General features: G+C 71.8%; 117 protein-coding genes and 1 tRNA gene (1 of these 118 cut by a window edge). 61 read left to right on the top strand and 57 right to left on the bottom strand.

The features are described from left to right. A protein-coding gene (locus tag JSX79_RS08825; protein WP_070417317.1) for an NAD(+)/NADH kinase crosses the window boundary here: on the bottom strand, window positions 1-795 show its 5' portion. Its footprint begins 138 nt before the window's first position; only the first 795 of its 933 coding nucleotides appear in the window; the start codon lies at window positions 793-795; its stop codon lies beyond the left edge, outside the window. Window positions 796-866: 71 nt separating this feature from the next. Between JSX79_RS08825 and JSX79_RS08820 the strand changes: the two genes are divergently transcribed. Both JSX79_RS08820 and JSX79_RS08815 read left to right on the top strand, forming a co-directional pair. Continuing rightward, the gene (locus tag JSX79_RS08820) at window positions 867-1,343 is read left to right on the top strand and encodes a Clp protease N-terminal domain-containing protein (RefSeq protein ID WP_070417316.1); all 477 of its coding nucleotides are present in this window, start codon (window positions 867-869) and stop codon (window positions 1,341-1,343) included. A gap of 282 nt (window positions 1,344-1,625) precedes the next feature. Then, window positions 1,626-4,142, top strand: a complete 2,517-nt coding sequence (locus tag JSX79_RS08815; protein WP_070417315.1) for an ATP-dependent Clp protease ATP-binding subunit — start codon at window positions 1,626-1,628, stop codon at window positions 4,140-4,142. A gap of 72 nt (window positions 4,143-4,214) precedes the next feature. Here JSX79_RS08815 and JSX79_RS08810 read toward each other — a convergent pair whose 3' ends face one another. The 6 genes from JSX79_RS08810 to JSX79_RS08785 all read right to left on the bottom strand — a co-directional run bounded on the left by JSX79_RS08810 (window position 4,215) and on the right by JSX79_RS08785 (window position 8,278). Then, on the bottom strand, window positions 4,215-4,427 hold the full coding sequence (locus tag JSX79_RS08810; protein ID WP_139199319.1) for a hypothetical protein: 213 nt from the start codon (window positions 4,425-4,427) through the stop codon (window positions 4,215-4,217). A gap of 295 nt (window positions 4,428-4,722) precedes the next feature. Next, window positions 4,723-5,745 (bottom strand): hypothetical protein, encoded by a 1,023-nt coding sequence (locus tag JSX79_RS08805; RefSeq protein ID WP_229085858.1) that lies wholly within the window; start codon window positions 5,743-5,745, stop codon window positions 4,723-4,725. Further along, window positions 5,742-6,692: a hypothetical protein gene (locus JSX79_RS08800; protein ID WP_229085857.1), complete on the bottom strand. Its 951-nt coding sequence runs from the start codon at window positions 6,690-6,692 to the stop codon at window positions 5,742-5,744. Before JSX79_RS08800 ends, JSX79_RS08805 begins: the two co-directional genes overlap by 4 nt. Beyond that, the gene (locus tag JSX79_RS08795; RefSeq protein WP_229085856.1) at window positions 6,689-7,147 is read right to left on the bottom strand and encodes a hypothetical protein; all 459 of its coding nucleotides are present in this window, start codon (window positions 7,145-7,147) and stop codon (window positions 6,689-6,691) included. The genes JSX79_RS08800 and JSX79_RS08795 overlap by 4 nt, the downstream gene beginning before the upstream one ends. After that, entirely contained in the window at window positions 7,144-7,587 is a 444-nt protein-coding gene (locus JSX79_RS08790) for a hypothetical protein (RefSeq protein WP_070417311.1), read from the bottom strand. Before JSX79_RS08790 ends, JSX79_RS08795 begins: the two co-directional genes overlap by 4 nt. A gap of 238 nt (window positions 7,588-7,825) precedes the next feature. Then, on the bottom strand, window positions 7,826-8,278 hold the full coding sequence (locus JSX79_RS08785) for an SRPBCC family protein (protein ID WP_070417310.1): 453 nt from the start codon (window positions 8,276-8,278) through the stop codon (window positions 7,826-7,828). Window positions 8,279-8,352: 74 nt separating this feature from the next. Between JSX79_RS08785 and JSX79_RS08780 the strand changes: the two genes are divergently transcribed. Together JSX79_RS08780 and JSX79_RS08775 are read left to right on the top strand one after the other, a co-directional pair. Beyond that, on the top strand, window positions 8,353-8,895 hold the full coding sequence (locus JSX79_RS08780; protein WP_070417309.1) for an amino-acid N-acetyltransferase: 543 nt from the start codon (window positions 8,353-8,355) through the stop codon (window positions 8,893-8,895). A 64-nt stretch (window positions 8,896-8,959) separates the two neighbouring features. Then, window positions 8,960-9,652, top strand: coding sequence for a hypothetical protein (locus tag JSX79_RS08775; RefSeq protein ID WP_229085855.1), 693 nt, complete (start codon window positions 8,960-8,962; stop codon window positions 9,650-9,652). A 92-nt stretch (window positions 9,653-9,744) separates the two neighbouring features. Here the strand turns inward: JSX79_RS08775 and JSX79_RS08770 are convergent, their stop codons facing one another. Next, window positions 9,745-10,476, bottom strand: coding sequence for a DUF3800 domain-containing protein (locus JSX79_RS08770; protein ID WP_229085854.1), 732 nt, complete (start codon window positions 10,474-10,476; stop codon window positions 9,745-9,747). 111 nt (window positions 10,477-10,587) lie between these two features. Next, window positions 10,588-10,797, bottom strand: coding sequence for a cold-shock protein (locus JSX79_RS08765; protein WP_022907629.1), 210 nt, complete (start codon window positions 10,795-10,797; stop codon window positions 10,588-10,590). Window positions 10,798-11,101: 304 nt separating this feature from the next. Here JSX79_RS08765 and JSX79_RS08760 point away from each other — a divergent pair, with 304 nt between their 5' ends. After that, window positions 11,102-11,485, top strand: coding sequence for an SseB family protein (locus tag JSX79_RS08760; protein ID WP_071296496.1), 384 nt, complete (start codon window positions 11,102-11,104; stop codon window positions 11,483-11,485). 75 nt (window positions 11,486-11,560) lie between these two features. Here the strand turns inward: JSX79_RS08760 and radA are convergent, their stop codons facing one another. Beyond that, a complete protein-coding gene (radA, locus tag JSX79_RS08755; RefSeq protein ID WP_229085853.1) occupies window positions 11,561-12,922 on the bottom strand; it encodes a DNA repair protein RadA in 1,362 nt (453 codons plus the stop codon). 10 nt (window positions 12,923-12,932) lie between these two features. After that, window positions 12,933-13,922: an SGNH/GDSL hydrolase family protein gene (locus tag JSX79_RS08750; protein ID WP_229085852.1), complete on the bottom strand. Its 990-nt coding sequence runs from the start codon at window positions 13,920-13,922 to the stop codon at window positions 12,933-12,935. A 142-nt stretch (window positions 13,923-14,064) separates the two neighbouring features. Between JSX79_RS08750 and JSX79_RS08745 the strand changes: the two genes are divergently transcribed. Beyond that, window positions 14,065-14,154 (top strand) — tRNA-Ser (locus JSX79_RS08745). Window positions 14,155-14,236: 82 nt separating this feature from the next. Here JSX79_RS08745 and JSX79_RS08740 read toward each other — a convergent pair. Together JSX79_RS08740 and JSX79_RS08735 are read right to left on the bottom strand one after the other, a co-directional pair. Continuing rightward, on the bottom strand, window positions 14,237-14,806 hold the full coding sequence (locus JSX79_RS08740) for a GNAT family N-acetyltransferase (protein WP_229085851.1): 570 nt from the start codon (window positions 14,804-14,806) through the stop codon (window positions 14,237-14,239). Window positions 14,807-15,007: 201 nt separating this feature from the next. Beyond that, a complete protein-coding gene (locus JSX79_RS08735) occupies window positions 15,008-15,373 on the bottom strand; it encodes a VOC family protein (RefSeq protein ID WP_229085850.1) in 366 nt (121 codons plus the stop codon). Window positions 15,374-15,562: 189 nt separating this feature from the next. On the opposite strand from JSX79_RS08735, the gene JSX79_RS08730 reads away from it, so the two are divergent. From JSX79_RS08730 to JSX79_RS08720, 3 genes are all read left to right on the top strand, one after another. Beyond that, window positions 15,563-16,570, top strand: a complete 1,008-nt coding sequence (locus JSX79_RS08730; RefSeq protein ID WP_071296470.1) for a TerC/Alx family metal homeostasis membrane protein — start codon at window positions 15,563-15,565, stop codon at window positions 16,568-16,570. 195 nt (window positions 16,571-16,765) lie between these two features. Next, on the top strand, window positions 16,766-17,767 hold the full coding sequence (locus tag JSX79_RS08725; RefSeq protein ID WP_071303275.1) for an aldo/keto reductase: 1,002 nt from the start codon (window positions 16,766-16,768) through the stop codon (window positions 17,765-17,767). Between the two features lie 80 nt (window positions 17,768-17,847). Beyond that, a complete protein-coding gene (locus tag JSX79_RS08720) occupies window positions 17,848-18,207 on the top strand; it encodes a UBP-type zinc finger domain-containing protein (RefSeq protein WP_229085849.1) in 360 nt (119 codons plus the stop codon). A 24-nt stretch (window positions 18,208-18,231) separates the two neighbouring features. On the opposite strand, the gene msrA is transcribed toward JSX79_RS08720, so the two are convergent. After that, entirely contained in the window at window positions 18,232-18,753 is a 522-nt protein-coding gene (gene msrA, locus JSX79_RS08715; protein ID WP_070417299.1) for a peptide-methionine (S)-S-oxide reductase MsrA, read from the bottom strand. Between the two features lie 85 nt (window positions 18,754-18,838). Then, complete coding sequence (locus JSX79_RS08710; RefSeq protein WP_229085848.1) at window positions 18,839-19,660, bottom strand: aldo/keto reductase; 822 nt, start codon at window positions 19,658-19,660, stop codon at window positions 18,839-18,841. Between the two features lie 76 nt (window positions 19,661-19,736). On the opposite strand from JSX79_RS08710, the gene JSX79_RS08705 reads away from it, so the two are divergent. Next, window positions 19,737-20,006 (top strand): hypothetical protein, encoded by a 270-nt coding sequence (locus tag JSX79_RS08705; protein ID WP_139199413.1) that lies wholly within the window; start codon window positions 19,737-19,739, stop codon window positions 20,004-20,006. Between the two features lie 28 nt (window positions 20,007-20,034). On the opposite strand, the gene JSX79_RS08700 is transcribed toward JSX79_RS08705, so the two are convergent. Continuing rightward, a complete protein-coding gene (locus JSX79_RS08700) occupies window positions 20,035-21,045 on the bottom strand; it encodes a LacI family DNA-binding transcriptional regulator (RefSeq protein WP_229085847.1) in 1,011 nt (336 codons plus the stop codon). Window positions 21,046-21,338: 293 nt separating this feature from the next. On the opposite strand from JSX79_RS08700, the gene JSX79_RS08695 reads away from it, so the two are divergent. The 4 genes from JSX79_RS08695 to JSX79_RS08680 are packed head-to-tail and all read left to right on the top strand — an operon-like array spanning window position 21,339 to window position 26,616. Then, window positions 21,339-23,372 carry a beta-galactosidase gene (locus tag JSX79_RS08695; RefSeq protein ID WP_229085846.1) on the top strand — a complete coding sequence of 678 codons (2,034 nt, stop codon included), beginning with the start codon at window positions 21,339-21,341 and terminating at the stop codon, window positions 23,370-23,372. Further along, window positions 23,369-24,283, top strand: coding sequence for a carbohydrate ABC transporter permease (locus JSX79_RS08690; RefSeq protein WP_070417295.1), 915 nt, complete (start codon window positions 23,369-23,371; stop codon window positions 24,281-24,283). The genes JSX79_RS08695 and JSX79_RS08690 overlap by 4 nt, the downstream gene beginning before the upstream one ends. Then, complete coding sequence (locus tag JSX79_RS08685) at window positions 24,280-25,230, top strand: carbohydrate ABC transporter permease (protein ID WP_229085845.1); 951 nt, start codon at window positions 24,280-24,282, stop codon at window positions 25,228-25,230. Before JSX79_RS08690 ends, JSX79_RS08685 begins: the two co-directional genes overlap by 4 nt. 48 nt (window positions 25,231-25,278) lie before the next feature. Continuing rightward, window positions 25,279-26,616: an ABC transporter substrate-binding protein gene (locus JSX79_RS08680; protein ID WP_070417294.1), complete on the top strand. Its 1,338-nt coding sequence runs from the start codon at window positions 25,279-25,281 to the stop codon at window positions 26,614-26,616. Window positions 26,617-26,702: 86 nt separating this feature from the next. Here the strand turns inward: JSX79_RS08680 and JSX79_RS08675 are convergent, their stop codons facing one another. Beyond that, window positions 26,703-27,158: a MarR family winged helix-turn-helix transcriptional regulator gene (locus JSX79_RS08675; RefSeq protein WP_229085844.1), complete on the bottom strand. Its 456-nt coding sequence runs from the start codon at window positions 27,156-27,158 to the stop codon at window positions 26,703-26,705. A 160-nt stretch (window positions 27,159-27,318) separates the two neighbouring features. Here JSX79_RS08675 and JSX79_RS08670 point away from each other — a divergent pair, with 160 nt between their 5' ends. Genes JSX79_RS08670 through JSX79_RS08660 form a run of 3 tightly spaced genes read left to right on the top strand, consistent with a single transcriptional unit; the run spans window position 27,319 to window position 29,740 of the window. Continuing rightward, window positions 27,319-27,972 (top strand): hypothetical protein, encoded by a 654-nt coding sequence (locus JSX79_RS08670; RefSeq protein ID WP_071296464.1) that lies wholly within the window; start codon window positions 27,319-27,321, stop codon window positions 27,970-27,972. A 35-nt stretch (window positions 27,973-28,007) separates the two neighbouring features. Continuing rightward, window positions 28,008-28,889, top strand: coding sequence for a S26 family signal peptidase (locus JSX79_RS08665; RefSeq protein WP_229085843.1), 882 nt, complete (start codon window positions 28,008-28,010; stop codon window positions 28,887-28,889). Continuing rightward, window positions 28,886-29,740 carry a LamG domain-containing protein gene (locus JSX79_RS08660; protein ID WP_229085842.1) on the top strand — a complete coding sequence of 285 codons (855 nt, stop codon included), beginning with the start codon at window positions 28,886-28,888 and terminating at the stop codon, window positions 29,738-29,740. The genes JSX79_RS08665 and JSX79_RS08660 overlap by 4 nt, the downstream gene beginning before the upstream one ends. 78 nt (window positions 29,741-29,818) lie before the next feature. Here JSX79_RS08660 and aztD read toward each other — a convergent pair whose 3' ends face one another. The 4 genes from aztD to aztB are packed head-to-tail and all read right to left on the bottom strand — an operon-like array spanning window position 29,819 to window position 33,988. After that, window positions 29,819-31,003, bottom strand: a complete 1,185-nt coding sequence (gene aztD, locus JSX79_RS08655) for a zinc metallochaperone AztD (protein ID WP_229085841.1) — start codon at window positions 31,001-31,003, stop codon at window positions 29,819-29,821. Between the two features lie 26 nt (window positions 31,004-31,029). Then, entirely contained in the window at window positions 31,030-31,944 is a 915-nt protein-coding gene (locus tag JSX79_RS08650; protein WP_308061366.1) for a metal ABC transporter substrate-binding protein, read from the bottom strand. Beyond that, window positions 31,941-33,113 (bottom strand): ABC transporter, encoded by a 1,173-nt coding sequence (locus JSX79_RS08645; protein WP_229085840.1) that lies wholly within the window; start codon window positions 33,111-33,113, stop codon window positions 31,941-31,943. Before JSX79_RS08645 ends, JSX79_RS08650 begins: the two co-directional genes overlap by 4 nt. Further along, complete coding sequence (aztB, locus tag JSX79_RS08640) at window positions 33,110-33,988, bottom strand: zinc ABC transporter permease AztB (protein WP_229085839.1); 879 nt, start codon at window positions 33,986-33,988, stop codon at window positions 33,110-33,112. The genes JSX79_RS08645 and aztB overlap by 4 nt, the downstream gene beginning before the upstream one ends. A gap of 50 nt (window positions 33,989-34,038) precedes the next feature. Here aztB and aztA point away from each other — a divergent pair, with 50 nt between their 5' ends. After that, window positions 34,039-34,665 carry a zinc ABC transporter ATP-binding protein AztA gene (gene aztA / locus JSX79_RS08635; protein WP_092388040.1) on the top strand — a complete coding sequence of 209 codons (627 nt, stop codon included), beginning with the start codon at window positions 34,039-34,041 and terminating at the stop codon, window positions 34,663-34,665. Between the two features lie 27 nt (window positions 34,666-34,692). Here the strand turns inward: aztA and JSX79_RS08630 are convergent, their stop codons facing one another. From JSX79_RS08630 to JSX79_RS08615, 4 genes are read right to left on the bottom strand one after another with little or no spacing between them, the layout of a single operon-like run. After that, window positions 34,693-35,958: an MFS transporter gene (locus tag JSX79_RS08630; RefSeq protein WP_229085838.1), complete on the bottom strand. Its 1,266-nt coding sequence runs from the start codon at window positions 35,956-35,958 to the stop codon at window positions 34,693-34,695. A 51-nt stretch (window positions 35,959-36,009) separates the two neighbouring features. Then, complete coding sequence (locus JSX79_RS08625) at window positions 36,010-36,753, bottom strand: copper homeostasis protein CutC (protein WP_070417284.1); 744 nt, start codon at window positions 36,751-36,753, stop codon at window positions 36,010-36,012. Next, window positions 36,750-38,294, bottom strand: coding sequence for a M81 family metallopeptidase (locus JSX79_RS08620; protein ID WP_229085837.1), 1,545 nt, complete (start codon window positions 38,292-38,294; stop codon window positions 36,750-36,752). The genes JSX79_RS08625 and JSX79_RS08620 overlap by 4 nt, the downstream gene beginning before the upstream one ends. After that, window positions 38,287-39,471, bottom strand: coding sequence for an ROK family protein (locus tag JSX79_RS08615; RefSeq protein ID WP_229085836.1), 1,185 nt, complete (start codon window positions 39,469-39,471; stop codon window positions 38,287-38,289). Before JSX79_RS08615 ends, JSX79_RS08620 begins: the two co-directional genes overlap by 8 nt. Window positions 39,472-39,686: 215 nt before the next feature. On the opposite strand from JSX79_RS08615, the gene JSX79_RS08610 reads away from it, so the two are divergent. The 5 genes from JSX79_RS08610 to JSX79_RS08590 all read left to right on the top strand — a co-directional run bounded on the left by JSX79_RS08610 (window position 39,687) and on the right by JSX79_RS08590 (window position 46,112). Then, on the top strand, window positions 39,687-41,483 hold the full coding sequence (locus JSX79_RS08610) for a peptide ABC transporter substrate-binding protein (protein ID WP_071296454.1): 1,797 nt from the start codon (window positions 39,687-39,689) through the stop codon (window positions 41,481-41,483). Window positions 41,484-41,573: 90 nt separating this feature from the next. Beyond that, window positions 41,574-42,533 carry an ABC transporter permease gene (locus JSX79_RS08605; RefSeq protein ID WP_071296453.1) on the top strand — a complete coding sequence of 320 codons (960 nt, stop codon included), beginning with the start codon at window positions 41,574-41,576 and terminating at the stop codon, window positions 42,531-42,533. Further along, on the top strand, window positions 42,530-43,429 hold the full coding sequence (locus JSX79_RS08600) for an ABC transporter permease (RefSeq protein WP_071296452.1): 900 nt from the start codon (window positions 42,530-42,532) through the stop codon (window positions 43,427-43,429). The genes JSX79_RS08605 and JSX79_RS08600 overlap by 4 nt, the downstream gene beginning before the upstream one ends. Further along, window positions 43,429-45,189 carry an ABC transporter ATP-binding protein gene (locus JSX79_RS08595; RefSeq protein WP_229085835.1) on the top strand — a complete coding sequence of 587 codons (1,761 nt, stop codon included), beginning with the start codon at window positions 43,429-43,431 and terminating at the stop codon, window positions 45,187-45,189. The genes JSX79_RS08600 and JSX79_RS08595 overlap by 1 nt, the downstream gene beginning before the upstream one ends. Beyond that, on the top strand, window positions 45,186-46,112 hold the full coding sequence (locus JSX79_RS08590; protein WP_229085834.1) for an ROK family protein: 927 nt from the start codon (window positions 45,186-45,188) through the stop codon (window positions 46,110-46,112). The genes JSX79_RS08595 and JSX79_RS08590 overlap by 4 nt, the downstream gene beginning before the upstream one ends. Window positions 46,113-46,221: 109 nt before the next feature. Here JSX79_RS08590 and JSX79_RS08585 read toward each other — a convergent pair whose 3' ends face one another. Continuing rightward, complete coding sequence (locus tag JSX79_RS08585) at window positions 46,222-46,680, bottom strand: DUF4383 domain-containing protein (RefSeq protein WP_229085833.1); 459 nt, start codon at window positions 46,678-46,680, stop codon at window positions 46,222-46,224. Window positions 46,681-46,866: 186 nt separating this feature from the next. On the opposite strand from JSX79_RS08585, the gene JSX79_RS08580 reads away from it, so the two are divergent. Continuing rightward, window positions 46,867-47,754 (top strand): SDR family oxidoreductase, encoded by an 888-nt coding sequence (locus tag JSX79_RS08580; protein ID WP_229085832.1) that lies wholly within the window; start codon window positions 46,867-46,869, stop codon window positions 47,752-47,754. Window positions 47,755-47,763: 9 nt separating this feature from the next. Further along, a complete protein-coding gene (locus tag JSX79_RS08575) occupies window positions 47,764-48,063 on the top strand; it encodes a Dabb family protein (RefSeq protein ID WP_083403494.1) in 300 nt (99 codons plus the stop codon). A gap of 27 nt (window positions 48,064-48,090) precedes the next feature. Here the strand turns inward: JSX79_RS08575 and JSX79_RS08570 are convergent, their stop codons facing one another. Beyond that, complete coding sequence (locus JSX79_RS08570) at window positions 48,091-48,723, bottom strand: Pr6Pr family membrane protein (protein ID WP_229085831.1); 633 nt, start codon at window positions 48,721-48,723, stop codon at window positions 48,091-48,093. A 41-nt stretch (window positions 48,724-48,764) separates the two neighbouring features. Continuing rightward, complete coding sequence (locus JSX79_RS08565; RefSeq protein WP_229085830.1) at window positions 48,765-49,610, bottom strand: helix-turn-helix transcriptional regulator; 846 nt, start codon at window positions 49,608-49,610, stop codon at window positions 48,765-48,767. 101 nt (window positions 49,611-49,711) lie between these two features. Between JSX79_RS08565 and JSX79_RS08560 the strand changes: the two genes are divergently transcribed. Together JSX79_RS08560 and pcp are read left to right on the top strand one after the other, a co-directional pair. Continuing rightward, window positions 49,712-50,410, top strand: a complete 699-nt coding sequence (locus JSX79_RS08560) for an SDR family NAD(P)-dependent oxidoreductase (protein ID WP_229085829.1) — start codon at window positions 49,712-49,714, stop codon at window positions 50,408-50,410. A 73-nt stretch (window positions 50,411-50,483) separates the two neighbouring features. Then, entirely contained in the window at window positions 50,484-51,131 is a 648-nt protein-coding gene (pcp, locus tag JSX79_RS08555; protein ID WP_229085828.1) for a pyroglutamyl-peptidase I, read from the top strand. A gap of 22 nt (window positions 51,132-51,153) precedes the next feature. Here the strand turns inward: pcp and poxB are convergent, their stop codons facing one another. Further along, window positions 51,154-52,878, bottom strand: a complete 1,725-nt coding sequence (gene poxB, locus JSX79_RS08550) for a ubiquinone-dependent pyruvate dehydrogenase (protein WP_071296442.1) — start codon at window positions 52,876-52,878, stop codon at window positions 51,154-51,156. Between the two features lie 110 nt (window positions 52,879-52,988). On the opposite strand from poxB, the gene JSX79_RS08545 reads away from it, so the two are divergent. Further along, the gene (locus JSX79_RS08545; protein WP_071296441.1) at window positions 52,989-53,714 is read left to right on the top strand and encodes a phosphatase PAP2 family protein; all 726 of its coding nucleotides are present in this window, start codon (window positions 52,989-52,991) and stop codon (window positions 53,712-53,714) included. 76 nt (window positions 53,715-53,790) lie between these two features. On the opposite strand, the gene JSX79_RS08540 is transcribed toward JSX79_RS08545, so the two are convergent. After that, window positions 53,791-55,035 (bottom strand): multidrug effflux MFS transporter, encoded by a 1,245-nt coding sequence (locus JSX79_RS08540; RefSeq protein WP_229085827.1) that lies wholly within the window; start codon window positions 55,033-55,035, stop codon window positions 53,791-53,793. 45 nt (window positions 55,036-55,080) lie between these two features. Between JSX79_RS08540 and JSX79_RS08535 the strand changes: the two genes are divergently transcribed. Beyond that, window positions 55,081-55,527: a MarR family winged helix-turn-helix transcriptional regulator gene (locus tag JSX79_RS08535; RefSeq protein WP_229085826.1), complete on the top strand. Its 447-nt coding sequence runs from the start codon at window positions 55,081-55,083 to the stop codon at window positions 55,525-55,527. Window positions 55,528-55,590: 63 nt separating this feature from the next. Here the strand turns inward: JSX79_RS08535 and soxR are convergent, their stop codons facing one another. Further along, on the bottom strand, window positions 55,591-56,079 hold the full coding sequence (soxR, locus tag JSX79_RS08530; protein ID WP_229085825.1) for a redox-sensitive transcriptional activator SoxR: 489 nt from the start codon (window positions 56,077-56,079) through the stop codon (window positions 55,591-55,593). A 125-nt stretch (window positions 56,080-56,204) separates the two neighbouring features. Here soxR and JSX79_RS08525 point away from each other — a divergent pair, with 125 nt between their 5' ends. After that, on the top strand, window positions 56,205-56,456 hold the full coding sequence (locus JSX79_RS08525; RefSeq protein WP_229085824.1) for a hypothetical protein: 252 nt from the start codon (window positions 56,205-56,207) through the stop codon (window positions 56,454-56,456). A 27-nt stretch (window positions 56,457-56,483) separates the two neighbouring features. On the opposite strand, the gene JSX79_RS08520 is transcribed toward JSX79_RS08525, so the two are convergent. Then, window positions 56,484-57,512 (bottom strand): aldo/keto reductase, encoded by a 1,029-nt coding sequence (locus JSX79_RS08520; RefSeq protein WP_229085823.1) that lies wholly within the window; start codon window positions 57,510-57,512, stop codon window positions 56,484-56,486. 188 nt (window positions 57,513-57,700) lie between these two features. Here JSX79_RS08520 and JSX79_RS08515 point away from each other — a divergent pair, with 188 nt between their 5' ends. Then, window positions 57,701-58,939 carry an MFS transporter gene (locus JSX79_RS08515; RefSeq protein ID WP_229085822.1) on the top strand — a complete coding sequence of 413 codons (1,239 nt, stop codon included), beginning with the start codon at window positions 57,701-57,703 and terminating at the stop codon, window positions 58,937-58,939. A gap of 81 nt (window positions 58,940-59,020) precedes the next feature. Here the strand turns inward: JSX79_RS08515 and JSX79_RS08510 are convergent, their stop codons facing one another. The 8 genes from JSX79_RS08510 to JSX79_RS08475 all read right to left on the bottom strand — a co-directional run bounded on the left by JSX79_RS08510 (window position 59,021) and on the right by JSX79_RS08475 (window position 67,345). Beyond that, window positions 59,021-59,920 (bottom strand): hypothetical protein, encoded by a 900-nt coding sequence (locus JSX79_RS08510; protein WP_229085821.1) that lies wholly within the window; start codon window positions 59,918-59,920, stop codon window positions 59,021-59,023. 100 nt (window positions 59,921-60,020) lie between these two features. Next, window positions 60,021-60,377, bottom strand: coding sequence for a monovalent cation/H(+) antiporter subunit G (mnhG, locus tag JSX79_RS08505; protein WP_070417261.1), 357 nt, complete (start codon window positions 60,375-60,377; stop codon window positions 60,021-60,023). Beyond that, window positions 60,374-60,718, bottom strand: coding sequence for a hypothetical protein (locus JSX79_RS08500; RefSeq protein ID WP_070417260.1), 345 nt, complete (start codon window positions 60,716-60,718; stop codon window positions 60,374-60,376). The genes mnhG and JSX79_RS08500 overlap by 4 nt, the downstream gene beginning before the upstream one ends. Further along, window positions 60,715-61,302 carry a Na+/H+ antiporter subunit E gene (locus JSX79_RS08495; RefSeq protein WP_070417259.1) on the bottom strand — a complete coding sequence of 196 codons (588 nt, stop codon included), beginning with the start codon at window positions 61,300-61,302 and terminating at the stop codon, window positions 60,715-60,717. The genes JSX79_RS08500 and JSX79_RS08495 overlap by 4 nt, the downstream gene beginning before the upstream one ends. Continuing rightward, window positions 61,299-62,999, bottom strand: coding sequence for a Na+/H+ antiporter subunit D (locus JSX79_RS08490; protein ID WP_229085820.1), 1,701 nt, complete (start codon window positions 62,997-62,999; stop codon window positions 61,299-61,301). The genes JSX79_RS08495 and JSX79_RS08490 overlap by 4 nt, the downstream gene beginning before the upstream one ends. Further along, on the bottom strand, window positions 62,996-63,406 hold the full coding sequence (locus JSX79_RS08485; RefSeq protein WP_022907807.1) for a Na(+)/H(+) antiporter subunit C: 411 nt from the start codon (window positions 63,404-63,406) through the stop codon (window positions 62,996-62,998). Before JSX79_RS08485 ends, JSX79_RS08490 begins: the two co-directional genes overlap by 4 nt. Then, window positions 63,403-66,291 carry a Na+/H+ antiporter subunit A gene (locus JSX79_RS08480; RefSeq protein ID WP_229085819.1) on the bottom strand — a complete coding sequence of 963 codons (2,889 nt, stop codon included), beginning with the start codon at window positions 66,289-66,291 and terminating at the stop codon, window positions 63,403-63,405. Before JSX79_RS08480 ends, JSX79_RS08485 begins: the two co-directional genes overlap by 4 nt. Window positions 66,292-66,400: 109 nt before the next feature. After that, window positions 66,401-67,345, bottom strand: a complete 945-nt coding sequence (locus JSX79_RS08475; RefSeq protein WP_229085818.1) for a zinc-binding alcohol dehydrogenase family protein — start codon at window positions 67,343-67,345, stop codon at window positions 66,401-66,403. Window positions 67,346-67,418: 73 nt separating this feature from the next. Between JSX79_RS08475 and JSX79_RS08470 the strand changes: the two genes are divergently transcribed. Then, window positions 67,419-67,835, top strand: coding sequence for a MarR family winged helix-turn-helix transcriptional regulator (locus tag JSX79_RS08470; RefSeq protein WP_071296432.1), 417 nt, complete (start codon window positions 67,419-67,421; stop codon window positions 67,833-67,835). A gap of 21 nt (window positions 67,836-67,856) precedes the next feature. Here the strand turns inward: JSX79_RS08470 and JSX79_RS08465 are convergent, their stop codons facing one another. After that, window positions 67,857-68,675 carry an SDR family NAD(P)-dependent oxidoreductase gene (locus JSX79_RS08465; RefSeq protein WP_229085864.1) on the bottom strand — a complete coding sequence of 273 codons (819 nt, stop codon included), beginning with the start codon at window positions 68,673-68,675 and terminating at the stop codon, window positions 67,857-67,859. Window positions 68,676-68,735: 60 nt separating this feature from the next. Between JSX79_RS08465 and JSX79_RS08460 the strand changes: the two genes are divergently transcribed. The 8 genes from JSX79_RS08460 (at window position 68,736) to JSX79_RS18500 (ending at window position 76,532) form a co-directional block, all read left to right on the top strand. Then, window positions 68,736-69,458 (top strand): SDR family oxidoreductase, encoded by a 723-nt coding sequence (locus tag JSX79_RS08460; RefSeq protein ID WP_229085817.1) that lies wholly within the window; start codon window positions 68,736-68,738, stop codon window positions 69,456-69,458. Next, on the top strand, window positions 69,455-70,114 hold the full coding sequence (locus JSX79_RS18650) for a FadR/GntR family transcriptional regulator (RefSeq protein WP_229085816.1): 660 nt from the start codon (window positions 69,455-69,457) through the stop codon (window positions 70,112-70,114). The genes JSX79_RS08460 and JSX79_RS18650 overlap by 4 nt, the downstream gene beginning before the upstream one ends. 25 nt (window positions 70,115-70,139) lie before the next feature. Further along, a complete protein-coding gene (locus JSX79_RS08450; RefSeq protein ID WP_229085815.1) occupies window positions 70,140-71,018 on the top strand; it encodes an SMP-30/gluconolactonase/LRE family protein in 879 nt (292 codons plus the stop codon). Window positions 71,019-71,089: 71 nt separating this feature from the next. Further along, on the top strand, window positions 71,090-72,226 hold the full coding sequence (locus JSX79_RS08445) for a glycosyltransferase (protein WP_229085814.1): 1,137 nt from the start codon (window positions 71,090-71,092) through the stop codon (window positions 72,224-72,226). Further along, complete coding sequence (locus JSX79_RS08440) at window positions 72,223-73,353, top strand: glycosyltransferase (protein WP_229085813.1); 1,131 nt, start codon at window positions 72,223-72,225, stop codon at window positions 73,351-73,353. Before JSX79_RS08445 ends, JSX79_RS08440 begins: the two co-directional genes overlap by 4 nt. Further along, complete coding sequence (locus JSX79_RS08435; protein ID WP_070417248.1) at window positions 73,350-74,324, top strand: hypothetical protein; 975 nt, start codon at window positions 73,350-73,352, stop codon at window positions 74,322-74,324. Before JSX79_RS08440 ends, JSX79_RS08435 begins: the two co-directional genes overlap by 4 nt. A 37-nt stretch (window positions 74,325-74,361) precedes the next feature. Then, a complete protein-coding gene (gene rlmC, locus JSX79_RS08430; RefSeq protein WP_229085812.1) occupies window positions 74,362-75,513 on the top strand; it encodes a 23S rRNA (uracil(747)-C(5))-methyltransferase RlmC in 1,152 nt (383 codons plus the stop codon). A 335-nt stretch (window positions 75,514-75,848) separates the two neighbouring features. Continuing rightward, window positions 75,849-76,532, top strand: a complete 684-nt coding sequence (locus tag JSX79_RS18500) for a transglycosylase family protein (protein WP_071296419.1) — start codon at window positions 75,849-75,851, stop codon at window positions 76,530-76,532. A gap of 64 nt (window positions 76,533-76,596) precedes the next feature. On the opposite strand, the gene JSX79_RS08415 is transcribed toward JSX79_RS18500, so the two are convergent. Further along, complete coding sequence (locus JSX79_RS08415) at window positions 76,597-77,811, bottom strand: LCP family protein (RefSeq protein ID WP_229085811.1); 1,215 nt, start codon at window positions 77,809-77,811, stop codon at window positions 76,597-76,599. A gap of 63 nt (window positions 77,812-77,874) precedes the next feature. Beyond that, on the bottom strand, window positions 77,875-78,297 hold the full coding sequence (locus JSX79_RS08410) for a MarR family winged helix-turn-helix transcriptional regulator (RefSeq protein WP_070417245.1): 423 nt from the start codon (window positions 78,295-78,297) through the stop codon (window positions 77,875-77,877). A gap of 76 nt (window positions 78,298-78,373) precedes the next feature. On the opposite strand from JSX79_RS08410, the gene JSX79_RS08405 reads away from it, so the two are divergent. Together JSX79_RS08405 and JSX79_RS08400 are read left to right on the top strand one after the other, a co-directional pair. Then, window positions 78,374-80,500 carry an efflux RND transporter permease subunit gene (locus JSX79_RS08405; RefSeq protein ID WP_229085810.1) on the top strand — a complete coding sequence of 709 codons (2,127 nt, stop codon included), beginning with the start codon at window positions 78,374-78,376 and terminating at the stop codon, window positions 80,498-80,500. A 12-nt stretch (window positions 80,501-80,512) separates the two neighbouring features. Then, window positions 80,513-81,163: a GntR family transcriptional regulator gene (locus tag JSX79_RS08400; protein ID WP_229085809.1), complete on the top strand. Its 651-nt coding sequence runs from the start codon at window positions 80,513-80,515 to the stop codon at window positions 81,161-81,163. A gap of 93 nt (window positions 81,164-81,256) precedes the next feature. Here JSX79_RS08400 and JSX79_RS08395 read toward each other — a convergent pair whose 3' ends face one another. Genes JSX79_RS08395 through JSX79_RS08385 form a run of 3 tightly spaced genes read right to left on the bottom strand, consistent with a single transcriptional unit; the run spans window position 81,257 to window position 85,806 of the window. After that, window positions 81,257-82,033 (bottom strand): IclR family transcriptional regulator, encoded by a 777-nt coding sequence (locus JSX79_RS08395; protein ID WP_229085808.1) that lies wholly within the window; start codon window positions 82,031-82,033, stop codon window positions 81,257-81,259. A 26-nt stretch (window positions 82,034-82,059) separates the two neighbouring features. Next, entirely contained in the window at window positions 82,060-83,466 is a 1,407-nt protein-coding gene (locus JSX79_RS08390; protein WP_229085807.1) for a hypothetical protein, read from the bottom strand. A gap of 45 nt (window positions 83,467-83,511) precedes the next feature. Beyond that, the gene (locus JSX79_RS08385) at window positions 83,512-85,806 is read right to left on the bottom strand and encodes an FAD-dependent oxidoreductase (RefSeq protein ID WP_374475118.1); all 2,295 of its coding nucleotides are present in this window, start codon (window positions 85,804-85,806) and stop codon (window positions 83,512-83,514) included. 60 nt (window positions 85,807-85,866) lie between these two features. On the opposite strand from JSX79_RS08385, the gene JSX79_RS08380 reads away from it, so the two are divergent. Beyond that, complete coding sequence (locus JSX79_RS08380; protein ID WP_083295113.1) at window positions 85,867-87,213, top strand: MFS transporter; 1,347 nt, start codon at window positions 85,867-85,869, stop codon at window positions 87,211-87,213. 138 nt (window positions 87,214-87,351) lie between these two features. Then, entirely contained in the window at window positions 87,352-88,887 is a 1,536-nt protein-coding gene (locus JSX79_RS08375; protein ID WP_229085805.1) for an LCP family protein, read from the top strand. Here JSX79_RS08375 and JSX79_RS08370 read toward each other — a convergent pair. Further along, window positions 88,880-89,521 carry a TetR/AcrR family transcriptional regulator gene (locus tag JSX79_RS08370; RefSeq protein WP_229085804.1) on the bottom strand — a complete coding sequence of 214 codons (642 nt, stop codon included), beginning with the start codon at window positions 89,519-89,521 and terminating at the stop codon, window positions 88,880-88,882. The two genes, JSX79_RS08375 and JSX79_RS08370, sit on opposite strands and share 8 nt — an antisense overlap. Before the next feature lie 48 nt (window positions 89,522-89,569). Between JSX79_RS08370 and JSX79_RS08365 the strand changes: the two genes are divergently transcribed. Next, window positions 89,570-90,130, top strand: coding sequence for a sigma-70 family RNA polymerase sigma factor (locus tag JSX79_RS08365; protein ID WP_092388127.1), 561 nt, complete (start codon window positions 89,570-89,572; stop codon window positions 90,128-90,130). A 25-nt stretch (window positions 90,131-90,155) separates the two neighbouring features. Then, entirely contained in the window at window positions 90,156-90,938 is a 783-nt protein-coding gene (locus JSX79_RS08360; RefSeq protein WP_071303320.1) for an endonuclease/exonuclease/phosphatase family protein, read from the top strand. A 10-nt stretch (window positions 90,939-90,948) separates the two neighbouring features. On the opposite strand, the gene JSX79_RS08355 is transcribed toward JSX79_RS08360, so the two are convergent. Next, a complete protein-coding gene (locus JSX79_RS08355; protein WP_229085803.1) occupies window positions 90,949-91,767 on the bottom strand; it encodes a hypothetical protein in 819 nt (272 codons plus the stop codon). 194 nt (window positions 91,768-91,961) lie between these two features. Between JSX79_RS08355 and JSX79_RS08350 the strand changes: the two genes are divergently transcribed. Next, window positions 91,962-92,873, top strand: coding sequence for an SDR family oxidoreductase (locus tag JSX79_RS08350; RefSeq protein ID WP_071296596.1), 912 nt, complete (start codon window positions 91,962-91,964; stop codon window positions 92,871-92,873). Between the two features lie 81 nt (window positions 92,874-92,954). Here JSX79_RS08350 and JSX79_RS08345 read toward each other — a convergent pair whose 3' ends face one another. Next, on the bottom strand, window positions 92,955-93,278 hold the full coding sequence (locus tag JSX79_RS08345) for a hypothetical protein (RefSeq protein ID WP_022907826.1): 324 nt from the start codon (window positions 93,276-93,278) through the stop codon (window positions 92,955-92,957). Window positions 93,279-93,446: 168 nt separating this feature from the next. Between JSX79_RS08345 and JSX79_RS08340 the strand changes: the two genes are divergently transcribed. Continuing rightward, window positions 93,447-94,121, top strand: coding sequence for a TetR/AcrR family transcriptional regulator (locus JSX79_RS08340; protein WP_071296544.1), 675 nt, complete (start codon window positions 93,447-93,449; stop codon window positions 94,119-94,121). 147 nt (window positions 94,122-94,268) lie between these two features. On the opposite strand, the gene JSX79_RS08335 is transcribed toward JSX79_RS08340, so the two are convergent. The 3 genes from JSX79_RS08335 to JSX79_RS08325 all read right to left on the bottom strand — a co-directional run bounded on the left by JSX79_RS08335 (window position 94,269) and on the right by JSX79_RS08325 (window position 96,620). Continuing rightward, window positions 94,269-95,774, bottom strand: coding sequence for a threonine/serine exporter ThrE family protein (locus tag JSX79_RS08335; RefSeq protein ID WP_071296545.1), 1,506 nt, complete (start codon window positions 95,772-95,774; stop codon window positions 94,269-94,271). Window positions 95,775-95,826: 52 nt separating this feature from the next. Next, window positions 95,827-96,084 carry a hypothetical protein gene (locus tag JSX79_RS08330; protein WP_229085802.1) on the bottom strand — a complete coding sequence of 86 codons (258 nt, stop codon included), beginning with the start codon at window positions 96,082-96,084 and terminating at the stop codon, window positions 95,827-95,829. A 95-nt stretch (window positions 96,085-96,179) separates the two neighbouring features. Then, window positions 96,180-96,620: an OsmC family peroxiredoxin gene (locus JSX79_RS08325; protein ID WP_071303323.1), complete on the bottom strand. Its 441-nt coding sequence runs from the start codon at window positions 96,618-96,620 to the stop codon at window positions 96,180-96,182. A 275-nt stretch (window positions 96,621-96,895) separates the two neighbouring features. On the opposite strand from JSX79_RS08325, the gene JSX79_RS08320 reads away from it, so the two are divergent. Next, entirely contained in the window at window positions 96,896-97,939 is a 1,044-nt protein-coding gene (locus JSX79_RS08320; RefSeq protein WP_229085801.1) for an NAD(P)-dependent alcohol dehydrogenase, read from the top strand. 19 nt (window positions 97,940-97,958) lie between these two features. Here JSX79_RS08320 and JSX79_RS08315 read toward each other — a convergent pair whose 3' ends face one another. Further along, the gene (locus tag JSX79_RS08315) at window positions 97,959-99,851 is read right to left on the bottom strand and encodes a gamma-glutamyltransferase family protein (protein ID WP_229085800.1); all 1,893 of its coding nucleotides are present in this window, start codon (window positions 99,849-99,851) and stop codon (window positions 97,959-97,961) included. Between the two features lie 27 nt (window positions 99,852-99,878). Then, the gene (locus tag JSX79_RS08310; protein WP_229085799.1) at window positions 99,879-100,718 is read right to left on the bottom strand and encodes a sulfite exporter TauE/SafE family protein; all 840 of its coding nucleotides are present in this window, start codon (window positions 100,716-100,718) and stop codon (window positions 99,879-99,881) included. Between the two features lie 76 nt (window positions 100,719-100,794). On the opposite strand from JSX79_RS08310, the gene JSX79_RS08305 reads away from it, so the two are divergent. The 9 genes from JSX79_RS08305 to JSX79_RS08265 all read left to right on the top strand — a co-directional run bounded on the left by JSX79_RS08305 (window position 100,795) and on the right by JSX79_RS08265 (window position 106,000). Then, window positions 100,795-101,307 carry an AraC family ligand binding domain-containing protein gene (locus tag JSX79_RS08305; RefSeq protein WP_229085798.1) on the top strand — a complete coding sequence of 171 codons (513 nt, stop codon included), beginning with the start codon at window positions 100,795-100,797 and terminating at the stop codon, window positions 101,305-101,307. Further along, window positions 101,214-101,549, top strand: a complete 336-nt coding sequence (locus JSX79_RS08300) for a helix-turn-helix domain-containing protein (RefSeq protein WP_229085797.1) — start codon at window positions 101,214-101,216, stop codon at window positions 101,547-101,549. Before JSX79_RS08305 ends, JSX79_RS08300 begins: the two co-directional genes overlap by 94 nt. A 79-nt stretch (window positions 101,550-101,628) precedes the next feature. Then, window positions 101,629-102,018, top strand: a complete 390-nt coding sequence (locus JSX79_RS08295) for a helix-turn-helix transcriptional regulator (protein ID WP_071303328.1) — start codon at window positions 101,629-101,631, stop codon at window positions 102,016-102,018. After that, a complete protein-coding gene (locus JSX79_RS08290; RefSeq protein WP_070417228.1) occupies window positions 102,015-102,491 on the top strand; it encodes an SRPBCC domain-containing protein in 477 nt (158 codons plus the stop codon). The genes JSX79_RS08295 and JSX79_RS08290 overlap by 4 nt, the downstream gene beginning before the upstream one ends. A gap of 152 nt (window positions 102,492-102,643) precedes the next feature. Beyond that, window positions 102,644-103,840 carry a peptidoglycan DD-metalloendopeptidase family protein gene (locus tag JSX79_RS08285; protein WP_071303330.1) on the top strand — a complete coding sequence of 399 codons (1,197 nt, stop codon included), beginning with the start codon at window positions 102,644-102,646 and terminating at the stop codon, window positions 103,838-103,840. A gap of 63 nt (window positions 103,841-103,903) precedes the next feature. After that, a complete protein-coding gene (locus JSX79_RS08280) occupies window positions 103,904-104,113 on the top strand; it encodes a ribonuclease PH (protein ID WP_229085796.1) in 210 nt (69 codons plus the stop codon). Next, window positions 104,110-104,511, top strand: a complete 402-nt coding sequence (locus JSX79_RS08275) for a sigma factor-like helix-turn-helix DNA-binding protein (protein WP_229085795.1) — start codon at window positions 104,110-104,112, stop codon at window positions 104,509-104,511. The genes JSX79_RS08280 and JSX79_RS08275 overlap by 4 nt, the downstream gene beginning before the upstream one ends. A 38-nt stretch (window positions 104,512-104,549) precedes the next feature. Continuing rightward, entirely contained in the window at window positions 104,550-105,353 is an 804-nt protein-coding gene (locus JSX79_RS08270; protein ID WP_229085794.1) for a sulfite exporter TauE/SafE family protein, read from the top strand. Next, window positions 105,350-106,000 carry a DNA alkylation repair protein gene (locus JSX79_RS08265; RefSeq protein WP_229085793.1) on the top strand — a complete coding sequence of 217 codons (651 nt, stop codon included), beginning with the start codon at window positions 105,350-105,352 and terminating at the stop codon, window positions 105,998-106,000. Before JSX79_RS08270 ends, JSX79_RS08265 begins: the two co-directional genes overlap by 4 nt. A gap of 83 nt (window positions 106,001-106,083) precedes the next feature. Here JSX79_RS08265 and JSX79_RS08260 read toward each other — a convergent pair whose 3' ends face one another. After that, the gene (locus JSX79_RS08260) at window positions 106,084-106,452 is read right to left on the bottom strand and encodes a nuclear transport factor 2 family protein (RefSeq protein WP_229085792.1); all 369 of its coding nucleotides are present in this window, start codon (window positions 106,450-106,452) and stop codon (window positions 106,084-106,086) included. 22 nt (window positions 106,453-106,474) lie between these two features. On the opposite strand from JSX79_RS08260, the gene JSX79_RS08255 reads away from it, so the two are divergent. Then, window positions 106,475-107,371 carry an aminoglycoside phosphotransferase family protein gene (locus JSX79_RS08255; RefSeq protein ID WP_229085791.1) on the top strand — a complete coding sequence of 299 codons (897 nt, stop codon included), beginning with the start codon at window positions 106,475-106,477 and terminating at the stop codon, window positions 107,369-107,371. Window positions 107,372-107,455: 84 nt separating this feature from the next. Here the strand turns inward: JSX79_RS08255 and JSX79_RS08250 are convergent, their stop codons facing one another. Continuing rightward, window positions 107,456-108,040 (bottom strand): TetR/AcrR family transcriptional regulator, encoded by a 585-nt coding sequence (locus tag JSX79_RS08250; RefSeq protein WP_229085790.1) that lies wholly within the window; start codon window positions 108,038-108,040, stop codon window positions 107,456-107,458. Window positions 108,041-108,091: 51 nt separating this feature from the next. Between JSX79_RS08250 and JSX79_RS08245 the strand changes: the two genes are divergently transcribed. Continuing rightward, window positions 108,092-108,592 carry a GNAT family N-acetyltransferase gene (locus tag JSX79_RS08245; protein ID WP_229085789.1) on the top strand — a complete coding sequence of 167 codons (501 nt, stop codon included), beginning with the start codon at window positions 108,092-108,094 and terminating at the stop codon, window positions 108,590-108,592. Here the strand turns inward: JSX79_RS08245 and JSX79_RS08240 are convergent. After that, entirely contained in the window at window positions 108,576-108,902 is a 327-nt protein-coding gene (locus JSX79_RS08240) for a hypothetical protein (RefSeq protein ID WP_229085788.1), read from the bottom strand. The genes JSX79_RS08245 and JSX79_RS08240 overlap by 17 nt on opposite strands. A gap of 54 nt (window positions 108,903-108,956) precedes the next feature. On the opposite strand from JSX79_RS08240, the gene JSX79_RS08235 reads away from it, so the two are divergent. Continuing rightward, window positions 108,957-109,552: TetR/AcrR family transcriptional regulator (locus JSX79_RS08235; RefSeq protein WP_229085787.1), on the top strand; the 596-nt coding region annotated here is incomplete at its 3' end.

Raw genomic sequence — 109,552 nt, 5'->3', positions numbered from 1 at the left:
GACCACGCTGCCGGCGTCCTTCCGCAGCCGCACGTCGATCTGCGCACCGGTGGCGACCTCGCCGACCACGAGTCCGTCGACCTCGAGCGCTGCGCTGCGGGTGCCCTCGGCGATGTCGAACCGGTAGCGCTCGCGAGCGGCGAGGACCACGGCACGGTCGATCCCGGCCATCGGTGCGACCGGGGTCACGACGGAGCCGGACAGTGCGGGGGAGAGGACGGGGCCACCGGCGGCGTAGTTGTACGCGGTGGATCCGGCCGGGGTCGCGGCGACGATGGCGTCCGCCCGGTAGTACCCGTACCCGAGCCCGCCGACGCTGAGGTCCGCGGACACCTGGCCGGCGCCGGGGCGTCGCACGATCGTGAGGTCGTTGAACGCGAGGTAGTCGGTGCGGGCTCCACTCCAGAACAGCCGGGCCTCGAGGGCGTGGTGCGGTTCGAGCTGGTAGTCGCCGGCGGACAGCCGCTCGAGCGCGACCTCGAGCTCGGGCGGCTCGATCTCGACGAGGAAGCCCACGTTGCCGTAGTTGACCCCGAGCACCGGCACCGGACGCTTCGCCACGAGCCGCATGGCCCCGAGCATCGTGCCGTCCCCGCCGAGTGCGACGACGAGGTCGACCTCCTCCGTGAAGTCCTCGTCCCCGATCACGTCGACCCCGCCGCCGATGCGCTGGACGTCGGCGCGGCGGGCGACGAGGCGTCCGCGGCCGGAGGCGTTCCAGCGCTGCAGGGTCGCGACGGACTCCTGCACGTTCTTGGTCGGGTGGACGACGAGTCCGACGACGGGCTGCTCCATGGTCGCGATCGTACCGATCGCGCCCGGGATCTCCTCTGGTGGACTGCTCACACATGAGATATTCTGCATGTATGCAGATCGCCACGCTCTCCGTCGCCCTGCCCACACTCCGGCACGGACGCGAGATCGTGCTCCTCGCGGAACAGGAGTCACTGGAGACCGGGTTCGGCTTCCTCGACGCCGAACACCTCCTCGTCGCCGCGGTCACGCTCTGCAGCGGGATGCCCCGCTTCCTCGACGTCCTCGACGCGCACGGCGTCACGCCCGACCGCGTCCGCACCGCGAGCAGCGCCTTCGTCGGCGCCGGGGCACCCGGACCGGTCTCGCCCGACCGGGTCACGTGCACACCGGCCGCGGCGCGGGTGCTGGCACGTGCCGCACAGCTCGCCGGCCCGGCGGAACGCGTCCGACCGCACCACGTGCTGCTCGCGGTGCTCGACGGCATCGACGATCCGTTCACGGGGGCCGCGCACGACGTCCTCGACGGTCTCGGTGTCGACCCGCGCCGCTTCCGCCGCGCACTGCGTCGGGCCGCACGACGCGCCTGACACAGCCCGCCCCGCGCCCCGCGCCGACCCGCGGCCCGCGCCGACCCGCGGCCCGCGCCGGCCCGCGCCGACCCGACACCCCGCGCGACCCGCCGCGTGACCCCCGTGAGCACCACCGGGCGCAGGCTCCGGGGCGGACCCGCACCGCGCCTCCCGACCGTCCCCTGTTCACCGGACGCAACGAGGTCACGCCCACGGCGAACAGGGGCAGACCACCCGGGGTGCGCTGGTTACTCTCGATGTACGTCACCGGACTTCCACGAGCCCGGCAAGGGAGAGCACATGTTCGAGAGATTCACCGACCGAGCCCGTCGTGTTGTCGTCCTCGCTCAAGAAGAAGCGAAGATGCTCAACCACAACTACATCGGCACCGAGCACATCCTCCTCGGCCTCATCCACGAGGGCGAGGGCGTCGCCGCCAAGGCGCTGGAGTCGCTCGGCATCTCGCTCGATGCCGTCCGCGAGCAGGTCCAGGACATCATCGGGCAGGGCCAGCAGCAGCCGACCGGGCACATCCCGTTCACGCCGCGCGCCAAGAAGGTGCTCGAGCTGTCCCTGCGCGAGGCGCTGCAGCTCGGCCACAACTACATCGGCACCGAGCACATCCTCCTCGGCCTCATCCGCGAGGGCGAGGGCGTCGCCGCCCAGGTGCTCGTCAAGCTCGGCGCGGACCTCAACCGCGTCCGTCAGCAGGTCATCCAGCTCCTGTCCGGCTACCAGGGCAAGGAAGCGGTCGCCGTCGGCGGCGAGCAGCAGCAGAACGCCCAGCAGGGTTCGCAGGTCCTCGACCAGTTCGGTCGGAACCTCACCCAGGCGGCGCGCGACGGCAAGCTCGACCCGGTCATCGGCCGCGAGAAGGAGATGGAGCGGGTCATGCAGATCCTCTCCCGCCGCTCCAAGAACAACCCCGTCCTGATCGGTGAGCCCGGCGTCGGCAAGACCGCCGTCGTCGAGGGCCTCGCCCAGGCGATCGTCAAGGGCGACGTGCCCGAGACGCTGAAGGACAAGCAGCTCTACTCGCTCGACCTCGGGTCGCTCATCGCCGGGTCCCGCTACCGCGGTGACTTCGAGGAGCGCCTCAAGAAGGTCACGAAGGAGATCCGCACCCGCGGCGACATCATCGTCTTCATCGACGAGATCCACACCCTCGTGGGTGCCGGTGCTGCCGAGGGCGCGATCGACGCCGCTTCCATCCTCAAGCCGCTGCTCGCACGCGGTGAGCTCCAGACCATCGGTGCCACCACGCTCGACGAGTACCGCAAGCACTTCGAGAAGGACGCCGCACTCGAGCGTCGCTTCCAGCCGGTGCAGGTCAACGAGCCGTCGCTGCCCCACGCGATCAACATCCTCAAGGGCCTCCGCGACAAGTACGAGGCGTTCCACAAGGTGTCCATCACCGACGGCGCGATCGTCGCCGCGGCGAACCTCGCGGACCGCTACGTGCAGGACCGCTTCCTGCCGGACAAGGCGATCGACCTGATCGACGAGGCCGGTGCACGTCTCCGTCTGTCGATCCTGTCGGCGCCGCCGGAGCTCCGCGAGTTCGACGAGAAGATCTCGGCGGTCCGCGGGCAGAAGGAAGCCGCGATCGAGGAGCAGGACTTCGAGAAGGCCGCTTCGCTCCGCGACGAGGAGAAGAAGCTCCTCGGCGAGCGTCTCCGCCTCGAGAAGCAGTGGCGTGCGGGTGACGTCGCCGCGTCCGGCACCGTCGACGAGGGCATCATCGCCGAGGTCCTGGCGCAGGCCACGGGCATCCCGGTGTTCAAGCTCACCGAAGAGGAGACCTCGCGTCTCGTCTTCATGGAGAAGGCACTGCACGAGCGCGTCATCGGTCAGGAAGAGGCCATCTCGGCCCTGTCCAAGACCATCCGCCGCACCCGCGCCGGCCTGAAGGACCCGAACCGTCCCTCCGGCTCGTTCATCTTCGCCGGCCCCACGGGCGTCGGGAAGACCGAGCTCGCCAAGGCGCTCGCCGAGTTCCTCTTCGACGACGAGGGTGCGCTGATCTCCCTCGACATGTCGGAGTTCGGCGAGAAGCACACCGTCTCGCGACTCTTCGGTGCCCCTCCCGGGTTCGTCGGGTTCGAGGAGGGCGGCCAGCTCACCGAGAAGGTGCGCCGCAAGCCGTTCTCCGTGGTCCTCTTCGACGAGATCGAGAAGGCCCACCCGGACATCTTCAACTCGCTGCTGCAGGTCCTCGAAGAGGGTCGTCTGACCGATGGTCAGGGCCGCGTGGTCGACTTCAAGAACACCGTCATCATCATGACCACGAACCTCGGTTCGCAGGGCATCGCCGGTGGCCCGGTGGGCTTCCAGGTCGAGGGTGACTCCGGTGTCGGCTACGACCGCATGCGCTCGAAGGTGAACGAGGAGCTCAAGAAGCACTTCAAGCCCGAGTTCCTCAACCGCGTCGACGACACGATCGTGTTCCCGCAGCTCTCGCAGCCCGAGCTGCTGCAGATCGTGGACCTCTTCGTGAAGCGCCTGGCGGACCGCCTGCTCGACCGCGACATGACGGTGGAGCTCACGCTCGCTGCCAAGGAGCAGCTCATCAAGGTCGGGTTCGACCCGGCACTCGGTGCCCGCCCGCTCCGCCGCGCGATGCAGCACGAGGTCGAGGACCAGCTGTCCGAGCACATCCTGCAGGGTGAGCTCACGGCCGGCGACCACGTGAAGGTCGACTTCACCGGTGGCGAGTTCCAGTTCGAGACCGGGCGTCAGCCGGGTCGCGAAGAGGTCCTCGCCGGCGCGGCCGCCGTCGAGGCGACGGACACGCCGCAGGGCGAGATCGAGTCCTAGGACCCGGTCACGGACATGACGGGAGGCGCGGTGCCCGCTGGCACCGCGCCTCCCGTCACGTCGTGGGTGCGGTCACCCCTGGTGGTCGCGCCCGCGGTGCTTCTCGCGCTTCTCGTGTCGCTTGTGCACGCCGGGCTGCTCGCTCTCGGCCGTGCCGTCCGAGTCGCCGCTCAGTCCGTCCGCCAGGCCGTTGGTCTGGTCGAAGGGGCGTCCGAGTGACTCGTCGTTGAGGTCTGCCACGGAGCGGTGACGCTCGTGGGCTTCGGGTTCGGGTTGATCGTCCATGCGCCGGACGCTACGCGCGGCGCGATGTCGCCCGACCCAGACCCGGGACGGTTCGCGCGTCGCGGTACCACGGGCCCCCGTCCGGGGGTACGGTGGTGACTGCGCGCGAGGGGTTCCCCCCAACACCTCGCACGCAGCGCTCGACCGGTTCCCCCCAACAGGTCGAGACGCGCCGGCCCCGGTCTGTTCGCAGACCGGGGCCGTTGCACGTCGCCGGGGCGCGCGTCGCTCGGCGCGCGTCGTGCGTCGTGCGTCTTGCGTCTTGCGTCTCGCGTCTCGCGTCTCGCGTCTCGCGTCAGAGGGTAGCCGCGAAGTCTCGGATGGCCCGCTCCCAGCGCTCCGGGTCCTCGTTCCACTCGAGCGTGTGCGGCGCGGTCCGGAACGCGACCGCCCGGGTCCCCGGACGCACGGTCTGCGCGGCGACGTCGGCCTCGGCGACGAGGGCGTCGGCCGCCGAGTGCACGAGCAGGGTCGGGGTCGCCGACGCCTGCCACGCGGTCGTCTGGACGGGAGCAGTGGCGCCGGCCAGCCGTGACAGCACGCCGGTGGTCGCGATCCGTGCCGCGACCGTGCCGACGAACGCGGGGAGGTGCGCGCCCGACACCGCACCGCGGAGCGCCGAGGACACGCTGAGCAGCGGCGAGATCCCGACGAGGCCGTCGACCTCGACCCGGGAGGCGGCGACCGAGCACGCGAGCGCCCCCGCCGACCAGCCCTGCAGCACGACACGGGTGGCCCCGCGGCCCCGGGCTGCCCGGACCGCCGTCACGATGCGGTCGACCGCGCCGGGGTCGAGCGAGCGGAGCGGGAGGTCGGTCGTGTCGACGACCTCGGACGTCGCGCCGAGGGCACGCCAGACCGGGATGCCCCGGAGGACCTGCCGCGGCCCGAGCGACTGCCCGTGCACGTGGACGACGTGCGTGGGCTCATCGCCGAGGACGTCGGTCGGTTCGTCACCGGGGACGTCGGTCGGTTCGTCGCCGGGGACGTCCGCGAGGTCGTCGTACAGCAGTGCGTCCCAGCCCCACTCGCCGCCGGCTGCCGGGCCGTCCGTGCGCCGCCGGACCGTGTCCCCGTCGATGTCGAGCACCTCCTGCACGCGGACGTCCTGGCCGTCACGGGTGATCCGGTACGTCCCGGGCAGACGGGTGTCGCGGGTGGCCACGAACTCGGCCTCGGTCGGGGTGGCGCCCCGCACGGTGGCGGTCGCCGAGTACGGCGTGGGGAAGAGCAGCCGTCGCGCGACGAACGCGCCCAGCCCGAGCGTCCCGACGGCACCCGCTGCGGTCCCGAGTGCGGCGATGCGTCCACCGGTCATGTGGTCTCCTCCAGTCGTGCGGTGGTGAGCGTCGCGGCGGCCGGGACGTCCTGCCCGGCCTCGCGCGCGCGGTCCTCGATCTCGACGGACAGCCGGTGCAGTCGACTCCGCCACTGGCGACGCTGCCAGGCGATCGTGAAGTACAGCCCCCGGTTGCCGGACGCGCCCTCGAGTCGCCGCAGCTCGGGCTCCAGCGTCCGGAAGCGGACCCGGGCGGCCCGCCAGTCGCGGAACTCGCGGGCGGCGTCGGGCAGCACCCCGCCGGCGGCACCGACGGCGAGCAGGACCATCGAGGTGAGGAAGACCGGTGCGTAGACGGTGCCGAGCACCCGGACCGCAGCGTCCAGGCCGAGCACGTGCACGGCGTCGAGTGCGACCGCGATGGCCGCGAGCAGGACCATCGCCGCGGCCCCGACGACGAACAGCCAGTACATGCGCCCGAGACCGTCGCCCTCGCGGAAGCCGCGGAGGACGGCCAGTGCGGACCGGGTGATCACGACGGCGATGTACGTCATCTCCACCGCGGAGTAGAGCGCGGTCGGCAGCTGGTCACCGTACTCGACCATGAACTGCGAGGTGGGCTCGGGGGCGTCGATCAGGACGAACAGCACGACGAGGGCGACGAGGACCAGTGCGACGCCGACGAGCCGACTCGGTCGCAGCAGTCGCGCGGACCGGGCGGCCGCCTCGACCGACTGCGCGAGGGCGAACAGGCCGCACACCATCAGGCAGCGGCCGAGCAGGTCGGCGACGTTCGGCGTGCGGGTCAGCCCGCCGAGGAACGTCACGACGTCGGGCTGGTTGATGCTCAGTCCGACGGCGACGAACGCGCAGCAGACCATGAGCCAGGTGACGCTCGCCGACTGGGTCCGGACGAGCCAGAGCCGGACGACGAGGACGGCCAGGATCAGCCAGACCGGGAGGGATCCCCAGACGTGCAGCGTCACCGGAAGATCCCGCGCGGCGCGGTGTCGGGGTCGAGCAGCCCGATCCGCAGGGCGAGCTGGTCGGCGACGAGCTCGACCGCCTGCTCGTGCGGGGTGTCGAGCGACCGGGTGAACGCCGTCCGTCCGGTGAGCAGCCCCGTGTACGCCTCGTGGTCGCAGCCGGGGTCGGCGAGGAACACGTGCGCGAGCTCGTGCAGCACGCAGGCCACCCGGGAGCGCTCGGACAGGTCGGGGCGCGTCTCGAGCAGGGCGTGGTCGGAGCGCTGGATGAGCCGGGCGGAGAGGTCACCGGGCAGTGCGGTCGTGCGGAGCCGGATCGGCTTGCCGAGGGCGGACTCGGCACGGACGAGCAGCTCCGGCAGCGTCAGTCGCCGGGGGAGTCCGAGTCGCTGCACGCTGCGCCGGGCCTCGGCCTGCTGGCGGCGGGCGCCGATCCGGTCGGCGAACGCATTCACGGCGTCGACCCGGAGTCGTCGAGCCGCCGGACGTGCTCGGTGAAGTCGCGGATCTCGGCCGCGGAGGCGAACTCCCCGAGTCGCCGGGTGGCGAACGCCACGACCTCGCGCTTGCGGAGTTCGAGGACGAGTTCGAGCTGCGCCTGCACCCGCTCCGGGACGTCCGTGTTGCCCGCGGCGTCGGTGAGGTACTCGGACGGCACACCGAAGTAGCCGGCAAGCGCGACGAGCAGGCGCTGGTCGCGGACGGCCGGCCCGTTGCCCCCGAGCATGTAGCCCCACCGCGGTCGGCTCATCGAGGCGCCCTGCGCCTCGATCTCCGCCACGATCTCCTTGTAGGAGGGGCGCTGCCCGGAATTGGCCTCGACGACGTCCATCAGGAGCTGGAGCTTGCGTGAGAGCTCGCGTCGGTGTGCGTCGTCGTCGGTGTACTCGATCATGTCTCCCCGCCCTGTACATCTGTCTCAGACATGGTAAAACTGAACCAGCGCGTCGGCCAGCGACACCCACTCTGCCAGGCGCGTGCCCGTTCGTCAGGTCGGCATTTCGTGGGGGGATGCCGAACAGGCGGGTTGCGCCGTGCGGTGGTCGCGAGCCGACGACGGACGGGAGGCGCGGTGCCAGCTGGCACCGCGCCTCCCGTCCCGACCGTGGTCGCGATCTCGTGCGTCGGCCTGATCAGGCCTGCACGTCGCCCCGCCACCCGGTGTCGGTGGGCGCCGACTCGACGCGCTCCTTGTAGTTCTGCAGGTCCTTCTTGATGGCGTGACCGCCGACGCCGACCGCTGCGCCGAGCTTCTCGAGGAAGCCGGAGGGCTCCCAGTCGATCTGCGCGGTGACACGGGTCTCGTCGTCGGACAGCTTGTGGAAGGTGACGACGCCGGCGTGGTCGGTCTCGCCGTCCTTGACCGTCCACGCGACCCGCTCGTCGGGGTGCTGCTCGGTGATGAGGGCACGGAACTCGCGCTCCTGGCCGGCGACCTTCACGGTCCAGTCGGTGGTCTTGTCGTCGACCTGGACGATCTTCTCGACCTCGTCGAGGAACTCGGGGAACTCCTCGAAGCGGGTCCACTGGCCGTAGGCAGCTGCGACGGGGACGTTCACGTCGACGGTTTCGATGATCTGAGGCATGACCCGGACGGTAGGCGGCCACGGCTGGGCGCCGCACAGGGGCGTGTCCCCCGGGGCGCACTAGTGTGAGGGAGATGACTGAGCACGGGAAGCACGCGTTCCACGAACGGGACGAGCACGGCATCCTGGTGCGCCCGGCCCTGGCGTCGGACGTCCCGCACATCCAGCGGCTCATCTCGCCCTACGTCGACCGGCGGATCCTGCTCGGCAAGGAGAACGTCGCGCTCTACGGTTCGATTCAGCAGTTCCGAATCGCCGAGGGCCCCGATGGCGTTCCGATCGGGTGCGGCGCGCTCGCCGTGTTCTGGGACGACATCGCCGAGGTGCGCACGCTCGCCCTCGACGCCGACTGGATCCACAAGCGCGTCGGCCACCGCATGCTCGAGGCACTGGAGCACGACGCCCGCGAACTCGGCGTCGCCCGCATCTTCTGCCTCACGTTCGAGGTCGACTTCTTCACGAAGCACGGGTACCTCGAGATCGGCGAGAGCGTCGTCTCGCCCGAGGTGTACGCCGAGCTCGTCCGGTCGTCGGACGAAGGGGTCGCGGAGTTCCTCGACCTCGCACGGGTGAAGCCGAACACGCTCGGCAACACCCGCATGCTGAAGATCCTCTGACGCTTTCGCCTGCCCTCCGGCGGGGTTCCCTCGTCGGGCTCGCGCCGTTGTCTACCCTGTGCGCATGTCGTCGTTCCGTCACCCCGTCGGGCCCGAGAAGCCGGGCGTCTACTGGCGCCGTCGTGCGATGGTCATCGGGGTGCTGCTGCTGATCGTGGTCGTCGTCGTGCTGATCGTGGTCGGGCGGGGTGGGGCGTCTGCTGACCCGGGTTCTTCTCCCGCTTCCGCCTCCGCATCGTCTGCCGGGCCGTCGTCGTCGCCGCGTGCCACGCCCTCTGCAGCCGCTACGCCCTCGGGGTCGGCCTCGGCTTCGGCCTCGTCTTCGGCGCCGGCTTCGGGTTCGGCCAAGGACGGGTCGACGTGTGCCAAGGAGCAGATCGAGCTCACGCCCGTCGTCGACAAGACCTCGTACGGCCCCACCGAGGACCCGAAGATCGCCATGTCGATCAAGAACACCGGGTCGAACTCGTGCCACACGGACCTCGGGTCGTCCCAGCAGGTCCTCACGATCTCGTCGGGCGAGGAGCAGTACTGGTCGTCGAAGGACTGCCAGACCGGCGGGACCAACCAGGACGTCACGATCAAGGCCGGGCAGACCCTGACCACGCCGGCGATCGCCTGGGACCGGACGCGGTCGTCGACCTCGACGTGCGACTCGTCACGGCCGTCGGTCACCGGTGGGGGTGCGAGCTACCACCTGGAGGTGGCGGTGGGGAACATCGAGTCGAAGGCGTCGGTGCAGTTCATCCTCGGGTAGTCCGGCGGTGCTCCCCCTGCTACGATGAAGTCAAGTGGATTGGGAATGCCCGATCGGCGTCACACCCCCGGATCTCCGGGGGTTTTCGCTTGTCAGGGGTAGACCTTGAGTCCCCAGCCGAGCTCCGAACCCGCCGGGGACTTCGGCATCCGGTTGAGGATTCGGTCCCACGCCCGGTTCGGCTGCCCTGGGTGGAGCAGGTGCGTGCCGATCGGGCGCGCGACGAGGTCGGCGATCTGCAGCCCGGTACTGTTCGCCTGCTTGCTCGCGATCGCGAAACGGAAGGTCTCGGCCATCCCACGCATCTTCGTCGTGGACAGGATCCGATCGAACTCCCGCTCGAGGTCACGGTCTTCCGTCCGACCGCGGCTCTCGAAGACGACGACCGTTTCGCTCCGGGCGACTCCCTTGCTCTGCAGCTGCAGGAACACCCGCTCGAGTCCGAACTCGAGGGCGACGTGGTACGGACTCGTGTCGGCACCGACGCGCGCACGGAACTCGTGTTTCCGGATCGCGCTCGCCACGACACCGAACCGCTCGTCGAACACTGCGTCGACCCGCTGCATGAACGCCGTCCGGACGTCAGCGTTCAGGAGGATGTCGAACGGCGGTGCTGACTGTCGCATCTCGCGTTCGTGCAGGACGACCATGTCGTGGTTGAAGAAGTCGAACTTGATGCGCTGTACAAGCGGGACGACGCGCTCGACGTAGAGGTCGACCGGGAAGATGCAGAACGCCAGGACGAACATCGGGTAGTCCGGGTTGATCCGCGTGAGACTGTGGTCTCCGCTCTCGTCGACGTAGACGACGTATCCGCTCCGCACGAGGAGTCAGCATATCAGCGGTGATACGACGGTGGCGAAGCGCTCTCGGGTCGTGGAACGGGAACGGGCCCGTCGTCACGAGGACGACGGGCCCGTTCGGGCTGGAGGAGATCAGCCGATGACGGAGATGTTCTCCGCCTGCGGGCCCTTGCGACCCTCGGTGATGTCGAACTCCACCTTCTGGTTCTCCTCGAGCGACTTGTAGCCGTTGCCAGCGATCGCGGAGAAGTGAGCGAAGACGTCAGCGGAGCCGTCGTCCGGGGCGATGAAGCCGAAGCCCTTTTCGTTGTTGAACCACTTGACGGTGCCGGTCGATGCCATGATGGCGTTCCTTACTTTCTTGCCAGTCGACATCTGCAGTCGACTGCCTTGCGATGCGGTATTCGCTACCGCCGATCCACCGACGGATGTCGTCAGATCGATGCGTCCTGCGGGCATGGGGCCGGTAGAACGGGTTCGGGGCCAGGCGGCCGGGGAAGGCCAGTGACCGATGGCGCTCGAGGTGCTGTGCACCGGAAGAACGATGGACTCCCGCCGAAGCGGTTGGTACCAATCTACAGTCTTGTGGCCACAAGGGAAGAGCCGAAGTCGCCGAACGTCCATGAATCTGGTGGACTGGGTCCCGATGGCAGACAAGGAACAGCGTTTCCGGAGCGAACAGCTCGAGGCGGCGCTCGAGAAGCAGGACGTCGCGGCGGTGGCCTTCGCGCTCCGCAACGACATCGTGATCGTCCCCCGGCTCGTCACCGGCAAGAAGGACATGCAGGTGCGGGTGTTCGGGCGCGAGGGCTCGGACAAGCGCATCCTGCTGCTGTTCTCGTCGGCGGATGCGTACACGGCGATGGTGCCGGACGAGAAGGTCCGGCAGGTGATGGTCTACGACGGGCCGCGGCTCGAGGAGTTCATCGCGGCGCACCTGGACTCGCTCGAGGGTGTCTTCTTCGACATCGCGGGCCCGCACACGATGCAGGCGACGCCTGAGGACCTGCTGGCGGCGCTCCGGGCCTGACTCCCGCTCGCGTGTGCGTCGCTCGGCGGCGTGTCGCACCGCCGGAACTGCCGTGATCGGTGCTGCCGTGATCGGTCAGAACGCTCGGTCGAGTTCGCGCTCCCGCTCGTTCGCGGCCAGGGAGAACGCGACCCGCAGTGCTTCGCGGAGGTGCTGGGCGTCCGCGCCGAGCACGGTCGTGAACCCGAGGCGTGCGGCTTCGCTCGCGCGCTGCTTCGTGCCCGTGGTCGGACGGATCTCGCCCGCGAGGCTGATCTCGCCGACCGCCGCCAACGTGTGTGGGTACGGACGGTCGCGGGCAGCACTCGCGAGGGCCAGTGTGATGGCGAGGTCCGCGCCGGGCTCGGTGAGCTTCATGCCGCCCACCGTGGACACGTAGACGTCGGCATCCGACAGCTTCAGGCCGGCGCGACGTTCGAGCACCGCGAGCAGCATCGCCACGCGAGACGCGTCGACGCCGTTGACGACCCGGCGCGGCTGGGGTGCCGAGCTCGGGACGACGAGCGCCTGCACCTCGACCGGGAGCGCTCGGCGTCCCTCGAGCGCGACGGTCACGCACGTACCGGACACGGGCGCGCCGTTCTTCGACATGAACAGGCCGCTGGGGTCGGGGACCTCGTGAATGCCGTCACCGGCCATGTCGAAGCAGCCGACCTCGTCCGTGGGGCCGAAGCGGTTCTTGAGCGCGCGGACGAACCGGAGCGCGGTCTGCCGGTCACCCTCGAAGTGGCAGACGACGTCGACGAGGTGTTCGAGCAGTCGGGGTCCGGCGATCGTGCCGTCCTTCGTCACATGGCCGACGATGAGGACCGGGAGCGCGCGGGCCTTCGCGACGCGGATCAGCGTGGAGGCGACCTCGCGCACCTGCGACGTACCACCGGCGATGCCGTCGATCGAGCTCGACGAGATGGTCTGCACCGAGTCGGCGATGAGGAGGTCCGGCTTGACCTGGTCGATCTGGCCGAGGATGACGCCGAGGTCGACCTCGCTCGCCAGGTAGAGGTCGTCGTGCATCGCCCCGGTGCGTTCGGCGCGGAGCCGGACCTGGTCGACGGACTCCTCGGCACTGACGTAGAGCACGCGCTTGCCGGTCGCTGCCGCTCGTGAAGCGACCTCGAGCAGGAGCGTGGACTTGCCGACACCGGGCTCGCCGGACAGCAGGACCGCCGCACCCGGGACCACTCCGCCGCCGAGGACGCGGTCGAACTCGCCGATGCCGGTCTGCCAGCGCTGGACCGTCGTTCCGCGGGATTCGGTGATGGGCCGTGCCACGCGGTTGCCCGTGACCGCCACCGAGGTGGTGCCCCGGACGCTGGCGGTGGCCGCGGTGGAGTCCTCGACCGTGCCCCAGGACTGGCACTCACCGCAGCGACCGACCCACTTGATGCTGGTCCAGCCGCACTCGGTGCAGCGGTAGAGGGACTGAGCGCGAGCCATGATCGTCAGGCTAGGCGGTGCCGCCGACATCACCCGCGCGGTCGTCCGGACCGTCGGGGCGCGTGTCGGGTCCGACGTCGGGCAGGGTGACCGATCCGGTCATGCGCTGCCGAAGCCGGTCGATGCGACCCGGACGTTCGGCGTGGTCGAGGGCCGCAGCACCCTCGGTGTCCTGCTCGGCCCGGGCGGTCGCCACCGTTCCGGCTCCGGCACCGAGGTCCTCGGCTTCGCGGGCGGACAGGTAGTGCCGGATCGCGGCGACGACGTCGACCCGAGCATCGACCGCGGGTTCGAACGCGCTCGCCCAGATCTCGTACCCGCGGTCGTTCGGGTGGAACAGGTCGCCGTAGCTGTTGAAGAACGTCCGGCGCAGACCGACCCGCTTGGTGATGGTGTGCAGCGGCGCGACCGTGAGCCCGAACTCCTCGGCCACCCGGTGCACGATCTCGTTCGCCACGGCGACCTTGCGCTCACGGTCCGGGACGAACATGCACGGCAGCTCGGCGACGATCGCGTGCGACGGCACGGCACCGTAGATCTCGCGGATGTTCCGCTCGAACTTGTCGGGGTGGAAGTCGGCGATGTCGTTCGCGCCGATCGACACGGTGCAGATGTCGGGCGTGTAGTTGCGGAGCTTCGGCAGTTGGTCCTTCCGCGCGCCCCACGTCGTCGACCCGGACACGCTGAGGTTCACGACACGGACCGACGACCGGGAGCGGTGCCGGATCCGGCGGGCGAGCAGTCCCACGTACCCGCGGTGGGGCTCGCTCGCACCGACGCCCTGCGCCGCCGAGTCACCGATCGCGAGGTAGGTGATCTGCCCCTCGTGCTGCAGGCGCTCGCGCCACCAGTCGGCGTGCACGGGCAGCAGCTCGCCGACCCGACGGGCGGCGGCGCGCTGGCCGCGGACGCCGGCCCGTGCGCCGAAGGCAGCGCCCCCCAGGATGGTGAGGCCACCGACGACCGACGACAGCAGCGCGATGAGCGTGCGAGATCTCATGCGGTGGACGTTACGCGGACTTCTTCGGGAGGCGATCCGTCCGGACCAGGTCGTTGACGGGCGTCCGGGACCGGACACCTGTGGAGGGGGAGCCGACGCGCGGTGGTGCGTCGCGCCGCCTGGATCGTGTAAACTCTTTCCCGGTACCGTGTCCGAGCGGCCGAAGGATCATGTCTCGAAAACATGTGTGGGGGCAACTCCACCGTGGGTTCAAATCCCACCGGTACCGCCAGCGAAAAGAACCCCAGATCCCCGTCCTGACGGGCATCTGGGGTTCTTTCGTACTCCCCCCCGCGGCTCTGCCCACCGATCGGCTACCGGACGGTTCGAGTGGTAGCCCACTCGCGATCGAGCATGGCGTACTGGTAGCCATCTACCCAGCCCAGGTCGGCGTGCCAGGAGTCCTCGACGCCGTGCTGCTCACGTCGCATGCCGTTCTTCTCGAGGACGCGGGCTGAGGCGATGTTGTCGGCGTTGCAAGTCGCTGTGACGCGTCGGAGCCGGAGCACGTCGAACGCTGCGGTCAGGAGACCGCGGACCAAGTCCGTTCCGAGTCCGCGTCCTGCGAGGTCGGGTTGCAGCATGTATCCGATGACCCCTTGTGTGCCTTGGGGCATCCCTGGTTGCCCCAGGCCGTCGACGACGTCGAGGAACCCCAAGCCGGCGACCCGGCCGTCCAAGTCAGCGATGCACGAGTAGTCGGTGTCGCTGTCGGGGATGCTGGCCCACTCTTGGGCGTAGACGTCCGGGTCGACGGAGGTGCGGAGCATGAACCGATTGACAACCGGGTTGTTCCGAAGCGCGACGAGCTTGTCTGCGTCCTCGGGCCGAGGGTCGCGGAGGAGGAGGCCGGCGCTCCGAGCGGGCCAAGGAGAGCTGTTCACGCTGTCATCCTCCCAGGAGCCAGGCTCGGCGACCGATCGGCTACCGGACACTCCTAGACTTGGGCTATGGGGATGAACAGGGATCAGCGGCTGGCGGTGATCGTCGGGAGCACGGCGGCGATCATCATGGGTCTCGGGATCGCCATTTCAGGAGCACTCGGCCTGTTCGGTGCGTGATCGAACAACCTCGCAAATCGATCCTCAACCGGACGCGTGAACGTCCTCGATGTACTCGAACACGTTCCCGTCGGCGTGGCGAGCGATCAAGCGCTGACCGTTCGGTCCGGGCATCGGCCCGTCCAGCAACACTCCGCCGCCGGCCTGCACGAGCGACACGACGAGCTGGACATCACGGACGATGATCGTCGCCGAGCGGAACGGGACGGCCCCGTCCGCGCTCGCCAAGAGGAGGAACGGACCGACCCAGGCCAGCCGTACACCTCCGAACGCGAACGCGCGAACTTCATCGGAGCCCGCCAACCGCTTGTACAACGGCAGAGCCGCCTCGATGCTCGATACCGGAACGCGCGCCAAGACAGCAACGACGTTCGACTGGGCCTCATCCACGACGAAGGCAACGTCCGCCCTGAGGACGATGTTCCACGGAGCCCCTCGGTGGGCCGGTCGTGCAGACGGACCCCGTGGGCTGACCCCGCCGGGTCGAGGCGGTCACGAACCGCGCCGTCGAGTGCGGGGCCGGCCCTCGCGCGTGGCAAGCTTGGACGTCCCCGACGCCCCCAACCAGGAAGGCCCCGGATGCTCGAGCTCCCGGCCGTGTTCGAAGTCGGCTCCCTGATCGCGATCGTCGCGATCCTGCTGGCGGATCTCCTCGTCGTCGCGCGGCGTCCGCACGTGCCGACGCTCAAGGAGTCCGGCCTGTGGGTGGGCCTCTACGTCGGCCTCGCACTGTTGTTCGCCGTCGCGATGTTCGTCTTCGCCGGTGGGGAACCGGCCGGGCAGTTCCTCGCGGGCTGGCTGACGGAGTACAGCCTGAGCATCGACAACCTCTTCGTGTTCGTCATCCTCATGGCGCGGTTCTCCGTGCCGAAGGCGATCCAGCAGGAGGTGCTCATGCTCGGCATCATCATCGCGCTGGTCCTGCGTGGCGTGTTCATCCTGCTCGGCGCCCGCCTGATCGAGGACTTCTCGTGGATCTTCTACCTCTTCGGGGCGTGGCTGGTGTGGACGGCGATCCAGCAGCTCCGTGGCGAGGACGACGACGATGACAAGGACAGCCTCATCGTGCGGCTGCTCCGGCGTCGGATCCGCATCACCGACACCTACGACGGCATGAAGTTCCGCATCGTGCAGGACGGCGCACGGCACTTCACGCCGCTGTTGGTGGTCCTCATCGCGATCGGGACGACCGACCTGCTGTTCGCGCTCGACTCGATCCCGGCGATCTTCGGCATCACCGAGAGCGCGTTCATCGTGTTCACCGCGAACGTCTTCGCCCTGATGGGCCTGCGGCAGCTGTACTTCCTGCTCGGCGGGTTGCTCGAGCGGCTGGTCTACCTCAAGTACGGTATCGCGGCGATCCTCGCGTTCATCGGCGTGAAGCTCGTGCTGCACGCACTGCACGGCAACGAGCTGCCGTTCATCAACGGTGGGGAGCACGTCGAGTGGGCGCCGGAGATCGGCACCGGGGTGTCGTTGCTGGTCATCGTCGTGGCGATGGGTGTGGCGACCGGGGCGAGCCTGCTGCGGATGCGCCGCGAGGACGAGTCGCACGACGAGGTCTCCCGCGACGCCGGCACGGCGTAGCGGTCCTGCACCGCGCCCGTCGCACGCGTCCAGCTGTGGACGCACAACGAGACGGACTGGAGGCGCGGGTCGGGCCCGCATCGTCCCTCCAGGCAGGCCGTCACCCCGCTGGCGCGGTGCGCCGGAACCGGCTGGTGGGGTCCGCTAGCGTCGACACCGGAACCCGCCACCCCTCACGAACCGGATCGAGCAACGATGCCTGACGTCCACCGCCCCGCCGACGACCGCTACGAGCGACTCCCGTACCAGCGCGTCGGGAGGAGCGGCCTGCTCCTGCCCCGCATCTCCCTCGGGCTCTGGAACAACTTCGGCGCCGACCGAGCGCTCACGACGCAGCGCGACATCGTGCTGCACGCGTTCGACCGCGGGATCACCCACTTCGACCTCGCGAACAACTACGGCCCGCCGCCCGGAGCCGCCGAGGAGCAGTTCGGTCGCATCCTCGAGTCGGACCTCCGACCGTTCCGCGACGAGATCGTGGTGTCGACGAAGGCCGGCTACGACATGTGGCCCGGTCCGTACGGCAACTGGGGCTCGCGCAAGTCCATGCTCGCCTCGCTCGACCAGTCGCTCGGACGCCTCGGGCTCGAGTACGTCGACGTCTTCTACTCGCACCGGCCGGACCCCGAAACCCCGATCGAGGAGACCGTCAGCGCGCTCGTGACCGCGGTCCGCTCGGGCAAGGCGCTCTACGCCGGCATCTCGAACTACGACCCGGCGCAGACGGCCGCCGCGGCCGAGGCGCTCGCCGCCGAGAACATCCACCTGCTCATCCACCAGCCGCGCTACAACATGTTCGACCGGGTCCCCGAGGACGGGCTCTTCGACGAGCTGCTCCGTCTGGGGACCGGCGCGATCGTGTTCTCCCCGCTGGCCGGTGGGCTCCTGACGGACCGCTACCTCGACGGCTCGGTGCCGGTCGGGTCGCGGGCGGCGGAGGGGCGCTGGTTCGGCGCGGACCGGATCGACGACGAGTACCTGACGACCGCGCGGGCCCTGAACGACATCGCCGTGTCCCGTGGGCAGACGCTCGCGCAGCTCGCCATCACGTGGGTGCTCCGGCAGCCGGCGGTCACGTCCGCACTCGTCGGGGCGTCGAGCGTCCGGCAGCTCGACGGGACGCTCGACGCACTCGAGGGTGCGCCGCTGACCGACGAGGAGCTCGCGGCCATCGACGCGCTGGTGCCGCGCGGCTGAGTCCGGGCGGCGCGCTGGCCGCGGGGCCGTGTCCGGGCGGCGCGCTGGCCGCGGGGCTGCGTCCGGGCCAGGATGGTCCCATGACGGACCACGCCGAGATGATCCACCCCGACGTCGCACCGAGCGGACCCGGGTGCGTCGAGTGCGACGCCACCGGATCATGGTGGGTGCACCTGCGCCGGTGCGCCGCGTGCGGCCACGTCGGCTGCTGCGACGACTCGCTGGACACCCACGCCACCCGGCACTGGGAGGCGACCGGGCACGCGGTCATCCAGAGCTACGAGCCCGGCGAGACGTGGTCGTACGACTACCGCGACCACTCCACGTTCGAGGGCGTCGAGCTCGCGGCGCCGACGAGCCACCCCGTGGAACAGGCAGTCCCCGGGCCGGCGGATCGCCTGCCCGGGGACTGGTTGGAACTGCTCGGCGGGTCGCGCTGACCCGCCGGTGCCGATCAGGACGCGCTAGCTCGCGCTGACGGCCTCGTCGCGGCGCGGGAGCGTCCAGCCCGGGCGCACGAAGTGGCACGTGTAACCGTGCGGGTGCTTCTCGAGGTAGTCCTGGTGCTCCTCCTCGGCCTCCCAGAAGTCGCCGGCGGGCTCGACCTCGGTGACGACCTTGCCCGGCCAGATGCCGGACGCGTCGACGTCGGCGATCGTGTCGAGGGCGACCTCGCGCTGCTCGTCGGTGGTGTAGAACACCGCGGAGCGGTAGCTCCGGCCGACGTCGTTGCCCTGGCGGTCCTTCGTCGACGGGTCGTGGATCTGGAAGAAGAACTCGAGCAGGTCGCGGTACGAGATCTGCGACGGGTCGAAGACGATCTCGACCGACTCGGCGTGGTCGCCGTGGTTCCGGTAGGTGGCGTTCGGGGTGTCGCCGCCGGAGTACCCGACGCGCGTGCTGATCACACCGGGACGGCGACGGAGGAGCTGCTGCGCTCCCCAGAAACACCCGCCGGCGAGGATGGCGGTTTCGGTGGTGGTCATGGTGGCCTCCTGGGTTCGGGAGTGCCGCTGGCTGCGGCACCGTGTGGTGCAACCGGCGGGGCCGGTCGTGTGTTCCCGCGCTGCGTCAGGCGGTCGTGTCCTCGAGCGCGTCGAGCGTCGCGACGTCCTCGGCCGACAGCACGAAGTCCACGTCGGCGTTCGCGGCGATGCGGGACGGCGTGGTCGACTTCGGCAGCGGCAGGACGTCCTTCTCGAGCAGGTAGCGGATCGCGACCTGGGCGACGCTCTTGTCGTACTTCGCCGCGATCTCGGCGATCTGCTCGTTGTCGAGGAGCCCACCGGTGGCGAGCGGGGAGTACCCCTCGGTGAGGATGTCGTGCTCGCGGTCGAAGGCCGTCGTCTCGTCCTGCGTGTTGCCGATGAACCAGCGGATCTGGTTGGCGTGCGGGACGACGTCGGTGCGGCCGAGCAGGTCCTCGAGGTCGGCGACGGCGAAGTTCGAGACGCCGATGCTCTTCGTCCGGCCGGCGTCGTAGACCTCCTCGAGGACCTTCCACACCTCGACGTTGCCGTCCCGGTGGTCCGACCCCATGTCGCTCCAGGGCCACGGCGCGTGCACGAGGTACAGGTCCACGTGTCCGAGGTCGAGGTTGCGGCTGGACTCGTCGAAGGCCTCGCGCGCGCCGGACGCGGTCTTGACCTCGGCCGGGAGCTTCGTGGTGATGAAGAGCTCGTCGCGCGGGATGCCGCTGTCGCGGACCGCCTCGCCGACGCTGGCCTCGTTGCCGTACGCCAGTGCGGTGTCGATGTGGCGGTAGCCGGCGTCGAGCGAGGCCTTGGTGGCGTCGTAGGCGTCGGCGCCGGACGGGATCTGCCAGGTGCCGAACCCGATCTTCGGGATGTGCAGGCCGTTGGACATGGTGAACGTGTCGATGAGAGCGGGCATGCACCGGACAGTACGCCGCGCGGACGTCGGTCGGGTCGTCTACCATTCGAACACACGTTCGAACGAGGAGGGCGAGATGATGCTCACGCAGGAGGTCGCCACGCTGTGGTGGGACCGCGGTGTGCCGGTCCGGATGGTCTGGCGCGAACGGCGGTGGCGGGTCTCCGACACCCCGACGCGGCTGACGGCGACGGCGGAGTACCTGCCGTCGGCGGTGACGCACGCGCCGGAGCACACGGTGGGCTGGCGGTTCCAGGTGAGTGCGGACGACGGCGAGGACGACGTGGTGGTGGTCGACGTCGCGCCGGACGGCACCGGGTGGGTCGTCGCGCGGACGTGGCGCTGACCGGCGCTGCGCGATCCGCGCGGGGGTGTCAGGCGCTGCCGCGCCAGACCACCTCGGTGGGCAGGACGAACCCGCGCGGGGTGTCGTCCGTCCCCGCGATCTGCTCGAGCACCTGCCGTGCCGCGTGCTCACCAAGGGTCCGGGCGGGCTGCCGGACGGTCGAGAGCGGCGGGTCACACCGGAGTGCCCACGCGCTGTCGTCGAAGCCCACCACGCCGACGTCCCCCGGGACCGACCGACCGGCACGCTGCAGGACGTCCATCGCGCCGGCGGCGACGGCGTCCGACGCCGCGAAGACCCCGTCGACGTCCGGCGCCCGGTCGAGCAGCTCGCGCATGCCCTCGACCCCGGCGGTGTAGCTGAAGAGCGGGTTCCGCGCGACGAGCCCGGGGTCGAAGCGGTCGCCGAGCGCCGCGGTGAACCCCGCCAGACGGTCCTGGCCGGAGTCGCGGTCGAGGCCGGACGCGAGCATGCCGATGCGTCGGCGTCCGGTGTCCACGAGTCGGCGGGTGATCTGCTCGGCCGCGGCGCGGTTGTCGATGCCGATCCACGACGTGTTCGGCGCGTCGGACGGGTGGCCGACGAAGCACGCCGGCAGCCCGATCTGCTCGATCGCCCGGGTGACGGGATCGCCGTCGCGGGCGGAGAGCACGATCGCGCCGTCGACGAAGCCGCCGCGCAGGTACTCCACGACGCGCTCGTTGTCGCGGGTGGAGTCGACCATGATCGTGACGAGCTGCTGGTCCGCCTCGGACAGGACGGCGTTCGTGCCGATGAGGATGTTGCCGATGTTCGGGTCGTCGAGCACCTGGACGCTCGGCTCGTGCACGATGAGCGCCACGGCGCCGGACCGCCGGGTGACGAGACTGCGTGCGGCGGCGCTCCGCACGTAGCCGACGCGGCGGACGGCGTCCTGCACGGCTTCGCGGGCCCTGGGCGACACGTACGGTTCGTCGTTGAGCACGCGGGAGACGGTCCCGCGGGAGAGTCCGGCCTCGTCGGCGACGTCCTGGATCGTGGCGCGGGAACGGGCGGACATGCGGCAACGATAGCGGCTGGCCACCCGCGGATCGGCGGTCGGACGGCGTCGAACCACGATCGCGACGTCGAACCGGGCGTCGGTGCTGATTCGATGTCGGAAACCTGGTTCGGCACGGTCGTGTTGACACGGCAGGAATTGTGTCGTTTACTCTGGGAGCGCTCCCAGAACCCTCCGACCCCGTTCGGTCGGTGCGGACTGGGAGCGCTCCCAGAACCTGGGTGACCTTCGCCGTCGAAGGGGTCGTTCGCGACCGGACGGTGCAGCGCCGCCCCGATCAGCGAGGACCCGACGTGACCACCACCACCCTGCCGACGGCCGCCACCGGCGCGCTCGGGCTCGGCTCGACCGGCCTGGCGTTCGGGTGCGACTACAACCCCGAGCAGTGGGACCCCGAGGTCTGGGTCGAGGACGTCCGCCTCATGCGCGAGGCCGGCGTGAACCTCGTCGCGATCAACGTCTTCGGCTGGTCGCACGTCGAGCCGCGCCGGGGCGAGTACGACTTCGCCGCGCTCGACCGGGTCATCGAGCTCCTGCACGGCGCCGGCATCGGGGTCGACCTCGGCACCGGGACGGCCTCCACCCCGCCGTGGCTCACCACCGCCCACCCCGAGGTCCTGCCGGTCGTCGCCGACGGCACCACCCGCTGGCCCGGTGGACGCCAGGCGTTCTGCCCGAGCTCGCCGGTGTACCGCGAGCACGCCCTCGCCCTGGTCCGCGCCACCGCCGAGCGCTACGGCGACCACCCTGCGGTCAAGCTCTGGCACGTCTCGAACGAGCTCGGCTGCCACAACGCGCACTGCTACTGCGACGTCTCGGCCGAGGCGTTCCGCACGTGGCTCCGCGCCCGGTACGGCACGGTCGACGAGCTCAACGCCGCGTGGGGCACCGCGTTCTGGAGCCAGCGCTACTCCGCGTGGGAGCAGGTCCTGCCGCCCCGGGCGACCCTGTCCTTCACGAACCCCGGCCAGACGCTCGACTTCGACCGGTTCTCGTCCGACGAGCTGCTCGCCCACCACCGCGCCGAGGCCGAGGTGCTCCGCAGTCTGAGCGACAAGCCGGTGACGACGAACTTCATGGTCGCGGCGCACATCACCGCCCTCGACTACTGGTCGTGGACGGCGGACATGGACGTCATCGCGAACGACCACTACCTCGACCACCGTCTGCCCCGACCGCACGTCGAGCTCGCCTTCGCCGCCGACACCACGCGCGGGCTCGCCGGCGGGGCGCCCTGGCTGCTCATGGAGCACTCGACGGGCGCGGTGAACTGGCAGCCGCACAACGTCGCGAAGGCACCGGGGGAGATGCTCCGGAACACCGTGGCGCACATCGCCCGCGGTGCCGACGGGGTCTGCTTCTTCCAGTGGCGCGCGTCCGTCCAGGGCAGCGAGAAGTTCCACTCCGCGCTCCTCCCGCACGCCGGGACCGACTCCCGCGGCTGGCGTGACGTCGTCGAGCTCGGCGACCTCGTCGAGCGGCTCGGCGAACTGCGCGGTTCCCGCGTCGTCGCGGACGTCGCGCTCGTCTTCAGCTGGGAGAACCAGTGGGCGGCCGACCTGGAGGCGCACCCCACCACCGCGCTCCGCTACCTGGAACAGGTCCACGCGTTCCACGGCGCGCTGTGGGACCTCGGCGTGACGGTGGACGTCGTGGCGCCGGGTGCGCCGCTCGACGGCTACGCCGTCGTGCTCGTCCCCGAGCTCTACCTGGTGCGCGACGAGCACGCCGCGGTCATCGTCGACCACGTCGCCGCCGGGGGCCGGGCGGTCGTCACGTTCTTCAGCGGGATCGTCGACGAGCGTGACCGCGTGCGGACCGGCGGGTACCCCGGTGCCTTCCGTGACCTGCTCGGCGTGCGGGTCGACGAGTTCCTGCCGCTCGCCGCCGACGCGCACGTCGCCCTGTCCGACGGCTCCACCGGCACCGTCTGGAGCGAACCCGTCGAGCTCCGCGGCGCGACGAGCGTGCTCGACTACGCCGCCGGCCAGCTCGCCGGCTCGCCCGCGGTCACCCGCAACGCGCACGGTGCCGGAGCCGCCTGGTACGTCTCCACCGTCCTCGCCGCCGACACGCTCCGCGGCCTGCTCGGTGACGTCCTCGCCGAGGCCGGCGTCGCACCGGACCCCACCGCGCAGCCCGGCCTCGAGGTCGTCCGACGCCGCGACGACCAGCACGAGTGGGTGTTCCTGCTCAACCACACCGACCAGCCCGTCGAGCACCACGTGACGGGCCACGACCTCGTCGCCGACCGACCCCGGACCGGCACCACGACCATCGCCCCCGGTGGCACCCAGATCATCCGCACGGACAGGAAGCGCCCATGACCACCACAGCCCAGCGACCCCGGGTCGCCCGACGTCGACGCGGCGGGGGCTTCCGGTACCGCCGCGCGATCGCCGTCTTCGTCACGCCGTTCGCCGTGCTCTTCACCGCGTTCTACCTCGTCCCGATCCTCTACGCCGTGTGGCAGTCGCTGCAGAAGATCGAGCGCCAGGGGACCTTCGGTGCGCCGACGCAGGTGTTCGGCGGACTGAGCCAGTACGTGCTCGTGTTCCAGAACAGCGAGTTCTGGGGCTCGATCCTCCGCGTGCTGCTCTTCGGTGTCGTGCAGGTGCCGGTGATGCTCGCCCTCGCACTGGTGTTCGCGCTCCTGCTCGACTCGCCCCTGCTGCGCGGCAAGCGGTTCTTCCGCCTGGCGTTCTTCGCGCCGTACGCGGTGCCCGGCGTCATCGCCGCGATCATGTGGGGCTACCTCTACGCGCCGAACCTCTCGCCGTTCTCCGCCGTGACGTCGAAGGTCGACCTGCTCGGCTCCGGCACCGTCCTCTGGGCCGTCGCGAACGTCGTGACCTGGGTCTACGTCGGCTACAACATGCTCATCATCTACTCGTCGCTCCTGGCGATCCCGACCGAGATCTACGAGGCTGCGAAGCTCGACGGGGCGTCGCAGTTCCGGATCGCCTGGTCGATCAAGATCCCGATGGTGGTGCCGGCGATCGTGCTCACCGCGGTGTTCTCCGTCATCGGCACCCTGCAGCTCCTCACCGAACCGACCGTGTTCCGGCAGTTCACCTCGACGATCTCGTCGACCTTCACGCCGAACATGCTCGTCTACTCGACCTCGTCGGTGCCCAACTTCAACCTCGCCGCCGCGTTCTCCGTCGTCCTCGCGGTCGCGACCTTCGTCCTGTCGATCGGGTTCCTCCGACTGACCCAGCGGAAGGCTGACCAGTGACCGTCAACGCACCGAGCCGACGCGACGCCGTGCGGACCGCCGGCCGACCGCTCGAGCCGAACCGCGCCTCCAGGCCCCTGCAGCACGGTGCGCGCGGACCGCGCGAGAGCGTCATCTCGCGCAGCGCCGCGATGCTCGTGATGGGCGTCTTCACGATCTACTTCCTGCTGCCGATCTTCTGGCTGTTCGTGTCGTCGACCAAGACGACCGCGAACTTCAACACGACGTTCTCGCTGTGGTTCAGCGCCTCGTCGGTGCAGGACTTCGTCGCGAACCTGGGCGAGCTGTTCACCCGGCAGGACGGCGTGTACGTGCGCTGGATGCTCAACAGCATCGCCTACGCCGGTGTCGCCGGACTCATCGGCACCGTCCTGTCGGCGATGTGCGGCTACGCGCTGGCGAAGTACCGGTTCCGCGGACGCGAGGCGCTCTTCAACGTGTTCCTCGGCGGCGTCCTCGTGCCGGCGACCGCGCTGGCCCTGCCGCTGTTCCTCATCTTCAGCCAGGTCGACCTGACGGACACGTTCTGGTCGGTCTTCCTGCCGAGCATCGTCAGCCCGTTCGGCGTGTACCTGTCGCGGCTGTTCGCGGCGTCGAGCGTGCCGGACGAGATCATCGAGGCCGCCCGCATCGACGGCTCCGGCGAGGTCCGCACGTTCTTCACCGTCGCCGTCCGGCTCATGTCGCCGGCGCTCGTGACGATCTTCCTGTTCCAGTTCGTCGCCATCTGGAACAACTTCTTCCTGCCGCTGGTGATGCTCCGCGACTCGTCGCTGTTCCCCGTCACCCTCGGCCTCTACACGTGGAACTCGAGCGTGAACCAGTACCCGGACCTCCGCACCCTGGTGCTCATCGGGTCGTTCGTCTCGATCATCCCGCTCCTCGTCGCCTTCCTCTCCCTGCAGCGCTTCTGGCGGTCCGGCCTCGGCGCCGGCGGCCTGAAGTAGCGCCTGACCAGCACCACCGACCCCACTCACATCCCGAACGGAAACAGCATGAAGACAACGAAGTTCCTCAGCGTCGCCGCCGTCGCGGTCGCCGCGACCGTCGCCCTCGCCGGCTGCAGCACCGGCGGCAGCGGCGCAGGCTCCGGATCCGACACGGCCGCCGCGAGCTGCAAGCCGTCCAGCGGCAAGGTCACCCTCGACTTCACGACCTGGGTGCCCAACATGGACAAGGTCGTGGACATCTGGAACGAGGAGCACCCGGACATCCAGGTCAAGGTCTCCATCGTCGCGAACGGCAACAGCGGCACCTACCAGAACTTCTTCAACCAGCTCAAGGCGAAGCAGGCGCCGGACATCGGTCAGGTCGAGTACGACACCCTGCCGGCGTTCCGCGTGCAGGGCGGCCTCGAGGACATCGGCGCGTGCTCCGGCATCAGCGCCGCGAAGAAGGACTTCTCCGACGGTCTCTGGAACCAGGTCACGTTCGGTGAGTCGAAGTCGGTCTACGCCGTGCCGCAGGACTCCGGTCCGATGGCCCTGTACTACCGCAAGGACCTGTTCGAGAAGGCCGGCCTCGACGTCCCGAAGACGTGGGAGGAGTACGCCCAGGACGCCGTGAAGATCAAGGCGCTCGGCGGCAACATCACCAACTTCGCCAAGGGCGACGTCAACCAGTTCGCCGGGCTCGTGTCGCAGGCCGGTGGCCAGTGGTTCTCGAACTCCGGTTCGGACTGGACGGTGGACCTGACCGACAGCGCGTCGAAGAAGGTCGCCGACTACTGGCAGGACCTCATCGACAAGAAGCTCGTGAACACCCTGCCGAGCTTCACCGACCAGTGGAACAGCGCCTACGACAAGGGGCAGGACTGGACCTGGGTCTCGGCCGTCTGGGGTGCGAACACGATCTCGAGCGGTGCGCCCTCGACCTCCGGCAAGTGGGCCGTCGCGCCGATGCCGCAGTGGACCGCGGGTGAGTCGAAGTCCGCTGCCTGGGGCGGTTCGTCGAACGTCGTCTTCGCGGGGAGCAAGCACCCGGCCGAGGCGTCGGAGTTCCTGGTCTGGCTGAACACCTCGAAGGAGGCACTCGCCGCCCTGAACAAGGAGGCCAACCTCTACCCCGCCTCGTCGACCGGCGCCGAGCTGCCGGCGCTGACCGAGGGGCTGCCGTTCTACGGGAACCAGAAGATCTACGAGGAGTTCGCGACCGCGGCGAAGGACATCCAGCCCTTCACCTGGGGTCCGACGATGACGCAGACCTACTCCGACGTGTCGGACGGCTTCGGGCAGGCGGCGTCCGGGCAGGGCACGCTCCTCGACGCGCTCGAGTCGGGGCAGTCGAAGACCGTGGCGGCGCTGAAGGCGCAGTCGATCCCGGTGAAGGGATGACGCGCGGGTCCTGACGCGCGCCCACGACGGACGGGAGGCACGGTGCCAGCTGGCACCGTGCCTCCCGTCGTGTGGTGGGTGCGGTGTCAGCGCATCGCCTCGCCGGCCGACCCGTACAGGCCCGTCGCGAGGTCGGTGAGCACCGCGAGCAGGCCGCCCGCGTGCGTCCGGTCGACCTCGGCCAGCACCAGGGCGTACCGCTCCCGGTGCTCGCGGACGACCCGCTCGCCCTCGGGCAGGAGGCGCAGCAGCGAACCGCGGCGGTCGTTCGGGTTCGGCGCGCGCTCGAGCAGGTCGGCGGCCGTCATGCGGTCGATCATGTTCGTCACGGCGCCGGAGGTCAGCCCGAGGTACCCGGCCACCTCGGTGGGGGTGGAGTAGCCGGTGTCGCTCACGAGCACCAGAGCGCGCAGGGCGTTCTCGTGCACGCCGGCCCGCGCGCTGAGCTGTCCGACGAGGCTCGCGTTCGCGCGCACGACCGCGTCGAACGCCGCGATGAGGTCGGCCGCGTCGGTCGGGTCGGTCGGCGGCGCAGGGGTCACGGGTTCCTCGCTTCGGGTCGGGTGCGGTGGCGTCCCTCGCACTGGGGTCAGTATACGAGTGGTCAATTTGATGAATGACTGACTATCTTGATGATAGAAGCAAACGAGCCCGAGCCGATTGCTCCTCCACTTCCCTGAACGCCCGACCGAAGAGGTTCCCGTGTCCGACAAGCTCCGCACCTCCGCCCTGAAGCGGATCCGATTCGCCCCCGTCGCACTCCTCGCGGGCATCTTCGCCGCCGTGCTGCTCTCCCTCTCGCTCACCGGCACCCTCTCCGGGTTCGCCGCGAGCATCACCAACAGCAGCAACACCGCAGCCAGCGGCACGCTCACCATGCAGGAGCAGAACGCCGGCGGCACCGTCACCTGCACGAGCACCGACGGCGGCTCGGTCTCGACGAACTCCGCCACGTGCTCGACTATCAACAAGTTCGGCGGCAGCACCACGATGACGCCCGGCAACACCGTCACGACCGCGATCTCGATCAAGAACACCGGCACCGCGAACGCCTCGACGTTCACCCTGACCCCGGGTGCCACGTGCACCCAGTCGGCGAACGGTTCGGTGAACGGCACCGCGACCGACCTCTGCGCGAAGATGAACCTCGTCATCTCCTCCGGTTCGACCACGGTGTTCAGCGGCACGCTCGCCAGCTTCAAGGGTGCGGCCGCCTCGGCGTTCACGATGCCCGCCGCACCGGCCGCCGGTGCCTCCGTGCCGTTCACCTTCGCCGTCACGCTCGACTCCTCGGCCGGCAACACCTACCAGGGCCTCGCCGCCTCCGTGCCGATGACCTGGACCTTCACGGCCTAGTCACCCCGACCGGCGACGCTCGACCGGAGCAGCAGATGAGCCAGACCGCCGCCATCCCGCTCAGCGGCACGCTCGACCGTCCGCTCCTCGGCGGCCACACCGCCACCCGCTTCGAGACGGTCCTCGCCTGGACGGTCGCCGCGGTCGCCGCCGTCCTCCTCACCGCCGCCGTGCTGTTCCTGTCCGCCGGTGGGCGGTGGTTCGTCGTCGAGACGCCGTCGATGGGCGAGGCCGCTCCGGTCGGCACGCTCGTCCTCGACCTGCCCGTGGACGTCGCCACCCTGCGCGTCGGCGACGTCGTCTCCTTCGAGACCGCGGCGAACCCGGGCGTCGTCTACACCCACCGCATCATCGACGTCGACGCCGCCGGACTGCACACCCGCGGTGACATCAACGGTGCGACCGACCCGTGGACGCTCACGCAGGAGAACGTCATCGGGTCCCCGGTGCTCCTCGTCCCGAACCTGGGGTGGCTGTTCCGGGCGGCGCCGCTCCTGCTCATCGGCACACTGGTGATCTGGACGCTCACGAGCGTGTTCACCGACCGGGTCACCCGCACCTGCCTCCGCATCGCCGGCGGTGCACTCACGCTGTCGTACGCGGCCTTCATCCTCAAGCCGTTCGTCAACGTCACGACCATCACGAACTCGGCCACCCACGGAGGCGTCGAGGCCACCATCGTGTCCTCCGGCATGTTCCCGGTCCGGGTCGAGGCCCGTGGTGCCGAGAGCGTCCACCTCGTCGACGGGCAGGTCGGGCACATGGTCATCCGCGAGCTCACGAGGAACGGGCACTACCAGCTCACCTCGAACATCGACCTCGGGCCGGTCGGGTGGGGGCTCCTCGTCGTCGCCTGCCTCGTCCCGCTCGTGCTCTGCCTGGCCGTCGGTCGGGTCGAGGCGGTGCGTCCCTCGTGAGACTCCGCCGCCTCCGTGACGGTCGCGTCGTCGCCCTCGTCCTGGTCCTCGCCGTCGCCGTCGTCGGCCTCGCCAACGCGTTCGCGCCGACGCGGTCCGCCTTCAGCGCCGTGGTCGCGAACACCGGCAACAGCGCCGCGACCGCGCCCTACTTCACCTGCGCCGCAGCGGTCGGCGCGGACACCTCGACCGCCCTCTTCGCCTACCGCCTCGGCGAGGCCTCCGGTTCGACGACCGCCACGGACTGGTCCGGCAAGGGCCTGAACGGCACCTACCAGGGCTCGATGACGGCGACCACGCCGAGCCCGAACGCCTGCCCGCGCGACGCCGGGAGCTCGTACGCGCTGAACGGCTCGACGAGCTTCGTCTCGACCCCGCGGTCGTACGCCAACCCGACCACCTTCAGCGAGGAGGTCTGGTTCCGCACGACGGTCGCCGGCGGCATGCTCGTCGGGTTCGGCAGCAACCAGGTCGCCGCGTCCGGGCAGCACGACCGCCAGGTCTACCTCAACACCGCCGGGCAGCTCGTCTTCGGCACCTACAACGGGACGACCCAGGTGGTGACGTCTCCGAAGGCGTACACGGACGGCGCGTGGCACCACGTGGTGGCGACGATGTCCGCCGGCACCGGGATGCGGCTCTACGCGGACGGTGCCCTCGTCGCGTCGAACGCGGCCTTCACGACGCCGGAGAACTTCACCGGGTACTTCCGGGTCGGGTACGACACCGTGTCCGGGTGGCCCGGGCAGCCGTCGAACTTCGCCTTCACGGGGTCGATGCGGTACGCGGCGGTCTACGGCTCCGTCCTGTCCGCGACCCAGGTCGCGAACCACGCGGCGGCGGGTCGCTGAGACGCCGACGGACGGGAGGCGCGGTGCCAGCCGGCACCGTCCCTCCCGTCCGCCTGTCCGTTCGTCGGGTCCGCGTCGTCACGCGATCGCCATCTCGTTGGGCACGCCGGGCAGCACGTCGCTCGAGGCGATGGTCTCGCCGGTCGTGAGGTCGACCGCGTGGACCCGCCGCTCGGCAGGGTCGGTGACGTAGGCGACGTCGCCGGCGACCTTCAGTGCCGGGTGGGCGTCCTGCCACTCGGCCGGTCCCTCCCACGGGTCGATCACCGGGAAGGAGTCGAGCAGCTCGCCGGACGTCGTGTCGAAGGTGTGCAGCGCGCCGTCGTCCCCGAGCACGACGGCCTCGTCCTCGGGACCACGGGCGAGGTCCCGGAACGTGTAGCCGACGCCATCCGGCACGTCGGCGACCCGGTAGGACCCGGATGCCGCGTCGATCAGGGCGATCTGGTGGAGGAGGTACCCCTCGCTGTCCGGGTCGTCGTTGTAGTCGCCGAGCGCGATCGAGGACGTGTCGGTCGTGAACAGGTTGCCGGTCCGGCCGTACTCGGTCGGGGCGTCGAGCTTCGTGAACGCGCCGTCGTCGTACACGAGTGCCCCGTCGGTGCACCCGAAGACCGCGACGTCGCCCTGGACCGCGCCCTCGCCGTGCACGTTCGGGCACTCCTCGGAGCGGGTGGTCTCCTTCCCGTCCGCGTCCAGCGCACGGACCCCGCTGCGGGACTCCTCGTCGCCGATGGTGGTGAGCAGCGTGCCGTCCTCCAGCACGATCGCGACGCCGTGGTGCGCGGCCTCGGACTCGGTCGTCTCGGTGTCGGGCAGTTCGGCGCCGTCGAGTTCGGTGTTGTCGAACGTCGTCACCTGGCCGGTGCCGTCGGCGAAGAGCGCCGTCCGGTCGCCGTGGACGACCGCGTGGCCCCCGGTGTCGGCGGGGAAGACCGCGTCGGTGAGGGCCGGATCGGCCGCGGTGTCGAGCACCCGGAAGCCGCTCGGCACCGTGACGAGCACGTGCCGTCCGTCACCTGCCGGGTTGACGCGGGTGAACCCGTCGACGGCGTCGTCGGTCAGGACGCGCAGGTCGTGGTCGAGCACGAGGAGGCCGCCGTCGTACGTGAGCGTGATCCGGGTGCCGTCGGCGCGCTCGGTCGCGGTGCTCGTCGGCTCGGAGGGGGAGGGGTCGGCGGCGCAGCCGGTGAGGGCAAGGGCGGCCGCGCTGAGCAGGGCGGCCGGCAGGGCCGCGGTGCGCAGGGACTTGGTCGTCGTCATGCAGGACACTGTACTGATTCTCATTCTCAATTACGAACCGACAGTCCGTCGACGATCGCCTCGGTGTTCGACCGCATCATCCCGAGGTAGGTGGACGCGGGTCCGTCGGCCCTGAGCGACTCGGTGGCCAACGGGCGGATCTCGACGTGCACGTCGACCTCGTCCGCGAGGACCTGGGCCAACCGGGCCGGCTGCGAGGCGTCCGCGAAGACGGTCGGCACGCCGGCGTCCGCGATCGCGTCGGCGAGGTCCCGCAGGTCCGCCGCGCTCGGGGAGGCGAGCGTCGTCCCGCTCGGGATGACGGCTCCGACGACCCGGAACCCGTACCGGTCGGCGAGGTACCCGAAGACGTGGTGGTTCGTCACGAGGGCCCGCTGCCCGGGGCTGAGCGCGCCGAAGGCCTGCTCCATCTCCCCGTCGAGCGCGTGCAGGGCGTCGAGGTAGTCCGCGGTGCCGGTCGCCCGGACGCCCACGTCGCGGAGGTCGTCGTCGAGCGCCTCGACGACGTCGACCATCCGTGCGGGGTCGGTCCAGATGTGCGGGTCCGGGCCGCTGTCGTCCTCGGTCGTCCACTCCAGGGCGTCGACCGCGTCGCCGGCGGTGAAGACCGGGACGCCGTCGTCGGCCGCGGCCCGGACGTGCCGGGACACGCCCTCCTCGAGGCCCAGCCCGTTCTCCACCACGAGGTCGGCGGTGCGGAGTCGCGCGGCCTCCTGCGCGGAGACCTCGAACGAGTGCGGGTCCGCTCCGGCGGGCATGAGCACCATCACCTCGGCCGCGTCGCCGACGACCTCCGAGACGACGTCGCCGAGGATGTTCGTGGTGACGGCGACGAGTGGCCGGTCCTGCCCGGGAGCAGCGGTGCACCCGCTCGCGCCGAACGCGACACCCACCACGGCGAGGACCGTGACGACGACGGCCCGTGTGCGTGCCCGCGTCACAGTCCGACCTCCGCGAACGCGGCCGGGGCCACGCCGAGGTCGATGGTCCGGGCGACCCGCGCGCCGTCGGCGAAGTCGATCTCGTGCACGGTCCCCGTCCCGCGGTCGGCCAGGTAGGCGCGGTTCGCGTCGAGCTGCAGCAGGGGCGGGGCGTCGTCGGCGACGAGGGGGTCGGTCGCGACGATCGCTCCGGTGGCGAGCGTGTGCACCACCACCCGCCCGGTGTCGTCGACGCCGACCACGTGCTCGTCGGCGTCGTCGACCGCGGCGACGGCGCGGAGCGGGCGCTCGGTCGGCACCAGGCGCCACGAGTGTTCGCGGCTGTCGAGCAGCCAGAAGCCGGCGTCACCGGCCAGGCCCGCGACCGTCGGTCGTCCGGCGCGGGCGGCGAACGAGGCCGGCCGTTCGGCGCCGTCGGGCAACGGCACCGCCGTCGCGCCGTCGTCGTCCACGACCACCGCGCCGTCGGAACAGCCGACGACCGAGCCGGCCCGGGTGACGATGCCTCCGGCCGGGTCGGTGCACGCCGCCTCGGTGCCGGTCGGCGAGCCGTCGGCGTCGAGTACCCGGACGACGTCGTCGGTCGCGGCGACGAGGCGGTCTCCGTCGGGGAGCAGGACCCGTGCGTCGATCCGGGTCCGTTCCTCGACGGTCCCCTGGCCGAGCGCGGCCCGGTCGAGGACGACCGCCTCGTCCCGCTCCGGCCAGGTGATCGTCGTGGTCGTCTCGGAGGAGTGCACCTCGACCGGACCGCCCCCCGCCATCGTGCCGACGACCCGCGGCTCCGCCGCGTAGTAGTGGGTGTGGTCGCCGTGGTCGACCGTCCAGGCGCCGCCGTCCACGATCGTGGTGCGGCTGTCGGAGCTCGTCACGAGGAACCGGCCATCGGTGGCGGAGTGCGTGGGCACGTCGACGTCGTCGAGCGCGGTCGTCTCGCTGCTGAGCAGGTCGTGCAGCGCGGTCTCGCCCGTCTCGGACACGGCCAGGAGGCGCAGCTGCGGTTCCCGGGATTCGCTCGCCCCCTCGACGAAGCCGTGTGGCCGGGCGGTCGCGCTGGCGTCGCCGGGGGCCGTCCCTGACGAGCAGCCCGCCGTCGCGACGGTGAGTCCGACGACGAGGCTCGTGGTGAGCAGGGTGCGCGCGGGAGTGCGCCGGGTGAAGTGGGTCATGCTGCCTCTCGAGGTGCTGGTACTGCGGTCGGTGGTTCCGTCCCGGGGGTCCGGTCGCGGAACCGGGTGCTGAGCGACGCGGCCGTGCGCGAGAGGCCGACCCCGGCGACGGCGACGGCGGCGATGCTCGCTCCCGCGGCGGTGCCGAGGTGCCACGAGACGAGCAGCCCGACGAGGACGGCCGCGATGCCGATCCCGGCGGCGAGCACCATCGTCGAGCCGACGTGCCGGGTCCACGCGCGGGCGGCGGCTGCCGGGGCGAGGAGCAGTCCCACGACGAGCAGCGTGCCCACCGCCCGGTACGAGGCGACGACCGCGAGCGTGACGAGCCCGACCAGCACGATCTCGGCGGCCCGTGGGCGGAGGCCGAGGGTCGCGGCCTTCCGGACGTCGAACGCCGCTGCCGTGAACGGACGGTGGAAGAACACCGCGGTCCCGAGCGCCACCGCGACGGCGATCGTCAGGCCGGTGAGGTCCGCACGGGTGACGGCGAGGACGTCACCGAACAGGATCGCGGTGACGTCGGTCGCGAAGGACCTCGAGGAGGAGACGATGATCACCCCGAGCGCGAGCATGCCGACGAACAGGAGCCCGATCGACGTGTCGTACGAGAGCCGGGCCCGACGGCGGAGTGCGCCGACCCCGAGCACCATCACCGCGGCGCTGGCGGCGGCGCCCAGCGCGACGGGGAACCCGGTCAGCGAGGCGATCGCGACGCCGGGGAGCATGCCGTGCGACAGCGCTTCGCCGAGGAAGGCCATGCCGCGGACGAGGACCCACGTGCCGACGACCGCGCAGAGCACCGCCGCCAGTCCGCCGCCCACGAGGGCACGGACCATGAAGTCGACGGAGAGGGGATCGGTCAGCCAGGTCACGGTCGGCGACGCTACATGAAAATGACTATCGATACTGATAGTGTCCTCAGGTGCCCACGACGACCGACGCCGCCACCCTCGACGTCGCCGGACTCGTCGTCCGACGCGGCGACCGGACCGTCCTCGACGGGGTCGATGCGACCTTCCCCGCCGGTGCGGTCACCGCGCTGACGGGGCCGAACGGCTCCGGCAAGTCGACGCTGCTCGACGCGCTCGCCGGGGTCGTGACGCCGGATGCCGGGGCGGTGACGCGCCGCACCTCCGTCGGCGTCGCCTACGTGACCCAGTCGGTCCCGCCGAGCGCGCTCCCGCTCACCGTCCGTGCCACGGTCCGCATGGGCCGGTGGTCCGGCCGTCCGTGGTGGCGACCGCTCGTGCGTGCCGACCGCGACGTGGTCGACGAGCAGCTCGACCGGATGGGGATCGCGTCCCTGTCGGACCGGCCGCTCGACGAGCTGTCCGGTGGGCAGCGTCAGCGGACCCTCGTCGCGCTCGGACTCGCGCAGCGGGCGGGGGTGCTCCTCGTCGACGAGCCCACGGCCGGGGTGGACGCCGAGTCGGGTCGGCTCGTGGTCCGCGCGCTCGCCGACGAGGCAGCGTCCGGGGTCGTGGTCGTGCACGCCACGCACGACCCGACGGTCATCGCCGGAGCGGACCGGGTCGTCCGGCTCGGCTGACCGTGGCGACGCCGTCCGTCAGGACCGTCAGGGGCAGGCGACGGCGACGGAACCGGTCGCGGTCGTCTCCGCCGGAGCGGTGGCACCTGCCGGATCGGGGACCGCGGGAGCGGTGACCTGCGCCGGGGCGGCGCTCGAGCGGCGCGCACCCAGCGTGACGAGCACGATCGCCCCGACGACCGCGACCCCGCCGGCGAGCCAGAAGTCGACGGCCAACCCGAACGACGACACCGCGGCGCCGCCGAGCACCGACCCGGCCGCGATCGCCAGCTGGATCGTCGTCACGAACAGCGCGAGCCCGGTCTCCGACCCCGCGGGCGACGACGTGGACATCCAGGTCTGCATACCGAGCGGCAGTGCTCCCCACACGAGGCCCCACACGACCAGCAGGACGAACACCCCGACGACCGAGTGTGCGAGCAGCGGGAGCAGGACGACCGCGCCGGCGAGGACGAACTTCGCGGAGCCGATCGTGCCGAGGACGCTCCGGCCGAGCGTGAACCCGGCGACGAAGTTCCCGACGATGCCCGCGATGCCGAAGACCAGCAGCGCGACCGTCACGGTGTCCGCGCCGACCCCGACGAGGTCCTGCAGGTACGGCGCGATGTAGGTGTAGGCGGCGAACTGCGCGGTGAAGAGGAACGCGGCACCGATCAGGCCGACCCGGGCCCTGCGCACACCGAGCAGCGACCCGAGCGTGCCGAACCGGACGCGCTGCTGGGCGGGGATCCGCGGGAGCATCGCGAGCTGCAGGCCGAGCGCGACGAGCCCGAGCACGCCGCCGATCACGAACGCCAGCCGCCACGTGGCGAGGGATGACACGAGTGCGCCGAGGGGCAGGCTGACGACGGTCGCGACCGAGACGCCCGCGGTGATGAGGGACGTGGCGCGGATCACGGACTCGGGGCGCACGAGGCGTCCGGCGATCCCGGCGCCGATCGCCCAGAAGCCGCCGATGCCGACGCCGAGGAGCATCCGGGCCACGAGCAGCACCCAGAACGAGGGCGCCACCGCTGCGAGCGCGTCCGCGACGACGAGCAGCACCGTCAGGCCGACCAGGACGACCCGGCGGTCGAGCGCGGACGTCCACACGGTGACGACCGGCGCGGCGACCGCTCCGACGAGGCCGGTCGCGACGACCATGAGCCCCGCGGTGCCGACACCGACGTCGAGGTCGGCGGCGATGGCCGGCAGCAGGCCGATCGGGAGGAACTCGGACAGGACGAGGACGAACGATCCGAGTGCGACGGATGCGACGCTGAGCCACCCACGGCGCGTTGCTGACGAGGTCATGCGGGCGTCAAGCACTCGCCCGCGCGGTCCATTCCCGCGTGACGGATCGGGTCAGGCGTCGAGGGCCCGGCGCGCGGCGGCGACCACCTCGGCGTCGGTGACGAAGTGCGCGGAACCGTCGTCCGCGCCGCCCATCGGCACGCCCGCGTGGGCGCTGTCGGCGGCGGGTCGCTTCGCCGAGAGGTGCACGGCGGCGGCCCCCGTCGCGACCAGGGCGGGGACGTCGGCCGGGGTGACACCGGCGCCCGCCATGACCTGCACGGGCCCGGCGGCGTCGACCATGCGCGTGATGGTCGCGGCACCGGCCACCGCGGTGGGCGCTGCACCCGAGGTCAGCACCCGGGTGAACCCGAGGTCGGCGAGGGTGGCCGCGGCGGCGACGGGGTCGGCCGCGTGGTCGATCGCCCGGTGCAGGGTGACCTCGGCGGTCGCGCTGACCGAGCGTGCGGCGTCGACGAAGCGCCGGAGGGCGTCCTCGTCGAGCGTGCCGTCCGGACGCAGGGCACCGACCACGACGCCCGCTGCCCCGGAGCGCAGGACCGTGCGGACCTCGCGCACCATGAGCTCGACCTCGTCGGGGGTGTGCACGAAGCCGCCGGGACGGCAGCGGACGAGGGCGTGCGCGGGGATGCCGGTCTCGTGGGTCGTCTCGACGAGTGCCTGGGACGGCGTGAGACCACCGAGCTCGAGCCCGACGCAGAGCTCGACACGGTCGGCGCCGCCGTCCCGTGCGACGATCGCGCCGGCGGGTGAGGTGACGGCGATCTCGAGGGCGACGGGGGCGGCGGTGGTCACGCGATGGCTCCGAGCGGTTCGTTCGACGGCGGGATGATCCGGGCGCCGAGGTCCGGCGCCGACGGGAACACTCGATCGTAGGGGAACATCGGCCGGACGATCCTGTGGTGCCCGAGCCGCTCGAGGTCCTGGTCGACCCCGCCCGGCGTCAGCGCGAGCATCCAGTCGGCAGCCATGTCGAAGAGCTCCGGCTCGAGGTACCCGATCTTCACGATCACCACGTCGGCGTCCCGCGGGGCGAGGTCGAGGTCGGTGAAGTCGTGCTCGTGGTGGTACGGCTTGCGGAGCTTCGTCAGGATCGCGAACACACTGCCGACCTGCAGCACCACCTCGGTCTCGGCGTCGCGGTCGCCGTGCTTGATCGCGTGCACGCGGCCGGTCATCGTGATCGGCCCGGCGTGGACGGCGTCGACCGACGCCCCCGCCGTCACGGTGACCGTCGCACCGACGCCGGCCTCCACCGCCGCCGCGACGGCCGCGGGGCCGGGAACGCTCGCGTAGATCACCGTCGGGCCGTCGGGCTCCGCGAAGGCCGGGTTCGCCAGCACCTGCGTGAGCCCCCACGTCATGTCGCCCGAGCCGCCGGCGGTCGGGTTGTCGCCGGAGTCGGACACGAAGAACGGCCTCGCGGTGCCCGGCGCGAGCGCAGCGGCGAGACACTCGTCGAACGTGCCGGTCGGTGCGACGAACACGAAGTCCTCACGCACGTCCCAGAAGGCCCGCGCGAGTCGTTCGGCACCCGCGGCGACGGCGTCGGCGTCCCAGCCCGTGACCACGGTGACCGCGCGGTCGCGGGGCTGGTCCGCCCAGGCGTAACCGACCCAGATCGCCGCGTCGAGCACGCCCTCGGACTGCTCGACGAGCGGCACCTGCGCGTACAGGGACGCCGCGGGCTCGAGGCGCGTCGAGGTCTGCTCGCCGGGCAGGAGCACGGGGATCGGCACCCAGGCCTTCACCGGGCGCTGCTGCCCGAGCGGTCGGGTGGTGAGCACGTCGACCAGGTTCCGGACGGCGCGCTCCTTCGTCTCGAGGGCGTCCTCGTGCGGGGCCATCCGGTAGCAGGTGACGAGGTCCACCTGGTGCGCGAGCTCCGCCGTGACGTTGCCGTGCAGGTCCATCGACGCCGACACGATGACATCGGGACCGATCACCGCGCGGATGCGGCCGAGCAGGTCGGCCTCGGCGTCGTCCAGGCCCTCGACCACCATCGCGCCGTGGATGTCGTACCAGAGCCCGTCGACGTGCTCGGCCTCGACGATCGCTTCCAGCCGCGAGACGATCTCCGCCGCGAGCGACTCGTACGAGTCACGGTCCACGATCCCGCCCGGCAGTGCGTGCCCGATGAGCGCACCGCGGAAGTCGGCGTGCGCCGACAGGGGCCCGAGGAAGTCGTAGCGGGCCACGACCTCGTCCCCGCGGTCCGGGTGGAACGCCGGTGCGTGGGTGCGCGTCGGCGTGAACGTCGAGGTCTCGATGGCGAGACCGGCGATCGCGATGACCGGGCGGTGGGTGGCGGGTGCGGTGGACACGGGCTCAGACACGGACGTTCCTGTTCCTGGTGGTGGACTGGGGGATGGGCGCGGACAGTTCCTCGAGCGACGCGGCGAGACCTCGCTGCAGGGCGAACTGACCCGCCCCGACGAGCCCCGCGTCCGCGCCGAGCGAGACCGGCTCGATGACGAGGTGCTGCGTCATGAGCGGGTGGCAGCTCTCGTACAGCTGGCTCCGCACGGCGGCGATGAACGGGTCGAGGGTGGAGAGGATGCCGCCGAGGTACACGGCGTCCGGGTTGAAGAAGTTGACGTTCGCGGCGAGCACCTCGCCGAGGTACCGGCCCGCGAGCCGCACGGCCCGGGTCGCCTCGGGGTGGGCGTCCGAGGCCAGGCGGACCACGTCGGCGGTCGAGGAGACGTCGACCCCGGCGTCCGACAGGATCCGCACCAGGGCGGCTCCGGACGCGACGGTCTCGAGGCACCCGGTGTTCCCGCACGAGCACGGGGTGTCCCCGGCGGCGTCGATCCGGACGTGGGTGATGTCCCCGGCCGAGCCCGTCGCCCCGCGGTACAGCCGACCGTCGATGACGATCCCGGCCCCGATCGCCGAACCGGCCTTGATCGTGATGGTCTGCCGCCGGCCTGGGTCCTGCACGGTCTGCTCGCCCGCCGCCATGCAGTTCGCGTCGTTGTCGACGACCGCCGGCAACCCGAACCGCTCGGTCAGCCACGACGCCACCGGGAACCCGTTCCACCCCGGCATCCGGCTCGGCAGGTCGACCACGCCGGCCTCGACGTCGACCGGCCCCGGCAGGCTGAGGCCGACGCCCCGCAGCCCGTCACGACCGCGCTGGTCGGCGAGCCGCTCGAGCAGGGCGGCCAGCCGCTGGAGTCCCGCGGTCGGGCCGTCGGAGAGCGCGAACGGGACGTTCGCGACGGACTCGAGCGCGCCTCCTGGCAGGACGATGCCGATGCGCGCGTGCCCGCCGCCGACGTCCGCGGCGACCGCGTACTCGTCGACGCCGCCGATGCGGAGCACCTTGCGGGGGCGGCCGCCGGTCGAGACGTCGGTGCCCTCCTCGGCGAGCAGACCGTGCGACAGGAGCTGCGCGACCACGTGGGACACGGTCGAGGGGGCGGCGCCGAGCAGCGCAGCGATCTCCGTCCGACTGGAGGCCTGCCCGGACGCGACGAGCTCCAGGACGCGGGCGCTGAGGTCCGGCACGACTTTCTCCAATCCGGGCGGAACACGGCGGGTGACCACCGACTGCCGCGAGCCTAACCGGCAGATCGACCGGTCCACCCTTTCGCCCGAACGGCAGAAACGAACTATTTACACGGAGATGTTTGTTTTTCCAACGGCTTTGGACATTGACTGTCCCCGTGCCGCTCGGCACGCGTGCTCCACACCCCGAACCTCCCACGCACCAGGAGACACACATGACCAAGCCCCGTCGCTGGGCGCTCCTCACCGGAGCCGCGATCGCCGTGAGCGCGCTGCTCGCCGGCTGCTCCGGGGGCGGCAACGCCTCGTCCGGCAGCAGCTCCGACACGATCGACTACGCACTGCCGGCCAACTTCACGCCGAACTGGATCCTCCCGATCGGCACCGCCGCGCACCTCAACACGAACAACGGCTCGATCGCGCAGTCGCTGTACGAGCCGCTCGTCGCCTACGACGGCTCCACCGGCAAGATCGCGTGGAACAAGGCCGGTTCGGTCGCGACGGACGCGACGTTCGCGAGCGACTCGAAGAGCGTCACGGTCACCCTCGGCGACCGGCACTGGTCCGACGGCAAGCCGATCACGAGCCGGGACGTCGAGTTCTGGTTCAACCTGATCAAGGCGAACAAGGACGAGTGGGGCTCCTACTCGAAGGGCAAGGCGCCGGACAACTGGACCTCATTCACAGCCGACGACGACACGCACTTCACGATCACGTTCGACAAGGCGTACAACCCGGACTGGATGCTCGCCAACCAGCTGAGCCACATCATCCCGCTGCCGCAGCACGCCTGGGACAAGACGAGTGCGAGCGCGAAGGTCTCCGACGCCGACGAGACCGCGTCCGGTGCGAAGCAGGTGTGGAAGTACCTCAACACCGCCGCCGGCAAGATCTCCGACTACGCCAGCGACGACCTGTGGAAGACCATCTCCGGGCCCTACGGCGTGAAGACGTTCACCACGGCGGGCAAGGTCACCCTGACGGCGAACACGAAGTACGACGGCGGCGAGAAGCCCTCGATCACGACGGTCAACCTGCTGCCGTTCACCACGACGGACGCCGAGGTGAACGCGGTCCGCTCGGGCGAGGTCGACTACGGCTACATCAACGCCACCGACATGGACCAGAAGTCGTCCTTCACGTCGAAGGGCTACGACGTGCAGCCCTGGACCGGCTGGGCGATCACGTACATGCCGTACAACTTCAACAACCCGGACATGGGCGCCGTCTTCAAGCAGCTGTACGCCCGCCAGGCCGTGCAGATGTCGATCGACCAGACCTCGCTCTCCAAGGTCGTCTTCAACGGCACCGCCACCTCGACCTACGGGCCGATCCCGCAGGCGCAGGAGTCCGACTACGTGTCGAGCACGCAGAAGGACAACCCGTACCCGTTCAGCACGAAGAAGGCCAAGGCGCTGCTCGAGTCCCACGGGTGGGCGGAGCAGGGCGGCACGATGGTCTGCACCGACCCCGGTACGTCCGACAGCCAGTGCGGCGAGGGCGTCAAGCAGGGCACGAAGTTCACCATGAACGTCCTCTCGCAGTCCGGCTCGACCGTCACCGACAACATGATGAGCGCGATCCAGTCCTCGCTCGCGAAGACCGGCATCGGCTTCACCATCAAGACCGCGCCGGTGTCGAGCGTCCTGTCGCAGACCCCGACCTGCACGAGCGACGAGGCCAGCTGCGACTGGGACCTCTCCTTCTTCGGCACCGCGGGCAGCTGGTACTTCCCGGCCTACCCGACCGGTGAGTCGCTCTTCCAGACCGGCGGTTCGGCGAACTTCGGCTCGTACTCCAACGCTGACGTGGACAAGCTCATCGACGCGACGACCACGTCGCCCGACGCCACCGCCGTGCAGGACTACAGCGCCGCGGTCGCGAAGGACCTGCCGGTGATCTGGCTGCCGAGCCCGGATTACCAGATCTCGGTCGTCAAGCAGGGGCTGACCGGGTTCGACCAGGACTCGCTCGCCAACTTCCACCCGGCTCAGTGGAAGTGGTCGAAGTAACCACCTGACACCCTCTGGAGGCGCGGTGCGGGTCCGACCCGCACCGCGCCTCCCGGGGCCCACCGCACCAACCCAGACGACGGAAGCCGCATGACCACAGCTCTCTACCTCACCAGGCGCGTCCTGCAGGCGCTCGCGGTGATCCTCATCGTCACGATCGTCGTGTTCTGCCTGCTGCACGCCCTGCCGGGCGGGCCCGCCCGCGGCGTGCTCGGCGTCTCCGCGACGCCCGCGCAGATCGCCGCGTTCAACACGGCGCAGGGGCTCGACCAGCCGCTGCCCGTGCAGTACCTCCGGTTCCTCGGACGCCTCCTCACCGGCGACCTCGGCACGTCGTACACGCTCAACGAGCCGGTCTCGCAGCTCATCACGGAGCGGCTGCCGAAGACCCTCGTCCTCACCGGGATGTCCGCGGTGCTCGGCATCGTCCTCGCGATCCCGGTCGGCATGTGGCAAGCGGTCCGGCGCAACGGCGCGGTCGACTACGCGGCCACCGCCCTGGCGTTCGTCTTCTACTCGACGCCCGCGTTCTTCCTCGGGCTCGTCCTGATCATCGTCTTCAGCCAGCAGCTGCCCTGGCTGCCGTCCCAGGCACCGAGCGGGAACACCCTCGCCGAGGTCTTCCAGGACCCGGCCGGGCTCGTGCTCCCCGTCGTCACCGGTGCCCTCGCCATGATCGCCGTCTTCAGCCGGTACATGCGGGCCTCGACGCTCGAGAACCTGCAGGAGGACTACGTCCGCACCGCCCGCGCCGGCGGTGCCTCGACCGCGGCGATCCTGCGCCGACACGTGTTCCGGAACTCGCTCACCCCGGTGGTGGCGATGCTCGGGTACTACCTGCCGGTGCTGTTCGGCGGGGCGCTCGTCACGGAGCAGCTGTTCAACTACCCCGGCATGGGGCTCCTCTTCTGGAACGCCGCGCAGACCTCGGACTACCCGACACTGCTCGGGTGCGTCCTCGTCATCTCGATCGCGACCGTGGTGGGCACGCTGCTCGCCGACGTCGCACAGTCCTTGATCGACCCCCGAGTGAAGGCAGGCCGCGCATGACCGCACAGCTGGCACCCGAAGCCCCCGGAGCGGCGTCGCTCGTGCAGCCCGTCGCCGCCACCGGCTGGCGCCTCGCCGTCCGCCGCTTCCGCCACAACACCCTCGCGGTGATCGGCCTCGTCGTCATCGTCGTCATCGTGCTGTTCTGCTTTGTCGGCCCGTTCCTGTACCCGACCGACCAGACGCACACCCAGCTCTCCCAGGCGAACCTCGCCCCCGGCGCCGCGCACCTGCTCGGCACCGACGCCGTCGGGCACGACGTGCTCGGCCGACTGATGTTCGGCGGCAAGGTGTCGCTGATGGTGGGCATCGCCGCCGGCGTCCTCGCCACCGTCGTCGGCACCCTCTGGGGCTCGATCGCCGGGTACGTGGGCGGCTGGGTCGACGCGGTGATGATGCGCGTGGTCGACGCCGGCATCGCGATCCCGGCGCTCTTCATCCTGCTCGTCATCTCGGCGATCACGACGCCCGGTGTGTGGGGACTCATCGTGATCCTCGGCTTCGTGTCGTGGCTCGTGCCCTCCCGGCTCATCCGCGCCGAGACGCTGACGCTGAAGAACCGCGACTACGTGCTGACCCTCCGCGCCATCGGCGGGTCGCACGCCCGCGCGATCGGCCGCCACCTGCTGCCGAACTCGGTGTCCACGATCGTCGTCGCCGCCACGTTCCAGGTCGCCGACGCGATCCTCCTCGTCGCCTACGTCTCGTACCTCGGGCTGGGCGTGCAGGCACCCGCGACGGACTGGGGTGGCATGCTCTCGGCAGGACTCACCGCCGCCTACTCGGGGCGGTGGTGGCTCATCGTGCCACCGGGTCTCGCCGTGATCCTGGTCGTCTGCGCGTTCAACGCCGTGGGCGACGGGCTCCGGGACGCCTTCGACGTGAGGGGCCGTTGATGTCCATCCTGACCACCACCGACCTCGGGGTCTCCTTCAGCACGGAGTCCGGCACGGTCGACGCCGTCCACGGGGTCTCCCTGCACGTCGAACCCGGTGAGACGCTCGCGCTCGTCGGGGAGTCCGGTTCCGGCAAGTCCACCGTCGCCCTCGCCGCGATGGGGCTGCTGTCCGGCAACGCCACCGCCACCGGCAGCGCGGTCGTCGACGGCCACGAGATCGTCGGCGCCGCCGAGCCCGCCCTGCGTTCGCTCCGCGGCAGCACCGTCTCGATGGTCTTCCAGGAGCCCGCGACCGCCCTCGACCCCCTCACCCGCGTCGGGGCGCAGATCGCCGAGGTCATCCGGAACCACGGCGACGTCTCGGCAGCGGACGCCGCGGCACGAGCCGTCGACCTGCTCGACCGGGTCGGCATCCCCTCGCCCGCGCAGCGCGCCAGGGCGTTCCCGTTCCAGCTGTCCGGCGGCCAGCGGCAGCGCGTGGTCATCGCGATGGCGATCGCGAACTCGCCGAAGCTCCTCATCGCCGACGAGCCGACGACGGCCCTCGACGTCACCGTGCAGGCGGAGATCCTCGAGCTGCTGCGTCGCCTGGCGGCCGACACCGGCACGGGAGTCCTGCTCGTCACCCACAACATGGGCGTCGTCGCGGACTTCGCGGACCGGGTCGCGGTCATGCTGCAGGGGTCGATCGTCGAGACGGGCTCCGTCGAGGACGTCCTGCTCCGGCCGGAGCACGAGTACACGAAGCGGTTGCTCGCGGCGGTGCCGCGGCTGGCCGTGGCCGAGGCCGGTGCGTCCGGTGCGTCCGGCGTGGCCGTCACGTCCGGCGCGGCCGTCGCGTCGGGTGCGTCCGGTGCGTCCGGTGCGTCCGGCGTCGCCGTCGCGTCCGGTGCGTCCGTCGCGGACGGTTCGGACGGGAGGCGCGGCGCGGCCCCGGTGGTCGACCTGCGGGACGTCTCGGTGACGTTCGGGCGCGGGGCGCGCGCCGTCCACGCGCTGCAGGGCATCGACATCGCCGTGCACGCCGGCGAGACCGTCGGCGTGGTCGGGGAGTCCGGTTCCGGCAAGTCCACCGCGGCCCGGGTCGCGCTCGGCCTCGTCAAGCCGACGTCCGGCAGCGTGCACCTGTTCGGCTCCGACCTGCGGACGGCTCGTGGTCGCGACCGCCGAGCGCTCCGGTCGGGCATCGGCGTCGTGCTGCAGGACCCGGTGGCGTCGCTCGACGCCCGGATGTCGGTCGCCGAGTGCATCGCCGAACCGCTCGCCGTGCACCGTCGCGGCATGTCCTCCGCCGACCGTCGGAAGCGCATCGACGAGGTCCTCGACGCCGTCCGGCTGCCCCGGACCCTGGCGTCGCGTGCACCCCGGGAGCTCTCGGGCGGGCAGCGGCAGCGCGTGTCCCTCGCCCGGGCGCTCGTGCTCTCGCCGCGGTTGCTCGTCGCCGACGAGCCGACCAGTGCGCTCGACGTCAGCGTGCAGGAGACGGTGCTCGAGGTCCTCCGCGAGCTGCAGGACGACCTCGGGTTCGCGTGCCTGTTCGTCTCGCACGACCTCGCCGTCGTGCAGCAGTTCGCCGAGCGGGTCGTCGTGATGCGCCAGGGTGTCGTCGAGGAGCAGGGCACGACGGGTGCCACCCTCATGCACCCGACCACCGACTACACCCGACGGCTGCTCGCCGCCGTGCCCGTCCCCGACCCGGTGGTGCAGCGGCAACGCCGGGTCGAGCGACTCGCCACCCTCGGGGCGGTGACCGCGTGAGCGAGGTCGTCGCCGGCGTCGACGTCGGCGGGACGAACACGAAGGTGGTCCTCGCGAACCCGGCGCTCGAGGTGATCGACCGCATCGACCTGCCGACGCCTGCCCACGCGGGTGGCGCCGCGATCGTGACGGCCGCCCTCGGTGCCGTGACGGACCTGCTCGACCGGCACCGCGCCTCCGTGACCGGTGTCGGGGTGGGCGCTGCCGGCGTCGTCGACGCGAGCACGGGGACGGTGCTCGTGACGGGCAACTCATTCACCGGCTGGGCTGGTTACGGCGTGACGGACGCGGTCACGTCGGCCCTCGGCGTCCCCGCGACGCTCGACAACGACGTGAACGCGTTCCTCCTCGGCGAGGTCGCCGCCGGTGCCGTGGCGGGGGAGCCGGACGTGCTCGGCATGACGCTCGGGACCGGGGTCGGCGGTGCGCTCGTGCTCGGCGGCTCGCTGTTCGCCGGGCCCCGTGGCGCGGCGGGCGAGATCGGCCACGTCCCGGGCTTCGGCGACGCGGTGTGCACCTGCGGGCAGGTCGGCCACCTCGAGACCATCGCCGGGGCGCGCGGCATCGCCGACCGCTACGCCGAACGGACCGGTCGCCGGGTCACCGTCCGCGAGGTCGCCGACGCCGCACGCGCCGGGGACCCCGACGCCGCCGCGGTGTTCGAGACCGCCGGCTGGGGGCTGGCGCGTGCTGCCCTGCTGACGGCGGGGATCCTCGACGTGACGACCATCGTCATCGGCGGGGGGATCGCGCGGTCGTGGGACCTGCTCGAGCCGGCCATCAGCGCTGCCATCGCCCTGGAGCCCCCGGTGAGCGGGGCGCCGATCCGGCTGGCCCTGTCGTCGCTGGGGTCCGACGCCGTGGCGCTCGGTGCCGCTGCGCAGGTACGGGACCTGGTGCTCGGGAGCGCGCCCGCGCGCTGAGGCGACCGCTTCCCGGAACGACGAGGAGCCGGCCTGGACCACCTGATCGCGTGGCCCAGACCGGCTCCGGTCGTGGGTGCTGTCGGCGGGAGGACCGCCGACGGTCGGGTCAGACCCGACGGGCCCCGACGCGGGGGAGCAGCAGGCCGAGCACGATCATCGCGACGGCGAGCACCAGGTGCAGCACGTTGTCGGCGCTGTTGAGCGGCACGAAGTTCGCCGGGTCGGCCATGCCGGCGGTGAACAGGCCGTAGACGAACAGGACCGCGTAGACGATCCCGCCGACGAGCAGGTAGAGCCGGGCGCCGCGAGCGCTGCGGGCCGCGAGGAGCCCGACGACGCCGAACAGCAGGTGGACGATGTTGTGGAGCACGGACACCTGGAACGTGCCGAGCAGGAGTGCCATCGAGCCGTGGCCGGCCACCGACATCGTGCCCATGTCCATCGTGAGGCCGGGGATGAACCCGGCGATGCCGACGATGAGGAAGACGATCCCGAAGACCAGGGCGCCCTTCTGCGTCCAGGTGGAGCCACGTCCGATGCGGTTCGTTGCTGCGTTGCTGGTCATGATGCGACCTCTCTCTCAACGAGGGCCGGAGCGCCGGTGCGCCGGCCCGGGCGCTCATGACGCCCACAGTGCATTCGGAGCATGTGCCCGGTCGGTTTGCAGGTACTTCGCGACCCACACGTCCGCGCGCTGGCCGTGCCTGGGGCCTGAGCCGTCGCGGAGGGGACGCCGGGCATCGTGGAGCGCATGAGCCAGTACGACAAGCGCGATCCGAAGACCCTCTACCCCGCCCCGCCGTACCCGGAGCAGGAGCAGTCGCTCCCCGGGGCCGCGTGGAAGATGGACCCGAAGCCCGATCACGGCGAGGAGAGCTACGTCGGGCTCGGTCGCCTGAAGGGCTTCCGGGGCATCGTCACCGGCGCCGACTCGGGCATCGGCCGCGCCGCCGCCATCGCACTTTCCCGCGAGGGCACCGACCTCGTCCTCTCCTACCTGCCCGACGAGCAGGAGGACGCCGAACAGGTGCGCGACCTGCTCGAGGGCGAAGGGCGTCGTGCGGTGCTCTTCCCCGGCGACATCTCCGACGAGCAGTACTGCACCGACCTCGTCCAGAAGGCCGTCGACGAGTTCGGTGGCCTCGACACCCTCGTCATGGTCGCCGGGCGGATGGACAGCAACGACGACATCCTCACGCTCACGACCGAGCACTTCGACTCGACCTTCAAGACGAACATTTACTCGCTCTTCTGGCTGACCAAGGCCGCCGTGCCGCACCTCGAGCCGGGATCCACGATCGTCACCACCGGGTCGATCCAGGCGAGCACGCCGTCGCCGGACAAGATCGACTACGCGGTGTCGAAGGGCGCGATCAAGCTCTTCACCGAGGCCGTCGCCCAGCAGCTCGCGCCGAAGGGCATCCGCGTGAACTCGGTCGCTCCGGGACCGGTGTGGACGCCCCTCCAGCCGGGGTCCGACGACGCCGAGACCGTGGCGCACTTCGGCGAGCAGTCGCCGTTCGGCCGCCCCGGTCAGCCCGCCGAACTCGCTGCCGCGTACGTGCACCTCGTCAGCCCCGAGTCCAGCTACCAGTCCGGGTCGACGATCACCGTCGCCGGCGGCACCCCGGCCTTCTAGGAGGACACGATGAGCGGGACGACACACGTGGTCCTCGTCGCCTGGGACGGCGACGCAGCCGACCGGTCGGCGCAGGCCGATGCCATCGTGCGCGAGCACCTGCCGCGGATCGACGGCGTCGAGTCCGTGCGGTCAGGCGAGAGCATCAGCACCGAGGGGCTCGAGGGCGGTTTCGACTGGATGCTCGTCGTCCGGTTCCGGGACCGCGCGGCGCTCGCCGGGTACCTGCCGCACGAGGAGCACCAGCCCGTCGCCGCGTACATCCAGGGCGCGAGCGAACGCGTCGTGGTCTTCGACGTCGAGGACTGACGTCGGGGTGGTCGTCGGGCGTGCCGATCAGCGCGACCCGACGACCGCCGTCCGCCGGGCCATGGCGTTGCCCGATGCGCGCACGAGCACGGCGATCACGAGGAAGCCGACGAGCAGCGCCGCGCAGTACAGCGCGACGCCGCCGTACCCGCCGACACGGGCCGGGTTGAAGAACGGGTAGGGGTAGAACCCGACGACCGCGCCGCGCACCAGCGTGTACGCGGTGTAGACGGCGGGCACGATCGCGGCCGCCCAGACCATGGTGAACGGCTGCCGGTGCCGCGGGCGGTCCACGAACCAGTCGACCACGACGGCCGCCGGGACCACCATGTGGTGCACGACGTTCACCCACGGCAGGAGCTCGCCGAGGTCGGCACCGGCCAGCAGCGTGTTGAACACGATGCCGACGAACGCCAGGTAGACGACCGCGGCACCGCGCGCGACCTCCCACCCGCGCGACGACGGGACACCCCGCAGGAGCCGGACGGCGCCGATCACGAACACGGTGCTGGCGTAGAGGTTGCCGAGGATCGTGAAGTAGCTGAAGACGCTCACGAGGCTGAAGTCCACCCGCACGCTCAGCACGACCTGGGTGACGACCCCGGCGACGGACGCGGCCGCGAGCGCGAGGCGGACGGCAGCCAGGACGGTCGTCTTCATGGCGCCACCCTACCGATCGCCGGTACTCCCGGACGGATCGGTCACCCGACGAGCGACTGCGTCCCGAGCACGACCGCCAGCGCCAGCCGTTCGGCATCGGCGCTCCCCGGCTCCGCGGTGTACGCGAGCACCGTCAGGTCATCGGTCGCGATCCGCAGGGTGTCGCAGTCGAGGGCGATCCGGCCCACCGCCGGGTGCTCCACGACCTTCCGTCGGCCGGAGCTCTGCGGCGGTGCGGTGTCGCCGGTGTCCCACAGCTCGACGAACCGCTCGCTCGCGGCACGGAGGTCCCGCACGAGCTGCCGCAGCCCGCGGTCGAGCGGGTACCGGGCGACCGTGAGCCGGAGCTCGGCGACGACCGAGGCCTCGAACGCCCGCTGCTCGGCGTCCGAGTGCACCGCCCGGCTGCCCGGACCGACGAGGTGGCGCCACGTGGTGTTCCGCTCGTGCCCACGGAGCGCACCGACCGGCCCCATCAGCGCGTCGTACGGCCCGTTCGCGGTGAGGATGGTGCCGGCGGCGTCGAGCACCGCGACCGGGGTGTCCGACAGCCGGTCGAGCAGCCGCTGCACGCTCGGCGGGATCCGCGAGGGCACGACGTCGGCGCCGGGGGCGGCGTGCCCGGCGAGCCGGAACAGCAGCTCGCGCTCCGCGTCCGCGACCCGGAGCGAGCGGGCCAGCGCCTCGACCACCTGCGCGGACGGCGAGGTCGCCCGCCCCTGTTCGAGCCGGGTGAGGTAGTCGGCCGAGATCCCGGCGAGGGCGGCGAGCTCCTCGCGACGGAGTCCGGCCGCGCGCCGACGGCTCCCCGCGACGACACCGACCGTGTCCGGCGCGACGTGGTCGCGCAGCCGACGGAGGGTGCGGCCGAACTCGGTGTGTTCCACGGCTCCAGTCTGCGACCCGTCGCGCCCGCTGTCCTGGGTCCAGCAGTCCTACGACAGCGGGACGGCTCCCCGAGGGCGCTCGCCGGAGCGACGCTGGGGCCATGACAACGACATTCGTCACCGGGGCCACTCGCGGCCTCGGCAAGGAGACCGCCCGCCAGCTCGCCGCCGCCGGCCACACCGTGTGGATCGGCGCCCGCGACCTCGACACCGGCCACGCGGTGGCCCACGAGATCAGCACGGGACCGAACGCGGTCCGTGCCGTGCAGCTCGACGTCACGGACGACGCCTCGGTCGCCTCGGCGTTCGCGACCATCGGTGCTGCCGGCGGTCTCGACGTGCTGGTGAACAACGCCGGCATCGGCAAGCTCGGGCTGGACGGACCGGAGGCACTCGAGGTGTTCGACACGAACGCCGTGAGCGTCGTCCGCACGACTGAGGCCGCGCTGCCGCTGCTGCGGTCCTCGGCCGCCCCGATCGTCGTGAACATCTCGAGCGCGCTCGGTTCGTTCGCGGCCAACCACGACCCGGAGAAGCCGGCGTCGCAGTACCAGGCGATCGTCTACGGCGCGAGCAAGGCGGCGGTGTCGATGCTCACCGTGCAGTACGCCCGTGCCGTTCCGGAGGTCCACTTCGTCGCGGTCGAGCCCGGGTACACCGCGACCGAGTTCGGGGGTGTTCCGAACCCGCACGGCCGTCCGGTCGAGGTCAGTGCGGCGACGGTCGCCGCGGCGGCCGCCGCGGGCCCCGACGGTCCGACGGGTGTCTTCCTGGAGGACGGTGCGCCGCTCGGATGGTGACCATCCGACGAACGGGAGGCGCGGGTCGGGCCCGCACCGCGCCTCCCGGCCCGCAGGTCCCTACGATGAGGACGTGGCTGACGCGACCGAACCGACCGTCCTGCTGACCGCCTTCGAACCGTTCGGCGGCGACGCCGTGAACCCCTCGTGGGAAGCCGCGCAGCGGCTCGCGGCCGCGTGGGACGGCCCGGCGACGCTCGTCGTCGAGCAGCTGCCGGTGGTCTTCGCTGAGGAGCGGTCGCGGCTCGCGGCGGCGATCGCGAAGCACCGTCCCGCCGTCGTCATCGCGACCGGGCTCGCTGCCGGACGGGCCGCGGTGACACCGGAGCGCGTCGCGATCAACGTCATGGACGCCCGGATCCCGGACAACGCGGGCGCGCAGCCGGTGGACGAGCCGATCGACCCGTTCGGCGCCCCGGCAGCGTTCAGCGGACTGCCGATCAAGCGGATCGTCCGGGACGTCCGGGTGGCCGGGGTCCCCGCTGCGGTGTCCAACACGGCGGGGACGTTCACCTGCAACCAGGTGTTCTACGAGCTCATGTCGTTCGCCGACCGCGAGGGCTTCCGAGCCGGCTTCGTGCACGTCCCGGCCACCCCGGACATCGCCGGGGACGGCCCCTCGCTCGACCTCGACCGGATCGTCACCGCGCTCGACGCCGTGGTCCGCGCCTCGCTCGACCCGGCGCCGGACATCGTCGCCGAGGGCGGCGCGGAGTCCTGACCCGCGCCGCCCTCGTCGTCGGTCAGATGAACTGGCGGAAGTTCGTCGACGCGAGGTCGAGCAACTCGTCGCCGCGGCCGGACAGCACGGTGCGGATCGCGTAGAGCGTGAAGCCCTTCGCCTGCTCGAGTGTCACCGCCGGCGGCATCGAGAGCTCCTGACGGTCGGCCTTGACCGACACGAGCGCGGGGCCGTCGTGTGCGAGGGCGGCGGCGAGCGCGTCCTCGAGCTGGTCGGACTCGTCGACGCGGAAGCCCGCGATGCCGATCGCCTCGGCGACCTTCGCGAAGTCGGGGTTCTGCAGCTCGGTGCCGTAGGTGACGAACCCGGCCGCCTTCATCTCGAGCTCGACGAAGTTCAGCGACGAGTTGTCGAACACGACGATCTTCACGGGCAGCTTGTTCTGCACGATCGTGATGAGCTCGCCGAGCAGCATCGCGAGGCCGCCGTCGCCCGCCATGGCGATGACCTGCCGGTCGGGGAACGCCGCCTGCGCACCGATCGCCTGCGGCACCGCGTTCGCCATCGTGCCGTGCACGAACGACCCGATCAGCCGCCGGTCGCCGTTCATGGTGAGGTACCGCGACGCCCACACGACGGGGGAGCCGACGTCGGGGATGAACACGGCGTCCTGGTCGGCGAGCCGGTCGAGCGCACGTGCGACGTACTGCGGGTGCAGCGGCTTGTGCTTGCCGGCCGGCACGGCAAGGTCGTCGAGCTTCGCGCGGGTCTTCGCGTAGTGCTTGCGCGCGTCCTCGAGGTGCTTCGTGGGGTGCGACCCGGTGAGCAGCGGGATGAGGGCGAGCGCCGTGTCCTTGACGGTGCCGACCAGGCCGATGTCGACCGGGTGCCGCTTGCCGAGCTGTTCGCCGCGGATGTCGACCTGCACGTGCTTCGCCTTCGCGGGGAAGAACTGCTGGTACGGGAAGTCGGTGCCGAGCATGAGGACCACGTCGGCGTCCTCCATCGCGCGGTACCCGGAGGCGAAGCCGAGGAGCCCGGTCATGCCGACGTCGTAGGGGTTGTCCCACTCGATGTGCTCCTTGCCGCGCAGGGCGTGCACGATCGGGGCCTGCAGGCGTTCGGCGAGGGCGATGACCTCGTCGTGGGCGCCCGCGACGCCGGCGCCGGCGAGGATGGTGACCTTGTCGGCGCCGTTGAGCAGCTGCGCGGTGCGCTCCAGCTCGGCCTGTGCGGGGATGATCCGCGGCTCGGCGCGCTCGATGGTCGTGACGCGGGGCGCGACGGCCTCGGCGAGGAGCACGTCGCCCGGGATGACGAGCACGGCGACGCCGCGCTTCTCGACCGCGGCGCGCATCGCGATCTCGAGCAGGCGCGGCATCTGGGACGGGTCGGCGACGTACTCGACGTAGACCGAGCACTCGCGGAAGAGCTCCTGCGGATGGGTCTCCTGGAAGTAGCCGGAACCGATCTCCGCCGTGGGGATGTGCGCAGCGATCGCGAGGACCGGCACGCGGGAGCGGTTCGCGTCGTAGAGGCCGTTGATCAGGTGCAGGTTGCCGGGACCGCAGCTGCCCGCACACACGGCGAGGTTCCCGGTCAGCTCGGCCTCGGCGGAGGCGGCGAACGCGGCCGCCTCCTCGTGGCGGACGTGCTCCCACCGGATCGTGCCGTCCTTGCGCAGCGCGTCGGTGAAGCCGTTGAGGGAGTCCCCGGGGAGACCGTAGACCCGTTCGACGTCGTTCTGACGGAGGGTGGCGACGATGTTCTCGGCAACGGTTGTCATGCCTTCGTGTCTAGTCCTGGCGGCTGACCCCCGCCGTTCACTGAGCGACCTCTGATCGTCCGACACCGAACTCGGGGCCGTCCGGACGCCGCACCTGCGACGATGGGCGGATGTCCGACCACGATCTCCGCCCCCGCCGACGAGCGTCCGACGAGTACGGGATCCTCGACCGGAGCCGCTACCCGCTGGCGTCGGTGGCGATCGCCGTCGTCGCCGTCGTCCTCATCACGATCGTCGGGTTCACCCTCGGCACGGTCGACCTCGGGCTCTCGAAGGCCCTCAACGGGCTGCACACCGGCGCCCTCGGGGCGTTCACGACGGCGGTCTACCACGTCATCAGTCCCGCACCGGCGATCGGGATCACGGTCGTGGTCGTCGCGGTGATCTGGTGGCGGACCCGCGACCTCCGCCCGGCGCTGGCGTTCGGGGGCACGATCGCGATCACGTGGGTGCCGTCCGCCGTCGTCAAGGAGATCGTGCACCGGGCCCGTCCGGACGTCGCCGTGCTGCCGCACCCGTTCCCGGTGCAGCCGGACCCCGGCTACCCGAGCGGGCACACGGTCTACATCACCGCGTTCGTGATCGCGCTCATCTGGCTGCTCCGCGACACCCGGTGGCACCGCCTGGCGCTGGGGCTCGGGGTCGTGGCGATCGTCGTCGTGTTCTTCGCGGTGTCGATCGACGCCGTGCACTACCCGACGGACGCCGCCGCCTCGATCCTGTGGGCGCTCGCCGTCGCGCCGGGCGTGCGGGTGGTGTGGGTCGACTGGCTCATGCCGAAGATCCCGTTCCTGCGACCCCGGGGCCCTGCGGCGCAGCGCGAGGTCACGCGCTGAGCGACACCTCACGGGCTCGCCGCCGAGTGAACTGTCGCTGAGCGCGAAACCCCGCGCTACCCGCGCCGACCGCGCTCTACCCCCGCCGACCGCGCGCGGCCAGCAGCGCCACCACGGCGACCACCGCGGCCGCGAGCATCACGACCGCGAGCGGCGCCGCCGTCCCCTCGCCGCCGATGCTCACGAGCGGCGACACGAGCGCCGCGAGCCCGAACTGCAGGGCACCCAGCACCGCCGAGGCGCTCCCGGCAGCCTGCGGCACCGCCCCGAGTGCGAGTGCGGTCGCGTTGCCGAGCACGAGGCCGAGCGACCCCACGGCGGTGAACAGCGGGACGGCGAGCCAGAACACCGGTGCCGACGTGACGACGAGCAGCGCGAACGCGACGGTCGAGGCCAGCACGAGGACGATGCCGAGCGCGAGCACCCCGGTGACCGAGCGCGTCGCCGTGAGCTTCGCCGAGAGGATGCTCACGCCCATCAGTGCGAGGGCGTTGCAGCCGAACGCGAGACCGTAGCCCACCGTGCCGAGCCCGAGCATGTCCTGGTACAGGAACGGTGACGCGGAGATGTACGCCATCATCACGGCGAACGCGAAGCCGAACACCGCGGTGTACCCGACGAACGTCCGGGAGCTGAGTGCCCGCAGCGGCGAGCCCGTCGTGCCGGACGCCCGTCGCTCGGCACGCAGGGCATCGCGGCGCGAACGCAGGTGCGTCTCGCGGACCACGGCGAGCACCGCCACGAGCATGAGGACCGACAGGCCGAGCACGATGGTGAGGAGCCCGCGCCAGCCGATCGGCCCCGTCAGGAGCCCTCCGAGCAGCGGCGCGACCACCGGGGCGACCCCGCCGACGATCATCATGAGCGAGAACGCCCGCGCCGCCGGCTTGCCCGTCGCGAGGTCGGAGATCACCGCGCGACCGATCACCATGCCGGCCGCGCCGCCGAGGCCCTGCAGCAGGCGGGCGACGACGAGCACACCGACGTTCGGCGCGAGCACGGCCGCGGCGCTCGCGAGCACGCACAGTGCGGCACCGGCGAGGAGCGGCGGCACCCGGCCGAACCGGTCGGACAGCGGCCCGAAGACGAGCTGTCCGGCGGTCACGCCGACGAGGAACGCGGTGAGGGTGAGCTGCACGGTCGTCGCCGACGCCTGCAGTTCGGTGGTCATCTGCGGGAAGGCCGGCAGGTAGAGGTCGGTCGCGAAGGGCGCGACGGCGCTCAGCAGGCCGAGCACGAGCAGCAGGCCGGTGGTGATGCCCTGCTGTCGGGTCGTGGGTGTCGCGGTGTGCGCGCGGATGGAGCCGGTGTCCGTGGTCATGATTATGAAAGCATAACTGATGCGCGACGTCGGTAGGGTGACGGCATGGGATCCGCGCCGTCCGACGACCTCCTCGCCGAACTCGCCGACGTCGTGCTCCGGATCTCGCGCGAGATCGACCCACACGGTGCGAGGTCGCTCGACATCGTGCCGCTCACCGGCACCGAGGCCCTCGTGATGCGCTGGGTCGACCGCAACCCCGGGTCGACGCCGAGCGCGGTGGCCGAGGCGACGGCCCTCAAGCGCAGCAACCTCAGCGTCGCGGTCGGGTCGCTCGTCGCGAAGGGGATGGTCGAGCGTCGGCCCGACCCGGACGACGCCCGGACCGTGCAGCTGTACTCGACCGAGCTCGCCGCGGGCAGCATCGAGCGGCTGCACGCGCACTGGGCCGGCATGCTCCGGCAGGCGCTCGGGGGCGACGACGAGGGTGTGGCGACGACGTTCGCGACGCTCACGCGCATCGACGACCACCTGCGCGACGCGACGCGCTGACCGCGACGCGACCGGTCGACGGCCTGGAGGCGCGGGTCGGGCCCGCACCGTCCCTCCTGGCCGTCAGACGGTCCGGTCCGGCACCTCGTCCGCGATCGGCAGCAACCGCCGGGCTCCGTGCCCCTCGGCACCGAGCTCGTCGCCCGGGTTCATCACGAGGCAGGCGTTCAGCGACACGCAGCCGCAGCCGATGCACTGCGTCATCTCCTCCTGCAGGCGCTCGAGTTCGAGCTGTCGGGCGCGGAGTCGTGCCCGCCACCGCTCGTTCAGGCGGTTCCAGTCCCGCAGTGAGGGCATGCGGTCGGAGGGCAGCGTCTCGAACTGTTCGGCGACCTCGCTCAGCGGGATCCCGAGGCGCTTGGCGACTTGGATGATCGCGATGCGCCGCTCGACGTGTCGTGGGTAGAGGCGGGTGCCGCCGGCGGTGCGCTCGGGGTGGATGAGGCCCTTGCGCTCGTAGAAGTGCAGGGCCGACGCCGCGACCCCGGTCCGGGCGACGACCTCGCCGATCGTGAGGAGGTCGGTCGGGCTCGGACGCGGCATCTCCACCATGGTCGAGATCCTACGACGCGGGAGTCGTCGAGACTGCGTGACATAGCAGTTGACATGAGAACTGATGTCCAATATGTTGTGTACCACGAGCCGCGAGGGGCGGCTCCCGACCCGGAGGTCCGACCATGACCACGATCCTTCAGCCCCGCACCGCCCGCACCACGACCGCCCGTCCGGTCGCTCCCGCACGCGCCACCGGCACCGCCGACGCGACCGACGCGACCGGCGCCACCGGCGCCACCGGCGCCACCCGCCACCCGCTCGCCCTCGACGGCGTGCTCGGCCGGCTCGAGCGCGCCGCCGCTCGGCTCCCGCACGCACTGGCGCTGCCGGTCATGGTCGCGCACGCCGCGGTCAGCACGGTCGCGTACCGCTGATCGCCTCCCGCTGACGGGGTCCTCGTGTCAGTGGGCGAGGACGCGTCCGCGGAGCCGCTCCCGGCTGAGTCCCGGCAGCTCCACCCCCGTGTCGCGTTCCAGCACGTGCGTCCCCGGCGGCACGATCCGGTCGATCGCGTCGAGCACCTCGTCGTCGAGCACCACCTCGGCCGCCTGCGCGTACGCGTCCACGTGCGAGACCGTCCGCGGACCGATCACCACGCTCGACACGTCCGGGTGGGTCAGCGCGAACCCCACCGCGAGCTCGAGCAGGGTGAGCCCGGACTCGTCCGCGAGGTGCCCCAGGCGGTCGGCGACGTCGAGCTTCCGACGGTTCGCCGGGGCGCCGATGTCGTACGCGTGCGGCTGCTCCACCACCCGCGGCGACCGGGGCTGCACGGTGCCGTTCCGGTACGCGCCCGCGAGCCAGCCACCCGCGAGGGGCGCGGCCGCGAGCACACCGAGCCCGAACCGTCGGGCGACCGGGAAGGTCGTCCGCTCCGCCGTCCGGGTGAGGATCGAGTACGGGGCGTGCGTCGCGCTGGCACTCTTCCCGCCCGACCGGAGCCACTGCGCCTCGACGAGCTCCTCGGCCGGGAAGCCCGGGATCCCGAAGGCGCGGATCTTGCCCTGCGTGACGAGGTCGGCGAGCGCGTCGAGGGTCTCGTCGAGCGAGGTCGCCGGGTCCGGGTGTGCCGGCTGGTAGAGGTCGATGACGTCGGTGCCGAGCCGTTCGAGACTCCGTTCGACCGCGCGGAACATCCACCGCCGTCCGTTGCCGTGGCGCGACGGGTCCCGGTCGACCGGGTCCCCGAACCGCACCGCCAGGAACACGTCGTCGCGGCGGTCGCCCAGTGCAGCACCGAGGACGGTCTCGGCGAGGCCCGCCCCCTCCGCATCGGACACGTCCACCGCGGTGACCCCGCGCCCGAGCGCCTCGTGGACGAGTCGGACGGCGTCGTCCACGTCCCGCTCGGCGACCGTCGACACGGCACGGCTCCCCAGGGTCAGCGCGCTGACGGGAGCCCCCGTCCGCCCCATGCGTCGCTGTTCCATGGCGGCCACGATAGGAGGACGCCCGTGACACCGGGCCCCGGGTGACGAACCGTTACCGCTGGTACCCTGGGGCCGCTCCACCAACACGCAGTGTGTATCTACCGGCCGTCGGCACCCCGACGGACAACGGCGGCACCCGATGGGTCCGCCCCAGGAGATCCCCGGCCGGGCCGAGAAGGCACACCTCCATGCTCCACACCAGTTCCACCGCGCCCGCCACCACCGACGACCGCTCGCTCGTCGCCCACGCCGGACGCTGGTACTTCCCCGTCGCGTTCGTCGCCCGGCTCCCCTTCGCGATGATGGTCGTCGGCGTGCTGACGCTCGTCGTCTCCGCGCGCGACTCCGTGGCGCTCGGCGGCGTCAACTCCGCGTCGGTGGGCATCGGCGCCGCGGTCTTCGGCCCGCTGGTCGGTGCCGCCGCGGACCGCTTCGGCCAGCGGAACGTGCTCGTCCCCGTCGGCCTGGTGAACGCCGTGCTGCTCGGGGTGTTCCCGTTCGTGGTGGACGGCACCGCGCCGGACGTCGCCGTGCTCGCACTCGCGTTCTGCATCGGGGCCTCGGCGCCCCAGGTCGCCCCGATGTCCCGGACCCGACTCGTCGCGATCATCGGGCAGCGGATGGCCCCGGCACGTCGCGGCAAGGTCCTCAGCGGCACGATGGCCTACGAGTCCGCGGCCGACGAGACGGTGTTCATCATCGGCCCGTTCCTCGTCGGGATCCTCGCGAGTGCGATCGCCCCGTGGGTCGCCGTCGCCGGTGCCTCCGCGCTGACGTTCGTCTTCGTCACGGCGTTCGCGCTGCACCCGACCGGCAAGCTCGTCGTCGGCCGCCACGAGGAGCTCGAGCAGGCACCGGCCCGTCAGCTCCTGCGGCCGCGGCTCGTCGTGGTGGTCCTCGGGATCCTCGGCGTCGGCCTGTTCTTCGGCTCGACGCTCACCGCGCTGACCGCCTTCATGGAGACCCACGGCGAGCCCTCGCAGGCGGGGCTGCTCTACGGCCTGATGGGCATCGGCTCCGCGGGGCTCGCCCTCGGCTCGGCCGCGTTCCCGCGCGGGTTCGCCCTCGGGTGGCGGTGGCTCGTGTTCGGCGTCGTGCTGCTCGGCGGTGCCGTCTGGTTCTCGCAGGCCGGTTCCGTCGTCGCCGTGGGGGTCGTGCTCGCGGTGATGGGGATCGGGATCGGTCCGACCCTGGTCGCGCAGTACAGCCTCGGTTCCGACCGCTCGCCCGTCGGGCGCTCGGCCACCACCATGACGATCCTCGGTTCCGCCGTGATCGTGGGGCAGTCCATCGCGTCGGCGATCACGGGCGACGTCGCCCAGCAGCACGGGGCCGACGCCGCGATGCTGCTGCCGGCCGCGTCCGCGGCGGTCGTCGTGCTCGCCGCGGTGGCGAACCTCGTGCCGTCGCGTCGCGCACGCGCGTGACCGCCTGACGGCCTGGAGGGACGGCGCGGGCCCGCACCGCGCCTCCAGGCCCGTGGTCCGCGCGTCAGCGCGCGTGCGGACTCAGCTCACGTCGCGCAGGGTGTGGTCCACGCTCGAGAAGCCGTCGGCGATGCGGAGCGTGTAGTCGCCGCCGATGTCGCTGGCGTCGAACACCCAGCTCCACGCTCCCTCGTCGTCGGCCACGACGCGGTCGAGGAGGAAGTCCCCGACCGTCGAGATCTCGAGGGTCCGGCCGGGTTCGGCATGCCCGGAGGCGAGCACGTGCTCGTCACCGGGGCGGTAGGTGTCCGCGCTCGTGACGGTGATCTGCGAGACGGGGACGGGCACGCTGACGTCGCGGAGGGTGTGCTCGACGGTGTTCCACCCGTCGCGGATCCGCAGGGCGATGTCGCCGCTGTACTCGGACGTGTCGAACTCCCAGCGCCAGTCGCCCTGGTCGTCGGCCTCGGTCTGGCCGAGCCGCCAGCCGTACGCCGACTCGATGACGATCCGCCTGCCCGGTTCCGCGGTGCCGGCGACGACCGTGTCGGGTCCGGGGTCGTACGTGTCACCACTGGTGACGACGAGGCCGGCCGTGGGTGGGCTGACGTCACGCAGGGTGTGGTCGACCGAGGTGCGGCCGTCGCTGATCCGGAGCGTGTAGTCGCCGCCGATGTCGCTCGCGTCGAACGTCCACTGCCAGTCGCCGCGGTCGTCGGCGGTGGTCTCGCCGAGCAGGAAGTCGCCGGTCGACGAGAAGGTGATGTCGCTGCCGGCCTCTGCGGTGCCCGCGATCAGCACGTCGCCGCCAGGAAGGTACTCGCCGGGGCTGGTCACGACGAGCTGCGCTGCGGCGGGCTGGACCGCCGCGGCGGGTGCTGCGGTCGACGCGGCGAACGCGGCGGGTGCGACGAGCGCGCCGGCTCCGACGCTGATGGCGGAGGCGACGCAGGTCGCCAGGATGACGGACGGGATCCGCATGGTGGTCTCCGATCTCTGTGAGGTGGAGACTCAAATGTCACATGCGCGGTCTGAACGGCTCACGCTCGTCAGGCGTACCGACGACGGGCGAGCGCGGTGGTCACGACTCCGTGTCGTCGACCAGCAGGTCCTCGTGGCGGTAGTCGTCCGCCCGCAGCCCCGCGCGGGCGATCATGTGCGTCGACACCGGCACGAGGAACAGCTGGAACACCATGATCGGCAGGACGACCCACAGCGCCGTCCACGTCCACACGGCGACGACGATCGCGGCGAGGGCGAACGCCAGCCCGAGCACCTGCGGCTTCGCCATCGCGTGCAGCCGGACGAGCGGGTCGGGGAACCGGACGATCCCGACGCCGGCGCCGAGCGACAGCACCGCCCCGACGAGCAGCAGCCCGACGGCGATCCACGCGCGGACCCCGGCGCCGTCGATGAACCCCTGGATGATGTCGATCACTGGGGACGCTCCTGGTCGTCGGCGTGCTCGGGCGTGGTCACGGTCAGCCCCTCGTCGGACGGATCGGAGGACGGGGTGACCGCACGGGCGACGGCGATCGTGGCGAAGACGCTCGTCGCGGCGATCACCACGAGGACGGGCACGGCGGTCAGGTCCCGCCGGATCACCATCGCGGCACCGATCACCACGAGCGCGGTCGTCAGCACCATGTCCGAGCCGATCATCCGGTCGAGGATGGTCGGGCCCCGCACGATGCGGAGGACGGCGAGCACGAGGGTGGCCCCGAGCAGCGCGAGCACCAGGGCGATCGCGATGCCCATGACGACGACTGCGGCGCTCATCGCGTGACCTCCGGCAGGGGTTCGGACAGTTCGGAGAGGTCCTGCTTCGACCCGAGCGCCCGGATGACGAGCGTCTCGATGCCGAGGGCCTCACGGCGGGCCGCGTCGACCTGTTCGACCCGCTCGGTGTCGAGGACGTGCAGGAGCAGCCGGCGGCGTCGCAGGTCGACGTCGGCGACGTAGGACCCCGGCACGAGGGAGATCGCGAGCGTCGCCAGGGTGAACGTCATCTCGGAGGTGGTGTGGAGCTGGACGAGCGTGATCGAACTCCGCCGGACCCCGCGTGGGCGGAGCGCGACCCAGGCGACCCGGAACGAGGCGAGCACGACCAGCCCGGACCACACCACCAGGAACCACGCGGCGTGCGGGATCGAGAACCGGGCGGACAGCGGCACCGGCGGCAGCGGGAGCAACTGCGTCACGAGCAGCGCGACGACGATCCCGCACAGCAGGGTCAGCGGCGTCCACGAACCCCAGAGCAGCGCCCAGAGCACGGTCAGCCCGGCGACGAGCGGGACGTCGTAGCGCCACGCGACGGCGATGCGCCGCGCGTTCGTGATCCGACGGGTGCTGTCCGCGGTCATCGCGTCCCCCCGAGCACGGCCTGCACGTAGCGGTCCGGGGACTCGAGCGACTCCGCCGCGCGGGTCGCGTAGCCGTACAGCGGGCCGGCCACGACGGTCAGGGCGACCGACCCGAGGACGGCCACGGTCGTCACGCCGACGAGCATGCGCGGCAGCTTCACGCGCGTGGGGGCTTCGCCGACGCCGTCCTGCGTGGCCGTCGGTGCGGTCTCCGGACTGGAGGCGCGACTCGCGTGGGGTGCGTCGGTGACCGTCACCGAGTCTCCTGGGTGGAACGCCTTGCCTGTCTCCTCGGACACGGTCAGCGGCGCCGGTTCCGGCGACCGCAGGTGGGCGTGCGGCTCTGCGGTGCTCGCGTGCGGGGCCGCTGCCTCGGCCGCGGGCTTCGGACGCCAGAACGCGGCGTCCCAGACGCGCATGAGCGCGTACAGGGTCAGGAGGCTCGTCACGACACCGGCGGCGATCGTCGCGTAGGCGAGGGGCGAGCCGTCGATCGCCGCGGCACGGAAGAGGCCGAGCTTGCCGATGAAGCCGGAGAACGGCGGGATGCCACCGAGGTTGAACGCCGGCACGAGGTAGAGCGCGGCGAGCAGCGGGGCGGCCTTGAGCAGCCCACCGAGCGATCGGGTCGAGGTCGTCCCGCCGACGCGTTCCATCAGCCCGGAGACCAGGAAGAGCGTCGTCTGCACGACGATGTGGTGGACCGTGTAGAACACCGCGGCGGCCGTCCCGGCGACCGAACCGAGGCCGACACCCATGACCATGAACCCGATGTGGCTGATGAGCGTGAAGGACAGCAGTCGTTTCACGTCGGTCTGCGACACCGCACCGAGCACGCCCACCACCATCGTCAGGATCGCCACGATGAGGAGCACGGTGTTGAGCTGCGGTCTCGGGAAGATGATCGTCTCGAGCCGGATGATCGCGTAGATGCCGACCTTCGTGAGCAGGCCCGCGAACACCGCCGTCACCGGTGCCGGCGCGGTCGGGTAGGAGTCCGGCAGCCAGAACGCCAGCGGGAACACGGCGGCCTTGATGCCGAACCCGATGAGCAGCATCGTGTGGAGGAGCAGCTGCACGTGCTCGGGCAGGGCAGCCATCCGCTCGCTGATCTGGGCGATGTTGACCGTGCCGGTCGCGCCGTACACGAGGCCGATCGCCGCGAGGAAGATCGCCGACGCGATGAGGCTCGTGACGATGTACGTGGTGCCCGCCCGAACGCGCTGCTCGCTGCCACCGAGGGTGATGAGCACGTAGCTCGCCACCAGCAGCATCTCGAACGCGACGTACAGGTTGAAGAGGTCCCCGGCGATGAAGGAGTCGAGCACGCCGGCGGCGAGCACGAGGTACGTCGGGTAGAAGATCGTGACCGGCGCCTCGCCGTCGTCGGCCGCGAGCCCCTGTCCGATCGAGAAGAGCAGGACGACGAGGAGCACGCTCGCGCTCACGGTGAGGAGCAGCGCGCTCAGCCGGTCGACCACGAGCGAGATGCCGTACGGCGCGTCCCACCCGCCGACCTGCACCACGATCGTGCCGTGCTGGTCGACGAGCACCATGAGGGTCGCGGCGACGGCCAGGGCGACGACGAGCACCACGACGGTGATCGCGCGCTGCAACTTCTGGTGGTTGAGGAGTCCGAGCGCGACCGCGGCGCCGAGCAGCGGGACGAGGACGAGGAGCGGGACGAGCCAGGTCATCGGGTCGCCTCCTGTTCTGCGTCGGTGGTGGTCTCGGGGTCTTCGTCCGCGGGTTCGTCGCGTTCCCGACCGATCGCGACGTCGGCCTCGTCGACCTCGACCTCGTCGGCGCGGGAGAGCTTCCACGAGCGGTGGATGAGGGCCAACAGGAACGCGCTCACGGCGAAGGTGATGACGATCGCGGTCAGGGCGAACGCCTGGGGGAGCGGGTCCGTGATGCCCTCGGAGCTCTTGCCGATCGGCGGGTTGCCGGCAGCACCGGACATCACGAGGAGCAGCAGGTTGAGGGCGTTGCCGAGCAGGAGGAAGCCGAGCAGCATCCGGGTCAGCGAGCGTTCGAGGAGCAGGTAGACCCCGCAGGAGAACAGCACCGCCATCGCGATGACGAGCACGAGGGTGACGGTCACGTGGCGCTCCCTTCCGGGGTGGGGGCTTCGGTCATGTCCTGCACGGGCGTCGAGGCGTCCTCGAGCCGCTGCCGGTCGACCTCGGCGCCGAGGCTGCGGAGGACGTCGAGCACGAGGCCGACGACCACGAGGTACACGCCGATGTCGAAGAACGTGGCGGTGACGAACTCGACGTGGCCGAGCACCGGGACGGTGGCCTCGAAGAACTCGGAGTACAGGGCTTCCCTGCCGAAGAACATCGGCACGAGGGCGGTGATCGCGGCCGTGGCGACGCCGAGCCCGAGCAGGCGTCCGGCCCGGACCGGGGCCGCGGCGCCGAGCTCGGCCGGGCCACCCGCGAGGTACCGGGCCGCGAGGGCGATGCCCGCGACGAGACCACCGGCGAACCCGCCGCCCGCCGCGTTGTGCCCGGCGAAGAGCAGGTAGACCGACAGGACGATCAGGCCGTGGAACAGCAGGCGGACGACGACGTCGAGCAGCGCCGAACGGCCGGTCGGGATCGCGGCGCTCGTCGGCAGCCAGGCGCGGGGCTCGCCGTCCGTGCGCTCGTCGCGGTCGGCGGTCAGCCGGGCCGGCAGGTCGCGGAGGCGGGGGAGCGTGTCCTCGCGGGAGTTCACGAAGATCAGGCTCGCGACGCCCGTCGCGGCGGCGACCACGACGGTCAGCTCGCCGAGGGTGTCCCAGCCTCGGAGGTCGACGAGGGCCACGTTCACGACGTTCAGGCCGTGCCCGAACGAGCTCGTCAACGCCGGCAGGTCCGGCCAGAGCGGCTCGGCCGTCCGTGCCGACGCGGCGACGACGACCACGATCGCGAGGGTCAGCCCGGCGAGGCCCGCGAAGAGCGCCCGCACGACCCGGAAGCGGGACGGGTTCGCGGTGGCGATCCGCGGGGGGAGCCGGCGCAGCACGAGCACGAACGCGATGAGCGTCACCGTCTCGACCACGAGCTGGGTCAGCGCGAGGTCGACCGCTCCGTGCAGCACGAACAGGACGGACATGCCGTACCCGGTCACGCCGACCAGCACCGCCGCGGCGAACCGGGTCTTGGCGGTGAGGACGGCGATCGCGGCGATCGACATGACGAGGACGACGGGGATCTGTCCCCACGAGTCGGCGAACCGGACGTGGAACGCCCACGGTCCGCCGATGACCAGGTTGACGAGCGCCCCGGCGACGAACACCGACAGGATGACGGTCAGGTAGTAGGGGAGCGAACCGCGCTGGACCCCGGCGGTGAGGCCCGTGGCCACCCGGTCGAGCCCGCGCATGAGGTGTCGGTAGATGCTCGACGCGCTGGGGGAACCCGCGAGGCGGTGCTGGAGCGCCTCGACCGGGCGGCGCAGGGCGAACAGCGCGAGACCGCCGACGAGCGTCACCGCGGAGAGGCCGAGCGCCGGCTCGAGACCGTGCCAGAGCGCGAGGTGCGGGACCTCGCCGGGGAGGGCGGCGGCGTGCGCGGCCGGCTCGATGCCGTGCGCCACGAGGGGCGTCGCGAGGCCGAGCGCGAGACCCGTGAGCGCGAGGACCGACGGCACGACGCCGAGGCCGTGCAGGCCGTGCGTTTCGGTGTCGGGCACGCCGGGCTTCCGGGCGAAAGCGCCCCACAGGAACCGCAGCGAGTAGGCCACGGTGAGCACCGAGCCGATCGTCACGCCGATGAGCGCGAACCACGCCCACCCGGCGTCGGGGCCGTGCAGCGAGTCGATGAAGCCGGTGAGCACGGCCTCCTTCGCGACGAAGCCGATCGTCGGCGGGATGCCCGCCATCGACAGCAGTGCGAGGACGGCCACGACCGTCAGCCAGGGCATCCGGCGGCCGAGGCCGCTCAGGCGCGCGAGGTCGCGGGTGCCCGTGACGTGGTCGATCGCCCCGACGACGAGGAACAGGGTCGACTTGAACGCCGCGTGGGCCACCAACAGCGCCACCCCGCCGAGGGCGACCTCGGGCGCGCCCCACCCGGCCGCGAGCACGAGGAAGCCGAGCTGGGCGACCGTGCCGTAGGCGAGCAGGAGCTTGATGTCGGTCTGCCGGAGCGCACGGTACCCACCGATGAGCATGCCGAGCACCCCGAGCACGGTGATGGTCTCGCGCCACCCGCCGAGGAGCGCGAACGCGGGGGCGAGCCGGGCGACGAGGTAGATGCCGGCCTTGACCATCGCCGCGGCGTGCAGGTACGCGCTGACCGGGGTCGGGGCGGCCATCGCGGCGGGGAGCCAGAAGTGGAACGGCACGATGGCGGACTTCGTCAGCGCGCCGAGCAGGACGAGCACGACGGACACCGAGACGATCGTCCCCGACGGAGGATCCTGGACGATCCCGGAGAGCGACGTCGTCCCGGCGGTCACCGACAGCACCACGAGACCGGCGAGCATCGCCAGACCACCGGCGGTGGTGACCACGAGCGCCTGCATCGCCGCCGCGCGACTGGCACGCTTCACCGAGTCGTGGCCGATCAGCAGGTAGGAGAAGACCGTCGTCGCTTCCCAGAGGACGAACAGCACGATGACGTCGTCGGCGACCACGAGCCCGTACATCGACCCGGCGAAGGCGGTGAGGACCCCGGCGAACCGACCGAGTCCGGGTTCGTCCGGCCCGAAGTACGTGGCGCAGTACACGAGCACGAGGGCACCGACCACGCTCACCACGAGGGCGAGGACCCACGAGAGGGCGTCCATCCGCAGGGCGATCGCGAGGTCGAGCTGCGGCACCCACTCGAACCGCTCCGTGACCGCGCCGTGCAACGCCGGACCGGTCTGCGCGACGGTCAGGACCGCGGCTGCTGCCGGTGCGAGGGCCGCCGCGTAGAAGACGCGGCGGCCGAGGACGGGGGTCAGGGCGGGGACGATCAGGGCGACGATCGCGAACGCGACGAGGACGATGACCATCGGGCACCTCCTCGGGGTCGGGCTGCAGTCCGGCTCACTGGGCCCTCACAGCCTACGGAGAAGGGGATGTGGAGTTCCTGAGTGGGCGGACAGGGAGGCCGATCGAGGATCAGGCTTCCAGCACCACTCTGCCCGTCGACCCACCGACCTGTCCGGCCCAGGCCGCCTCGACCTCCGCCATGCGCACCGCCGTCGCGTCCACCCGGATCGTGCCGTCGGCGATCGCCGCCACGATCCCCGGGAGCTCCGCGACGAACGCCGCCCGACCGACGGAACCCTGGCCGCTCCCGACGATGGTCAGGCCGGACGCACGGAGCGCTGCGGAGGGGATCCGCGCCTCCTGGCCCGCCGTGGAGCCGATCGCCACCCAGTCGAGCCGGCGTCCGCGCTCCTGTCGCGCCGTGACGAGTGCGCGCATGACCTCCGCGGCGGGCTGGCCCCACACGTAGTCGATCACGACGTCGACGTCCGCGGCTGCCGCACCGACGGCGTCGACGTCGTCGAGCGGGACCACGACGTCCGCGCCGAGTGACGGCAGCGCTCCGAGTCGGGTCACGTCCCGTCCGCTCGCGACGACGTGCTCGGCGCCGAGGTGCTTCGCGACCTGCACCGCCGCGGAGCCGGAGGCGCCCGTCGCGCCGAGTACGAGGACACGGCTGCCGGGCGCGAAGTCGATGCGGCGTCGGAGCGCGACCCACGAGGACATCACGGGGTTCGCGCCGGCGGCGACCGCCACCGGGTCGGCACCCTCGGGCAGGACGACGCTCGCCCGCGGGTCCACGGCGACCCGTTCGGCCATCGTGCCGCGGGTGTCGCTCGCGACGGCGAAGTAGCGGAGCGTCCCGTCCGGGAACCGCCCGACCGCGTCGACGCCCGGGACGAGGGGGAGCGCCCCCTCGCTCGTGTAGTGCGAGCCGTCGGCCTGGGACCGCACCCGTGGGTGCAGTCCGGCGGCGACGACGTCGACGACGACCTCGTCGGCGGTGGGGACGGGTTCGGTGAACTCCTGCCAGACCGGGGTCCGGCCGAACTCGGTGACGACGGCTGCGTGCATGACTGCCTCCTGAAAGGTTCGTGTTGCGAACAAAGTAGTTCGTAACACGAAGTGAGTCAAGTAGGCTGACGGTATGCAGGAGATGACGGAGGACGAGCGGCTCGTCGACGCCCTCGGCGAGAGTGCGTTCCGGACGATGGGTGCCCTGACCGGCATCGCGGCGGATGCCGGGCTGTCGCTGACGCAGCTGCGTGTCCTCGCGATCCTGCGTGACCGGCGGATGCGGATCGGCGACCTGGCGCAGTACCTCGGCCTCGAGAAGTCGACGATGACCGGGCTGGTGGCGCGCGCGTCGGCCAAGGGGCTGCTCGGGCGGGTGCCGAACGCCGAGGATGCCCGGGCGGTGGACGTCGTCATCACCGATGCCGGGCTCGACGTCGCCCGATCGCTCGAGGCGGCGATCCGGGAGTCGCTGCTGCCCCTGACCACCCGGTTGTCCGTGGGGGAGCGGGGGGAGCTGCGGGTGTTGCTGGAGCGGATGCTGCGCTGACCGATCCGGGTGACGCTGGACTCAGCGCCCGTGCGCCCGCGCCGGGATCTGGGTCGCCAACTTGCCGCCGGACACGTCCAGCAGCGTCCCCGTGACGTACCCGGCGGCGTCGCTCGCCACGAACACGAGCAGGTCGGCCACGTCGTCGGCCGTCTCCCACCGACGGAGCGACAGGGTGTCGAGCAGACGGTCCTGTGCCTCGGCCGGCATCGTCGCGAAGCCGTTCATCGCCGTCGGCACCATCCCCGGGGCGTACGCGTTGACGGTGATGTCCCACGGGCCGAGCTCCGACGCGAGCACGCGGGTGAACGCCACGACGGCCGACTTCGACGCCGCGTAGGCAGCGCTCCCGACACTCGGCACGATCGCCGCGAACGACGCCGCGTTGATGATCCGTCCGCGCCCGGCGGCCTGCATCACGGGTGCCACGGCCTGGCTCATCAGGAAGGTCCCGCCGAGGTTCACGTCCATGCATCGGCGCCAGTCGTCCCACTGCAGGTCGGCGACCACTCCCTCGACGTTGATGCCGGCGTTGTTCACGAGCACGTCGATCGTGCCGTGCCGGGCGACGACCTCGTCCACGGCGGCGCGGACGGACTCGGGGTCGGCGACGTTGCAGCGCACCCGGTCGACCGGCAGCGCGGCGCCGGCGGCGGCCTCGTCCCCGGCGGCGGCCCCGTCCCCGGCGGCGGGCGCGTCCGCGGCAGCGGGTTCGTCGAACGCCAGGTCGAGCGCGACGACCCGGCACCCCTCAGCGTGGAACCGCGCGGCGATCGTGGCACCGATGCCGCGCGCGGCTCCGGTCACGACGACCACGCGGTCGGTCAGGTCGAGGTGCATCGTCGCTCCCGTCGTCGGTGCGGCCGTGGTCGGTCGCAGCAATAGGCATACTATTCCCCCATGAACGACGCACGCGTGCTCTGGATCACCGGCGGCGGCAGCGGCATGGGAGCGGCGAGCGCTCGTGCGGCCGCCCGCGACGGCTGGACGGTGGTGCTCAGCGGACGCCGGGCGGACCGGCTCGCCGCGGTCGCGACCGAGATCCGCGACGAGGGCGGGACGGCGGACGTGCTGCCCCTCGACGCGAACGACCCGGAGGCCGTCGCCGCGGCCCGCGACACCCTGCTCGCCCAGTACGGGCGGCTCGACGGACTCGTCCTCGCCGCCGGGCTCAACAGGCCGGCGCGTCGGTGGGACGACCAGTCGCTGCCGGACTTCCGCGCCATCGTCGACACCAACCTCACCGCCGTCGTCACGGTCGTCGACGCGGCGCTGCCCGCGCTGCGCGAGTCCGGCGGGATCGTCGTCGTCGTGTCGTCGTACGCGGGCTGGTCGTTCCAACCCGGGGCCGGGGTCGCCTACTCGGCGTCGAAGACCGCGCTCGGCTCCGTCGTCCGGACGCTCAACCAGCAGGAGGCAGGGCACGGCGTCCGAGCGACCCACCTGTGCCCCGGCGACGTCGCCACCGACTTCCTCGACCAGCGCCCCTCGGTGCCGGACGCGGCCGCACGCGCGGTCATGCTCCAGCCGGAGGACATCGCCCGCTCGGTCTCGTTCGTGCTCGAGGCCCCGTCGCACATGCGCGTCGACGAGCTCGTGGTCAGCCCGGTCTCCCAGCGGTGATCTTCGACCGGGTGCTCGACGGGCTCGGCGCCGCAGTCGTCGACGGATCGCTGCCGACCGGGCACCGCGACAGCATCGACGGGTTCGTCACCCGCACGGGCTCGAGCCGCAGCATCGTCCGCGAGGCCGTCCGCGTCCTCGTCGGCCTCGGCCTCCTCAGCGCCGGTCGTCGCGTCGGGCTCCGGGTCCTGCCCGCGTCGGAGTGGGACGTCCTCGACCCGCGCGTCATCGGCTGGCGGCTCGCCGGTCCGGAGCGTGGGGTCGTCCTCGGGGAGTTGCGCGCGCTGCGCCGCGCGGTCGAGCCGGTGGCCGCTGCGGCAGCCGCCGGGCGCGCGTCCGACGCGTCGCACCGTGCCGACCTGGAGGCGCTGCTCGCCGCCGCCGACCGCCTCGCCGCCGCCACGGGTCCGGACGACGCGGCCACGTTCCTCCAGGCAGACCGCGAGGTCCACCGACTGGTGCTGGAGCTGTCCGGGAACGCGATGTACGGACGGCTGCACCGCGTGGTCGCGCGCGCACTCGACGACCGGGCCGGGATCCGCCCGGGGCTCCACGACGTCGGCCTGCACGTCCGACTCGCCCGCGCGGTGGCCGACGGAGACGCGGACGGAGCCGCCGGGGCGATGACCGAGATCATCGACCGCACGGGCGAATAGGGTCGAGGTGTTCGAAGGAGAGCACATGTCGTTCACCGATCTCGTCCCCGACCCCGGCGCCGTCGAGCGCATCGCGACGGGCAGTACCTGGGCCGAGGGGCCCTGTTGGATCCCCGCGAGCCGGACCCTGCGGTGGTCGGACATCCCGGGCGACCGCATCCTGCAGTGGCACGCCGACTCCGGCGAGACGTCGGTGTACGCCGAGGGGGTCGAGTTCACGAACGGCCGCACCCTCGACCGCGACGGCAGCGTCGTGCAGTGCTCGCACGGGTACCGACGGGTCGAGCGCGACCGGGACGGGGTCGTCACGCCGATCGTGGACGCGTGGGACGGCGTCCGGTTGAACTCCCCGAACGACGTCGTCGTCGCGCGGGACGGCAGCGTGTGGTTCACCGACCCGGCGTACGGCATCACCCAGCCGCGCGAGGGGCACCCGGGCGAGCGGGAGTACGGCGACCACTGGGTGTTCCGCTGCGGCCCGGACGGTGCGGACCTGCGGCCGGTCGCCACCGACCTCGACGAACCGAACGGGTTGGCGTTCGACCCGACCGAGCAGGTGCTCTACGTCGCGAGCTCGTCCGGCGACGACCCGGTCATCCGGGCGTACGACCGGCGGGGCGACCGGGGTGACCTGCTCAAGAACGGTCGGGTGTTCGCGCGGTTGGAGCCCGGCGAGGGCGCCCCGGACGGCATCCGCGTCGACGTGCACGGCAACGTGTGGTCCTCGTCGCACCGGGGCGTGGTCGTGTTCGACCCGGACGGCACCCGGCTCGGCGAGATCGCGGTTCCCGAGGTCACCGCGAACCTGTGCTTCGGCGGTGACGACGGCACGACGCTGTTCCTCGCCGCGACGACGTCGATCTACCGGATCGCGACCACGACCCGGGACGCCGCCGCCGAGTAACCCGCTCTTCCGTCACCTGGAACTGCAATGTAGAATATCATTGCAGTCATCAGGTGAACGAGGGAGCGGGTATGTCCAAGCGTGTGGCGATCATCGGGACGCGCGGGTACCCGTCCTACTACGGCGGGTTCGAGACGGCCGTGCGGCACATCGCACCGCACCTGGCCGACGCCGGCTGGGACGTCACGGTCTACGGCCGTCCCGGACAGGAACGGGTGGACGATCCGTCGCTCGACCACCGGGTGACCCGGCGCACGACCCGTGGCCTCGAGTCGCGGTCGCTCTCGACCCTCACGTACGGCCTGACCGCCGTCCTCGACACGATCCGACGACGGCCGGACGTCGCGCTCGTGATGAACTGCGCGAACGGGTACTGGCTCCCGCTCCTGCGGCTCGCCGGCATCCCCACCGTGGTCAACGTCGACGGGATCGAGTGGGAGCGCGCGAAGTGGGGGCGGCTCGCCAAGGCGGTGTTCAAGACCGGCGCCCGGGCCACCGCACGGTTCGCCGATCGGCTCGTCTTCGACGCCGATGCCATCGGCGACTACTGGCGTCGCGAGTTCGGCCGCTCCGGCGTGATGATCCCCTACGGCGGCACGGAGTCCGACGTCCTGCCGCTGCACCCCGACGACACGCACCTCGCCGGGCGACCCTTCGCCCTCGTGGTGGCGCGGTTCGTGCCGGAGAACACGGTGGCCGAGTTCCTCGTCGCCGCGGAGCGCATCGCCGAGCGCCACCCGGTCGTCATCGTCGGGTCGACGGGCTACGGCGGGGAGCTCGACGCCGCCGCGCAGGACCTCGCCGACCGGAACCCGGGCGTGTCCTGGCTCGGCCACGTGTCCGACGACGACCGGCTCTTCGCGCTGTGGCAGCACGCCGGTGCGTACTTCCACGGGCACAGCGTCGGCGGGACGAACCCGGCCCTCGTGCAGGCGATGCACTGCGGGGCGCCCACCGTGGCCCGCGACACCGTGTACAACCGCGAGGTCCTCGCCGGCACCGGCGTCCGGTTCGTCCAGCCCGACCCCGGCGCGATCGCCGATGCCGTCCTCGACCTGCTCGCCACCCCCGTCGAGCAGGAGCTGCTCCGGGGCAGCGTGCGTGACCGGGCCCGCTCGGCGTACACGTGGTCGGGCGTCTGCGGCGCGTACGAGCACGCCCTCGCCGAGCAGGCCGGCGTCGCGACCCGCCAGGCGGTGGCGGCGTGAGCGCATCGGTGGGGAGCATGCGGATCGTCCCCGAGTTGCGGGCCGCCCACATCGAGCGCCACCTGCGCGGCACACCCGCAGAGCTCCTCTACCTCGACGTGAACTACGACCTCGCCGGGACGGACCTCGCTCCGGGCATCCAGCGAGTGACCTCGACGGGAGCGCTCCGTCGGTTCCTGACCACCACGGCCACCACGCTCGAGGTCCCGGAACCGCTGTGGATGCGGTTCTGGCCGAAGCACGTGCTGCTCGCGGCCGGGTTCCGCGCTGCGGGGGTGATCCGGCGTCGTCGGCACCGGGTGGTCACCTACGCGATGGAGAACAACGACCTCGCGACCCTCGTGGGCGGGCGTCGCCGGGTGCCGGGCGTCGTCGTCCGGTTCGTGGGTCTGCTCGTCGGCGCCGTTGCTCGATTGACCATCGACCGCATCGCGTTCGCGAGCGACGACGCACGTGCCACCTACGCGTCCCTCCCGTTCACCGCGGCGATCGAACAGTCGTCGACACTCGAACTGCCCCGCCCCGACGATGCCCCGGTCGATCCGACCCCGCTGACATGCGTGTTCGTCGGGGCGATGGAGCAGCGCAAGGGCGTGCGGGAGCTGATGGATGCCTGGCCCGCCGTCGAACGCACCGTTCCCGGCGCGACGATCGTGCTGATCGGGCCAGGGCCGCTCGAGCCACTGGCAGCCGAGTGGGCCGCCTCGTCCCCGTCGACGCGGCGAGTGACGGGACGACTCCCACACGCCGCCGCTGCCGCCGTGGTCCGCTCGTCTGCGGTCCTCGTCGCTCCCTCGGTCGCCGACGGACGCTGGCGGGAGCAGATCGGTCTGCCGATCAAGGAAGCCCTCGCCGCTGGCCTGACGATCGTAACCACCGACCAGACCGGGCTCGCCGGCTGGCTGCGCGACCACGGTCACGGCGTCGTCCCGCCGACGGCCCCGGCGTTCACCCGGCGACTCGCGCGAGCGATCACGAGCGCCCTGCGAGCCCCGCTGGACCGAGAGCAGGTGCGAGCTGCGCTGCCCGAGCGGGACGGCCGACTCGCTGCCGACGCCTGGTTGCACGGTCAGCAGGCACGACTCGTCGCCGACGTGCCGACCCGCCCGATCGGAGTCGTCGCATGAGTGCACGCGACGTCATCGTGGTGAACACCCTCGGTGGTGCGCTGCACCACTACGCCCACGGACTGGCTGCGACACTCAGCGCCTCCGGAGCACGGGTGTCGGTCACCGACGTGCACGAGCCGAGCGTCGCAGGAGGCTCGGGTGCCGGCTGGGTGCGGCGGTACCTCCTCGCATTGTGGGCCGCTCGCCGGGATGGCCGTCGTGGTGGGACCCGGGTCATCGTGACGTGGCCGGTCCTCGGCCACCTGGATCGCGTGATCATGCGCGTCGTCCTCGGCCGACGGGCCGAGGCGGCCCTCGTCGTGCACGATCCCCACCCGCTCGTGCGAGCCCGCGGGTACGGCGTCGTCGCGCGTCGGTTCGGTGCGCTCGCGCGTGGTGTCCGCCTGATCGTGCACAGCGGGACCGCCGCGACCGCCCTGCGAGACGACTGTCCGGGCACCGAGCCCGAGCTGCTGCCGCACCCCGTCGTCCCACGCGCGGTCCCCGACACGGTGTCGATGTCGAGCGACCGTCCGGTGGTCCGGGTCCTCGGGCAGTTCAAGCCCGACCGCGACCTCGCGCTGCTCGCCGGGATCGGTCAGGAGATCGGACACTCGCACCGCCTCGAGATCGTCGGGCGACGGTGGCCCGAGGTCGACGGGTGGTCCGTGACGGACGCCTTCGTCGACGAGGACCGGCTCGACGAGCTCCTGGCCACTGCGGACGCCGTCGTCGTGCCCTACAAGCGGTTCTTCCAGTCCGGCATCGCGATCCGCTCGCTCGAGGTCGGGACGCCCGCGGTCGGTCCCGCTGGTTCGAGCATCGCCGACCTCTACCCGGACGACCGCTACCTCGGCGACGATTCGGTGTCGTCCTGGTGCGACGCGATCTCGTCGGCCTCCGCCGCGGAGCGCGACGAAACGCGTGCCGTGGCGTCGCGAGCCGACCGCGTCTGCCGTGCGGCCTGGGCGGAGTGGCTGATGCGCTGATCGCGACAGGCGGCCGCTGCCGTATCCTGACTCGGCCATGCAGTGCGACTACTTCGACCGCGGGGTGTGCCGCTCGTGCACGCTCATGGGGCAGCCGTACGCCGAGCAGGTCCTCGACAAGGAACTCCACACGCGCGAACTCCTGCACGACGCGGTCGAGGCCGCCGGGGGTCCGGGCTCGGTCGAGTGGCTCCCCGCGATCACCAGCCCCGAGTCCGCGTACCGCAACAAGGCGAAGATGGTGGTCGGCGGGACCGTCCAGCACCCGACGGTCGGCATCCTCGACCACCGGCAGCGCGGGGTGGACCTGCGGCACTGCGGCATCTGCACGCCCGGGATCCAGCACGCGCTCCCGATCCTGGCCGGGTTCATCGCGGACGCCGGGCTCATCCCGTACGACGTCGCCACCCGCCGGGGCGAGCTGAAGTTCGTGCTCGTGACGGAGTCGCCGGACGGGGAGCTCATGGTGCGGTTCGTCCTGCGCTCCGAGGGACAGCTGGTGCGCCTCCGGCAGCACCTCGACGCGCTCCACCGGGTGCTGCCGAACGCCGTCGTCGTCACCGTGAACCTGCTCCCGGAGCACAAGGCCGTCACCGAGGGGGAGCGGGAGATCGTGCTCACCGAGCGGGAGACGCTCTCGATGCGACTCGGTGACGTCACGATGCACCTCCGCCCGCAGAGCTTCTTCCAGACGAACACGCACGTGGCCACCGAGCTGTACGCCCAGGCCTCGGCGTGGATCGACGAGGTGGCGCCGGCGTCGATGTGGGACCTCTACTGCGGCGTCGGCGGCTTCGCCCTGCACGCTGCCCGCCCCGGTCGCGCGGTGACGGGCATCGAGACCAGCCGCGAGGCCGTCCGGTCGGCGGGGCAGTCGGCGCGCGAGGCCGGCCTCGAGGGCGTCCGCTTCGCCGCGGACGACGCGACCGAGCACGCGCTCCGTGCCCGTCCCGACGCCGTCCCCGAGCTCGTCGTCGTCAACCCGCCGCGGCGCGGGATCGGCGAGACGCTGTCGACCTGGCTCGAGGAGTCGGACGTCCGGCACGTCGTCTACTCGAGCTGCAACCCGGTGACCCTGGCGAAGGACCTCGCGCGGATGCCGTCGCTGCGCCTGCGGCGCGCGCGGGTGCTCGACATGTTCCCGCAGACCGGCCACCTGGAAGCGGTGACGCTGCTGTCCCGAGGGTGACCGACCGGCGGACGGGAGGCGCGGGTCGGCGCCGCCATGCGCCTCCTGGCCGTCATTGCCAGGGAATTGCCAAGGTGGCGTACCCAGGCGCGCCGCGATGACCATGCCCATGGGGATCCACGCGTACAGGTTCCGCTCTCGGAGACTTAGCACCAACGGGTAGAACCGTTTGTCTCGGTTTGATAACGGTGAAGAGTTTCCTATGGTGGCCGACCGAGGCGCCACCGGCACGAGACCACTGCCCCCGGTGGCGCACCCCACGACACGACCGCGATCGGTCGGGACGGGCAGTGGCGATCGGCTCTCGATCCGTGGTCCCGGTGGAGCAATCAACCATGAAGAAGCTTTCTCGTACCCGCACCATCGTCGGTGGCCTCGCCTTCGCAGGCATCGCCGCGACGGGTGTCGGCCTCGCGGCGGCGCCCGCGAACGCAGCATCCGGCTCGACCTGGGACGCCCTCGCGCAGTGCGAGTCCGGCGGCAACTGGGCGATCAACACCGGCAACGGCTACTACGGCGGCCTCCAGTTCAACCTCGGCACCTGGCAGGCGAACGGCGGCACGGGCAACCCGGCCTCCGCGAGCCGTGCGACCCAGATCGCCGTCGCCGAGCGCGTCCTCGCCTCCCAGGGCTGGGGCGCATGGCCGGCCTGCTCCGCCCAGCTCGGGCTGAGCGGCACGACCGGCGCCGCCCCGCAGGCCGCCGCTCCGGCTCCCGCCGCCCCGACCCAGCAGGCTGCCCCGCAGCAGCAGGCGCCGGTGCAGCAGGCCGCCCCGCAGCAGGCCGCGCCGTCGACCCCGGCCCCCGCGACCGAGGCGGCTCCGGCTGCCCCGAGCAAGCCCGCGGCCGTCAAGACGAGCGGCAAGACCTACACGGTCGTGTCGGGCGAGACCCTCGACAGCATCGCGACGAAGCTGCGCATCGACGGCGGCTGGAACAAGCTCTGGGCCGCGAACACGTCGACCATCGACGACGCGAACCTGATCTACGCCGGCCAGGAGCTCCAGCTCCCCGCCTGATCGTTCCTCCGATCGACAGGACGCCCGGTGACCGTGTGGTCACCGGGCGTCCTGCTGTGTCCGGCTACTGCGGGTTGTCGGCCAGCCACCCGGCGACGTCGTTCGACCGGAGCGCCTGGGACAGCGACTGCACGGCGATGGTGTTCACCGCGACGTAGGACTGTCCGTCCGCCGAGGTCCCGCCGCCCGCGGTCGGCATCGTGAACGTCCGCAGGTCCGACGGCCGGACGTCACGCAGGGACCAGCCGAGGTCGACCATCGTGCGGACGGTCAGACCGGCGTCCACCGACAGGTACTCGCTCGTCGCCCGGACGAAGTCCTGCACGCGCCCGGGGTTCGTGAGGGTGTCGCGCGAGAGGAGTCCGTCGACGATCCCGCGCATGAACGCCTGCTGGTTCCGGACGCGGGTGTGGTCGGCGTCGGCGAAGGCGTACCGCTCGCGGACGAACGCCAGGGCCGCGTCGCCGTCAAGGTGGTTCGCGCCGACGGTGAACTCGTGCCCGCGGGCCGAGAACGCCGTCCGTGACTGCACCGTCACCCCGCCGAGCGCGTCGGTCATGCCCGAGAAGCCGGCGAAGTCGATCTCGGCGACGTGGTCGATGCGCACGTCGAGCAGGCGTTCGACCGTCTGGACCGTCAGCGGGACCCCGCCCCAGGAGTACGCCGCGTTGATCTTCGCGGTGCCGTGGCCGGGGACCTCGACCCACGAGTCGCGCATGATCGACATGAGGTACACGGCCCGCTTGTCGGCCGGGACGTGGGCGAGCATCAGGGTGTCCGACCGACCGCCGGCAGCGCGGTCGCCGTCTGGGTCGGCACCCTGGCGGGAGTCCGATCCGATGAGCAGGATGTTCTGCGCGCCCTCGGTCGGAGCGGGGCGCGCGCCGGTCGGGAACGGGTCGGCGAGGACGTCGGCGTCGTAGCTGCGGACGAGGCCGGCGATGAAGAGGCCGGCGACGACGGCGAGCACCGTGGCGACGGCGACGAGCGAGCCGGCGGTGCCGAGGACGGCGACGAGGAACGGGCGCTTCCGGCGGCGTCGGCGCCGCTTCCGGCCGTTGCTGCCCCGGCTCCCGCTCCGGCTCGAGCCGCTGCTGTGGGGCCTGCGGGCGCTCGATCCGCTCCGGGGTGCCCGCGGTGCGGGGGCGTCGGTGCCCGCGTCGGTGCCGGCGTCGGCGGCGGCGATCGATGCTGCCTGCGCTGCCGCCTCGGCCAGTTCGGCCGCATCGGCTGCTTCGGCTCGTTCGGCGGCCTGACGGGCTGCTCGGCGCTCGGACATCGGGTCTCCTGCGGGTCGGGTCGGTCGTGCTACCGACTCCGCGAGTCTACCGTATGTGGTATATCAACCGCTAGGTGTTCGGTTCGGTCGATGCTTCTCGAGCAGCAGGGTCAGGGCGCCCCGCAGTGCGGCATCATCCGGCAGGACGTCACGCTCGATGTGCCGGGCGGTCTCCCACGCCTCGCGCCCGTGCTCCGTCACGGTGACGATCCGCCGTCGCCGGTCGTCCGGGTGCGGCGAGCGTTCGACGAGGCCGTCGCGCTCCATCCGCTCGAGCGTGCGGGACATCGTCTGCGGCTGCACGCGTGCCGTCCGGGCCAGGGTGTCCGCGCCGGTCGGGCCGGTCCGCACGAGGATGTCGATCGCGATGAGCGCCGCGTGCGGGAGGCCGATCGCACGCAGACGCTCGTCCCAGTCCCGTTCGATCGCCCGGGCAGCGGCGGAGAGGAGGCGCCCCAGCGGCCATGCGTCGGGGGTGTCGTCCATGCTCCGAGTCTACGGATCCCGTTCCTTCGACCTCTCTAGTAATCAGCATGCTGACGATTGGAGTACGCTCACGGACGTGTCCCGCTTCCTCCGCATCGTCCTCCCCGCGCTCGTCATCGTGGTCTGGCTCGCGATCGCCTCCGTCGGCGGTCCCTTCTTCGGCAAGATCTCCGAGGTGTCCACGAACGACCAGACGTCGTTCCTGCCGGCATCGGCGGACGCCACCAAGGTGCAGGAACGCGCGTCCGAGTTCCGGCAGGCGTCGGGCGCCCCGGCGATCATCGTGCTCGAGCGCGACGGCGGCCTGACGGCTGCGGACCAGCGCGCCGCGACCACCCTGGCCGACCGGCTCGGGGACCGCGACGACGTGCAGGGCGTCAGCCCGGTGATCCCGAGCGAGGACGGCGACGCGGTCGAGATCGTCGCCACGCTGACCCAGAGCGCGGACACCGGTGACGCCGTCGAGGCCGTCCGCGCCGACGTCGAGGATGCTCTGCCGTCGGGGGTGCAGGGCTACGTCACGGGTCCGGCGGGCTTCACCGCCGACCTCACCGAGGCCTTCGCGGGCATCGACGGGCTGCTGCTCGGTGTGGCGCTCGCCGCGGTCTTCGTGATCCTCATCATCGTCTACCGCTCACCGCTCCTGCCGATCCTCGTGCTCGGTACCGCGACGTTCGCCCTGTGCGCGTCGATCCTCGTCGTGTGGTGGCTCGCCAAGGCCGACATCGTGACCGTGAACGGCCAGGTACAGGGGATCCTGTCCATCCTCGTCATCGGCGCCGCGACCGACTACGCGCTCCTCTACACCGCACGCTTCCGCGAGGCACTGCGCGACCACCGCACCGGGTGGGACGCGACGAAGGCCGCCCTGCGGGGGAGCCTCGAGCCGATCCTCGCCTCGGGCGGGACCGTGATCGTCGGCGTGCTCTGCCTGCTGCTCTCCGACCTCAACTCGAACAAGGCGCTCGGTCCCGTCGCGGCCATCGGCATCGCGTTCAGCCTCCTCGCCGCGCTCACCCTGCTGCCCGCGCTCCTGCTGGCGTTCCGGCGCGCGGCGTTCTGGCCGCTCCGCCCGAAGTACGGCAGCGCGCACCCCGTCCTCACCGGGCCCGACGCCCGCGGGCTCTGGGCACGGGTGGGCCGCCTCGTGGCGCGCCGCTCCCGGATCGTCTGGATCGTGTGCACCGTCGGGCTCCTCGCGATGGGTACCGGCCTCGTCGGACTCAAGGCCGACGGCGTCCCGCAGAGCGACCTGGTCATCGGGAGCTCGCAGGCGCGCGACGGTCAGGACGTGCTCGCGGACCACTTCCCGGGCGGGTCCGGCAGCCCGGCCCAGGTCATCGGCGCCGCGTCGAGGACCGACGAGCTCGCCGCCGCGATCACCGGCGTGGACGGCGTGGACAGCGTCGTGGCGGCCGCGAAGGACGCACCGTCCGGCACCGTCCCCGTGACGACGAGCGGCAGCCCGGGTGGCACCACCGGTGCGACCCCGACCGTCTCCCGCGGCGACGTCCTCCTCGAGGCCACCCTGTCCGACCCGGCCGACTCCGACGCCGCCGAGCAGACCGTGCGTGCCCTCCGCACGGCGGTCGAGCGGGTGGACCCCGGCGCGATCGTCGGTGGCGCGACCGCGACCGCCGTCGACACGAACGACACCGGCATCCGGGACCGCACGCTGATCATCCCCGTGGTGCTCGCGGTCATCCTGCTCATCCTGATGCTGCTGCTCCGGAGCATCGTGGCGCCGCTCGTGCTCATCGGCAGCGTCATCGTGTCCTTCGCCGCGGCGCTCGGCGTCGGTGCCCTCGTGTTCGACCACGTGTTCCACTTCCCCGGGGCCGACCCGAGCGTCCCGCTGTACTCGTTCGTGTTCCTCGTGGCGCTCGGCGTGGACTACAACATCTTCCTCATGACCCGGGTGCGCGAGGAGGCCCTGCGGCACGGTCCGCACGAGGGCGTCCTGCGCGGGCTCGGGGTCACGGGCGGCGTGATCACCTCGGCCGGGGTCGTCCTCGCGGCGACGTTCGCGGCGCTCGGCGTGATCCCGATCCTGTTCCTCGTGCAGATCGCGTTCGTGGTCGCCTTCGGCGTGCTGCTCGACACGATCGTCGTCCGCTCGCTGCTCGTCCCGGCGCTGGCGTACGACCTCGGGCGTCGGGCCTGGTGGCCGTCGCGCCTGTCGCGTCCGGCCCATCACATGTGACACGCTGGGCGCATGCCAGTTCCTTCGACGCAGCCCGCCGCCGAGCGGAAGCTCCTCCGTGACACCGTGCAGGACAAGATCCGGGACGCGATCATGGACGGCACCCTCGAGCCGGGCGAACGGCTCAACGACGACGACCTCATCGCCTGGCTCGGTGTCTCCCGCACCCCCATCCGTGAAGCCCTCGCCGAGCTCGCCCGCGCCGGACTCATCGAGATGGCGCCGAACCGGTACACCCGCGTCGCCGCCCCGACGAAGGACGAGCTCCTCGACGCCTACCGCACGCTCGGCGTGATCTACGGCGGTGTCGCCCGCCTCGCGACGCCGCGCTTCACGGACGCGCAGCGCAAGAAGGTCGTGAAGACCCTCGACGACGTCACGGCGCAGGTCGAGGCCCGGCACCAGGGCGAGGTCGCCCAGCACGGCGCGGACATCTACGCGATGTGGGCCGACCACTGCGGCAACCCGTCGCTCGAGCAGCTCTGCAAGGCGACGACGGACGGGCTCGCGTTCAAGCTGCGGGTGCCGGAGCTGGCCGAGCTGGTGCCGGCCGAGGTCGTGCTGCCGGAGCTCGCGAAGCTCAAGGCCGCCGTCGTCGCGAAGGACCCGATCGCCGCGGAGCTCGCCATGGAGGCGATCCACCTGCTGCCGTCGCGCGACTGACGCGACGAGCGCGACCGGCGCGACGAGCGCGACCGGCGCGACCACCTGACGGCCGGGAGGCACGGTGCGGGCCCGCACCGTCCCTCCCGTCCGTCAGTGCGCGACCGCGCTGATCATGCCGAGGCCGACGCTGATGCGGTCGGCCACCTCGATGAGGTCCTCGGCGAGCGACGCGGTGTCGCGGTCCCGCAGCTGCGTCACCCGCCCGGAGATCGACAGCGCCGCGACGATGCGCCCCGACGCGTTCCGGATCGGTGCCGCGATGCAGAACCGGCCGAGCGCGACCTCTTGGTTCTCGACGCACCAGCCGCGCTTCGCGGAGGCCTCGAGGTCCGCCGTCAGCGCGTCGTGCGACGTGATCGTGTGGTCCGTGTAGCGCGCGAGGTCCGCGCCGAGCAGCGCCTCCCGCTCGGCCTGTGACAGGTCGAGCATGAGCGCCTTGCCGAGCGCCGAGGCGTGCAGCGGCTGCCGCATGCCGATCATGGTGTGCGACTTCGGAGCGAGTGCGCCCTCGAAGTGGCAGAGGTAGATGCAGGCCGCGTCGTCCTGCACCCCGACGTTCGCGGTGAGGCCGATGCGGTGCGCGAGCTCCTGCGCGGCGGCCCGGCTCTCGCGGTGGACGGGGTTGTGGTTGAGCCCCTGGCTGGCGAGCTCGAGGACGGCCCGTCCGACGGAGTACCCCTGCGACTCGGGGTCGCGTCGCACGTACTCGAGCGACTCGAGCGTGGCGAGGAGCCGCCCGGTCGTCGACGTGCCGAGGCCGATCGCCCGTGCGATGTCGGAGGCGCGCATCGCCCCGTCGGCGGCACCGAGCGCGCCGAGGACCGCCGCGGCGCGCTCGATGCTCTGGTTCGGAGGGGTGGTGGCCATCCGCCCATTCTGTCCCGTGGAGTCGATCAGGACACCGTGACACCGCTGACGAACTGGTTCGTCCGCACCTGTGCCGTGGTGAGGGGTGCGCCGCCGAGCACGACGTCCTCGAGGGCGACGTCCGACACCCCGTGCGTCGCGTCCCACCCGGACAGCGTCACCGTGTCGGCCGTGACGTCGGTGAAGTCGCGGATCGTGATGCCCGTGATCCTGCCCCGCTCGTCGCGGTACCCGGTGTCGTTCGAGTACTGGCCCTTGAGCACCTGCAGCACGATGGCTTGTTTGCCGACGGGCTGCGACTCCACGTGGAAGCCGTCCACGGTGACGTCGGAGACCGTCGCCCAGTCCTGGACGTCGAACTTCAGGGCGACCTCCTTCGCGCGGAGGACGTACGACTGCGTGATGGAGACGTCGGTGAAGACCTCGGTCTCCATGGACGAGCCGAACCGGACGGGGTTGCCGCCGGTGACGTTCCAGAACGTGGTGTCGGTCGCGTGCAGCCCACGGGTCTCCGGTTCGCCGTTCGTGGCCGCGTCGAGGGCGTGCCAGCCGAACCCGTCGTCACCGCTCATCACGAAGTTGTGCTCGACCGTCATGTCCTGCACGCCGTCGGTGTCGATGCCGTCGTTGTTGATGAGCGTGCCCATCAGGTTCAGCCATGACACGTGGATGCCCGAGGAGCGGATGTACAGCGTCTGCCACCACTGGGCGTTGCGGACGCCGATGCCGGACACCGTGATGTCCGAGCTGTCGTGGAAGCGGATCGCCATCGTCTTGTCGGTCCGCGACGTGTCCGAGCCGGCGTCGAGGATCCCGCGCCCGAGCACGTGCACGCCGGTGACGCCGTCGCCGTCGATGCGACCGTGCACGAGGGCACCCGGCGCGAGGTAGACCGTCTGGCCCGACACCGGGCGGATCACGCCGGCGTCGTGCTCGCCGGGCCCGAAGTACAGCACGTCGGGGTCCGACGCGGACGGTACCGCGGTCTCCGACGGCGTGACGAAGAGGAACAGTGCGCGGACGCCGGGGGCCTCGATGACGAGCGGGTGCGCGTCGCGGATCGTGAAGGTCACGGTGTCGCCGGCCCGGGTCGTGGCGATCCCGAGCGTCCGGGGCGTGACGACCGGGGTGGCCGACGCGGCGAGGCCGGGCATCGTGACGCTGACCGTCGCGGTGCCCGTCCCCTTCGCGAACATCGCGACGTCGTGCGAGGTGCCGCTCACGGACTCGGCCTTGACCGGCACGGCGGTCCCGTTGACCGACACCGTGTGCGCGGTGGCGGTGGGCGACGTCGAGTTCCCCGGGTTCGCCTGGATGCTCGCGGTGACGGCGGCGACCGCGGTGCCGGACGCGACGGCCGGCGGCCCGACGACCCCGACGGTGGTGAGCGACAGTGCGACGGCCGTCGCGATGGTCAGTGCGCGCAGGCGCATGGCGATCTCCCTTGATCGTGGTGGTGCTGCGGGTGGTGCGGTGGGTCAGTAGACCTTCACGGCGCTCGCCGACACGAACGGTGAACCGTTCGTGGCGGTCACGACGACGCGGAGCGAGGCGGTCCGCGTCGGCGCGACGTCGTGCACGCGGTGCCGGTGCCGGTTGTCGGTGACGGTCGCGAGTCCCTGCCACGATCCGTCGACGCACGCCTCGATCCGGTAGTCGCGGGCCAGGGTCGGGACCGCGTCCCACGGCGTGCGGTGGTGGTGCAGGTTGATGAGGTCGGCGTCGACGTCGTCGTTCCAGACGATGCGGACCTCGCGGACGTCGACGGGCTCCGCCCAGTCGAGGGTGAGGGTCGCCGCGCCGTCGTCCGGCTCCGACGACCACAGGTGCGGTCCGCCGAAGGGGCGCTGGTAGCCGTCGGCGACCCGGGAGGCGCGCCACGCGTCCGACGCGTCGGCTGCGGTGAACGCGAAGGAGCGTCCGCGCAGGGCCCGCGCCTCCCAGTCGGTGACCGGCTGGTCGGCCTCCTCGGGGATGTGGTCGTCGAACTGCTCGTCGTCGGCCGTGCGGGCGCGGAGCGCGAGGACGCCGTACGGGTGCCCGTCGGTGAGGACCAGGCGCACGCCGGGGGTCCGGCGGACCACGACCACGGCGTTGCACGGCTCGTCCGGCCGGAACCCGAGGTCGACGACCGCCTCGCCCGCCCCGGCGGGGACGCGCGCGGTGTGCGTCGAGACGTGCGCGATCGGGGCGTAGTTCTGCGGCCGGCCCGTGGTCCAGAGCTCGATCGTGACGTCGGTGTCGTGGTCGGCGACGGTCCGGAACGCGACGGAACCGAGCACGGGGTCGACCGGCACGACCAGCGCCGCGTCGCGGTCGAGCGCGAAGGTGTCCTCGGTCGCCCACGGGGTGGTGTCGAGCCGGACGAGTTCGCTGCTCGCGCTGATCCGGGCGCGCTGGGCGAGGTCCGCCCCGTCGTGGGCCCGGACGCCGATGAGCGGCGCGTCCTCGCGGAGGAGCGTCTGCTGCAGCATCGCGACGTGGTCGGTGCCGAGCTCGCGCGGCGTGAAGCCGTGGCGGGCGGCGAGGTGCGCGGCGGTCCCCGCGGCCTGGCCCTGGGTGGCGCAGGTGGCCATGACGCGGGTCGACCCGAACGCGACGTGCGACGCGGAGATGTTCCTGCCGGCGAAGAGCAGGTTGGCGACGTCCGCCGAGTAGAGGGAGCGGAACGGGATGTCGTACGTGCCGTCCGTGTACCGCTGCTGCGCCCCGGCGGTCTCGGCGTAGACGCCCTCGACCGGGTGCAGGTCGATCGACCACCCGCCGAACGCGACCGTGTCCGGGAAGGTCCGCTGCGAGAGGAGGTCCTGCTGGGTGAGGGTGTGGTCGCCCACGAACCGTCGGTACTCCCGCTTGCCCGGGATCGCGCCGACCCAGTCGAGGGTGAGCGAGTCGGCGTCGAACGCGCCGGAGTTCTTGATGTGGTCCCAGATGCCGTAGACGACGCCCCACAGCTCGTCGCGGATCCGTTCGTTCTCGGTGACGGTGTCGAGCTCGCCGCCCCACTCGATCCACCAGTAGTTGCAGCCGTTGTCCCCGGTCTTGATCGCCCGGTTCGCCAGGATCGGCGTCGTGCTGAGGTCCTTCGCGATCGACGGCGGCACGAACTTCTCCGGGCGGCCGGTGTCGTGCGTGGAGAAGAAGATCGAGCTGCCGAGGAGTTCGTCGTCCGGTTGTTCGGGCGCCCACTCCTCGCCGTGTTCGTCGCGGCCCTCGCGCCCGATCCGGTACGACGCCCCGGCGAGGGCGCCGACGAGCCCGTCTCCCGTGCAGTCGAGGAACACCGGGGCGGTGAACGTCGTCTCGATCTCGGAGCCCATCGTCCAGCCGGTGACGGACGCGATGCGCGGTGCGCCGGTCTCGTCGTCCACCGTCGTCACGGTCCGCACGTCGGTGTTGAGGTGCAGGTGGACGTTCGGCTCGGCGCGCACGAGGTCGAGCACGACCTGGTCCCAGTAGATCGCGTTGCCCTGCGGGTTCCGGTACTGGTTCTCGAGGAACAGCTCGCCCATGATCCCGGTCTCGCGGGCGAACCGCTGCGTGCCGTGGGCGGTGGCGCCGACGACCCACACGCGGATCTCGCTCGAGGAGTTCCCGCCGAGGACCGGGCGGTTGGTGACGAGGGCGACGCTGGAGCCGAGGCGGGCGGCGGCGACGGCGGCGCTCACACCGGCGAGGCCACCTCCGACGACCACGACGTCGTGGTGCTGTTCACGGGACTGCATGGCGGCGACGGTATCACTTGCTGGCGAGACTTTCCCACTGTGTGGCAAAGTGTGCCCGGCGAGTGCTATCGTCAACCAACTCTCGACAACGAAGTGTGAGGTCTCCCCATGAGCGACGGAACCCAGACGCGCACCAGCGCCGACGCCGCCAACGCCCCCGTCCCGGACGTGTTCGGCGACGACGCCCGCCGCCGGAGCATGCGGAAGGTGATCGTGGCGGCTGGCGTCGGCCACTTCGTGGAGTGGTTCGACTTCGGCCTCTACGGCACCCTGGCGACGGTCATCTCGCTGTACTTCTTCAAGCAGGGGGACCCGCAGGTCGCGCTGCTCTCGGCCTTCGCCGTGTTCGGCGCCGGGTTCGTGATGCGTCCGCTCGGTGGACTCTTCTGGGGCTCGCTCGGCGACCGGGTGGGCCGGAAGACGACCCTCGCGACGGTCATCCTCATCACGAGCGGCGCGACCGCGGTGATGGGCATCCTGCCGACCTACCAAAGCGTCGGGCTGCTGGCGCCGATCCTCCTCGTCGTGGTGCGGCTCGTGCAGGGCTTCGCCGCCGGTGGTGAGGGAGCGGGGGCGACCACGCTCCTCGCCGAGTCCGCGCCCTCGAACCGACGCGGCTTCGTCACGAGCTTCATCGACGTCTTCGGCTTCGCGGCGTTCATCGTGGGTGGCGGCCTGGTGTTCCTGTTCACGGCGATCGCGGGCGACGGCGCCCTCGAGTCGTGGGGCTGGCGCGTGCTGTTCCTCATCGCGCTGCCGCTCGGGCTCGTCGGGCTCTACCTCCGCTCGAAGCTCGAGGACACCCCGGAGTTCCGCGCGCTCAAGGCCAAGGGCGACCTCGCGAAGAACCCGCTCCGGCGATCGCTCCGCACCGGGTGGAAGGCACTGCTCTTCTGCGTCGGGTTCGTCGTCCTCAAGGCCGTCGGGCACTGGATCCTGCAGACGTTCATGCCGTCGTACCTGCAGGCCGACCTCGGCTACTCGCCGCTCGTGTCGTACGGCGTGGTCGTCATCGGGTTCATCGTGATCGCCGGACTCGTGCCGTTCTTCGGGCTGCTCTCGGACAAGATCGGCCGGAAGCCCGTGATGCTCGCCGGCTGCGGCGGCTTCCTCGTGCTCACCTACCCGACGCTCATGCTCATGAACGCCGGCAACTTCTGGGCTGCCGCCGGCGCGATGGTGCTCCTCGGGCTGTTCATGGCGGCCTTCGACGGTGCCGTGAGCGCTGCGATGGCCGAGCTCTTCCCGACGGCGATCCGCTACGGGTCGATGGGCATCGCGTACAACATCAGCGTCGCGCTCTTCGGCGGGATCACGCCGTACTTCGCCACCTGGCTGATCACGGCGACGGGCAACACGTTCGCGCCGGCGTTCTACGTGATGGCGGCCGCGGCGATCACCGGGATCACGGTGCTGCGGGCGCGGGAGACCAACAAGGGCAAGCTCGCGTCCTGAGACGCGACCGAACACGGACGGGAGGCGCGGTGCCAGCTGGCACCGCGCCTCCCGTCCGCCGGTGGGTCACGGCGGGATCGCGGCGACCTGCCAGGGCGGTTTGATGTTGTCGGCACACACGCCCGTTATGGTTTCCGGGTGACGAACGAGCCCGAGCAGACGACCGGTCGTGGCCGCCGCGGCTTCACGCCACCGCGGCACGGCCGCCAGAAGCGACGTGGCGGGGTGGTCCTGCCTGCCGTCGCGGGCGTGCTCACGATGGCCCTCCTGCTCGGCGGCGGCTACGCCGCGTACGCCTACGGATCGCTGTCGAACGGCGTCACCAAGATCAACGCGATCACCGGGAGCACCGCGACGAAGGACGACGTCGACGGCCAGGCGCAGAACATCCTGCTGGTCGGCGACGACCACCGCCCGGACAACGCGACGCCGGAGGAGATGGCGGAGCTCAGCACCGAGTCGGACGGCGGTGCGACGAACACCGACACGATGATCGTCCTGCACATCAACGAGGACGGCTCGCAGGCGACGATGATCTCGTTCCCGCGCGACTCGTACGTCGACATCCCGGGAGTCGGCAAGGGCAAGCTCAACAGCGCGTTCTACTTCGGCACCCTCAACGGCGGCGGGGACACCGGGGGCGCGAAGCTGCTCATCAAGACGATCCAGAACCTCAGCGGCCTGACGATCGACCACTACGTGCGCGTCTCCCTGCTCGGCTTCTACCAGGTGGTCAAGGAGCTCGGGCCGGTCGACGTCTGCCTCAACAACGCCGTCAACGACCCGTACTCGGGCGTGAACCTGCCGAAGGGCAAGTCCACCCTCGACGCGAAGCAGGCGCTGTCCTTCGTCCGACAGCGGCACGGGCTGCCCAACGGGGACCTCGACCGCAACGTCCGGCAGCAGTACTTCCTCTCGCAGGAGGCCCGCAAGGTGCTCTCCGCGGGGACGCTGCTCAACCCGATCAAGATGGGCAACATCCTCAAGGCGGTCGGCGGCTCGATCCAGACCGACACCGACCTGGTCAACCTGGCGACCCAGATGCGGAACCTGCGCCCGGGCAACATCCAGTCGGCGACGATCCCCACGCTCGGTACCCCGACGATCACCGTCAACGGCTCGCCGCTGTCGATCGTCGAGGTCGACACCGTCGGGCTGCCGGCCTTCGTGCAGGGCCTCGTCGGTGAGCCCGCGGAGTACAGCAAGGCCGGGCGCGCTCAGCCGGCGAGCACCTCGGTCACCGTGCTGAACGGCAGCGGTGTCACGGGTGCCGCAGGAGCCGCCGGGACCGTCCTCACCGCGCGCGGCTTCCAGGTCGGTGCACCCGGGTCCTCCGACCTGACGAAGACGACCCAGGTGCAGTACCCGGCCGGCATGGAGAAGCAGGCGAAGGCGGTCGCGGCCGTCGTGCCCGGTGCCGTCGCGGTGCGGACGAACGCGGTCACCGGCGTGACGCTGGTGCTCGGGTCGGACGGCAAGACGGTGACCCCGGTCGCCGCTGCCGGTGGTGCCGCCTCGAGCCCCGCTGCCGGCTCCGGTTCGTCCGATGCCGGTTCGACCGGTTCCGGCGCTGCGGACTCGAAGCCCGCGGCCTCGAAGCCCGCCGCGCCCGAGCCGAAGCCGTCGTCGACCGACGTGAAGAGCTACGGCAAGGCAGGCGTCTGCATCAACTGACGCCGGAGCCGGTCGCGTGCCGGCGGATGGTCGTGATCGCGGTGTCGAGCCCGATCGCGAGCGGGCGGACGTCTCGCTGGACCTGCGCCAGGAGCAGACCGCCCTGCAATGCCACCATCACGGTCGTCGCCAGCGCGGCGGGGTCGGCGTCCGGTCCGAGCAGCCCGCGTTCGCGCATCGTGCGGATGCCGTCGTGGAACCCCTGCTCCCAGCGGGCGAAGCCGGCGGCGACGAGGTCGCGGGTGTCGGCGTCGCGCTCGGCGACCTCGGTCCCGAGGGACCCGAGCGGACAGCCACCCACGCAGCCGCCGGCCTCGGCGTCCGCGACCGTCCGGTCCCGCCACCGCTGCCAGGCGTCCCACGTGGTGAGGTCGCCGTAGTCCGGCCCCTGGTGCGCGATGATCGCGTCGGTCTGCTGCCGGACGACATCGCGCACGAGCTCCTGCTTGTCGGCGAAGTAGTGGTACATCTGCGACCGTCCGGCCGTGGCGGCGGCGCCGATGTCGTCGAGCGTCGTCCCCGAGATGCCGCGCGTGAGCATCAGGTCGGCCGCGGCGGCGACGATCCGGCTCCGGGTCGCCAGTCCTTTCGACGTCGTGCGTCGAAGGGTCTTCGGGGTGTGTTCGGGGCGCATGCTCAGAGTGTACTTGCGAGTACATTGGCAGTATGTGACATTCGAGTCGTGAACGACGAACTCCTCGCCAAGCGCGACGAAGAACGCATGCTCCTCCTCGCGGTGGCCGCCGGTGACCGGGCCGCCTTCACCCGGCTGCACGACCGCTTCCGACCGCTCGTCGAGCGGTACGTCCGCCACCAGCTCGTCGATGCATGGCAGGCGGAAGAGGTCGTGCAGGACGTCTTCCTCGAGATCTGGCAGATCGCCGACCGGTTCGACCCGGCGCACTCGGCCATCGCGTGGATCCGCACGATCGCGCAGCGCCGCGCGATCGACCGGGTCCGGAAGAGCCGGGCGGACCGTGACCGCGACCTGCGGATCGGCACCAGGGACGCCGACCTCGTGGACCACTCGAGCGTGGAACGGGCCGAGAGCGTCCTCGACCGTGCCGAGCTCCGCCGCGCCGTCGCCGCGCTCCCCGGGCGCCAGCGCGACGCCGTCGTCCTGCGGCACCTGGTGGGGATGACCGGGCCCGAGGTCGCCGCGCGGCTCGGGGTCCCGGTCGGCACCGCCAAGACCCGGGCGCGCGACGGGGTCATCGCACTGCGGCGGGTCATGGTGCCCTGAGCGCGCCCGTCGGTAGGTTCGACGGGTGAGCAACGCAGCGCGTCCGATCACCCTGATGACCTACAACGTCAAGAACCCGGATCCGGCCCACGACTGGCCCGCCCGGTTGCCGGTACTGCTCGACGTGGTCCGGCGGCACGACCCCGACCTCGTCTGCGTCCAGGAGGCCTTCGCGCACCAGCTGGACGACCTCCGCGCCGGTCTGCCCGACCACGGCGACGTCGGCCAGGGGCGCGAGGGCGGCACGGCCGGTGAGCACGCGGCCGTCTTCTTCCGTCGCAGCCGACTCCGGCCGATCGACGAGGGCGCCTTCTGGCTCTCGGACACCCCGGACGAGCCCGTGTCGAACACCTGGGGGAGCCTGTTCCCCCGAGTGGCGAACCACGCGCGGTTCCTCGACGCCGAGGGCGAGGCGTTCACGCTCCTGACGACGCACCTCGACCACGAGGTCGGACCGCACGGGGACGACGTCCGGGCGCGGAGCGCGGCGCTCATCGTCGAACGCCTGAGCACGGCGGACGGCCCGGTCATCGTGGCGGGGGACTGCAACGAGCCGGCCGGAGCGGGACCTGCGTCGCGGGTGCTCGTCGAGGCCGGGTTCGAGGACGCCTGGCTGGTCGGTGGCGACCCGGCGGACCGGACGGCGACCTTCAACGACTGGCAGCCGCCGGTCGACTCCGGGGAGCGCATCGACTGGGTGTTCACCCGGGGGATCGCCGGCGTCGACCGCGTCGTCATCGACCACGACGGCCCGGAGACGTGGTTCGCGAGCGATCACTTCCCGGTGGTGGCGACGCTGCGGGTCTGACCGGGGTCGGTCAGCAGGTGCGCTTGGCGTGCACCGGCATCGGCGACCCGAGCACCGTGACCGTGGTGTCGTCGGTCAGGGCGGAGACGCCGTTCGTCCCGAGGTCGGCGGCAGCGGACTCCGTGTCCGTGTCCGTGTCGGACGGCGTGCTCGTGTCCGTCTCGGTGCCCGTGCCGCGGCTGTCGGGCGGGCTCGCGGCGTCGTGCTGCGGGGCCCACCCGGGCTCGAGCAGGAGCTGGAACGCACGGGCGTCCGCGGAACCGAACGACATCCGGTCGGACTTCGGGGCGTCCCGGATCGCCGTGCGGATGTCGTCGCCCACCTGGACACCGTCGGGTCCGGTCAGTTCGACGTCGCCGCCGAAGCGGGACCGCACCGTCTCGCGCAGGACGCGGATCTCCACCGCGTTGCCGGCAGCGGCGGGGGACGTCAGGGCAGCCACGCGGACCGCCCCGCCCCACGTGTAGGTCGTGCCGGCGGGGAAGCACGCGCCGCCGTCCCCCTCGGCCGTCTGCGTGCGCGACGCGGTGCCGAGCAGGCGGTTCAGCAGGCTGACCGTCGTGCGGGAGTCGCGCATCGACGCCTCGGTCACGGTCTTGTCGCCGCGCCGGAACACGAGCGACTCGGCGTCGAGCTCGATCGAGTCGACCCGCTTGAGCTTCGCGTTCGTGACCCGGACGGGCTCGTGGTGCACCGGGTCCGGACCGAGCTCGGCCGCGCTCGCCGGGGTCGCTGCGACCCCGGTCCCGACCGTGCCGTCGACGGCGACCGTGCCGGCCGAGAAGGCGAGCACGGCGGCGCTCAACGCCAGCACGGTCCGGAAGGTCACCACTCGACGGTACGACGCCCGACCCGTCTGGACGACGGGTGTTACCGAATCGGGGCCTGGTCGTCACCGGACCGTGACATTCGTCGGTGACGCGTCACGAGCCCTCGGCAGGCCCCGCCGACGGGGGCCTGTCGGCCGAACGGGGGACAGCCTCCTGGACGGTGCGGGGGCACCGCGTGCGTACCGTCGGCGGCATGACGGACCAGCAGATCGACCAGTACAGCATGCAGGACCCGACGAAGATGTACGCCGACAAGAAGCCCGACGAGCAGTACCTCGAGGGTGCCGGCACCGACGAGGAGATGGCGGAGAACGTCCCGGCCGACCACGGCGAGGACACCTACCGCGGCTCCGGTCGACTCACCGGCCGCAAGGCGCTCATCACCGGCGGTGACTCGGGCATCGGGGCCGCCGTCGCGATCGCCTACGCACGAGAGGGTGCCGACGTCGCGATCTCGTACCTCCCCGAGGAGCAGGAGGACGCCGACCGGATCATCGCCCTCGTCGAGGCCGCCGGTCGCAAGGCCGTCGCCCTGCCCGGTGACATCACCTCGCTCGCGACCTGCGAGCAGCTCGTGGCGGACGCCGTCGAGCAGCTCGGCGGGCTCGACATCCTCGTGAACAACGCGGGCAAGCAGCAGAACGTGTCCTCGATCGAGGACATCTCGGACGAGGAGTTCGACGAGACGTTCAAGACGAACGTCTACGCGACGTTCCGGATCACGAAGGCGGCCGTGCCGCACCTGCAGCCGGGATCGACCATCATCAACACGACCTCGATCCAGGCGTACGCGCCGTCGCCGCACCTCGTGCACTACGCGGCGACGAAGTCGACCGTGAACAACCTCGCGAAGGGCCTCGCCGCGCAGCTCGCGCCGAAGGGCATCCGCGTGAACGCCGTCGCACCGGGGCCGATCTGGACCCCGCTCCAGCCCGCCGGTGGCCAGCCGCCGGAGGCCCTGCCGTCCGCCGGTGAGCAGACCTACCTCGGCCGCTGGGGGCAGCCGGCCGAGCTCGCGCCGGCGTACGTCTTCCTGGCGAGCGGCGAGTCGTCGTACGTCGTGGGTGAGACGCTCCACGTCGACGGGGGCATGCCGACGCCGTAGTCGCGACCCGGCGACGGACGGGAGGGACGGGGCCAGCTGGCACCGTCCCTCCCGTCCTTCCGTCAGTCCGTCAATCGGTCGTCAGCAGGGCGCGGTGCAGGTGCGCGCCAGGCGCTCGAGCAGTTCGCGGGCGGACAGCGCCGCTGCCAGCTCGACCTCGACCGGGTTGATGCCGACGGCCCGTTCGAACGCGCGGCGCCGGGCCTGGTCGGCGATCGGGACCTCGGGGCGCTGCGGGAGCGCGGCGATCGCGCGGGCTGCGGCGTCGAACGCGCCGGTCGGCCGCCCGAGTTGCTCCCACATGGTCCGGACGTCGTGGGCGACCTGATCCGGGTCGCCGCCGAACTCGAAGCCGGCCGAGGCCATGGTCGCCAGTCCCTGCGCGGTGGGGTCGTTCGGGGTCATGACGGCATCGTCACACGGATGACCGCGAACGCGCTGCGAACCGCGTCGCTTGTCCCCCGACATGCCGACACCCGGACCGGGGATTCTGGTGTCCCCCGATCTCCGTTTGGATGGACCTGCCCCCAGGGGCGACGCGGACAGGACGTCCGGGGACCGACGGAGGGCACGATGCTCGAACACACCAGCGCGGACACGCAGGCGGCAGCCGCCGCGGCCGCGACCCTGCACCTGCGGATCACGATCGTGGGGGCGACCGTCGACCTGCTGCGGGACGTGCCCTTCCACGAGGCCGATGCGGGACTCGTCGCCCAGCGACTGGGGATCACCGTCGAGGAGCTCCGGCAGCACTTCCCCTCGTGGGACGGACTCGTGCTCGCCGCCGTCGACCGGTGGAACGGCGGCCGCATGGACGAGGTCGCGCGCGAGGTCGGGGACGGCTCGACCGTCCAGCTCCTGCGCGGGATCGTCGCGTCGAACGCCGAGGACCCGGCGCTCATGCGGCTCCTCGTGGCGCTGCTCTCGGTCGCGGGCAACCCGGCGCACCCCATGGCGTCGTACCTCCGGTCGCGCTACCAGCTCTTCTACGCGCAGATCAAGCGTGGCCTCGAGCACGACATCGCGGTCGGTCGGGCGCCGCACACGATGGACCCGCGCCGAGGGGCCGAGCAGCTCATCGCGCTGTACGAGGGACTCCAGTTGCAAGCGTTGCTGCGGTCGGACCTCGACCTCGTGCCGGCGTTCGACCGGGCCGTCGCGCGGCTCGAGCGGGGCTGGATGGAGCGGTACGAGCCGCAGGCGGCCCGGCGGCTCTCGACGTGGAGCGACGGCGGCTGGGAGCTCTGACGCCGCGCGGCGGTGCGCGTCCCCGCGGCCTCGCGGTCTCACGGGCTGGGCGACACTTCACGCGCGCCTAGGCCCGTGAGATGTCGCCCAGCCCGTGAAGTCGTCGGCTGGCTGGTCGGCCGGCCGGCCGGCGCCGGCGCCAGCTCGTCAGCGCGGGCGCGGCCCCCGCGGCACCGAGCCGTTGCCGGGGTCGTAGCCCGAGTCGCGGATGACCTTGATCGCCGTCGTGTCGTTGTGCACGGAGTGCACGACCACCCGTCGGGACCGCCGGAGCGCCCGCCGCGCCCCCGGCGTCGCCACGAGGCCGCCGAGGACCAGCCCCGCCCCGATCGCCAGCGCGACCGAGACCGCCGCGACGAAGTCCAGCGCGGCACTCGACGACCCGGACATGAAGTTGAGCAGCGCGTTCGACACCGCGACACCGGGCAGCAGGGCGCCGCAGAACGCCGGCACGGAGATCGCCGCCACCGCCGTCCGCATCCGCGCGGCCGCGATCGTCGCGAGGACGCCCAGCAGCACGGCGGCGAGGAACGTCGCACCGAGCAACGGGATGCCGAGCTCCCGGAGGCCCCGCAGCGCGGCACCGGCGGCGACCGAGAAGACCACCGCGACCGGGATCACCCGCGCGCTGGCCTGCTGCACGAAGCAGTTCGCCGCGGCCGACACCACGGTGAGCAGCAGTGACGCCCACAGCGGCAGCGTCTGCGTGACGATGCCGGACGGGTCGACCTCGATCCGGAGCCACTTCGTCACGGCGATGCCCGCGGGCACCCCGACCACGATCGCGGCGATGACGAGCCCGATGTAGAACGCCCGGGCCACCGCCATCGCCCGGAACCCCGATATCGCGTCCTGCGCCCAGGTGACGAGCGACGGGTGCGGGAGCAGGAGCACCACGAGCGCGGCCACCATCGTCGCCGCCTGCCCCGGGTGCAGCACACCCGCCCAGATCGCGAGGGTGCCGATCGCCGACGCCACCGCACCCTGCGCACCGGAGACGAAGAACTGCGGGAAGCCCCGGCCGGTCAGCCACCGGCCCGAGACGATGATCCCGAGCATGAGCACGAAGGCGCCGAGTCCGGCACGCCAACCGCCGCCGGCCTGCATCGCGATCGAGATGCCGAGGATCGACAGCCCCACGTCGGCCGTCCACCGCGGCCAGCGCGGTGGGAGCCGGAGCACCGCGACCAGGGCGCTCACGGCGGAGGTCATGTCCCGCTCGTCGTGGACGAGGTCGTCGACGATCTGGTTCGCCCGCGCCAGGCGGTCGAGGTCGGATCCGTCGGACTGCACCGTGCGGACCTTCACGAGCGGCGGGTGGTCGGCCGGTGCGTACTGGATCGTCACCGAGCTACCGGAGAAGTCGAGGTCGAGCGGCGCGAGGTTCCACTTCGTCGACACCGCGACGACGGCCGTCTCGACGCTGCGGGTGTCCGCACCGGACGCGAGCATCACCTCGGCGAGGTCGAGGCAGAAGTCCACGATCTGCACCGGCGAGTACTGCTCGAGCGGTCGGGTGTCGGGGACGACCTCTTCGTAGATGGTGCCGCGGAGGCGTGCCCGGGCGTCGCGGATGTCGTGCTGCGCGAGGCTCCGGACGCGTGGCCGTGGTGGACGCCCGGGTCTGGCTCCGGGGAGGGACTGCTCGGCCATCACGCCATCGTGCCAGGCGCGCTCCGCCGAGTCCGGACGCGCGCTGAACGCCTCAGCGCGGGCGACGGACGCTCAGCCGACCGGCGGCGAACGCGGCGACTACGGCGCCCACGACGACGAGCAGCTGCCCGACGACCCGCTGCCACGAGTTGGTCCCCGCGACGAAGGCGTAGTCCGACAGTGGGGCGTACGCGAACCACCCGAACGCGGCCGGCGGCGCGGAGGCCGCGACCACGAGTCCCGCGACCACGGCGACGAGTCCCGCCCAGAACACGATGCCGGTCGGGGTGGCGAAGAGACGTCGGATCACGTCGGCCAGCGTACGTGGTGACGGACGGGAGGCGCGGTGCCAGCCGGCACCGCGCCTCCAGTCCGTCATCAGGTGACGGCTCCTGCGTCGCTCGCCTACTGCTCGAACGTCGCGTGCAGCGTGATGTCGACGCCGGTGAGTGCCTTGCTGACGGGGCAGGTGGCCTTGGCGTCCTCGGCGGCCTTGAGGAAGGCCGCCTCGTCGATGCCGGAGACCTCGCCGTTCACGGTGAGGACGATGCCGGTGAGCTTGAACCCGCCCGCGCTGTCCGGGCCGAGCGAGACGTCGGCCTTGACGTCGAGGGCCTCGACCGTGCCGCCGGCCTCACCGAGGACGGCGGAGAACTGCATGGCGTAGCACGCGGAGTGCGCGGCGGCGATGAGCTCCTCGGGGCTGGTGGTGCCGTCGGCGTCCTCGGCGGCGCGCTTGGGGAACGAGACGTCGTACGTGCCGACCTTCGAACTGGAGAGCTCGACCTGGCCGGTGCCGTCCTCGAGGCCGCCGTTCCAAGCAGTGCGTGCGGTGCGCGTGGGCATGGCCGCTCCTTTCGTGTGGGGGATCGGTCCCGATCGGGACCGCCGACGCCGAGTCAATCAGAGAACGACCGTTCTCGCATCGGCTCTCGGGGAAGACGCAGGTCTGCCCGACGATCGGGCGCATGGGGGACAGTGGTGGTCAGCCGATCGCGTCCGGGCGGTGCCCGCTTCGACCGCGGGCTCTTCGCCGGTCGAGCGGCGGTCCGGCCGGATGCGCAACACGTGTCGCCCTGAACGACGGGTGTAATCTGGAGGGCGTTCAAAGGAGACCCACCATGCGCGCCGTCGTGTTCGAACAGTTCCAGACGTTCCCGTCCCTCACGGACGTCCCGAAGCCCACCCCGGGTCCGGGGGAGGTGCTCCTCAAGGTCGCCGGTGCCGGTGCGTGCCACTCGGACGTCGCCGTCTACCGCGAGTTCCAGGCGGGGCAGCCGGGCGCGCAGCAGCCCCCGTTCGTCCTCGGGCACGAGAACTCCGGTTGGGTCGAGGAACTCGGCGACGGCGTCTCCGGCTTCACGGTGGGCGACGCCTACCTCGTCTACGGCCCGGTCGGCTGCGGGCACTGCTCGTACTGCTCGAAGGGCCAGGACACCTACTGCGAGAACGCCGCCACGAACCCGTACATGGGCATCGGCCTCGGGCGCGACGGCGGCATGGCGGAGTACGTCACCGTGCCGGCGCGCAACCTCGTGCCACTCGGCGACGCCGACCCGGTCGCCGCCGCACCGCTCAGCGACGCGGCCCTCACGCCGTACCACGCGATCAAGAACTCCCTGCCGAACCTGGCCGGTGGCGGCAAGTACGCCCTCGTCGTCGGACTCGGCGGCCTCGGGCAGATCGCCGTGCAGATCCTCACGGCGCTCACCGGTGCGACCGTCATCGCGACGGACATGAAGCAGGACGCCATGGACCGCGCCGCTGCTCGTGGGGCGATCACGGTGCCGGGCGGCCCGGACCAGGCCGCTGCGATCCGCGAGATCACCGGCGGCCGCGGGGTGGACGCCGCGTTCGACTTCGTCGGGGCGACGCCGACGATCACGGTCGCCCAGGCGTCCATGGCCGTCGGTGGCCGGTTCACCGTCGTCGGGATCGCCGGTGGCACCACCGAGTGGAACTTCTTCCGGACGCCGTACGAGTCGACCATCACGAACACGTACTGGGGCACCATCGAGGACCTGCACGAGGTCGTCGCGATGTACCGGGCGGGGCAGATCGTCCCCGACGTCGAGCGCTACGCCCTGTCCGACGCGCTCGAGGCGTACCGGAAGCTCGAGGCCGGCGAGCTCTCGGGCCGCGCGGTGGTCGTCCCGACGCGCTGACCCACTCGCCTCGGGGCGGTCAGCGTCCGGCGGCGTAGCCCTGCGCGCCCCGCGAGTTCGCCGCAGCGCCGAGCACGCCGGTCGCGGGGTCCCGCGTCACGCAGGACAGTCGACCGAGCGCCCAGTCGCCCGCCCGGGTGACGACGTGCCCGCGGGCCTCGAGGCCGGCGATCACGTCGTCCCCGAGGCGGTCCTCGACCACGAGCCCCGCCGGTTCCCACGTGCGCGGCCAGAAGGACCCCGGGAACGACGTCGTGTGCAGCGCGGGGGCGTCGATCGCCTGCTGCGGGGAGTACCCGCCGACGATCCACCGCAGCAGGAACAGCAGCTGCCACTGGTCCTGCTGGTCACCGCCGGGTGAGCCGAGCGCGGCGACGGGTTCGCCGTCGCGGAGCACCAGCGTCGGGGTGAGTGTGGTGCGCGGGCGCTCGCCGGGGCGCAGCGTCGACGCCGTGCCCGGTTCGAGCCAGGTCATCTGCAACCGGGTGCCGAGGCAGAAGCCGAGCTCGGGGATCGTCGGGGACGACTGCAGCCAGCCGCCGGACGGGGTCGCGCTGACGATGTTGCCCCAGCGGTCGACGACGTCGATGTGGCAGGTGTCGCCGCGGGTCTCGCCGTCCGGGGCGACGAACGGCTCGCCGCGGTCCTCGACGGGAGCGGCGGGAGCAGCAGGCGCGGCGGGTGCGGCAGCCGCGCCGGGTGCGCGGTCCCGAGCGACCTGCACGGTCGGTTCGCCGAGCCCCGCCGCGGCACCGGTCGCGTACGACGTCCGGACCGGCGGCATGGCGTGCACGACCCCGTCGACCGTCCCCGGACGCAGTTCGGCCGACGCACGCTCGCCGATCAGTGCCCGGCGCGCGTCGGTGTAGGCGTCCGAGAGCAGCACGTCGAGGGGGACGTCGCCGTCGCCGTAGAACGCCTCGCGGTCGGCCAGCGCGAGCTTCAGGGCCTCGGCGATCGTGTGCGCGCCGAGCTCGGTCGAGGGGTCGAGCCGGGCGTCGTCGAGCGGTTCGAGCAGCCGGAGGGTCTGCAGGAGCGCCGGGCCCTGACCCCACGGGCCGGTCTTCGCGATCGTGCAGCCGCGGAACTCCGCCGTCGTCGCGGGTTCGTAGGACGCCCGGAACGCGGCGAGGTCCGACGCCCGGATCACCCCGGCGTGGTCGGTCCCGGACGCGTGCCGGTGCGGTTCGCGGACGAACCGGTCGATCGCCTCGGCGACGAAGCCCTCGGCCCACTCGATGCGGGCGGCGTCGATGCGGGCGGTCCGGGTGTCGGCGTCGGCACCGGCGGCGACGAGCCGCTCGAACACCGAGGCGAGCGCCTCGTTGCGCACCAGTTCCCCGGGGACGGGCACCGCGCCTCCTGGCATCCACTGCGCTGCGGAGGTGGGCCAGTGCTGCCGGAACAGGTCCTGCACGGCGGTGATCGTCCGGACCACCGCGGGTGTGACGGGGTGGCCGTCGCGTGCGTAGCCGACCGCCGGTGCGAGCACGTCCGCGAGCTCCCACGTGCCGTGGTCGCGGAGCAGCAGGAGCCAGGCGTCGACGGCGCCGGGGACGGTGGCGGCGAGGGCACCGGAACCGGGGACGAGGTCGAGGCCCTCGGCGCGGTAGTGCTCCGGCGTCGCACCGGCCGGGGCCGGACCCTGCCCGACGAGCACCGTCGGCGTCGGGTCCGTGGCGGTGGCGAACACCGCGGTGAGGTCGCCTCCGGGGCCGTTCAGGTGCGGTTCGACGACCTGCAGGACGAACGCCCCCGCGACCGCTGCGTCGAAGGCGTTCCCGCCGCGCTCGAGGACGGACTGCGCCGTGGCGGTCGCGATCCAGTGCGTGGCCGCCGCCGTGCCGAACGTGCCGCGGATGTCCGGGCGGGTGGGGTGTGCGGTGGGCGGCGTGAACGCGGGGTTCGGCATGCTCCCATCCTGTCCCCGCGGTCCCGATCAGGCGGCAGCCACGGCGACACCGGCGGCGACGAGCAGCACGAGGTACCCCCACGCGTGCACGGCTTCGGGCAGGTGCGGGGGACGGCGTCGGAGCAGGACGATGACCGGCACGGCGCCGAGGAGCAGCGCTGCCGCCGCCCGGACGTCCACGGCGCCGACGAGGCCCGCCGCGTGCAGGGCCCCGGCGGGCACGAGCAGCGTCGCGATGGTCGCGGGCAGGGCGATCGCGAGGGTGAGCGGGTTCGCCAGGGTCGTCGCGGCGGACATCGTCGCACCCGCTCGGCGCATCACCGGGACGGTCATCACGCTGCCGCCGACCCCGAGGAACGCCGCGGCGGCACCGATCGGCAGGCCCGCCACCGTCGGCAGGCCGCCACCGGTCGGGACGCCGGCGGCGGTCGCCCGGCCTGCGGTCGAGTGCACGGACGGGTCCGGGGCACCGGGGCGTGCACGGCCGGGACGGAGGAACCCCGGGCGCAGCACGAGGTCCGCGACCGTGACGGCGAGGTAGACGACGAAGCCCCACCGGATGAGCACGTCGGGGGCGAACCGGGCCGCCGCGACGCCGACGACCCCACCGCCGCCGAGCAGCAGGAAGAGCGTCCACCGGCCCCGGAGCAGCGCGAGCGCACCTCGGCGCGCGGACGCGGTCGCCACCGCGGCGTTGACGAGCATCACGAGCGCGGAGGTCGCCGTCGCCACCCGGACGGCGTCCCCGCCGAGCGCGGCGTCCGCCACCGTGATGATCGGCACGGTGACGAACCCGCCGCCGAAGCCGAAGAGGACGGTGGTGACCCCGACGAGGACACCGATGAGGACGAGCACGACGAACGACACCCCTCCATCACAGCCGGAAGGGGAGCGGCGGACGATCGCATGTGCGGCAACTTCCTTCGAGACCTAGCCTTGCCGTGTGCGCAACGTGTCCGTGGCCGACTTCGACGGCCTCCCCGTGGACGTCCTGCCGATCGGCACCGACTACCCGCCCGACCACCTGCTCGCCCGGCACGAGCACCGGCGGGCACAGCTGCTCTACGGCGCGAGCGGGGTGATGCTCGTCGAGACCGACGAGGGGTCGTGGACGGTGCCGACCGACCGCGCCGTGCTCATCCCCGCGGGTGTCGCCCACGAGGTGCGGATGCTCGACGTCACGACGTGGAGCCTCTACGTCGAGCCCGACGCCGTCCCGTGGTGGCCGACCGTCTGCACCGTCGTCGAGGTCGGCCCGCTCCTGCGCGAGGTCCTCCGCGCCGCGAACGCCCTCGAGATCCCTACGACGAGGCCGGTCGGGACGGGGCGCTCGTCCGGCTCGCCCTGCACGAGCTGCAGCGGGTGGCGCCGATCCCGCTCTCCGTGTCCCTGCCACCGCACGGGGTCCTCCGCGAGCTGTGCCGTTCCTACCTGGCAGCACCGGACGTCCACGTGACGAACGCGGACTGGGCGCGCGCGGCCTCCGTGTCCGAGCGCACCCTCGATCGGCACTTCCGCGAGGCGACGGGGGTGGGGCCCGCGGGCTGGCGGGTCCGTGCGCGTCTGTTGTCGAGCCTCCCGGCCCTCCGACGGTCCAGCGTGACGGACGTCGCGGGCCGGCTCGGGTACGCCACCCCCGCGGCGTTCACCGCCGCCTTCACGAAGGCGTTCGGTGCGCCGCCGTCGCGGTTCCGGTGAGGGGCTTGCGCATCACCGGGCACGCACCCATACTGAACCCAGCGGTTAATTAACCGCAGGGTTCACCGAGGAGGCGACGATGGAGACCGACCGCACCGACGCCGTCCTGTCGGCGCTCGCCGACCCCATCCGCCGCCGCATCGTCGAACGCCTCGGCAGGGGCGAAGCCACCGTCACCGACCTCTCGGCACCGTTCGACGTCAGTGCGCCGGCGATCTCCCGGCACCTCGGCATCCTCGAACGCGCCGGCCTCATCACCCGCGAACGGCACGGCACCTGGCGCACGTGCCGCCTCCGGCAGGAAGCCGTCGACGAGCTCGGCACCTGGGTGGGCCGGTTGCGGCCCGACTGGGACCGCCGGTTCGACAGCCTGGAGGCGCTGCTCGCCTCCCAGCGACCGCCCGCCCCGGTGGGTGGCGCGTCCACCGCACCGACCGTCACGTCCGTCGACCACCAGGAGCAGTCATGACCGAACAGTTCACCGCCCACGCCACGCACCGGTTCGCGTACCCCGTCGCGGACGTCTACCGCGCCTTCGTCGACCCCACCCTGCTCGCGCTGTGGTTCGGGCCGCTCGGCTTCCACGTCCCGGCAGCCACCGTCGAGGTCGACGCCCGGGCCGGCGGGGCGTGGAACCTGACGATGGTGAGCAACGACAACCCCGAGTGGACGTCGCCCGTGACCTCGGTGCTCGAGCAGATCGAGGAGAACCGGATCATCGTCGGTACCTCGACCGCCCAGGGGATCCCCGGGATCGAGGACGGGACGCCGCTGTCCCTCACGCTCGAGTTCGCCGAGGACGGCGACGGCACGATCGTCACGCTCACCCAGGGCCCCTTCCCCGAGGTCATGCGCGACATGAACATCGCCGGTTGGACGCAGTCGTTCCACAAGCTGGAGGCGCTTCTGGGGTCGCCGAAGGAGTTCCTCCAGGCCCCGTGACGACGGTCGTTGCCCCCGGAACTGGGGTTGTCCGGTCCGGGCAACGGGGTTGTGGACTCGTCACGAAAAGGTGACCATCGTTCGGCGGCGTGTCGAGAGCACGTCGCCGAACGGCCGCGCAGGGGCTCGGCCGGTTCCAGATCAGGGGTTCCATGACCAGCACACCGTCCTCCGTCGCGCACGCACGCCGACTCCCTCGACTCGCCGCCGCGGTCGTGGCCATCGCCGTCGTCGCCGGCGGTGTCGTCGGGATCGCCGAACCGGCGTCCGCCGCCGTCGTCCACAAGGGCTCCGTCCCGGCCGGCACGACGCTGCAGCCCGGGGACTCGGTGACCTCGCCGAACGGGCAGTTCCGGCTGATCCTGCAGGGCGACGGCAACCTCGTCGAGTACGGCGTCGGGAACCAGGTGCTCTGGGCATCGAACACCTCGAACCAGCCCGGCGCGATCGTGACGATCGGCCGCAACCGAGCCGTCGACCTGCTGCGGGGCGGGAAGCGGATCGTCCGCTGGGCCTCGGCCGGCACCGCGCAGTCCACGTCGTTCGCCGTCCGCGCCGACGGCACGATGGGGCTCTACTCCGGCAAGACCGCGATCGTGAACTGGACGAGCCAGCAGGGCACGGTCCCCGCCGGCAACTCGATCTACTCCGGCACCGTGCTCAGCTCCGACACCAGCGGTGCCCGTCGCCTCTCCATGCAGGCCGACGGCAACCTCGTGCAGACCGTGAACCGCAAGGTCGTCTGGCAGTCCGGCACCGCCGGCCACAAGGGCGCGTGGGCCGAGCTCCGCAAGGACGGCAACTTCGCCGTCGTCGGCCGCGACGCCGCCCAGAAGAAGGTCACGCTCTGGAACTCGCGGACCGGAACGGCCGGCGCCGGCACGCTCATGGTGCAGGTGGACGGCAACGTCGTGCTCTACGGCGGCAAGGACACCCGGGTGTGGTCGACGAAGCCCGTCACCGGCATGATGTGGCCGGTCGCGAGCACGAAGATCTCCGGGCGCTACGGCGACGACCGCGGGGCCGGACACGTCCCGCGCTACCACCAGGGTGCCGATGCCCCGGTCGCGGTGGGCACTCCCGTGTACGCCTCCGGGACCGGCACCGTGACGAGCACCGTCGCGAACAACGCCTCGTACGGCAACTACATCGTCGTGACCTACGGGAACGTCACCGTGCTCACGGCGCACCTCAGCAAGATCGAGGTCAAGCAGGGGCAGATCGTGTCCGTGCGGAGCGAGATCGGGCGGTCCGGGAACACCGGGCAGTCGACGGGGCCGCACGTGCACGTGGAGACGCGGCGGGCGGGGTCGCTCTTCGACCCGTTGACGCTGCTGCACTTCCGCTGACGCAAGCCGCTGGTGTCGTCTAACGCGCTTGACTTGATGCGTCAAGGGCGTTAGACATATGCTGTGAAGCGTCAGGCGGTCCTCAAACGAATCAAGATCGCCGCGCGCAGAGCAGGCCTGGATCATCGCGAGATCGAGTTGACCAACCACACGGGTGTGATCGTCGGGAGTACTCGGAGCACGATCGGGCGGCACACCGAGATCGCAGACGGCACTGCGCGAGCGTTCTTCAAGCAGTTCGAGCAGGAGCTCGGAAAGGGGTGGTGGCGATGACCTACACGTCACACGCGCACCGAGACGGCGGTTGGTGGGTCGTGCAGAACGACCAGCACCCGGGCGCCATCTCGCAGGTCAAGCGACTCGACCTCGCCGCCGCAGCGCAGCGCGAGGCGATCGCGTTCGTGGCGGACGTCGACCAGGCGGACGTCGTAGTCGTCATCCGCGCTGAGCTCGAGCCGACCCTCGCCCGATCCCTCGAAGAAGCGACCGCGCTCCGGGCAGAGGCCGAAGCCAAGGAAGCGCGTGCGCTCTCCCTCCGCCGGGCGATCGCCGTGGCGTTGCAGGGCGACGGCATGACCTTGCGCGACATCGCGGTCGTGCTCGGCGTCTCGTACCAGCGCGTGCACCAGCTGGTGCACGAGGACGACTCTGCGGTGGCGGTCGCCTCCTGACGGCTGAGCCGTTCCTCCAGCGCCGTAGGGTTGTCGGGATGGAGAAGCGCGGCGGCCGGGTGCTCGTGTTGGTGGCGATCGGGGTGGTCGCGGGGGTGCTCTCCGGCCTGTTCGGCGTCGGCGGCGGGGTCATCGTCGTGCCGGCGCTGATGGCGTTCCTCCACCTCGACCAACGTCGGGCATCGGCGACGTCCCTCGTGGCGATCGCCCCCGCGGCCGTCGTCGGTGCGATCACCTACGCCGTGCAGGGCGAGGTGCACTGGCTCGCGGCCCTGACCCTGGCGGTCGGCAGCGTCGTCGGCGCCCCGATCGGTGCGCGGCTCCTCCGTGCGCTCCCGCTGCGCGTCCTGCCGTGGATCTTCGTCGGGTTCATCGCGGTCGTGCTCGTCTCGCTGTTCACGACGGTGCCGACGCGTGGGGGCGACGTGCACTTCGGGATCGTCGAGGCGATCGTGCTCCTGCTGCTCGGGCTGCTCTCGGGCGTGCTGTCGGGGCTCGTCGGGGTCGGCGGTGGCGTCGTCATCGTGCCGGGGCTCGAGGTCGTCCTCGGCGCGGGCGACCTGCTGGCGAAGGGCACCTCGCTGCTCACGATGGTGCCGACGTCCGTCTCCGGCACGGTGGCGAACCTCCGGCGCCGCGCGGTGGAGCTGCGCGTCGGCCTCACGATCGGCATCACGGCCGCGATCTGCTCTCCAGGAGGCGCGTGGATCGCCCGCCTCGTCGATCCGCAGGTGGGCACCTGGCTCTTCGCCGCGTTCCTCGTGGTGGTCGCGGTGATCGTCCTGCGCCGTGGTCGCCGGGCCGTGCCGCGGAACGAGGCGACGGACGGGGAGGTCGCGTGACGCGCCTCCAGGCCGGTGGTGGACGGAACCCGGCGGATGCGGAGGCCGTGCTCGCGGCGTTCGCACGGACGAGCGGTGACGTGCCGGCGGCGCGACGCGTCGCGCGGCAGTTCGCCGACCTCGACGAGGGGGAGCGGTCCGCGCTGCTCTGGAGCGAGGACGCGGGGGCACGGCTCGTCGCGGTCCTCCTGATGGTGCAGGCGATGCGGGAGCACCCGGACCCGGAGCTGACCGACGAGTACCTGTCGGCGGCGAAGGCGGAGCGCTTCGACGACACGGTGCTGGTCGACCTCGGGGCGGAGGAGCTCGTGGGCGCCCCGCTCGTCGGCGGCTCGACCGGATCGCTGTTCGCGCTCGTGAAGTCCGACGTGGCGATGGTCCGGCGGATCGCTCTGGTCGCGACCCTGGCGTTCGTGAAGCAGGGCGACGCCGAGGTGCCGCTCGCCATCGCGGGGCGACTCGTGCGGGAGCGGAGCGACACCGTGCAGTCGGCACTCGGGTGGGTGCTGCGCGAGACCGGCAAGCGGGCGTCGGAGGATGCGCTCGTGGCGTTCCTCGAGCGGCAGGCGCGGTTCCTCAGCCCGGCGGCACGGGCGACGGCGACGGAGCACCTGCCGGCGGCCGAACGCGACCGGTTGCGCGGCTGACGCGACCGGTTGCGCGGCTGACGCGACCGTCGGCCGTCACGTCGGACGCGGCGAGAGCCCTCAGTCGGACGCGGCGCGTATCCTCAGGCGGACTCGGTGGGCTCCGCGAAGAACGTCGTGAGCGACACGACGACTCCGTCGCGGACCTCGACGACGTCGATCCCGCGCACGGCGGGCGCCCCGACCGGGCCGAAGCCCCACGCGAGCGCGCCGTGCGTCTCCGAGACGTAGCGACGCCCCTCCTCGACGAACTGGAAGGCGCCGGGCACGGTCTCGAGGAGTTCGGCTGCCTTCTGCTCGAGGGCGTCCCAGCCGACGGCGGTGGCCTCCGGGTCGGTGAAGGTCACGTCGGGGGAGTACGTCCGCTCGATCGCGGCACGGCGGGAGGCGGCGTCGCGGTTCCCGAAGACGTCGTGGAGGTTCGCGGTCAGCAGCTCGGACACGGTGGCCATGCCCGGAGCCTAGCCTGGGGGCATGCACACCGAGATGCCCCGACCCCGCATCGATCCCGCACTCGTGGAACGGCTCGTGGCCGCGCAGTTCCCGCAGTGGTCCGGGCTGCCCGTGCGCGAGGTCGATCCGCAGGGGTGGGACAACCGCACTTACCGGCTCGGCGGCGAGCTCGCGGTCCGGCTGCCGAGCGCCGCCGGGTACGTGGCGGCGGTCGAGAAGGAGCAGCGGGTGCTGCCGTACCTCGCGTCGCGGCTCGACGTCCCGGTGCCGGAGCCCGTCGGCCTGGGCGTCCCCGCCGACGGGTACCCGTTCCCGTGGTCGGTCCGGCGCTGGATCGACGGCACGGTCGCGCTCCGGGCGACGGACCTCGACCGACGGGTCTTCGCCGCCGACGTCGGCGCGGTGCTCCGGCAGCTCCGGGCCGTGCCGGCCGGGGACGGGCCGGTCGCCGGGGCGCACTCGTTCCACCGGGGAGCGCACCCCTCGCACTACGCGGCCGAGGTGGTGGCGGCGCTCGACGCGCTCGGGGACGCCGTCGACCGCGGTGCCTGCGAAGCGGTCTGGGACGCTGCGACGGCCTCGGTCTGGCACGGGCCGGTCGTCTGGTTCCACGGTGACGTCGCCCCGGGCAACCTGCTCGTCGGCGCGGACGGTCGGCTCTCCGCGGTGATCGACTTCGGCACGTGCGGCGTCGGCGACCCGGCGTGCGACCTCGTCCTCGCGTGGACGTTCCTCGACGGCGATGCCCGCCGGGACTTCCGTGACGCGGTGGGTCTCGACGGTGACACCTGGGCGCGTGCTCGGGGCTGGGCGCTCTGGAAGGCGCTCATCATGCTCGCGGGGAGCTCCGGGCCGGGGGACCGGAGTGAGCACGAGGCGGTGCTGCGGGCGGTCCTCGACGATCCGGTCGCGGTCTGAGCTGCGCGTCGCGCAGCCGGGCCGCCCCGCGCAGCCCGGCCTACCCGAGGAGCCGGACCGCCCGCCGGGCCGGGGCCGGCGGGACTAGGGCGTCAGTACCGCGTCCAGCACGAGGTCGAGCGCCGCGAGCTGTCGCTCGGGCGTCCACCGCTCCGGGTCGCCCGCGGCCAACGCGGTGATCCCCTCGACGGTCGCGGCCAGGGCAGCCGCGCGGTCGTCGCACACCGCACCCGCGAGGCCGGTCGCGAGCGCGAGCAGTCGAGCGAGTCGCTCGGCGAAGGAGCGGCTGTTCGTCACGTGCCGATCGCGCAGCACGGGGTCACCGAGCGCAGCGGCGAGGAACGCGACCCACGCCCGCGCCTCGGCGAGGCGTCCGGCATCGACCGCGAGTGCGCCGCCGGCCACGGCTCGCACTGCTGATGCCGCATCCGGGGCGTTCGCCTCGAGCGCGTCGGCACGGACCCTCGTGCGGTCGTGCAGGACGTCCCGGGCGTGCAGGAGGAGGGCGCGCTTGTCGGGGAACGTGTGGAGGACGAGCCCCGTCGTGCACCCGGCGCGTTCGGCGACCGCACGGAGCGTCAGGCCCGTCGGACCGAGGTCGGCGAGGGTGGTGAAGACGGCCTCGGACAGCCGGGTCCGCTGGGCGGCATCGTCTCGGGTCCGAGGCACACCGGAAGCGTAACAGGTGTTACCGTAACGGTCGTTACCGAAAGGATCGTCATGCGCTGGACCATCACGACCGTCCCGTTCGACCACCCGGACGCCGACCGGCTCCGCCGAGCGCAGCGGCAGGAGCTCGACGCGCGGTACGGAACGAGCGACCACGAGCCCGGCGTCCCGCCGACCGCGGCCGACGTTCCGGTGTTCGTCCTGGCCCGTGACGAGCACGGCTCCGCGATCGCCTGCGGCGGACTCCGGCCGCTCCCGGACCACGTCCTCGGTGACGGCGTCGTGGAGGTCAAGCGGATGTACACGGCGCCGTCCGCTCGGGGGACCGGTGTGGCGACGGCGGTGCTCCGGCGGCTCGAGCGGGAAGCGGTGCGGGCGGGCGCAGGCTCGGTGGTCCTCGAGACCGGCACGGCGCAGCCCGACGCGATCCGGTTCTACGAGCGCGAGGGGTACACGTCGATCCCGCTCTTCGGCGCCTACGCCGGGTCGACGAACTCGGTGTGCTTCGGTCGGCGACTCGACGCGGTCCCCGAGGTCAGCGCCGCGGACTGATGGGTGTCTCGGCCAGGACGACGTCCGGGTCCATCAGGATGCCTCCGAGGACCCGGGGTGTGCCCTCGTGCCAGGCGACCTCCACGCCGGCGGCCCGGAGTCCGGCGACGCTCAGGTCGATCCGGAGCAGTGGGATGGACAGGTCGGCGTAGCGCTCGGCCACGATCGCATCGACCTCCGCAGGGGTGGTCACACGGACGTGGTCGCCGGGTTCGAGCGGCACGTTCCGGGTCGCGACCTCGTACACGCCGAACCCGCGGCTCATCTCCCAGTCGTCGGCGATCGCCACGTGGCAGATCACGTCGTCCATTGCGCATCCTCTCGTAATGAAACGCCAACGTATCATTACCGGTACACTCGGACCATGGGCAAGCGAGGGCGACCGACCGCGGACGAGCGTGCTGCACGCGACGAGCGGGTGCTCGACGTCGCGACCGACCTCTTCTTGGCGCGTGGCTTCGCGGACGTCTCGCTCGACCGCGTCGCCGCGGCGGCCGAGGTCACGAAGCGGACGATCTACACGGCCTTCGGCGACAAGGCGGCCCTGCTCCGGGCGGTCGTCCAGCGGCACCACGGGTACAGCGACGACGCGCACCCCGACCTCGAGTCGACCGCGACCGCCGTGGCCGAGGCGTTGCTCTCGGACCGCGCGGTCGCGCTGCACCGGCTGGTCATCGCCACGGCCGTCAGCTCGCCCGAACTCGCCCGGGGCTTCCACGAGGCCGGCCCGCTCACGGCGCAGGCCGCGCTCATCCGCGCCGGTGCGGACCCGGGCGAGGCGGAAGCGCTCTTCACGCTGCTCCTCGGGGAGCGACACCGTCGGCGACTGCTGGGGCTCGAACCGGCTCCGACCGCTGCCGAGGCCCGCACCGCGGCCCGTCGCGCGCTGGCACGCACCGGAGCAGGACCCGGGGTCGGCGGGGTCGTGCCGGGTGGCCGTGACCCCGGGTCCTGCTCCGG

The organism is Curtobacterium sp. GD1, from assembly GCF_020882855.1.
Lineage (GTDB): Bacteria > Actinomycetota > Actinomycetes > Actinomycetales > Microbacteriaceae > Curtobacterium.
Note: the sequence above shows the minus strand (reverse complement) of the source record. Positions and strands in the feature narration are given on the sequence as shown.

Bases quoted from the DNA above. Each gene is read 5' to 3' on its own strand.
- JSX79_RS08820 (WP_070417316.1), top strand. From the start codon at position 867: ATGCAGATCGCCACGCTCTCCGTCGCCCTGCCCACACTCCGGCACGGA.
- JSX79_RS08815 (WP_070417315.1), top strand. From the start codon at position 1,626: ATGTTCGAGAGATTCACCGACCGAGCCCGTCGTGTTGTCGTCCTCGCT.
- JSX79_RS08810 (WP_139199319.1), bottom strand. From the start codon at position 4,427: ATGGACGATCAACCCGAACCCGAAGCCCACGAGCGTCACCGCTCCGTG.
- JSX79_RS08805 (WP_229085858.1), bottom strand. From the start codon at position 5,745: ATGACCGGTGGACGCATCGCCGCACTCGGGACCGCAGCGGGTGCCGTC.
- JSX79_RS08790 (WP_070417311.1), bottom strand. From the start codon at position 7,587: ATGATCGAGTACACCGACGACGACGCACACCGACGCGAGCTCTCACGC.
- JSX79_RS08785 (WP_070417310.1), bottom strand. From the start codon at position 8,278: ATGCCTCAGATCATCGAAACCGTCGACGTGAACGTCCCCGTCGCAGCT.
- JSX79_RS08780 (WP_070417309.1), top strand. From the start codon at position 8,353: ATGACTGAGCACGGGAAGCACGCGTTCCACGAACGGGACGAGCACGGC.
- JSX79_RS08775 (WP_229085855.1), top strand. From the start codon at position 8,960: ATGTCGTCGTTCCGTCACCCCGTCGGGCCCGAGAAGCCGGGCGTCTAC.
- JSX79_RS08765 (WP_022907629.1), bottom strand. From the start codon at position 10,797: ATGGCATCGACCGGCACCGTCAAGTGGTTCAACAACGAAAAGGGCTTC.
- JSX79_RS08760 (WP_071296496.1), top strand. From the start codon at position 11,102: ATGGCAGACAAGGAACAGCGTTTCCGGAGCGAACAGCTCGAGGCGGCG.
- radA (WP_229085853.1), bottom strand. From the start codon at position 12,922: ATGGCTCGCGCTCAGTCCCTCTACCGCTGCACCGAGTGCGGCTGGACC.
- JSX79_RS08750 (WP_229085852.1), bottom strand. From the start codon at position 13,922: ATGAGATCTCGCACGCTCATCGCGCTGCTGTCGTCGGTCGTCGGTGGC.
- JSX79_RS08730 (WP_071296470.1), top strand. From the start codon at position 15,563: ATGCTCGAGCTCCCGGCCGTGTTCGAAGTCGGCTCCCTGATCGCGATC.
- JSX79_RS08725 (WP_071303275.1), top strand. From the start codon at position 16,766: ATGCCTGACGTCCACCGCCCCGCCGACGACCGCTACGAGCGACTCCCG.
- JSX79_RS08720 (WP_229085849.1), top strand. From the start codon at position 17,848: ATGACGGACCACGCCGAGATGATCCACCCCGACGTCGCACCGAGCGGA.
- msrA (WP_070417299.1), bottom strand. From the start codon at position 18,753: ATGACCACCACCGAAACCGCCATCCTCGCCGGCGGGTGTTTCTGGGGA.
- JSX79_RS08710 (WP_229085848.1), bottom strand. From the start codon at position 19,660: ATGCCCGCTCTCATCGACACGTTCACCATGTCCAACGGCCTGCACATC.
- JSX79_RS08705 (WP_139199413.1), top strand. From the start codon at position 19,737: ATGATGCTCACGCAGGAGGTCGCCACGCTGTGGTGGGACCGCGGTGTG.
- JSX79_RS08700 (WP_229085847.1), bottom strand. From the start codon at position 21,045: ATGTCCGCCCGTTCCCGCGCCACGATCCAGGACGTCGCCGACGAGGCC.
- JSX79_RS08690 (WP_070417295.1), top strand. From the start codon at position 23,369: ATGACCACCACAGCCCAGCGACCCCGGGTCGCCCGACGTCGACGCGGC.
- JSX79_RS08680 (WP_070417294.1), top strand. From the start codon at position 25,279: ATGAAGACAACGAAGTTCCTCAGCGTCGCCGCCGTCGCGGTCGCCGCG.
- JSX79_RS08665 (WP_229085843.1), top strand. From the start codon at position 28,008: ATGAGCCAGACCGCCGCCATCCCGCTCAGCGGCACGCTCGACCGTCCG.
- aztD (WP_229085841.1), bottom strand. From the start codon at position 31,003: ATGACGACGACCAAGTCCCTGCGCACCGCGGCCCTGCCGGCCGCCCTG.
- JSX79_RS08645 (WP_229085840.1), bottom strand. From the start codon at position 33,113: ATGACCCACTTCACCCGGCGCACTCCCGCGCGCACCCTGCTCACCACG.
- JSX79_RS08630 (WP_229085838.1), bottom strand. From the start codon at position 35,958: ATGACCTCGTCAGCAACGCGCCGTGGGTGGCTCAGCGTCGCATCCGTC.
- JSX79_RS08610 (WP_071296454.1), top strand. From the start codon at position 39,687: ATGACCAAGCCCCGTCGCTGGGCGCTCCTCACCGGAGCCGCGATCGCC.
- JSX79_RS08605 (WP_071296453.1), top strand. From the start codon at position 41,574: ATGACCACAGCTCTCTACCTCACCAGGCGCGTCCTGCAGGCGCTCGCG.
- JSX79_RS08600 (WP_071296452.1), top strand. From the start codon at position 42,530: ATGACCGCACAGCTGGCACCCGAAGCCCCCGGAGCGGCGTCGCTCGTG.
- JSX79_RS08595 (WP_229085835.1), top strand. From the start codon at position 43,429: ATGTCCATCCTGACCACCACCGACCTCGGGGTCTCCTTCAGCACGGAG.
- JSX79_RS08585 (WP_229085833.1), bottom strand. From the start codon at position 46,680: ATGACCAGCAACGCAGCAACGAACCGCATCGGACGTGGCTCCACCTGG.
- JSX79_RS08580 (WP_229085832.1), top strand. From the start codon at position 46,867: ATGAGCCAGTACGACAAGCGCGATCCGAAGACCCTCTACCCCGCCCCG.
- JSX79_RS08575 (WP_083403494.1), top strand. From the start codon at position 47,764: ATGAGCGGGACGACACACGTGGTCCTCGTCGCCTGGGACGGCGACGCA.
- JSX79_RS08570 (WP_229085831.1), bottom strand. From the start codon at position 48,723: ATGAAGACGACCGTCCTGGCTGCCGTCCGCCTCGCGCTCGCGGCCGCG.
- JSX79_RS08560 (WP_229085829.1), top strand. From the start codon at position 49,712: ATGACAACGACATTCGTCACCGGGGCCACTCGCGGCCTCGGCAAGGAG.
- poxB (WP_071296442.1), bottom strand. From the start codon at position 52,878: ATGACAACCGTTGCCGAGAACATCGTCGCCACCCTCCGTCAGAACGAC.
- JSX79_RS08545 (WP_071296441.1), top strand. From the start codon at position 52,989: ATGTCCGACCACGATCTCCGCCCCCGCCGACGAGCGTCCGACGAGTAC.
- JSX79_RS08540 (WP_229085827.1), bottom strand. From the start codon at position 55,035: ATGACCACGGACACCGGCTCCATCCGCGCGCACACCGCGACACCCACG.
- JSX79_RS08535 (WP_229085826.1), top strand. From the start codon at position 55,081: ATGGGATCCGCGCCGTCCGACGACCTCCTCGCCGAACTCGCCGACGTC.
- soxR (WP_229085825.1), bottom strand. From the start codon at position 56,079: ATGGTGGAGATGCCGCGTCCGAGCCCGACCGACCTCCTCACGATCGGC.
- JSX79_RS08525 (WP_229085824.1), top strand. From the start codon at position 56,205: ATGACCACGATCCTTCAGCCCCGCACCGCCCGCACCACGACCGCCCGT.
- JSX79_RS08520 (WP_229085823.1), bottom strand. From the start codon at position 57,512: ATGGAACAGCGACGCATGGGGCGGACGGGGGCTCCCGTCAGCGCGCTG.
- JSX79_RS08515 (WP_229085822.1), top strand. From the start codon at position 57,701: ATGCTCCACACCAGTTCCACCGCGCCCGCCACCACCGACGACCGCTCG.
- JSX79_RS08510 (WP_229085821.1), bottom strand. From the start codon at position 59,920: ATGCGGATCCCGTCCGTCATCCTGGCGACCTGCGTCGCCTCCGCCATC.
- JSX79_RS08500 (WP_070417260.1), bottom strand. From the start codon at position 60,718: ATGAGCGCCGCAGTCGTCGTCATGGGCATCGCGATCGCCCTGGTGCTC.
- JSX79_RS08495 (WP_070417259.1), bottom strand. From the start codon at position 61,302: ATGACCGCGGACAGCACCCGTCGGATCACGAACGCGCGGCGCATCGCC.
- JSX79_RS08490 (WP_229085820.1), bottom strand. From the start codon at position 62,999: ATGACCTGGCTCGTCCCGCTCCTCGTCCTCGTCCCGCTGCTCGGCGCC.
- JSX79_RS08480 (WP_229085819.1), bottom strand. From the start codon at position 66,291: ATGGTCATCGTCCTCGTCGCGTTCGCGATCGTCGCCCTGATCGTCCCC.
- JSX79_RS08475 (WP_229085818.1), bottom strand. From the start codon at position 67,345: ATGCACGCAGCCGTCGTCACCGAGTTCGGCCGGACCCCGGTCTGGCAG.
- JSX79_RS08470 (WP_071296432.1), top strand. From the start codon at position 67,419: ATGCAGGAGATGACGGAGGACGAGCGGCTCGTCGACGCCCTCGGCGAG.
- JSX79_RS08465 (WP_229085864.1), bottom strand. From the start codon at position 68,675: ATGCACCTCGACCTGACCGACCGCGTGGTCGTCGTGACCGGAGCCGCG.
- JSX79_RS08460 (WP_229085817.1), top strand. From the start codon at position 68,736: ATGAACGACGCACGCGTGCTCTGGATCACCGGCGGCGGCAGCGGCATG.
- JSX79_RS08450 (WP_229085815.1), top strand. From the start codon at position 70,140: ATGTCGTTCACCGATCTCGTCCCCGACCCCGGCGCCGTCGAGCGCATC.
- JSX79_RS08445 (WP_229085814.1), top strand. From the start codon at position 71,090: ATGTCCAAGCGTGTGGCGATCATCGGGACGCGCGGGTACCCGTCCTAC.
- JSX79_RS08435 (WP_070417248.1), top strand. From the start codon at position 73,350: ATGAGTGCACGCGACGTCATCGTGGTGAACACCCTCGGTGGTGCGCTG.
- rlmC (WP_229085812.1), top strand. From the start codon at position 74,362: ATGCAGTGCGACTACTTCGACCGCGGGGTGTGCCGCTCGTGCACGCTC.
- JSX79_RS18500 (WP_071296419.1), top strand. From the start codon at position 75,849: ATGAAGAAGCTTTCTCGTACCCGCACCATCGTCGGTGGCCTCGCCTTC.
- JSX79_RS08415 (WP_229085811.1), bottom strand. From the start codon at position 77,811: ATGTCCGAGCGCCGAGCAGCCCGTCAGGCCGCCGAACGAGCCGAAGCA.
- JSX79_RS08410 (WP_070417245.1), bottom strand. From the start codon at position 78,297: ATGGACGACACCCCCGACGCATGGCCGCTGGGGCGCCTCCTCTCCGCC.
- JSX79_RS08400 (WP_229085809.1), top strand. From the start codon at position 80,513: ATGCCAGTTCCTTCGACGCAGCCCGCCGCCGAGCGGAAGCTCCTCCGT.
- JSX79_RS08395 (WP_229085808.1), bottom strand. From the start codon at position 82,033: ATGGCCACCACCCCTCCGAACCAGAGCATCGAGCGCGCCGCGGCGGTC.
- JSX79_RS08390 (WP_229085807.1), bottom strand. From the start codon at position 83,466: ATGCGCCTGCGCGCACTGACCATCGCGACGGCCGTCGCACTGTCGCTC.
- JSX79_RS08380 (WP_083295113.1), top strand. From the start codon at position 85,867: ATGAGCGACGGAACCCAGACGCGCACCAGCGCCGACGCCGCCAACGCC.
- JSX79_RS08370 (WP_229085804.1), bottom strand. From the start codon at position 89,521: ATGCGCCCCGAACACACCCCGAAGACCCTTCGACGCACGACGTCGAAA.
- JSX79_RS08350 (WP_071296596.1), top strand. From the start codon at position 91,962: ATGACGGACCAGCAGATCGACCAGTACAGCATGCAGGACCCGACGAAG.
- JSX79_RS08345 (WP_022907826.1), bottom strand. From the start codon at position 93,278: ATGACCCCGAACGACCCCACCGCGCAGGGACTGGCGACCATGGCCTCG.
- JSX79_RS08340 (WP_071296544.1), top strand. From the start codon at position 93,447: ATGCTCGAACACACCAGCGCGGACACGCAGGCGGCAGCCGCCGCGGCC.
- JSX79_RS08335 (WP_071296545.1), bottom strand. From the start codon at position 95,774: ATGGCCGAGCAGTCCCTCCCCGGAGCCAGACCCGGGCGTCCACCACGG.
- JSX79_RS08325 (WP_071303323.1), bottom strand. From the start codon at position 96,620: ATGCCCACGCGCACCGCACGCACTGCTTGGAACGGCGGCCTCGAGGAC.
- JSX79_RS08320 (WP_229085801.1), top strand. From the start codon at position 96,896: ATGCGCGCCGTCGTGTTCGAACAGTTCCAGACGTTCCCGTCCCTCACG.
- JSX79_RS08315 (WP_229085800.1), bottom strand. From the start codon at position 99,851: ATGCCGAACCCCGCGTTCACGCCGCCCACCGCACACCCCACCCGCCCG.
- JSX79_RS08295 (WP_071303328.1), top strand. From the start codon at position 101,629: ATGGAGACCGACCGCACCGACGCCGTCCTGTCGGCGCTCGCCGACCCC.
- JSX79_RS08290 (WP_070417228.1), top strand. From the start codon at position 102,015: ATGACCGAACAGTTCACCGCCCACGCCACGCACCGGTTCGCGTACCCC.
- JSX79_RS08285 (WP_071303330.1), top strand. From the start codon at position 102,644: ATGACCAGCACACCGTCCTCCGTCGCGCACGCACGCCGACTCCCTCGA.
- JSX79_RS08275 (WP_229085795.1), top strand. From the start codon at position 104,110: ATGACCTACACGTCACACGCGCACCGAGACGGCGGTTGGTGGGTCGTG.
- JSX79_RS08270 (WP_229085794.1), top strand. From the start codon at position 104,550: ATGGAGAAGCGCGGCGGCCGGGTGCTCGTGTTGGTGGCGATCGGGGTG.
- JSX79_RS08260 (WP_229085792.1), bottom strand. From the start codon at position 106,452: ATGGCCACCGTGTCCGAGCTGCTGACCGCGAACCTCCACGACGTCTTC.
- JSX79_RS08255 (WP_229085791.1), top strand. From the start codon at position 106,475: ATGCACACCGAGATGCCCCGACCCCGCATCGATCCCGCACTCGTGGAA.
- JSX79_RS08245 (WP_229085789.1), top strand. From the start codon at position 108,092: ATGCGCTGGACCATCACGACCGTCCCGTTCGACCACCCGGACGCCGAC.
- JSX79_RS08240 (WP_229085788.1), bottom strand. From the start codon at position 108,902: ATGGACGACGTGATCTGCCACGTGGCGATCGCCGACGACTGGGAGATG.